Here is a 115,343-nt window from a genome sequence, read left to right on the forward strand (position 1 = left end):
CATTCAGAATCGTTGCAAGCTAACCCACCGCTATCGCGAGCAGGCTCGCTCCCACAGAGCGTGGGAACGATCCCTCCCGAAGCTGCTAAACTCCCGCGCCTCATTTCCTTTAGGCGCGCTTGGCATGTCTTCCTTGAATCAGGCGCTGCGCGCCGCCCTCGACCAACGTCAGGACCTGCTCAGCCAGTTGCATCAGCAAGGCACCGATTGCTATCGCCTGTTCCATGGCAGCCAGGAAGGCGCACCCGGCCTGACCGTCGACCGCTACGGCCCGCAATTGCTGGTGCAGAGTTTCCATCAGTCGCTGGAACGCGAGGCCTTGTTGCAGTTGCATGGCATCGTCAACGAAGCCTTGGGCCTCGACACCCTGCTGGTCTACAACGATCGCGCCCGGGGCAACTCTCGGATCGACCGCCAGGACACGGTCTATCAGGCCGAAGAAGCCGCCCTGCAAGACCTAGTCGGCCATGAGTGGGGCCTGAATTATCGCGTTCGTGGACGCCATGCCGGGCAGGATCCGCTGCTGTTTCTCGACCTGCGCAATGCCCGGGGCTGGGTCAAGGAACACAGCCGCGACAAAAGCGTACTGAACCTGTTCGCCTACACCTGCGGCGTTGGCCTGAGCGCCGCGGCCGGTGGCGCACGGGAGGTGTGTAACCTGGACTTTGCCGAAGGCAATCTCGCGGTGGGTCGCGAAAACGGCCAGCTCAACCCCTCGTTAGCGCCCATGGAGTTCGTGCAGTCGGACTACTTCCCGGCGATCCGCCAACTGGCCGGCCTGCCCATCAGCCAACGGCGCGGCCAGAAGCTGCCCAGTTACGTGCGCCTGGAGCAACGCCAGTACGACCTGGTGCTGCTCGACCCACCGGCCTGGGCCAAGAGCGCCTTCGGCACCGTCGACCTGTTGCGGGACTACCAGAGCCTGCTCAAACCGGCGCTGCTGACCACCGCCGAGAATGGCGTACTGATCTGCTGCAACAACCTGGCAAAGGTCTCCATGGACGACTGGCGCGAACAGGTGTTGCGCTGTGCGGAAAAAGCCGGCCGGCCAGTGCGCGAATGGAGCACGCTGCTCCCCGCCGATGACTTTCCCTCCATGGACGGTAACCCTCCGCTCAAGACACTGATCCTGCAGTTGTGAGCCAACCCCAGGACTCCTACGGAAAAAACGGACAAATCTCATAAATCCCAGTGGCTTCGGAACCGTAAACGCATGCCATACTCCAAGGCACTCCGATTCCACCAGATGAAGCCACACATGCTCAAAGGATTGCTGCGCGCCCTCGGCGCCCTGTTCACCGCACTGGCCCTCTACAGCCTGCTGGGTTTCCTTATATTGCCCGGCATTGCCTTGCGAATCGCCAATCAGCAACTGGCCGACCATGCCACGGTGCCGGCCCGGATCCAGCGCATCGAACTCAATCCGTTCAGCCTTGAAGTCACTGTCTGGGGCCTGAATATCGGCGAACCGGGCAAGGAGCAGGTGGGCTTCGAACGGCTGTACGCCAACCTGCAGATCGACAGCCTGTGGTCCGGCGCGCTGCACCTGGCCGACATCGAACTGGACAAACCCAGGACCGAGGTGGTGTTCGCCAAGGACGGCCAGTTGAACCTCCTGGGTCTGTTCAAGCTGCCTCCCAGCGAACCGACCCCGGCCGATCCCGAGGCCAAGCCGTTTCCCCTGCGGGTCGACCGGATCAAGCTGGCCACAGGCTATGTCCACTTCCAGGATCTTCGCCCCAGCGAGCCCATCGAGTTTCTATACGACGCCCTTGATTTCGAGCTGAAGAACCTCAGCACCCTGCCCGACGACAGCGCCGACATGACCCTGGTGGCCGCCGGCCCCGAAGGTGGGAGAATCGACTGGACCGGTAATTTCAGTCTTTCGCCGATCGCGTCCGAGGGCAAACTCAAGGTCACCGATGGCCAGATGAAACTCTGGTGGCCTTACGTCCGCGACGCGGTACCGCTGGTGCTGGAGAACGGGCTCCTCAACCTGAGTACCGACTACAAGCTCAACCTGGCCAAGGGCACCGAGCTGCTGCTCAACAACGTGGCCGTCAGTGTCGCGCCTTTCGCCATCAAGGCTCCGGATGGCCGTCCGCTGGCAAAACTCGAACGCCTTGATGTCAGCGAAACCACGGTGGACCTGGCGAAACAACAGGTGGTCGTGGGCAAGATCCGTAGCCAGAAGCTCGAAACCTGGGCAGCACGCGAGGCCGATGGCCAGTTGGACTGGCAGAAACTCTTCGCCAGCCAGCCGACAAAACCGCAGGTCAAGGTCGAACCGGCATCGGCCCCGGCAGCGGCCGATTCTCCAAAACCCGAACCCAAGGCCCCCGGCAAACCGTGGCAAGTGCTATTGAAGGATGTGCAACTACGCGACTACCGGGTGCATCTGGCCGACCGCCAGGCGCAACCCGCCGTGACACTGGACGTCGGCCCGCTGAACCTCGACCTGCAGAACTACGACACCCTCAACGGCTCGCCTTTTACCCTCAAGCTTGAGACCGGCGTGGGTAAGCAGGGCAAGCTCCTGGCCGACGGCGAGGTCAACCTGAACCCGGTCACCGCCAGGCTCAAGGTCAAGACCCAGGACATCGACCTGCGTGTCGCCCAAGCCTATATCACACCTTTCATTCGCCTGGAGCTTCGCTCGGGGATGCTCGGCAGCGACCTGGCGGTCGACCTCAAGAGCACCGCACCGCTGGCCTTCGCGGTCACCGGCCGCGCCCAGATCGACCAACTGCACACCCTCGACACCCTCAAGACCCGCGACTTCGTCAAATGGCAGAGCCTGGTGCTCGAAGGCCTTGATTATCAGCATGGCGACAGCCTGTCCATCGACAAGGTCAACCTGCTCCAGCCTTATGCACGCTTCATGATCAACGACGATCACACCACCAACATCGATGACTTGCTGGTCCCACAGCCTCCGGACAGCGGCACGAAGAGCACTGCAGCAAAACCGGCGTCCCAGGAAAAACCGCTGGGTATCCACATCGGCGCGATTGCCATCAACGACGGCTCGGCCAACTTTGCCGACTTCAGCCTGACGCCGAATTTCGCCACGGCCATCCAGCAGCTCAACGGTCAGATCGGCACCATCGACAGCCGCCAGGCCAAACCGGCCAGCGTTGACGTCAAGGGCAAGGTCGACCGCTACGCGCCCGTGACAATCAAGGGGGCTCTCAACCCATTCGACCCGATGGCCAGCCTCGATATCGCCACCAGCTTCAAACGGGTGGAACTGACGACGCTGACGCCCTACTCCGGCAAATTCGCCGGCTATCGCATCCGCAAGGGCCGACTCAATCTCGACCTGCACTACCGGATCTCCAAGGGTCAGCTCCAGGCCGAGAACAAGGTAGTGGTCGAGCAACTGCAACTGGGGGAAAAGGTCGACAGCCCGGACGCCGTGAGCCTGCCGCTGAAACTGGCCGTCGCGCTGCTGAAGGATTCGCAAGGCAGGATTTCCATTGAGCTGCCGGTGTCCGGCAACCTCAACGACCCGCAATTCAGTGTGATGCCGATTGTCTGGCAGACCCTGCGCAACCTGGTGGTACGAGCGGCCCAGGCGCCCTTCAAACTCATCGGCGGGCTGGTGGCCGGCGGTGGCTCGGAAGACTTGGGCAATGTCGCCTTCGCGCCGGGCTCCAGCGACCTGAGCCAGGAAAGCGAAGGTGTGCTGCTCAAGCTCTCCGAGGCACTGGCCAAGCGTCCGGAACTGCGCCTGGAAATCGAAGGCACAGCCGCCGAAAGCAGCGACGGGCCGCTGCTCGCCGGCCAGCGCCTGGAACGCGAATACCAGTACAACTACTACAAGATGCTGCAACGCCGGGGCGACAAGGTTCCGGCCAAGGCGGCGCTGCTGCAGGTGCCGGAGGACGAAAAGGCACCGCTGCTGGAAGGCATCTATCGAACCCGTCTCAAGGCCCAGCCGCCGGCCGAATGGACACAACTGGATAAAAAGGCCCGCATGGAGAAACTGCGTGAAGGTGTCATCAAGTTCTGGAGCGGCAGCGATGTATTGCTCCGCGAGCTGGGCCAGGAGCGGGCCAGCAGCATCAAGGACTTCCTGGTGGACAAGGGCCAACTGGCCGATGACCGTGTCTATTTCATCGACGCCAGCCTCGGCCAGGCCGAAAGCGACGGGCGTGTGATCACGCCTCTGCATCTGGATGCCGAATAGGATGAAGCTTCTCTACTGGCTCGGCCTGGGCTTACTGCTCAATACCCCCTACGCATCGGCTGCCGACACATTGCGTTGCGGCAGCCAGCTCATCAGCGTCGGCGACCGCTCGAGCGAGGTCCTGCAAAAGTGCGGGCAACCGGTGGCGCGGGATGATCTGGGCTACAAACGCAGCGTCAATCGCCGGGAGGAATACCCGGTGGAAGAATGGACCTATGGCCCCAACAGCGGCATGTACCAGTTCCTGCGCTTCGAGGGTAATCGACTGGTGCAGATCACCAGTCGGCGTGGGCATTGACCGAGGCTGGCCGTGGTACCGCCATCGCGAGCAGGCTCGCTCCCACAAGGGATCGGCGCCGACCTTGGATTGTGAGAACACCCCGGGCCAATGTGGGAGCGAGCCTGCTCGCGATGGCGATGGACCTGCCGATACCGTTGTCGGCTGATTGTCATCCACAATAAAACAGGCCCCCGGCAAAATGCCGGAGGCCTGTGGCGGCCACGTCCCTGTGGCCTTTCGCATGAACTCCAAAGCAACGGCAAACGTATGACTCAGCCCGTTTGCCGCGCCCTCTCCCAGTCCAGGCGAGAAGTCTTGGCCTTATTCGGCCTTCAGGCCATCAGCCGATACGGCTTTGACGCCTTTGATTTTCTTGGCGATCGCCACTGCGGTGGTTTTTTGCGCTTCGGTAATCGCAACAGTCGAAGACAGGGACACTACGCCTTTGTTGGTTTCAACCTTGATGTCGGAGCCTGGGATACCTTTTTCGGTAACCAGATCGGCTTTGACTTTGGTGGTGATCCAGGTGTCCTTGGTTTCTTCCTTGGCTTTAGTCACTTCACCAGCAGCCAGCATCATTGGAGCCTGAGTCGCTTGAGCAGTCTCGGCAAATGCGTTAGCCATGGTCAAGGTCAGTGCGGCAGCAGCAGCGGCAGTGATAGCGAACTTCTTCATACGAGTAACTCCTGTTTTTCTCAGAAACTGCCGGAGGTGGATCCCGGCAGGGTTATCAGGAGTAGTGCGAAGGATGTGCCAGTTTTGACGAATAAAATAATTTATTATAAATCAACTAGTTAAGCGAAACGCCTATTTGCTCGATCATGCAAAATGCATGAGCGACCGATTCTGTACATGCAAGTTGCGGTTTTTTCCGCTTCTTAAACAGCTGAATTAACGAGCTTTTTTTGTTTCACTGGCAAAAGAGCGCAAAAAACCCCGCAATTAAAGCGGGGTTCTTCGTAAACCATGCCCTCAACTACCGGCAGCCGCACCGGTACATCCAGCCGGCAGGTATTCCTGGGCTGCCGTCGAAGCACAGGTCCAGACACCAGTTGCCGAGCGCGACAAAGTTATGGTCTTGCCAAGTACCGGAGCGGGCGCATTCAACAAGGCGCACGCTATGGTGCCCGTACCGTCTGCAGCGGTACCTGAGGCGGTTAATGTGCAATTACTGGTGGGGGAGGTTCCACCAATGTTGGCCAACGTAGGGCTGGTCCCCTGATTCATGACGTCCTCGAACGGCACTTTCAGTGCGGACACTTCCGCCAACCCTGCCGTCGCCTTCGCCCGCGCTTGGTACTTGGAATACTGCGGCAATGCAAACGTCGCCAGGATGCCGATGATCGCCACGACGATCAGCAGTTCGATCAGGGTAAAACCATTCTGCTTGCTCATAAACCTCTCCATTGCATGAGGCGAAATCTCATGGTTGGAGGAGGTATTGCACGGCACATGCCAACCCTTGCAGCCCTGCCAGCAAGGGGTTCCAGCCAGTAGAATGGCGACGTCCTACCCCAACAACCGCACTATCTGACGTTTTTTGTCACCCGCCCCCGCTGGTTTGGCGTCGATGCTTGACTAGGCTATAAGTCATGAACTGTCAGCAGTCGGGATCCCCATGAATGACATCGCCCTCAGCGGTTTGACCAAGCAACTGGTACTGGCCGAGCTGATCACCGAGCAAAGCGCGCAGCAGGCGCAGCAGCAAGCCCAACGCAACCGCATGCCCCTGGTCAGCTACCTTGTGCAGAACAGATTGGTCCAGAGTCGCCAGGTTGCTGAAATTGCCTCGGAGCATTTCGGCGTCGCCCTGCTGGACCTCAACAGCCTGGACAAGGAAAGCCAGCCCACCGGCCTTGTCAGTGAAAAACTGGTTCGGCAACACCATGCCCTGCCGCTGTGGCGGCGCGGCAACAAGCTGTTCGTGGGTATCTCCGACCCCACCAACCACCAGGCCATCAACGACATCCAGTTCAGTACCGGCCTGACCACCGAAGCCATCCTGGTAGAGGACGACAAACTCAGCGATGCCATCGAGAAGTTTTTCGAATCCAGCACCACCGGCCTGGAAGGCATGGGGGATGTCGACCTCGACGGCCTGGACATCGAGTCGGACGACGATCGCAAACAGGACGCCATTGCCGGCCAGGACGCTGACGATGCGCCGGTGGTGCGGTTCGTCAACAAGATGCTGCTGGACGCGATCAAGGGTGGCTCTTCCGACCTGCACTTCGAACCCTATGAGAAATCCTACCGGGTGCGGGTACGTACCGACGGCATGTTGCGGGAGGTGGCGAGGCCGCCGACCCAACTGGCCGGCCGCATCGCCGCGCGCCTGAAGGTCATGGCCAGCCTGGATATTTCCGAGCGGCGCAAGCCGCAGGACGGCCGGTTGAAAATGCGCCTGTCGAAAACCAAGTCCATCGACTTCCGGGTCAATACCCTGCCCACGCTCTGGGGCGAAAAAGTGGTGATCCGGATTCTCGACCCTTCCAGCGCGCAAATGGGTATCGATGCCCTGGGCTACGAACCGGATCAGAAAGAGCTCTACCTCGCGGCCCTCAAACAACCCCAAGGGCTGATCCTGGTCACCGGGCCGACCGGCTCGGGCAAGACTGTCTCGCTCTACACCGGCCTGAATATCCTCAATACCGTGGACATCAATATTTCCACCGCCGAAGATCCGGTGGAAATCAACATGGAAGGCATCAACCAGGTCAACGTGAACCCCCGCCAGGGACTGGACTTTGCCCAGGCCCTGCGCTCCTTCCTGCGTCAGGACCCGGACGTGATCATGGTGGGAGAGATCCGCGACCTGGAAACGGCGGAAATCGCCATCAAGGCAGCCCAGACCGGGCACATGGTGCTCTCCACCCTGCACACCAACAGTGCCGCGGAAACCCTGATCCGCTTGCAGAACATGGGCATCCCCGGCTTCAACATCGCCACGGCGGTCCACCTGATCATCGCCCAGCGCCTGGCGCGAAAACTGTGCAACCAATGCAAGAAGGCCACGGAGATTCCCGAGGAAACCCTGCTCAAGGAAGGCTTCCCCAAGGAACGCATCGGCTCGTTCACGATCTATGAGCCGGTCGGTTGTGAACAGTGCAACAGTGGCTACAAAGGACGCGTGGGGGTTTACGAAGTGGTGAAAAATACGCCCGAACTGCAACGGCTGATCATGGCCGAAGGCAATTCCCTGGAAATCGATCTGCAAATGCGCAAGGACGGGTTCAACGACCTGCGCACTTCGGGGTTACTGAAAGTGATGCAAGGGGTGACCAGCCTCGAAGAAATCAACCGGGTCACCAAGGATTGAATATGGCGGCCAAGGCAGTAAAAACCGATACCTATACCTGGGAAGGCAAAGACCGCAAGGGCGCGAAGATGTCCGGCGAGCTGACCGGCCAGAGCCCGGCCCTGGTCAAGGCGCAATTGCGCAAGCAAGGCATCAACCCGGGCAAGGTCCGCAAGAAATCCACCTCGATATTCAGCAAGGGCAAACGCATCAAGCCGCTGGATATCGCCCTCTTCACCCGCCAGATGGCGACGATGCTCAAGGCCGGTGTGCCCCTGCTGCAAGCCTTCGACATCATTGGCGAAGGCTTCGACAATGCCAACATGCGCAAGCTGGTAGACGAGGTGAAGCAGGAGGTCGCCGCCGGCAACAGTTTCGCCGCGTCGTTGCGCAAGTGCCCGCAATACTTCGACGAGTTGTACTGCAACCTGGTGGACGCGGGTGAACAGGCCGGTGCCCTGGACACCTTGCTGGATCGGGTCGCGACCTACAAGGAGAAGAGCGAAGCCCTCAAGGCCAAGATCAAGAAAGCCATGACCTATCCGGCGGCCGTCGTGCTCGTAGCGGCAGTCGTCACCGGCATTCTACTGGTCAAGGTGGTGCCGCAGTTCGAATCGGTGTTCTCCGGATTCGGCGCGAAACTGCCTGCGTTCACCCTGATGGTCATCGGCCTGTCGGAGTTCATGCAAGAGTCGTGGTGGCTGCTGCTGGGCGGGGCTGTGGGCACATTTTTTGGCGTGAAGTATGCGCTCAAGCGCTCCCAGGGTTTTCGTGACTGGCGTGATAAATGGCTGCTCAAGCTGCCGCTGGTGGGCACCCTGATGTACAAATCCGCGGTAGCCCGCTACGCCCGGACACTGTCCACCACCTTCGCCGCCGGCGTGCCACTGGTGGAGGCTCTGGACTCTGTCTCCGGCGCCACCGGCAACGTGGTGTTCAAACGTGCGGTCCAGCGCATCCGGCAAGATGTCTCGACCGGTATGCAGTTGAATTTTTCCATGCGTGCCTCAGGCATATTCCCGAACCTGGCGATCCAGATGACCGCCATCGGCGAGGAATCCGGAGCACTGGACGATATGCTCGACAAGGTGGCAGGTTTCTATGAGGCCGAGGTCGACAACCTGGTGGACAATCTCACCAGTCTGATGGAACCGTTCATCATGGTGGTCCTGGGGGTGGTTGTCGGCGGTCTTGTGGTTGCCATGTACCTGCCCATCTTTCAACTCGGCTCTGCGATCTGACATGCCCCTGACCGGATTCTTCATCCTTTATCCCCTGGCCTTTGTGCTGACCGCACTTTTGCTCGGGCTGATCGTCGGCAGCTTCCTCAATGTCCTGGTGTGGCGGTTGCCCAAGATGCTCACCCGGGAATGGCGGCTGCAAGCCCACGACCTGCTGGGCCTGCCCGCCGAAACACCCGGCCCGGCCTACAACCTGATGCTGCCTCACTCCCATTGCCCTCACTGCGGCCACCGCATCCGGGCCTGGGAAAATATCCCATTGCTCAGTTACCTCGCACTGCGTGGTCGCTGTTCCAGTTGCGCGGCCCCCATTGGGCGACGGTATCCCCTGACCGAGCTGGCCTGCGCTGCGCTGTCGGCCTTCGTCGCCTGGCATTTCGGCTTTGGCTGGCAGGCCGCGCTGGTGATGGTCCTAAGCTGGGGCCTGCTGGGCATGAGTCTGATCGATGCGGAGCATCAGCTACTGCCCGATACACTGGTGCTGCCGTTGTTGTGGCTGGGGCTGATCGTCAACAGCTTCGGGCTGTTCGTCTCGTTGAACCAGGCGGTATGGGGAGCGGTGGCCGGCTATCTCGCGCTGTGGTCGGTATTCTGGATCTTCAAGTTGATCACCGGCAAGGAAGGCATGGGCTACGGAGACTTCAAGCTGCTGGCGATGCTGGGGGCCTGGGGCGGCTGGCAAATTCTGCCGCTGACGCTGCTGCTATCGTCGCTGGTGGGCGCCGTGATCGGAGTCGTTGTGTTGCGCATGCGAAGTGCCCCGGCTTCGACGCAGATCCCCTTCGGGCCCTATTTGGCCATTGCCGGCTGGATTGCCTTGCTCTGGGGTGGTCAAATAACCGACTTCTATTGGCACTCTGTCGGTTTCTAATGATTTCTCTATGAACAATCCCGTGGAAAAACCCTGGATTCTTGGCCTGACCGGCGGTATCGGCAGCGGTAAAAGTGCTGCGGCCCAGCATTTCATCGACCTGGGCGTGCATGTCATAGACGCTGATCATGCGGCGCGCTGGGTAGTCGAGCCGGGGCGTCCGGCGCTGGCAAAAATCGCCGAACACTTCGGTCCGGACGTGCTGCAGGCCGACGGCACGCTGAATCGCGCGGCCCTGCGCAAACTGATTTTCGAGAACGCCGATGAGCGGCGCTGGCTCGAGACCCTGCTGCATCCGTTGATCGCCGAGGAAATTGCCCATCACCTGGCCCAGGCCCGGTCGCCGTACGCAATACTCGTCTCACCACTGTTGATCGAGTCAGGGCAGTACGCCATGACCCACCGCATCCTGGTGATCGACGCGCCTGAACCACTTCAGATCGAACGGACCTTGCAGCGCGACCAGATCAGCGAGCAACAGGTCCAGGCGATACTCAAGGCACAGTCCAGCCGCCAGGATCGCCTGAACCATGCCGACGATGTGGTGGTCAACGACCGCGACCTCGCCTGGCTGCACAGTGAGGTCGAACGCCTGCATCATTTTTACCTTACATTGCGTGGAGGCCAATCATGAGCCAGACCCCAACCGTTGACTGCCCGACCTGCGGCGCCCCTGTCGAATGGAGCCCGGAGAGCAAATTCCGACCATTCTGTTCCGATCGCTGCAAACTCATCGACCTGGGCGCCTGGGCGTCGGAAGAACACAAGATACCCGTCAGCCCCGACGCCGAGGACGAACTGTTCAGCGAAGATTTCAACCCCCGTTCACACCACTAGCGGCCTAAGGCCGCATGAAACCGTAGTCCTGTTTTTCGTCGAGATTTTCCGCCAGGAAGTTCAACTCATCGGCCAGGTCCTCGGCGCTGCGCACTGTCTTGCTCTGTTGCACAATCGCACTGAGCAAGGCTCGCAGGCTCAGGCCCGGATCGAAACCGATTTCCATAGCGGCATCGTGGCTACGCCTGATCTCTTGTCTCGCCCACTCATAAACACCCATCGTTATGCTCCTGGAAGTTTTCCAGAGCATGAGCGGCGCCTGCCTGCACGACCTTGATATGCATCAAGACTTGTCGTCATCCTTCCAGGGTGCCGACAGATAGCGCGTGCGGTTGAAGGTTTCCAGCCATTCGGGACTGAACACTACCAGCGCACTGATCACCATGCCGTTGATGAACGCTTCGGGAAAAATGATCAACCAGAGATAGCCGACGAAATCGCTCAGCCAGTAAGGCATGGCGAACACCCCGTCGTACCACAACAGACCAAGACCCAGCAGCAGGCACAGCAATGCCGACAGGGCTGCGGCGAGGAACCCCGAGCAGAAGATATACACGAACAGGTTACGTGGCTGGGCACGCTCCACCAGGACCGCGCAGGATTCGGTGACCAGCACCGGCAACAAGATCAACAACACTCCGTTGACGCCCAGCGCCACCATGTCCTGACGCCCCAGCAGCACCAGTGCAAGCTGGGCAATGAGGCCGCCAACGATTGCCAACGGCCAGTCCAGCAACAGCGTCACGGCAGTCATGCCGATGAAGTGATAGGACACACCGGTATCGAAATCCCGTCGCACCAGCCACAACATGAACAGCGCCAGTACCGTGCCAAACAGCAGGTGCTGGCGACGGCTGTCGGTAAACAGCTCCACCCACGGTGCTCGCCATACCGCCCAGGCCAGCACCGGGACGTAGATCAGCCAGCCAGCCGCAAGTGTCTGGGGTGAGAGCAGTTCGGCTCCGATCATGGGGACTACACCTTTCGCTTGTTTTTTCCAGCAGCCGGCACAGTGCATTCCCGTCGGACTGCGTAGGAGCCGTCGAGCGAAGCGAGGCTGCGATCTTTTCCCAGACACTTGAGTTCCAAGTGAAAGATTAAAAGATCGCAGGCTTCGCCAGCTCCTACAACCTCAAACTCTTTTGGGCGCGCTACGCACGCCAGCGGGGATAAATCCCCTCGCCACAAGAATTGTGCACAGTTTTATGTCTCTATCGACACGTAGAGTCTACACCCCACTCATAAGACTCATTCATCAACGCAACGCTTCCAGCTTGTCGCAATTGAAAGCTAAGCTTGAGCTCATGGATGATTCCGATTATTTACGCCTGCTGACCATCGCGGCCGAGCAAGCCAACGCCTTTCTCTCCAATGCCCGCAAATGGGAGCGTGAGCGTTGGGTCTGCCAGCGACTGCTGCAAGGGCTGAACGTGCCCTACCGCGCCGACGAATTCACCCCCGCCGGGGAGCCGCCGGACGTGTTGTTCCGTGACGCCAACTTCGAGGTGTTCTTCGTCCTCGACGAGGGCCGCCGGCTCAATGACGAATGGCGCGATGAACTGCAACGTCGCCGCAGTGCATTCTCCCTGAGCCAACTGGTGCGCCGCGAAGCCAAGCCCAGGCGGATCCCGGCCAACGAGTTCCTGCTGAGGCTGGCGCCGACCCTGCGCAAGAAAGCCCACAATTACACCGAACGCGGCATGGACCTGGGAGAACTGGACATCATTGCCTTCGCCAGCCTGAAGCGTGAAGTGCTGGACCTCAACAGCCATTTCCCGCCGCCCACCGAATACCTGCGCCAGGGCTGGCGCTCGCTATCGCTGGTGGGGCCGACCTTCGCCCGGGTGCTGTTCGCCCACCCCGACGCGCCGGACTTCCTGCGAGGCAACCTGGGGCGCAGCATCGTGTTTGATGTGGGGATCAGCCTGTGAATCATCACCGCGTCCACCGAACGGCTATGCTGTTCGCAGCCACAAACAATCCCCTGTAACGTACACGCACTTCGCAACGTCTACCTGACGAGGCCTTTATGACCAGCCGCCTGAACCCTGACGACCAGAAGCATGTCGAAGAGTACCTGCAACTGTCCCAGCACCGAGTCGAGCGCCGGCCTTTCCGGCCGTGGATGCTCCTGGTGGTGGTACTGGCCGTGACGATCGGCCTGGGCCTGTTGAGCCGACTGATCAGTTACCTGACGCTATGAGCTGCCTGCTATCGAGGGATACGATACTGGCACTCGCGAGGGTAACGGCACCGATTTCCTTTAGCCTTGCGAGATATCCCCATGACTCATCGTATTGTCATCGTTGGCGGCGGCGCCGGCGGCCTGGAGTTGGCTACCCGTCTGGGTAAGACCCTGGGCAAGCGTGGCACGGCCAGCGTGATGCTGGTCGACGCGAACCTGACCCACATCTGGAAACCCCTGCTGCACGAAGTCGCGGCCGGCTCCCTGAATTCCTCCGAAGACGAACTCAACTACGTCGCCCAGGCGAAATGGAACCACTTCGAGTTCCAGCTCGGGCGCATGAGCGGCCTGGACCGCGAACGAAAAAGTATCCAACTGGCCGCCACCTATGACGAAGCCGGCGTGGAACTGCTGCCGGCCCGGGTGCTGGGCTACGATACCCTGGTGATTGCCGTCGGCAGCACCACCAATGACTTCGGCACCGAGGGCGCAGCGCAACATTGCCTGTTCCTCGATACCCGCAAACAGGCCGAGCGCTTCCATCAGCAATTGCTCAACCATTACCTGCGCGCCCACGCCGGCCAGACCGATGCCGTGGAGCGGATCAGCGTCGCCATCGTCGGTGCCGGTGCCACCGGCGTCGAACTGGCGGCCGAGCTGCATAACGCCGCCCATGAGCTGGCGGCTTATGGGCTGGACCGGATCAAGCCGGAAAACATGCACATCACCCTGATCGAAGCCGGGCCACGGGTGCTGCCGGCATTGCCGGAGCGTATCGGCGGGCCCGTACACAAGACCCTGGAAAAGCTCGGGGTCAATGTCATGACCAACGCCGCGGTCGGCCAGGTGACGGCCGACAGCCTGATCACCGTCGATGGCAAAGTGATCGACGCCAGCCTGAAAGTCTGGGCCGCCGGGATTCGCGCACCGGAATTCCTCAAGGACATTGACGGGCTGGAAACCAACCGGATCAACCAGTTGCACGTACTGCCGACCCTGCAGACCACCTGTGACGAGAACATCTTCGCCTTCGGTGACTGCGCCGCCTGCCCGCAACCGGGCAGCGATCGCAACGTACCGCCCCGCGCCCAGGCGGCGCACCAGCAGGCATCGCTGTTGGCCAAGTCTTTGAAGCTGCGGATCGAAGGCAAGGCGTTGCCGCATTACAAGTACACCGACTACGGCTCGCTGATCTCGCTGTCGAGGTTCTCGGCGGTGGGCAACCTGATGGGTAATCTCACCGGCAGCGTGATGCTCGAAGGCTGGCTGGCGCGGATGTTCTACGTGTCGCTGTACCGCATGCACCAGATGGCGTTGTATGGAATGTTCCGTACGGCCATGTTGATGCTGGGCAGCAAGATCGGACGCGGGACCGAGCCGCGGCTCAAATTGCACTGAACAACAGTCGTTGCCTGAAACACCGTTTTCGCGAGCAGGCTCGCTCCCACAGGGTCTGGTGGCGTAGGCGGATACCGCATACACCCAGACCCAATGCGGGAGCGGGCAAGCGCTAATGCAGTCAGTTAAGCCACAAACCTGTGGGAGCAAGCTTCACTCCCACAGGTGTTGCGTCGTTTGATCCTTAACTGACTGGCATTAGGGCGAGCCCGGGTCCCACAGGGTTTGATGATGTATACAAATGCTGCATCCACCCCGAATCCCATGTGGGAGCGTGGCTTGCCCGCGAAGACGGCGGTGCAGTCGACGCAAGTCTCCTCCTGCACTCAAACCTGAAACCGCTGCACCATCGTGCGCAACGAGTTCGCCAGTTGCGACAGTTCATGGCTGGACGCGCTGGTCTGGTCTGCGCCAGTGGCCGAGCGCACCGACAGATCACGGATGTTCACCAGGTTGCGATCAACCTCGCGGGCCACCTGTGCCTGCTCTTCGGCCGCGCTGGCGATCACCAGGTTGCGCTCGTGGATTTCGCTGACCGACGCGGTGATGGTCTGCAATGCCTCGCCCGCCCGTTCCGCCATCGCCAGGGTGCTGGCAGCGCGGGCCGAGCTGGCCTGCATGGAATCCAGGGCCTGGGTGGCGCCGCTGCGCATGCCCTGGACCATCTGTTCGATTTCCTGGGTCGATTGCTGCGTGCGGTAAGCCAGCGCTCGCACTTCATCAGCCACCACCGCAAACCCTCGACCGCTTTCGCCGGCCCGGGCCGCCTCAATGGCCGCGTTGAGGGCCAGCAAATTGGTTTGCTCGGCAATGGCCCGGATCACGTCCAGGACCTTGCCGATATCCTGCGACTGGTTGGCCAAGGATTGCACCAACCCACCCGTCACCTGCACGTCACTGGCGAGGGCGCCAATCGCGTCAACCGTGTCGCTGACCCGCTGCTGTCCGAGGGATGCCGACTCACTGGACTGACGCGTGGCGTCGGAGGTGGAAACTGCGTTGCGCGCCACTTCCTCTACGGCAGTGGTCATTTCGGTGACGGCCGTGGCGGCCTGTTCAATTTCGTTGTTCTGCTGTTGCAGGCTCTGGGTGCTGTCGAGGGTGACGGCGTTCAGCTCATCGGCTGCCGTTGCCAGCTGCGCCGCCGAACCACTGATGCTCTGCAGCGTATCGCGCAGGTTTTTCTGCATGGTCGCCAAGGCCTTGAGCAAGCGGCTCACTTCGTCATTGCCATGGGTCTCGATCGGCCGGGTCAGGTCACCTACAGCCACGCTTTCCGCGGCGCTCAGCGCTTCACCCAGGGGTTTGACGATGCTGCGCGTCAACAACATCGCCAGGACGACGGTAGCCAGGGCGGCCAAGACGATGAACAGGCTAACGATCATCCGGGAACTGGCGTAATGCTCCTGGGATTTCTGGCTCTCGATGGACACCTGTTTGGAAAACAGCTCCGCCAGGTCATTGAGTTGCTTGCCGGAACCGTCCACGACGGTTTTCATGTCCACCAGCAGCAATTTGATCAGTTCGTCGCGGCGCCCCTGCTCCGCGAGGATGAAGGATTGCGCGATACCCGCGCGGTAGGCGGCAAACGTCTGCTTGAACTGGTCGTAGAGCGCTTTGCCTTCAGGGGTCACGACGAGCTTTTCGTAACTGGCGATTTTTTCGCTCAGTTCCTTGTCACGGACATCCATTTGCCCACGGTAGACCGAGATGTTCTTGGGGTCTTGGTCCAGGGCCATGCGCAGGGAGATGGTTCGAATGCGCAGCATCCACTCGCGAATCTCGTCACCGCCGCGAATGCTCGGTAGCCACTGGGTTTCCACCGCGACCTCACTGTCGCGAATACTCGACATCTGCCCCAGCGCAAACACCCCCAGCAGTGCCACCAGCACGGCGATCAAGGCAAAACCCAGCGCCGCACGAGGGGCGATATTCAGTTGACGAAGAAACATAACGGGCGCCTTTTTTGTTATTGGCCTGAGATGGGGCCATGCCCCTGTCGGTGGGCTATCGGCTAGTTGTACGATAACTTAAGACTTGCGGCATTTCGCGCAGACAAAAAAAATCCCCGTATCTTTCGATACGAGGATTTTCAGTATGGTCGGGGTAAGGGGATTCGAACTCCTGACATCCTGCTCCCAAAGCAGGCGCGCTACCGGACTGCGCTATACCCCGGTAATAAAAAGGCGACCTTTGCAAGTCGCCTTCCTCGATCAGCGCTTTTGGCCTCTGATCTTAAGATTCGATTCCAGCGAACTGGTCTCAAAAATGGTGGGTCGTGTGGGATTCGAACCTACGACCAATTGGTTAAAAGCCAACTGCTCTACCAACTGAGCTAACGACCCAAATATGGTCGGGGTAAGGGGATTCGAACTCCTGACATCCTGCTCCCAAAGCAGGCGCGCTACCGGACTGCGCTATACCCCGATTGAAATGGCTCCGTGACCAGGACTCGAACCTGGGACCCAATGATTAACAGTCATTTGCTCTACCGACTGAGCTATCACGGAACTGATATTTCAAGTTGCAACCTTGAAGCTTGATTGAATCCAGCTTCAACCTCTTCTACCCGTTTGCATCGCTGCGTTCGTGTGTCTGAGGCGCGCTATTCTACAATCTTAAAAACCTCTGTCAACCCCTTAAATTGCTTTCAAGACAATGATTTGCAACTTATTTTGGATTCCTTCTCAGGGAGAAGTGACCCTAGGGGGTGACTGACTGCGGGGCGCACTTTACAAGCCTTTTCCTTTGAGTTCAACGGCCTGATGAAAAAAATGGCCTCGCAATGCGAGGCCAGTCGGTCAACAACGGTGCAGCCTGTCAGTTGAAGACGATTTCGTCGTTTTCCACCGTTCCGGTTACGGTTTCACCTGGCATGAAGCGACCCGACAGGATCAGCTGCGCCAACGGGTTTTCGATCCAGCGCTGGATGGCGCGCTTCAACGGCCGTGCCCCATAGACCGGGTCGTAACCCACGGCAATCAACTTATCCAGGGCCTCGTCGCTCAGTTGCAACTTCAGCTCGCGCTCGGTGAGGCGGCTGCGCAGGCGACCCAGCTGGATCTCGGTGATACCGGCAATCTGATCGCGAGCCAGTGGCTCGAAGATCACCACCTCGTCGACCCGGTTGATGAACTCCGGCCGGAAGTGCGTAGAAATCGCGTCCATCACCGCAGCCCGTTGCCCCTCGCGATCCCCCACCAGTTCCTGGATCTGCGCCGACCCCAGGTTGGAAGTCATCACGATCACGGTGTTGCGGAAGTCTACCGTGCGCCCGTGGCTATCGGTCAGACGGCCGTCTTCCAACACCTGCAGCAGAATGTTGAACACATCCGGATGGGCCTTCTCGACCTCATCGAGCAGGATCACCGAGTACGGCTTGCGTCGTACGGCCTCGGTCAGATAACCGCCCTCTTCATAGCCGACATAACCAGGCGGGGCACCGATCAGCCGGGCCACGGAATGTTTCTCCATGAACTCGGACATGTCGATGCGTACCATCGCCTCCTCGGTGTCGAAGAGAAACTCGGCCAGCGCCTTGCACAGCTCGGTTTTACCGACACCGGTCGGGCCGAGGAACATGAACGAACCACTCGGCCGGTTCGGGTCCGACAACCCGGCACGGGAGCGACGCACGGCATTGGCGACCGCCACGACCGCTTCGTCCTGGCCAATCACGCGCTGGTGCAGCAGGCTTTCCATCTTAAGCAACTTGTCGCGCTCGCCTTCGAGCATCTTCGACACCGGAATACCGGTCCACTTGGAGACCACTTCGGCGATTTCTTCCTCAGTGACCTTGCTGCGCAGCAACTGGTTATCACTCTTGCCGTGCTGGTCGACCATCTGCAGGCTGCGCTCCAGGTCCGGGATCACCCCGTACTGCAGCTCGGCCATGCGGTTGAGGTCACCCTTGCGGCGGGCCGCTTCCAGCTCCTGGCGGGACTGTTCGATCTTTTGCTGGATCTGCGCCGAACCCTGGACTTCGGCTTTCTCCGAATTCCAGATTTCCTCGAGATCGGAATACTCACGTTCGTGACGAACGATTTCTTCCTGCAATTTCTCCAGGCGTTTCTTCGCCGCTTCGTCGCTTTCTTTCTTCAGGGCCTGGGATTCGACCTTGAGCTGGATCAGGCGCCGCTCCAGACGATCCAGCACTTCCGGCTTGGAGTCGATTTCCATGCGGATGCGGCTGGCGGCCTCATCGATCAGGTCGATGGCCTTGTCCGGCAACTGGCGGTCGGTGATATAGCGGTGGCTGAGCTTGGCCGCCGCGATGATCGCACCATCGGTGATCGCCACTTTGTGGTGGACTTCATAGCGTTCCTTAAGGCCGCGCAGGATGGCGATGGTGTCCTCTTCGCTCGGCTCATCCACCAGTACTTTCTGGAAGCGCCGTTCGAGGGCCGCGTCCTTCTCTATGTACTGGCGGTACTCGTTGAGCGTGGTCGCGCCGACGCAATGCAACTCGCCGCGGGCCAGCGCGGGCTTGAGCATGTTGCCGGCGTCCATCGAGCCTTCGCCCTTGCCGGCGCCGACCATGGTGTGCAATTCGTCGATGAACAGAATGATCTGCCCTTCCTGCTTTGACAGCTCATTGAGCAGGGCCTTGAGCCGCTCTTCGAATTCGCCCCGATACTTGGCACCGGCAATCAGCGCCCCCATGTCCAGGGACAGCAACCGCTTGCCCTTTAGGCCGTCCGGTACTTCACCATTGATAATCCGCTGGGCCAGGCCCTCGGCAATGGCGGTCTTGCCCACCCCTGGCTCACCGATCAACACCGGATTGTTCTTGGTGCGGCGTTGCAACACCTGGATCGTGCGACGGATCTCGTCATCGCGGCCGATCACCGGATCGAGCTTGCCTTCCTCGGCACGCTTGGTCAGGTCAACGGTGTATTTATCCAGCGACTGACGGGACTCTTCGTGGTTGGCGTCATTGACGGCTTCACCACCACGCAGGTTATTGATGGCATTCTCCAGGGCTTTCTTGCTCACGCCCTGGCCGAGCAGCAACTTGCCCAGCTTGCTGCTCTCGTCCATGGCGGCGAGCAGCACCAGTTCGCTGGAAATGAACTGGTCACCCTTCTGCTGGGCCAGTCGATCGGCCTGGTTGAGCAGCCGCGCCAGATCCTGGGACATGTTCACGTCACCAGTCGGGTTCTGGATCTTGGGCAACTGGTCGAGTTCCTTCGCCAACTCTTTTCGCAGGCTGTTGACGTCGAAGCCCACCTGCATCAGCAAAGGCTTGATGGAGCCGCCCTGCTGTTCGAGCATGGCCTGCATCAAATGCGCCGGTTCGATCCCGGGATGGTCCAGGCCGACGGCCAGGGACTGGGCATCGGACAGCGCCAATTGCAACTTGCTGGTTAAACGGTCAATACGCATAAGGTCACCTTCCTTTTGAGCAGGCCGGACCGAAAAACATCCTGAATGAAGAAACCTGCCAGATACCGTTATAGATGTGGACGATTCTGGAAGATTCAAGCAGTGCGCTATTGATGCAGATCAGAGAAGTCTAGCGTTCAATCCAGACCAGGGAGGCGAAGCGACCGGTACGCGGGCTGCGACGGTAGGAAAAGAAGCGGGGATCAGTCACGGTGCACAACCCGCCCCCGTAGACCGCCGAGACACCCCGCGTTGCCAGGCGCAGGCGCGCCAGCGCATAGATGTCGGCCAGGAACTTCCCGGCGTTGCGGCTCGGCACAAAGGCTTGTGCCGACTGGGGCAGTTGCGCGATGAATGCTTCACGCACTTCCGGCCCGACTTCAAATGCTTGCGGGCCGATGGCCGGGCCGAGCCAGGCAAGGACGTCAACGGCGGGCACCTGGAGACTGTCGAGGGTCGCTTCCAGCACACCGTTCGCCAGCCCACGCCAGCCGGCATGGGCAGCCGCGACGTGAGTGCCGGCACGGTTACAGAACAGCACAGGCAGGCAGTCCGCCGTCATCGCCGTGCAGGCGATACCCGGCGTGGCGGTCCAGCTGGCATCGGCGGTCGCGACCAGGGTCGGGTCGGCCTCGACCACAGCGATCCCGTGGACCTGCTGCAGCCAGGCGGGACGAATGGCGAATTGATCGGTGAGACGACGACGGTTCTCGGTGACGGCCGCAGGGTCATCATCGACATGATCGCCCAGGTTGAGGCTGTCGAACGGCGCCACGCTGACGCCGCCCGCCCGGGTGGTGATACAGGCCTTGACCCGAGCCGGCGCGGGCCAGTCGGGTATCAGCCAGTCATTCATCCGACGAATGCCTCGCGGTCTTGCTTGAGCAACGTCAGCAGCCAGACGAAGTCATCCGGCAACGGCGATTCCCAACTCATCCGCTTACCGGTGGTCGGATGATCCAGTTCCAGGAAACGCGCATGCAGCGCCTGACGCGGGAAATGCTTCAGGGACTCGACCATGGTCACGCTGGCGGCCGGCGGAATACGGAAGCGGCCGCCATAGGCAGGGTCGCCCACCAGCGGGAAGTTGATGTGGGCCATGTGCACGCGGATCTGGTGAGTACGACCGGTTTCCAGCTTGACCCGCACATGGGTGTGGGAGCGGAAGCGTTCGAGCACGCGGTAATGGCTCACTGCCGGCTTGCCACCTTCCATCACCGCCATGCGCTGGCGCTGCTGGCCGTGACGGCCGATGGGTGCATTGATCTTGCCGCCAGCGGTCACTACGCCGATCACGATGCATTCATAGATGCGGCTGACACTGCGGCTTTGCAGTTGTGCGACCAGTTGGGTCTGCGCCTGGATGGTCTTGGCCACCACCATCAGACCGGTGGTGTCCTTGTCGAGACGGTGCACGATGCCGGCCCGGGGCACATTGATGATATCCGGCACGTGGTGCAGCAAGGCATTGAGCAGGGTGCCGTCGGCGTGACCGGCGGCCGGATGCACCACCAGGCCCGCAGGCTTGTTGATCACCAGGATATCGTCGTCTTCATAGACGATATCCAGGGCAATGTCCTGGGCAACCCATTCACCCTGGGCTTCCTGCTCGGCGGTCAGTTCGAGGATGGCGCCACCATGGACGATGTCGCGCGGACGGATGACCGCCCCATCTACCGTCAGGCGGCCGTCCTTGATCCAGGCGGAAAGGCGCGAGCGCGAATGCTCGGTGAAGAGTTGGGCGGCGACTTGATCGAGGCGTTGGCCGCCCAATTCGGACGGCACCTCTGCGCGAAGTTCTATTTTATCGGACATGCTCGGACTGGGCGTCGGCACAGCCTTTGGTTTCGGCTGCGCGCTTGTGGTTAAATACGGCGTCTTTTGCCCCGAGGCTTTCAACGGGGCGCTCATCATAACAGGACGGCCCCGCCCAAGACAGCGGCCGTCATAGGGACGCAAGCCGCCATGCAAGTGAAACACCTGCTGCTGATCGCCATCCTCGCATTGACTGCTGCTTGCTCGTCGAAGGAAGTCGTAGACGAAAACCTGAGCGAAGTCGAACTGTACCAACAGGCGCAGAAGGACTTGGACAACAACAGCTACACCAGCGCCACCGCCAAACTCAAGGCCCTGGAGTCGCGGTACCCGTTCGGTCGCTATGCCGACCAGGCCCAGCTGGAGCTGATCTACGCCAACTACAAGAACGCCGAGCCGGAGGCTGCGAAATCTGCCGCCGAACGCTTCATTCGTCTGCATCCGCAGCATCCGAACGTCGATTACGCCTATTACCTCAAGGGCCTGACGTCTTTCGACCAGGATGTCGGCCTCCTCGCGCGCTTCCTGCCACTGGACATGACCAAGCGTGACCCGGGCGCCGCGCGCGACTCGTACAACGAGTTCGCCCAGCTGACCAGCCGCTTCCCCAACAGCCGCTACTCGCCGGATGCCAAGCAGCGCATGATCTACCTGCGCAACCTGCTGGCCTCCTACGAGATCCACGTAGCCAACTACTACCTCACCCGTCAGGCCTATGTAGCCGCCGCCAACCGTGGTCGCTACGTGGTGGAGAACTTCCAGGAAACCCCTTCGGTGGGCGACGGCCTGGCAGTCATGACCGAGGCATACCAACGTCTGCACCTGGACGAACTGGCGGCCAGCAGCCTTGAAACCCTCAAGCTGAACTACCCGGACCACCCTTCCCTGGTCGATGGCCAGTTCACCCCAAGCGTTGCAGAAGCCGACAACCGTTCATGGCTGAGCAAGGCGACCCTGGGCCTGATCGAATCCCGTCCACCCCTGCCGCCGGGCGAAACCCGCGCCAACCAGGACGTACAGCGTCAGTTCCAGGATGCCAAGGAAGCCATTCCGAACGAGCTCAAGCCAAAGGATGAGAATGGCGACGTGATCGAAGAACCGGAGTCTGAGAACAGCTCCAGCGACCGCTCCTGGTTCAGCTACATGACCTTCGGCCTGTTCGACTGAACACAAGGCAACTGCAAAAAGGGAGACCCGACGGTCTCCCTTTTTTGTACCTGGATCCTATTCATCTGTGCGCAACTCCAGTCCTTGGCTAAACTGCCTCATCTCTCGCCAGAAAGCCGCCTATCATGCTTCGTCTAATAATCTTGTTCGCCGTAGTTGCCTCCGCCATATGGATATTTCGCAACGTGAAGCCCAAGGCGTCCGCGGCGCAATCATCCCGGGAACAGGACGCGCCACCCATGGTTCGCTGCGCCCATTGTGGCGTGCACCTGCCGCGTGACCGGGCGCTTCCCCTCCAACAACAGTGGTACTGCAGCCAGGCTCACCTCGAGCAAGGCCCGGGCCCACGTGACCACTGAGGCTTCAAGCCCTCGCGTCAGACAGACGCAGCGCCTGCTGCGTCTCTATCACCTGTACCGCTTGAGCATCGGCATCACCCTGGTGCTGCTGATCTCCAGCAACATGGACAACCGCCTGCTGGAGTTCGCCAACGACGACCTGCTGCGCAGTGGCAGCTGGTTGTACCTGGTGCTGAACATCCTGCTGGTGGTGTTCCTTGAAAACACCCGAAGCCCTGCCCGGCTGTTTGGCCTGGCCCTGACCGATGTGTTGCTGCTGTCATGGCTGTTCTTCGCGGCAGGCGGTGCCCCCAGTGCCATTGGCAATCTGCTCATTGTTTCGGTGGCCATTGGCAATACGCTGCTGCGCGGCCGAATCGGCCTGTTGATCGCGGCCGTCGCCACGATCGGCATCGTCGGGTCGAGTTTCTTCCTTGGCCTGCACGACTCGAACCCTCCCGGCAGTTATTTGCAGGCCGGTACCCTGGGAGCGCTGTGCTTCGCCGCTGCGCTGCTGGTACAAGGCCTGACCAGGCGACTGGAAGCCAGCGAAACCCTCGCCGAGCAGCGGGCCAGCGAAGTGACCAGCCTTGAAACCCTCAACGCCTTGATCCTGCAACGCATGCGCACCGGCATTCTGGTGCTTGATCGCCAACACCGGGTGCAATTGGCCAACGAAAGCGCTTTGAACCTGTTGGGCAGGCACGACCTGGTCGGCCAGCCAATCGACAACGACTCCACCGCACTCGTCGACAGTCTGAACGTGTGGCTGAACAACCCCAGCCTGCGCCCACCCAGCCTGTCCATCCCCGGCACGGGCCTGACCCTGCAACCGAGCTTCATCGCCCTGGGGCATAACGAACAGCATCAAATCCTGGTGTTCCTCGAAGATCTGGCCCAGGTCGCCCAACATGCCCAGCAGCTGAAACTCGCCTCGCTAGGGCGCCTCACCGCCGGCATCGCCCATGAAATCCGCAACCCCCTGGGGGCAATCAGCCATGCGGCGCAATTACTGCGCGAGTCCGAGGAACTGAACGACGCCGACCGGCGTCTGACGCAGATTATTCAAGACCACTCCCAACGAATGAATCGCGTCATTGAAAACGTCCTGCAACTGTCCCGGCGCCAGCAAACCGCGCCTCAGCGCCTGGATCTGCGGACCTGGCTCGAGCAGTTTGTCCAACAAGCCCGCGAAAGCATGGCCGCGCACCAGCAATTGCATCTGAGCATCGCCCCGGGCGACTTCACCACGCTCATGGACCCCGATCAATTGACCCAGGTGCTCGACAACCTGCTGCGCAACGCCTGGCGCCACAGCGCCGAGGCCCATGAGCGGGCCGAGGCCTGGCTGGAACTGTTCGTCGATCCCTACAGCCATCTCCCCACGCTGGACATCATCGACAACGGCCCCGGCGTGACACCGGACCAGCAGGTGCATCTGTTCGAGCCGTTCTTCACCACCAGCAACCAGGGCACCGGCCTTGGTCTCTATCTGTCCCGTGAGCTGTGCGAAAGCAACCAGGCGCGCCTAGACTTCAAACCACGCCAAGGCGGCGGCTGCTTTCGCATTACTTTTGCTCACGGACGGAAACAGATTTGAATACGCGCTCACGGCAACGGATCCTGATCGTCGATGACGAACCGGACATCCGCGAACTCCTGGACATCACCCTGGGCAGGATGAAACTCGATACCCGCAGCGCCAGGAACCTTGCCGAGGCCCGATCCCTGCTGGCGGACGAAGCCTTCGACCTGTGCCTGACCGACATGCGCCTGCCCGACGGTACCGGCCTGGAACTGGTGCAGCACATCCAACAGCGCTTCCCGCAACTGCCGGTGGCGATGATCACCGCCTATGGCAGCCTGGAAACCGCCATCGACGCCCTCAAGGCCGGGGCTTTTGACTTCCTGACCAAACCGGTCGACCTGGGTCGTCTGCGGGAACTGGTGACCAGCGCCCTGCGCCTGCCGCCGGCCACCGTCCCGACCACCATCGATCGCTGCCTGTTGGGCGACTCCCCGCCGATGCGCGGCGTGCGCAAACAGATCGAAAAGCTGGCCCGCAGCCAGGCGCCGGTTTACATCAGCGGGGAGTCCGGCTGTGGCAAGGAACTGGTGGCACGGCTGATCCACGAACAAGGACCCCGCTCCAGTCAGGGCTTTGTGCCGGTCAACTGTGGAGCCATTCCGACAGAACTGATGGAAAGCGAGTTTTTCGGCCATCGAAAAGGCAGCTTCAGCGGTGCCATCGAGGACAAGCCCGGTCTGTTCCAGGCCGCCCACGGTGGCACCCTGTTCCTCGATGAAGTGGCTGACCTGCCCCTGGCGATGCAGGTCAAGCTGCTGCGAGCGATCCAGGAAAAGGCCGTGCGCGCCGTTGGCGGCCAGCAGGAGGAAGTGGTGGATGTCCGCATCCTCTGTGCCACCCATAAGGATCTGGACGGCGAAGTCGCCGCCGGACGCTTTCGCCAGGATCTGTACTATCGACTGAACGTCATAGAACTCCGCGTACCGTCCCTGCGCGAGCGTCGCGAAGACATCGAACCGTTGGCCAACCACATGCTCCAGCGCCTGGCGACCAGCACCGGCAACCCCGCCGCCAGACTCCATCCCCAAGCCCTCGAGGCCCTTCGAAACTACCGCTTCCCCGGCAACGTGCGAGAGCTGGAGAACATGCTCGAACGGGCCTACACCCTCTGCGAACACCAACAGATCGAAGCCGACGACCTGCGCCTGGCCGAAAGCAATGGCATCACCGACACCACCAACCCCGAGTTGATGCGGGTCGACAACCTGGAAGACTATCTGGAGGACGTCGAACGCAAGGTCATCCTCCAGGCCCTGGAGGAAACCCGCTGGAACCGCACCGCCGCAGCGCAGCGATTGAAGCTGTCATTTCGGTCAATGCGGTATCGGTTGAAGAAATTGGGGTTGGATTGAGGGAGCCACCACCAATGGCTCGGCTCAGACCGGCCCTGTGGCGAGGGGATTCATCCCCGCTGGGCTGCGTAGCGGCCCTAAGACAGTCGATACAATCTGCCTGATACACCGAGGTGCAAGGATTCAGGGCTGCTACGCAGCCCAGCGGGGATAAATCCCCTCGCCACAACCGCTAGTTCTATTGATCAGTTCCTAATCCGCCGTTACCGGCACCCGCTCATCCAACACCCGATTGGTCAGCAATTCGCTCAGCTCGATCAGTTGCTGAACACCCAGGGCCACATGCCGACGCGAACCATCAAGCTCGAAGGCCAGGTCGCTGAGCGTTGCGTTGGCTGATGCCAGGGTTTCGCTCAGGTTGGCGAGGAGGCATTCGGCGTCTATGCCTTCCATGACGGTGAATAACTGGCTTGAGGCTGGTTTCTTTTTGACTTCAGGTGGAGGGGCCAGGTAATAGTCGAGGGCGCGCTTGGCGGCTTCATCGAGCTTTTCTGGGTTAAGGCTGGACCGGGGAGAAGTGTTATGGGTTTCTGAACGTGATTGAGACTTGTCACTCATTGCGGTACTCCAGCAAGAAAATGGATTACCAAGTTTTAGACAGGCCGCGACGCCCGGACGCTGAATTGGCAGCGACCGAAAGAGGTTAACGATAAGCCTTCCCACCCGGCAACCGCCAAAACTCGTCGGAAAAGTCAGCTTCAGCTTGAACGTTGTCCGACCATTCCCACAAATCTCGAACAGCTGTCAGCTCGCTCACAACAACTCTGCGGCAACCTGTTATTTCTCAGCCAACGCCAATCCCCGTGGGAGCGAGCCTGCTCGCGATGGCGGTGGGTCAGTTTGAAAAGTGCTGCATGAACCGACGCCATCGCGAGCAGGCTCGCTCCCACAGGGGGCACCGGAGCCAGCCTCAAGACCAGACCCGCTCGCTTTTTTGCTTTTGCTTTTGCTTTTGCTTTTGATCTTCGGGCCCCATTAACCACGCTGGCCGAACGCAGGCATTGCGTAGTGGGCAACCCGGCATGGATGCCGGGTTAGCCGCGCTGGGCCATGGATGGCCCTTCGCGGCGGGCCCACGGAGCAATGCCGGAGTGAGGGCACACCGAGCCTAGGCGAGGTGCCGAGTGGTGGGGCCAAGCCTTTTTGGTTACTTTTGGGGCGTCTGCCAAAAGTAACCCGCTGTAAGAGCGGAACCATAAGTAGCCGTTACCGCAGCAATGGATATGTACCCAGTAAGACCGCCATCGCGAGCAGGCTCGCTCCCACAATTGGATCGGAGTACACCGCAAGATCCTACATCCGCCCCGCCGGCGAATACGGCGCAGGATCAATCACCGGCTCACGCCCCAGCATCACATCCGCAAACAACTGACACGACGCCGGTGCCAACACCAACCCATTGCGATAATGCCCGCAATTCAACCACAGCCCCGCAAACCCCGGCACCTCGCCAATATAAGGAACGCCCGCCGGCGATCCAGGCCGCAGCCCGGCCCAATGCCCGACCACCTCAGCCTCGGCCAGCGCAGGAATCAGTTGCTGCGCCGAGGCCTTCAGACTCTCCAGCGCCGCGTCGGTCGGGGTCTTGTCGAATCCCTCGCGTTCCAGGGTACTGCCCACCAGGATATGCCCGTCACGCCGCGGAATCGCATAACGTCCCTTGGCCAGGACCATGCTCGACAGGAAGTCCGATGCGCACTTGTACAGGATCATCTGGCCCTTGACCGGCTCCACCGGCAAGTTCAGACCCAGGGTCTTGAGCAACTCCCCGCTCCAGGCCCCTGCAGCCAGCACTACCTGATCGCCACGAATCGCCCCGGCCGAGCTGTTCACCCCCACGACGCGCCCGCCGTCGCGGATGAAACCACTGACCTCGCATTGTTCATGAAGCGTGACCTCGGGCAGCGCCAGCAACGCAGCCTTGAGGGACTTCACCAACCGGGGATTGCGCACATTCGCCACGTCAGCCATGTAGATCGCCCGGGAGAATCCGGTACCCAGTACCGGCACCGCATCGTGGACCGCCGAGATATCCACGGTTCGCATCGGCCGCCCTTCCCGCGCGGCCCAGGCCAGCGCTTCGTCCTGATCGTCCAGGTCCAGCCAATACAGCCCAGTGATATGCACCTGCGGATCAATACCCGTGGCCGCGAACAAACGTTGGCCCAACTGTGGATAGAAATCCTGTGACCAATGCGCCAGCGCCGTGACCGCCGGGCTGTAGCGCCATGGGTACAACGGCGAAACGATGCCGCCACCGGCCCAGGACGACTCCTGGCCGACACTGGAACGCTCCAGCAGCACCACGCGTTGCCCTTCGGACGCCAGATTGAACGCCGTCAGCAGGCCAATGACTCCACCGCCGACGATCACCACTTGCTGTTGCCTGGTCATGTATTGATTCGACTCATAAGACTGGAGGGCGCGACACAGCGCCCGAAATAGGAGGCTCAGCGACCCCAGCAATCCTTGGTGGTCAGCCCGGAAGCGGCGTTGATCATGCCACGCGCCCCCGTGTTGTTGAGGGTGAAATCACCGCACTTGTCCGTCGCCATGGATGAGCCACTTTTGCGTACCGCGGTCAGGGTAAAGCTCTGGTCCGCCAGCGTCCGGTTGATGGTATAGAAATCGTTCCCGTTGCTCAGCCCGGTTGCGTCCTTATAGGAGCTGTTCTTCGAATAGTAGCGCTCGAGAATCTGCGCCTGCTCCGACAACAGCCCGGCAATTTCAGTACGCCGGCCTTTTTTCATGTATTCGGTCAGGCTCGGGTAGCCGACGGTGATCACGATACCGATGATCGCGATCACGATCATGATTTCGATCAAGGTGAAACCCCGGTTGGTTCTGCGCATGCCCTTATCCCTCACTGTATTTGTCGCCACATGACGCGACGGCTGCCGCCAACTGATTTGCTCAGCAGGTCGGTGATACCACCCCCGGAGTCGTTCACGACCATGTTGGTGGCTCCGTTGGCACTGACGACGGCACTCAAGGTCGGGATACCACCGGTGAACACCACCCCGGCCGAGATCGTATCGAGGTTGCTGAGCTTGCCGTCACCATTGGTATCGAGCACCGCATAGTTGAGCATCTTACCGCTGAACGCATCCACTTCGATCAGCTTGCCGGTCCCGAAACTGGCGCAGGGGTCAGTGGTGTCCACGGCGGCCGTGGTGAAGACCACACGCCCAAGCACCAGGTTGGCCGGGTTGATCACCCGCTCCCCGGTCAGCGCGTTGTTATACACCAGGGGCAGGTACCAGCCTTTTTTCGCCGGGTAAGTCACGTCGGTCTGGCTGGTGGTCACGAACTGCCCCGTGCTGCCCGAGAATACGCCGGTAATCGATTGAGCCTGCAGGCTCGACACCGTGATCTGCCCGGCGCCACCGGTGGCGTCCCAGATCGAGTAGAACCCCTGCAGGTCCTTGTTGAGCTTGTCCGTTGCCTCGTTGAATTTACCGGTACCGAAAAAAACCTGGACCCCACCCTGGGGATTATCCGCCAGCAAGGGTTGAACGGTGATGGGCTGGGTCGCCCCGCCAGATGCCGTGAACAAGGGCTGCCCGGCAAACGCCAGCCCCCAGCTGGTCGGGGAGGTGCCGCTGAGGTCGAACTTCCACATCCGCCCTTTCAAATCGCCACCGTAGGCAGCCTGCACCACATTCTGGGAGTTGACCCGAAGCTTGACCGAGGACAAGCCGTTATCGGTATCGCTGCTGTTGATGACGATTTTACGAATCAGCGAACCGTCACGGATATCCACCACATACAACGCCGCCACGCCGCTGTTACTGCCGTAGCCATTGGAGATGAACGCCGCCCAGCGACCGTCCGCCAACCGGGCGACTTCGGGTCGGGCATAGGCGTAACCCAGGTCATTGAAGACATTGGCGGTGTTGGCCACGGTCGGCGCGCTGATCTCCCACAGTGCCCGAAGCGTATTGCCGGCGGCCGCATCGAACAGTTGCACCGCAAAGAAACTCCTGCCGCCGGCCCCGGTCCCGCCCACCGCCACCGTCTTCCAGGCACTGCCCGATTGCGTATCGAATACGCCAACCTGACCATCCACCAGAAATTTGTGGCTCACGCCGTTGACGTAGTTGATATCAGCGATGTTACCCAGCCCTGGCAACACGCTCGAAGGCATATAGGCGTAACGCCGCGTACCGTTGGCCGCGTTGATGACGCTGAAGAAACCGTCATTGGCATTCACCACGAGGCTGGTGTTCATGGCCGCCGCCTTGGTCGCCAGGTAGGTGCTGTAGCTGGTGTCGTTCAGCAGGTCCGCGGCGGTCTGGTCATTGGGCGAGGCCAGCACCAGCGGCGAGTTGATGATGTCCCCCAGCAACACACTGCGCACCTTCAAGCCGGTTTTGTTGGTGCCTTTGCTCCACTCCACCAGGTCGTTGCCGGTGATCCCCGTAGGCAGGTTCTGGCTGAGAGTGGTTTGCTGGGCGGCTGAAAAGTTGCCGTAAGCCAGGGTCACCGGCGCATTGGTCGCGGTGTTCCACGATTGATAAAGCGGCGCCGTGGCACCGGGGACAATGGCGGTGTCGGTGGTCCACTGCACCGCAGCCCTGTTGACCGTGCCTGCCGAAGTGAAGCCGAACGCCCGGATGGTGCCGCGCCAGTCCTTGGGATCGTAGGTGGTCTGGTAGAAGCTGGACGTGCTGGACAGCGTGGCACCGTTGGTGGTGCCGCCGCCCCCCGACCCGGCCTTGGAAGTGATGTCGCTCAACGCCGATGTCAGCGCCGAGCTCAGGCCTTCGCTATCGGTCGCCTGGTAATACTTGCCGGTGCCGTAGCGAGCGGCGTCGGACAACATCGGGTTGTTCGCGGTGAAACCGACGGTGTAGGTATTGAGGTACTGCCGGGGAAAATCCGTCGTGTTCCAGCTTTTGCCGGTGGCATCGGTGCCGGAGGAGCGCATGTCGATGTCGAAGGCGAATTTGGCGATGTCGTCCAGGTACAGCGTGTCACCTTCGCCATCACCATTGGGGTTGTCGCCGTCGTTGCTGCTGATGCCGTCCCAGTTTGGCAGGCGGGGGCCGCCACTGGCGTTGGCCTGCGGGTCGTCAGAGGGGAACGTCCGGTCATAGGTGGGCAAGCCGTCGGTGATCACTACGCCGAAGTTTTTCTGGCAGCGGTACTGGATCGGGCTGGTATAAGTGCTGGGCGTGCCGTTGTAGTACGGCGCCATTCCCCGGAAATAGCGGGTGACTTCGTAATAGCTCTCGGCCAGCGGTGTATTCGCGACCGCGCCCAGGCCGTTGATGGCATTTATCAAGGAGGTGTAGTTGGAATTGGCCTGGGTCTGGGTGACGCTGCCGGCCACGGGCGACAGGTCGCTGACGGAGCGGGCGATATAGCCTCCCGGGCCGGAGTTGCCGCTGTTGGGCGGGTTGAAGGTGGCAAGGCCGATACGCAAGGCGCGATTGCTGCTGACCAGGTCGTTGGAGACATTCCGGGCTACGTTGATTCGGTAGTCATTAGGGATTGAACCGGTCGTGAAGTCCCGGTCCGCGCCATTCGATATCGTCACAAGATAAGACAGGTATTTAGCCGTGTAACGAGTATTTGCGTTACCTACGGGATCGGGAAGTCTCAAACAGACCTGTCCAAAATTGCTTTGATAAAAACCGAACCAGTTGCCGGCCTTCGAGCAGCCGCCACGAAACAGGTTCGCTAGCAGAATATTGCCGTCATCCATATCCAGCCAAGCTCGACTTGTGCAACCTCTATCATCGGTGCACCTAGCGATCTGTGGACGGCTGATCGCCGGATCAAACCCCGCCGCCCAGATAATATTGTTCATACTCCCCGAATCATCGATCAACAACATCACGTTCGGTGTCACCGCCGCCGCGCTCAACAACGGCGAATCCGAAGGCGTGAACCCATAGACCGGGGCAGTCAGGTAAAGGCTGAGCAATACCCCCCACAGCGCCTGCCGCCAGCCATGGCGAGCCTCAGTATTTCGCATAGATGCTCTCCACCACGCTGCGCTGGTTGTCTCCTACCACCGCCACCGCCGTGATCCGGTACAGCGTCGCCGAGATACCGTTTGGCACATTGACCGCCGCAAGCGTGGTACCGATGTTCTGCACCCCATAAAACCCACCGGCGGCGGCAACCCAGGTGACTCCCGACGATGAATAGTACCCTGCCGCCTTCAGCGTGGCGGATTCCGGCGGTGGCGCGCACTGGGTCGCAGTGGTGCATACCGCCAGCGAGTAGGTTTCGACCTGCACCGCGTTCTCACCCATTCTCAACGCCGCCTCGGCCATCTGGAACGACTGGTTGCGCAGCATGACGCTGCTGGTCATCTTTTCCTGGAGGGTGGCGCTTTGCATCGATGACAGGCCGATCAGCGTGAGCAACAGCAGGAAGACCAGGCTGACCAGCAATGCCATGCCACGCTGACGATGTCCGAAGGATCTCGATCTCATCAATCGCCCCTCACAAGAGCCGGTTGCGCAGGGCGGCAACCACGTTGAAGGTCTGGTCGTGCACGTTGTTCCTCGGATCGAAGAGTGTCAGGGTCAGGCGCACGCTGCGGATCAGTGCCGGATCAGACGGGTTGCTGCTGTAGCTCGAGGCCGCGATGTCCGTCGAGCTGCCGGCTACGCCGAAGGTCACGTCGAACGTGCGGACGTTGTCCACCAGCACCGCCAGGGTCGGATTGCCGGCCCCGGTACCCATCGACAACTGGTTGTTGCTGAAGCTGTAGATCAGCCGGCGTACCGGAAACGCCAGTTGCCCGGCCGCGGGAGCCCGCGCGCCGGTGTAGGCTGTGGCGGTGGTACGGCAATCGGACAGGACCGTCCAGGTTGGCACGCCGCCACTGTTGCCCACATCCGTCGTCACCAGGGTCATTTTCTGGTTGGCGTTGTCCCAGCGGATCGGCGTGATCTGACTGGCATTGAAGTCCCCGGCAGAAGACGCGTCGGTAATGCTGCCCAGGCAACCGAACATGCCCACCATGCGAATCTCCTGGACCATCTTGCTCAGGGCAAAGCGGGCGTCCTCCTGCATCACCGCCGCCGCACTCTGGCTGATGTAGGTGTTCTTCGCGGCGATGAAGATCTGCACCACCCCCAGGACCACGATAAGACTGATGACCAGGGCGATCATCAACTCGATCAGGCCAAAGCCCCGGCAGCGCTTGTTCATGGCGTTCCTACCGGATCGACGGCGGCGCGGCTGGTCAGCACGAAACTGCGCCGTGCATCGGCCGCATTGGTGGTGTTGGCGGCCCGGGCATCGTCCCAGGAAATGGTGATGGTGTAGACCCGCTGGTTCAGCGCAATGGTCCCGGTAGCCGTGGCACCACCGAAGCTGACGATATTGGTCTTGAAATCGTAGAGGTCCTGGTCCCGGGTCACATTGAGGTTGGGTGAGCTGGGCGGCGTCACGGTGTAGTCGGCGCCGGAGTTGGCGCGGATGCGGTCCAGCATGTCGTAGGCGATGAAGCTGGCCTGGCTGGTCATGCGCGAGCTGTCGGTGTACTTCAGGGCATTGAGCTGGATCATCGCCGCACCCAGCAAACCCACACCGAGAATCAGCACGGCCACCAGCACTTCGATGAGTGTCATGCCCTCCTGTGGCCTTTTACTGCAACCCTTCATCCGCAACTTCCACCCAATACGATTCGTCCATTGAGGCAAACGCTAAGCGTCCTGCTCTGCGAGCCCCGCACATAATTGAAGCTCACCGGTGTGGCCGGTGCCGACAACCCACCCAGGTTGTTGAAATCAATGTTGGTCACGTCTGAGGTTAGCGTCAGAGTCGCACCACTGCTCATCGCAGGAACAACCCGCAATACATTGGCCAGATTGCCAGTACCGTCATACACCGTCAGTTCGCCGCTCCAGATGCTGCCCTGAGCGGTGGGGCGAATGCGCGTGATGATACCCCGGTCGATCGCTTCCATGCGGGCAAAGTTCAGGGCCCGACGCAGATCGCCGACCTCGGTATCCGCCTTGGTGGCCTGCATCGAACCGGTGAATGCCGGCACCGCCATGGTGATGAGGATCAGCAGTACGCCAAGGGCTACCAACACCTCGATCAGCGTGAAACCTTTTGTACGAAGATCCATCGATGCCCTCCGTTGCCGTCGGCTATACCTGCTTGTGTAACGCTAGAACAAACCATTGGCGCGTGCTTGATGCAGTTCATTCAGGGCAGTGCCCCCTGTGGCGAGGGGATTTATCCCCGCTGGGGTGCGCAGCAGCCCTAAATCCTGATACCTCGGTGTATCGGACAGATTGTGTTGACTGTTTTTGGGGCTGCTTCGCACCCCAGCGGGGATAAATCCCCTCGCCACAGTGAGGTCCCCAAGTCCTCAAGGACCGCCCCACACTCTCCAGGGAGGAGATTGCATGCCCCAACAGGGTTTCAGCCTGATCGAACTGCTCATGGGACTGGCGATTGCCGCAATTGTTCTGCCGTGGGCCAGTTCAAGTTTCAAAGCGCTTGTGGAATCCACTGAACGCAACGACACCGCGCAACGGTTGGCCAGCGGTTTGCGCAGTGCCCGCAGCGAAGCCATCACGCGCAACCGCACAGTGACCATTCAAGGGATAGACAACGATTGGAGCCAGGGGTGGCAAATCAGATTGGAAGACGATGACCGGACACTGCTGGAACAGCGCAGCAATCGCGCCCGGGTGGTGGGTAACTGGCCGGTGAAGCACCGGGTGACGTTCGCCGGCCATGGTGCGGCACTGCTGCCCAGCGGTGCCTTTCAGGCGGGCACTTTGCACGTGTGCGCCCGGCATCAGCCAGTCAGCCATCATCAATTGGTGCTGTCACCCACCGGCCGCGTCAGCCTGCGCAGCGAGGAGAGCGAGCAGGCCCTGTGCAAAAAGAGCTTAAAGCAGGGAGCGGACGCGTAGTTCCTTGGGCATGGAAAACGTGATGTTTTCCTCCCGGCCGGCCAGTTCATCGGCACCGATGGCACCCCAGGCCTGCAATTGCTGGATCACACCGCGCACCAGGACCTCCGGCGCAGAAGCACCTGCGGTAATGCCGATGTGCTCGATGCCGTCGAACCAGCTGCGTTGCATGTCCTCGGCACCGTCGATCAGGTAGGCCGGCGTTCCCATGCGTTCGGCCAGCTCACGCAGCCGATTGGAGTTGGAGCTGTTCGGGCTGCCGACTACCAGCACGACGTCGCACTCGTCAGCCAGTTGCTTGACCGCGTCCTGACGATTCTGGGTGGCGTAGCAGATGTCGTCCTTGCGCGGCCCGCCAATGGCCGGGAAACGCGAACGCAGCGCATCGATCACCCGGCTGGTATCGTCCATGGACAAGGTGGTCTGGGTGACGAAGGCGAGTTTTTCCGGGTTACGCACTTGCAAGGCTGCCACGTCCTCCTCGTCTTCGACCAGGTAGATCGCACCGCCGTTACTGGCGTCGTACTGCCCCATGGTGCCTTCGACTTCCGGATGCCCTTCGTGGCCGATCAGGATGCATTCGCGACCGTCGCGGCTGTAGCGCGCCACTTCGATATGGACCTTGGTCACCAACGGGCAGGTCGCGTCGAACACCTTCAGGCCACGACCAGCCGCTTCGGTACGCACCGCCTGGGAAACCCCATGGGCACTGAAGATCACGATGACATCGTCCGGCACCTGATCCAGTTCCTCGACGAAAATGGCCCCGCGACTGCGCAGGTCTTCGACGACGAATTTGTTGTGGACCACTTCGTGGCGCACATAGATCGGCGGCCCGAAGACTTCCAGGGCGCGGTTGACGATTTCGATCGCCCGGTCCACGCCGGCGCAGAAGCCACGGGGGTTGGCGAGTTTGATTTGCATACTGTGCCTCGTGTCTGTGGGAGCGAGCCTGCTCGCGATGCGGTGGATCAGTCACCTCGGTAGCGATTGTGACTCAGCTATCGCGAGCAGGCTCGCTCCCACAGGTAGTGTGAGAGCAGTGATTGCCCGTTAAACCTTAAACCGCCTTGACGTCGAGGATTTCCACTTCGAAATTCAAGGTCTTGCCCGCCAAGGGGTGGTTGAAGTCCACGGTCACCTGGGCGTCGTCAAAAACCTTCACCACACCCGGCAACTCGGTATTGGCCGCGTCGTTGAAGATCACCAGCAAGCCCTCGGACAGCTCCATGTCCTGGAACTGCGAGCGTGGCATGGTCTGCACGTTTTGCGGGTTGGGCTGACCAAAGGCGTTTTCCGGTGTCACGACCACGGTGCGCTTGTCGCCGGCCTTGAAACCGAAGATCGCCGCCTCGAAGCCTGGCAACAGGTTACCGTCGCCTACCTTGAACACAGCAGGGGACTTGTCGAAGGTGCTATCGACGGTGTCGCCATTTTCCAGATGCAGGGCGAAGTGAAGCGTCACTTCGGTGTTTTGAGCGATACGCTGCTCAGTCATGGACGGCTTCTCCGGTTTTCTTGCTTTTGAACATGTCCAGGGCGAGCATGATGGCGCCCACGGTGATGGCGCTGTCAGCGAAGTTGAACGCCGGGAAATACCAGCGGTTCTGCCAATGCACCAGGATGAAATCGATCACGTGCCCCAAGGCAATGCGGTCATAGAGATTGCCCAGGGCACCGCCGAGCACCAGCGCCAGCGCCACGGCCAGCCAGGTTTCGTTGCGGCCCAGGCGCTTGAGCCAAACCACCAGCACCGCGCTGACCACTACGGCGATCAGGGCGAACAGCCAGCGCTGCCAGCCCGAACTGTCGGCCAGGAAGCTGAACGCCGCGCCGGTGTTGTAGGCCAGGGTCCAGCTGAAGTAATCGGGGATGACCACAATTTGCTGGTACATGGTCAACGAGCCTTCGAAGTAGAACTTGCTGGCCTGGTCGATGACCAGGACCAGCACGCTCAACCAGAGCCAGCCCAGCCGTCCGAAACGGCCCGCTGCGTTAGGCATAGTGGCGAACCTCGCCGGTACCGCTGATGTTGTCGACACAACGCCCGCAGATTTCCGGATGTTCCGGATTCACGCCGACGTCTTCGCGGCAGTGCCAGCAACGGGCGCACTTGACGAAGCCCGACTTGACCACCTTGAGCTTCAGCCCGGCCACTTCGGTCACCACGGCATCGGCCGGAGCCTGCACCAACGGCGCGACACTGGCAGTGGAGGTGATCAGCACGAAGCGCAGTTCGTTACCCAGTTTGGCCAGGTCGCCGCTCAGGGCTTCCTCGGCGTAGAGGGTCACTTCGGCCTGCAGGTTGCCACCGACGGCCTTGGCCGCGCGCTGGATTTCCATTTCCTTGTTGACCGCGGCCTTGACCGCCATGATCCGGTCCCAGTAAGCACGGTCCAGCTCGAAGCCTTGGGGCAATTCGCTCAGGCCTTCGTACCAGGTGTTGAGCATCACCGATTCGTTGCGCTCGCCTGGCAGGTATTCCCACAGCTCGTCGGCGGTGAACGCCAGGATCGGCGCGATCCAGCGCACCAACGCCTCACTGATGTGGAACAGCGCGGTCTGGCACGAGCGGCGAGCCTTGCTGTTGGCACCAGTGGTGTACTGGCGATCCTTGATGATGTCGAGGTAGAAACCGCCCAGCTCCTGCACGCAGAAGTTGTGGATCTTCGAGTAGACGTTCCAGAAACGGTATTCGCCATAGTGTTCCTGCAACTCGCGTTGCAGCAGCAGGGTACGGTCCACGGCCCAGCGGTCCAGGGCCAGCATGTCCTCGGCGGGCAGCAGGTCGGTGGCCGGATTGAAACCGGTCAGGTTCGACAGCAGGAAGCGCGCGGTATTACGGATGCGCCGGTAGGCGTCCGCGCTGCGCTGCAGGATCTGCTCGGAAACCGCCATCTCGCCGGAGTAGTCGGTGGAGGCGACCCACAGGCGCATAATGTCGGCGCCCAGGGTGTCGTTGACCTTCTGCGGCGCGATCACGTTGCCCAGGGACTTGGACATCTTGCGGCCGGCCTCGTCGACGGTGAAACCGTGGGTCAGCAGTTCGCGGTACGGCGCGTGGTTGTCGATGGCGCAACCGGTCAGCAGCGACGAGTGGAACCAGCCGCGGTGCTGGTCCGAACCTTCCAGGTACAGGTCGGCACGCGGGCCGCTCTCATGGCCCATCGGGTGCGAACCGCGCAGCACGTGCCAGTGGGTGGTGCCGGAGTCGAACCAGACGTCCAGGGTGTCGCTGATCTTGTCGTACAGCGGTGCTTCGTCGCCCAGCAGCTCGGCGGCGTCCATCTTGAACCAGGCTTCGATGCCCTCGACTTCGACACGTTTGGCAACGGCCTCCATCAGCTCGACGGTACGCGGGTGCAGCTCACCGCTTTCCTTGTTCAGGAAGAATGGGATCGGCACGCCCCAGTTGCGCTGGCGGGAGATGCACCAGTCCGGACGGTTGGCGATCATCGAGTGCAGGCGTGCCTGGCCCCAGGCCGGAACGAACTGGGTGTCCTCGATAGCCTTGAGCGAGCGCTGGCGCAGGGTATCGCCGCTGGCAGGTTGCTTGTCCATGCCGATGAACCACTGCGCGGTGGCGCGGTAGATCAACGGGGTCTTGTGACGCCAGCAGTGCATGTAGCTGTGTTCGATGACGGTGGTGTGCAGCAGCGCACCGACCTCTGTCAGCTTGTCGACGATGGCCGGGTTGGCTTTCCAGATGAACTGGCCGCCAAAGAACTCCAGGGACGGCACGTATACGCCATTGCTCTGGACCGGGTTGAGGATGTCATCGTTGACCATGCCGTATTTCTTGCAGGTCACGAAGTCGTCGACACCATAGGCCGGCGCGGAGTGAACCACGCCAGTGCCTGCGCCCAGCTCCACGTAGTCGGCCAGGTACACCGGCGACAGACGGTCGTAGAACGGGTGACGGAAGTTGATCAGTTCCAGCGCCGAGCCCGGCGCAGTCGCCAGCACCGAGCCTTCGAGGCCGTAACGGGACAGGCAGGATTCGACCAGCTCTTCAGCCAACACCAGCAGCTTGTCGCCAACATCGACCAGGGCGTAGTTGAACTCCGGATGGACGTTGAGGGCCTGGTTGGCCGGGATGGTCCACGGGGTGGTAGTCCAGATCACGATGGCGGCCGGCTTGGCCAGCTTGCCCAGGCCGAAAGCGGCGGCGAGCTTGTCTTCATCGGCAATCGGGAACGCCACGTCGATGGTCGACGACTTCTTGTTCTCGTACTCGACTTCCGCCTCGGCCAGGGCCGAACCGCAATCGAAGCACCAGTTCACTGGCTTGAGGCCCTTGAACACGAAGCCACCCTCGACGATTTTCGCCAGGGCACGGATTTCTCCGGCTTCGTTCTTGAAATCCATGGTCTTGTAGGGGTTGGCGAAGTCGCCCAGCACGCCGAGGCGGATGAATTCGGACTTCTGCCCTTCGATCTGCTCGGTGGCGTAGGCACGGCACAGCTCGCGGGTCTTGTCCGCGCCCAGGTTCTTGCCGTGGGTCACTTCCACCTTGTGCTCGATCGGCAGGCCGTGGCAGTCCCAGCCCGGAACATACGGCGCGTCAAAACCCGACAGGGTCTTGGAGCGGATGATCATGTCCTTGAGAATCTTGTTCAGCGCGTGACCGATGTGAATGGTGCCGTTGGCGTAGGGAGGACCGTCGTGCAGGACGAACTTCGGACGATCCTTGCCAATTTCGCGCAACTTTCCGTACAGGCCAATGCTGTCCCAACGCTGCAGAATCTGTGGTTCGCGCTGAGGCAGGCCGGCCTTCATAGGGAAGGCGGTGTCCGGAAGGTTTAGCGTGGCTTTATAGTCGGTCATTTAAGGCTCTTCATTAGCGATTGGCGCTGGTTGCGACAAGGGCACGGGCGGCGGCGATATCTGCATGGATCGCCGTCTTGAGCGCCTCCAGGGAGGCAAAACGCTGCTCTTCACGCAGCTTCTGGTGGAAAACCACCGTCAAACGCCGGTCATACAGATCGCCGGCAAAATCCAGAACATGTACTTCGAGATGGGCCTTGCCATCTCCCTGGACCGTAGGGCGTACACCGATATTGGCGACGCCGGGCCAGGCCTTGCCATCGATCTCGACGCTCACCAGGAATACCCCGGTCAGCGGCACACGACGACGCTTGAGTTGCACGTTGGCGGTCGGCGTACCCAATTGGCGCGCCAGTTTCTGTCCGTGCAGGATCCGCCCGGCAATCCGGTACGGACGGCCGAGCAAGCGCTCGGCCAATTCGAAGTCGGCAGCGGCCAGGGCGTTGCGGACCTGGGTGCTGCTGACACGCAAGCCATCCATCTCGACGGTCTGCGCCGCCTCAACGGTAAAGCCACGGGCGAGGCCGGCCTGCTGCAGGTAGGTGAAATCCCCTGCCCTGTCACAGCCGAAACGGAAGTCGTCGCCGACCTCCAGATGCTTCACGTCGAGACCGCCCACCAGGATGGTCTCGACGAATTCTGCGGCGCTGAGCTTGCTCAGGCGCTCGTTGAAAGCCAGGCACAGGACCCGGTCGACGCCTTCGGCGGCCAGCAGTTGCAGTTTGTCCCGCAAGCGGGCCAGACGGGCCGGCGCGGTGTCCGGGGCAAAAAACTCCCGGGGTTGCGGCTCGAAGATGACCACGCAACTGGGCAGGCCCAGCTCCAGCGCACGCTCGCGCAGCCGCGCCAGGATAGCCTGGTGGCCACGGTGAACACCGTCGAAGTTGCCAATGGTGGCGACACAGCCCCGATGCCGGGGACGCAGGTTGTGGAGGCCTCGAACCAGCTGCATAACGCGCTTCTTGCTCATAAAGTGGCCGATTATAACCACACCCGGCGGCCAACGACAGGCAACACCGTAACCCAAAGTGATCGAACCGACAAAACCACTGCCCGACCCGCCCCCGTCGAGGGCAATCCCTCAGCGCAAGGCCTTGCGATTGAAGTCACGCAGACGGAACCCCATCAGCAGCAACATGCCGAAATAGACCACCACGCCCGCGACGACCAACACGCCGAGGCGCAGGAAACGCTCGAGCATCTGCCCTTCGCCCCAGGCCGGCATGAAGTGCATCGCCCCCAGCAACACCGCCGCCATCACTACCACGGCCACCAGCAGCTTGAGGCCGAACGCGCCCCATCCTGGCTGCGCTTGATACATCTTCTGCTTGCGCAGCTGGTAGAACAGCAGCCCGGCGTTGAGGCAGGCGCCAATACTGATCGCCAGGGCCAGGCCGGCGTGAGCCAAGGGACCGATCAGCAAGAGGTTGAACAATTGCGTCATCACCAGGGTGAAAATGGCGATCTTCACCGGCGTGCGGATGTTCTGCTGGGCGTAGAACCCTGGCGCCAGCACCTTGATCAGGATAATCCCCAGCAACCCCACCGAGTAGGCAATCAGGGCCCGCTGGGTCATCAGGGCATCGAACGCCTTGAACTGGCCATACTGGAACAGCGAGACGGTCAGGGGTTCGGCCAGGATCCCCAGGGCCACCGCACATGGCAGCACCAGCACGAAGCACAGGCGCAGGCCCCAGTCGAGAATGCGCGAGTACTCCTGGCGGTCCCGGCTGGCATAGGTCTTGGCCAGGGTCGGCAACAGGATCGTACCCAGCGCCACGCCCAGCACGCCGGACGGCAGCTCCATCAGGCGGTCGGCGTAGTACATCCACGACACCGAGCCGGCCACCAGGAACGAGGCGAAAATGGTGTTGATGATCAGGGAAATCTGGCTCACCGACACCCCGAGAATTGCCGGCAGCATCTGCTTGAGCACCCGCCAGACGCCGCTGTCGCGCAGGTTCAGGCGCGGCAGTACCAGCATGCCAATCTTCTTCAGGTAGGGCAGTTGGTACAGCAGCTGCGCCAGGCCGCCCACCAGTACTGCCCAGCCGAGGGCCATCACCGGAGGGTTGAAATACGGCGTCAGGAACACCGCAAACACGATCATGCTGACGTTGAGCAACGTCGGCACGAAGGCCGGTACCGAAAAGCGGTTCCAGGTATTGAGGATCGCTCCGGCCAGGGACGACAGGGAAATCAGCAATATATAAGGAAAGGTCACCCGCAAGAGATCGGTAGTGAGCTGGTATTTTTCCGGAGTGTCGGTAAAGCCCGGCGCCGTGGCCCAGATCACCCAGGGCGCGGCGAGCATGCCGGCCGTCGTGACGAGCGCGAGCACCAGCGTCAGCAGACCGGTGACATAGGCAATGAAGGTACGGGTCGCCTCGTCGCCCTTCTGGCTTTTATATTCCGCCAGGATTGGTACGAAGGCCTGGGAAAACGCCCCTTCGGCGAAGATCCGGCGCAACAGATTGGGCAGTTTGAAGGCGATGAAGAAGGCGTCGGTGGCCATTCCGGCACCGAATATTCGTGCGATGAGCGTGTCGCGAACGAACCCCAGGACGCGGGAAAGCATCGTGATAGAGCTGACGGCAGCCAACGATTTGAGCAGATTCATGAAAAGAGTTTCAGCCTGTCGATAAACAGCAGGCGAACAACGCGCCCACTTGTGCGATACTCCGCGCCGCTAAACAGCACAGCGCCAAAGCCCGCGAGTTTACAGGTCACACGCCGGAAAGAAATCACCCGGTGCGTTGTACCTGCCATTCAGCGGAACGCGTCACCCGCCCTTGACAAGACCTCAACTCATCGGCATGATTCGCGGCCTATTTTGTTTGCTATTTCCCAAAAAGTCTTTCGAGGAGCTCGACGGTGGCCAACTCACCTTCCGCCAAAAAACGTGCAAAACAGGCTGAGAAGCGTCGCAGCCACAACGCCAGCCTGCGTTCCATGGTTCGTACCTACATCAAAAACGTAGTTAAGGCCATCGACGCAAAAGACGCTGAAAAAGCTCAAGCTGCCTACGTTCTGGCTGTGCCTGTTATCGACCGTATGGCCGATAAAGGCATCATCCACAAGAACAAGGCTGCTCGTCATAAGAGCCGCCTGAATGGCCACGTAAAGGCCCTGAACGTTGCCGCTGCTGCCTAAGCGACGCGCTCGTTAAAAAACCGACCTCCGGGTCGGTTTTTTATTGCCTGGGATTTTTCACACCACACAAAATTATGTAGAGGCAGACCTCTGTGGGGAGCGGATCTCTGTGAGAGCAAGGCTTCTGTGGGAGCAAGGCTTGCCCGCAACGGCATCGCCCCAGCATTCAGACAAACCGAGGCGCCTGCATCGCGGGCAAGCCTTGCTCCCACAGAGATCCGCTCCCCACAGAAGCTTTGCCCCCACAGGGGCTGCGTATCGATTATTGCGCGTGCGCCCACGGCAGGATTGGAATCGCCGTCACCGCATTCTGCGGACTGCCCTCGATCACGCGATCGCTGTAGACCAGGTACACCAGCGTGTTGCGCTTCTTGTCGAGGAACCGCACCACCTGCATGGTCTTGAACACCAGCGAGGTGCGCTCACGAAACACCTCCTCGCCGTCCTTGAGCTCACCCTTGAAGCTGATCGGCCCTACCTGGCGACAGGCGATGGACGCCTCTGCGCGATCCTCGGCCAGCCCCAGGCCGCCCTTCACGCCACCAGTCTTGGCCCGGGACAGATAACAAGTCACGCCATCCACTTTGGGATCGTCGAACGCCTCGACCACGATCCGGTCGTTCGGTCCAACAAACTTGAACACCGTCGACACCTGACCAATCTCCTCGGCCGAAGCCAGCAACGGCATCGTCAACAGCAGGCCGATCAATCCTTTTGCCAAACCCATGTAATTTCCTTAGACAAGAATCAGGTTGTCGCGGTGAACCAGCTCAGGCTCAGCCATGTAACCCAGCAGACCAACAATCGCGTCAGACGATTGCCCAATGATTTTCTGCGCCTCCAGCGCACTGTAGTTCGCCAGGCCACGGGCGATCTCGCGCCCATCCGGCGCCACGCACACCACCATCTCGCCACGCCGGAAGCTGCCCTGGACCAGTTTCACACCCACCGGCAGCAGACTTTTGTTGCCCTGGGACAGCGCCGTCACGGCCCCCGCATCCAGCACCAACGTGCCGCGGGTTTGCAGATGGCCGGCCAGCCATTGCTTGCGCGCCGCCAACATGCCGCGCTCAGGCGAGAGCAACGTACCGATGTGCTCGCCCGCTTTCAGGCGATCCAACACCCGCTCCAGCCGACCACCGATGATGATGGTGTGAGCACCGGAGCGCGCCGCCAGGCGTGCGGCACGCAGCTTGGTTTGCATGCCGCCACGCCCCAGCGCGCCACCGGTGCCGCCCGCGACCGCGTCCAGGGCCGAATCATCGGCACGGGCTTCGTAGATCAGCTTGGCGTCGGGATTGGTGCGCGGATCGGCGTCGAACATGCCGTCGCGGTCAGTGAGAATCACCAGCAGATCGGCCTCCACCAGGTTCGCCACCAGCGCGGCCAAGGTGTCGTTGTCGCCGAAACGGATCTCATCGGTGACCACGGTATCGTTCTCGTTGATCACCGGGATGACTTTCAGCTCTACCAGCGCGCGCAAGGTACTGCGAGCATTGAGGTAACGCTTGCGGTCGGAGAGGTCATCGTGAGTCAGGAGAATCTGCGCCGTATGACGACCATGCTCGGCGAAGCTGGATTCCCAAGCCTGCACGAGACCCATCTGACCAATGGCGGCGGCTGCCTGCAACTCATGCATCGCGCTGGGTCGCGACGTCCAGCCCAGGCGGCTCATACCGGCCGCCACCGCCCCCGAAGAGACCAGCACCAGCTCGACGCCAGCCTCATGCAAGGCCACCATCTGCTCGACCCACACCGCCATCGCCTTGCGATCCAGGCCCTTGCCATCCGCCGTCAGCAGTGCACTGCCGATCTTTACGACCCAGCGCCGCGCACCCGTCACCTTGCTCCGCATCATCTTCAACCTTTGCCAGCGAACGGCGCGACCCAGCGCCGCCCATGGGATTATTCGTATTTGCGTTTTGCAGACACCAAAACGCCGCTCGAATGAGCGGCGCCCTGGAAACCGGCTGGCTGCGATGATAACACCGCGCCGAGCCACTTAAACCTGTGGGAGCGAGCCCGCTCGCGAAAGCGCTGGATCAGCGACATGGACATTGGCTGATATAACGTATTCGCGAGCAGGCTCGCTCCCACAGGTTTTGCAGCTTAACGGACGAACATTTCAGGATCAGTCGCGAACGTAGATGATCTCCGGACCATCTTCGTCATCCACATCTTCTTCATCCCAGTCATCCTCGCCGATGTCATGGACCGACTTCACACCACTGCGACGCAGGGCACGCTGGTCATCCAGCGCCTGCAACTGCGCACGGGCTTCATCTTCGATGCGCTGATCGAGTTCGGCCAGCTCTTCCTTGTAGACCGGGTCATTGGCCAGGCGATCGGCGCGATCTTCCAGGTAGCGCATGATGTCGTGACACAGGCGCTCGGTGCCTTCTTTGGCAATGGCGGAGATCACGTAGACCGGACCTTCCCACTCCAGGCGGTCGACGATTTCCTTGACCCGCTCCTCGTGCTCTTCTTCGAGGATCTGGTCACACTTGTTCAATACCAGCCAGCGATCACGCTCGGCCAGGGCCGGGCTGAACTTGGTCAGCTCGCTGACAATGACTTCGGCGGCATCGGCAGCATTGCTTTCATCCAGCGGCGCCATGTCCACGAGATGCAGCAGCAGGCGGGTGCGGGACAAGTGCTTGAGGAAGCGAATCCCCAGGCCGGCGCCATCGGAAGCGCCCTCGATCAGCCCCGGGATGTCCGCGACTACGAAGCTTTTCCAGCGATCGACACTGACCACGCCCAGGTTCGGCACCAGCGTGGTGAACGGGTAGTCCGCCACTTTCGGCTTGGCGGCCGACACCGAGCGAATGAAGGTACTTTTACCGGCGTTCGGCAAGCCCAGCAGGCCCACGTCGGCCAGCACCTTCATTTCCAACTTCAGGTCGCGCTGCTCGCCCGGCTTGCCTGGCGTAGTCTGGCGCGGCGCACGGTTGGTACTGGACTTGAAGCGGGTGTTGCCCAGGCCATGCCAACCACCATGAGCCACCAGCAGACGCTGGCCCGGCTTGGTCAGGTCGCCAATGACTTCCTGAGTCGCGGAGTCGATCACCGTGGTACCGACCGGAACGCGCAGGACCAGGTCCTCACCCTTCTTACCGGTGCAGTCGGTGCTGCCACCGTTGGAGCCACGCTCGGCATCGAAGTGCCGGGTGTATCGGTAGTCCACCAGGGTATTGAGGTTCTCATCAGCGAGCATGAAGATCGAGCCGCCGTCGCCGCCGTCACCACCGTTCGGACCACCGTTTTCAATGAACTTTTCCCGACGGAAACTCATGCAACCATTGCCGCCGTCGCCGGCCTTTACTCGAATCGATACTTCATCAACAAACTTCATGACACACGCCTCTCGCCATACGGACGAGTCGAAAAAAACAAGACATAAGACTCTTGCAAAAATGAACGCAGCGACCAGATCAAGCGCCCGATAGCAGCGCCGGCAGCCCATACAAACAGCTTTGCAAGAGACTCACCCCACAAACGAAAAAGCCCCGTCGCAAGACAGGGCTTCTCCAGCATTCTCGCGATTAAGCCGCGACAACGCTCACGTAACGGCGGTTGAACGCGCCCTTTACTTCGAACTTGATCACGCCTTCGATTTTAGCGAAGAGGGTGTGATCCTTACCCATGCCTACACCGTAACCGGCGTGGAATTGGGTGCCGCGCTGACGCACGATGATGTTGCCCGGAATGATTTTCTGGCCGCCATACATCTTCACGCCAAGGCGTTTGGCTTCTGAGTCGCGACCGTTACGGGTACTACCACCAGCTTTTTTGTGTGCCATGAGTTCAATTCTCCTAGTGAGGAATTAGGCTGAAATTAAGCCTGAATACCGGTGATTTTGATCTCGGTGTACCACTGGCGGTGGCCCATACGCTTCATGTGGTGCTTACGACGACGGAACTTGATGATGCGGACTTTATCGTGACGACCTTGGGAGATCACTTCAGCCACAACGGTCGCGCCAGCAACAACTGGAGCACCGATATTCACGTCATCGCCATTGGCGACCAACAGAACGCGATCAAAAGTCACGGATTCGCCGGTAGCGACTTCCAGTTTTTCGATCTTCAGGTATTCACCTGGGGCGACCTTGTATTGCTTGCCACCAGTAACGATTACTGCATAAGACATGGTATTTCTCCGATAATCCTGCTCACCCAGCGCTTTAGAAGAAGAGGTATTGGCTGGCATGGCTGCATGGGCTGGAAGGCCCGGATGCAATTGCGTAAGGCAGGTGCTGCCCAGGAAGTTCAGGGTGCGCGATTGTACGCAAGCTGTCCTGGCGATGCAAGTAGCCGTCCATCGTGCCTTGACAGCCCCGGACGTGGGTCCTAGCATGCCGCGCAACCCTTCTGGAGCGCCTGTCGCTGATGCAACCCCAAGCTTTCTACCGCGCAGTGGCGGACGATTTTAGTGCCGTCGACGGCATCATCAAGAAGCAGCTGACTTCCCGAGTGCCGCTGGTGTCGAAAATCGGCGACTACATCACCTCGGCTGGCGGCAAGCGCCTGCGTCCTTTATTGGTGCTCCTGTGTGGCAAGGCCCTGGGTCGCGAAGGCGACGACCTGCGCCTGCTGGCTGCCACCATCGAATTCCTGCATACCGCCACCTTGCTGCATGACGACGTGGTCGACATGTCCGGCATGCGCCGTGGCCGCTCGACCGCCAATGCCATGTGGGGCAACGCCCCAAGTGTATTGGTGGGCGATTTCCTGTACTCGCGCTCGTTCGAAATGATGGTCGAACTGGGCTCGATGCCGGTGATGAAGATCCTGTCCCAGGCCACTCGCATCATCGCTGAAGGCGAAGTACTGCAGTTGTCCAAGGTGCGTGACGCCAGCACCACCGAGGAAACCTACATGGAGGTCATCCGCGGCAAGACCGCGATGCTCTTCGAAGCCTCGACCCACAGCGCCGCCGCGCTGGCCGGCGCGACCGCCGAGCAGAGCGAAGCGCTGCGCACCTTCGGCGACCACCTGGGCGTGGCCTTCCAGTTGGTGGACGACCTGTTGGACTACAAGGGCGACGCCGAAACCCTGGGCAAGAACGTCGGTGACGACCTCGCCGAGGGCAAGCCGACCCTGCCGCTGATCTACACCATGCGCGAAGGGTCGCCAGAACAGGCGGCCCTGGTACGCCAGGCCATCCAGAAAGGCGGCATCGAAGACCTGGAAAGCATTCGCGCAGCGGTCGAAGCCTCCGGCTCGCTGGACTACACCGCGAAACTGGCCCGGGACTATGTCGCCCGCGCAATCAAATGCCTCAATGCCCTGCCGGCCAGCGAGTACCGCGATGCCCTGGTGGAATTGAGCGAGTTTGCGGTCGCCCGTACCCACTGATCCAGGGGCCTCTGTGGCGAGGGGATTTATCCCCTCGCCACAATGCCTTCGCAGCACCACCCTCCTCGCAAAAAACCCTATATAATGTGCGCCCTTTTGCCCTCCTGATACCAAGGAACCTTAGTGAGCACGTTGCCACCCTGCCCGAAATGCAATTCCGAATACACTTACGAAGACGGTACCCAACTGGTCTGCCCGGAGTGTGCCCACGAATGGTCTGCCACCGGCGAAGTCGAAGCGGCGTCCGATGACACCGTGAAGAAAGACTCGGTCGGCAACGTCCTGCAGGACGGCGACACCATTACCGTGATCAAGGACCTCAAGGTCAAGGGCACGTCGCTGGTGGTCAAGGTGGGCACCAAGGTCAAGAACATCCGCCTGTGCGACGGCGATCATGACATTGACTGCAAGATCGATGGCATCGGCCCGATGAAACTCAAATCCGAGTTCGTCAGAAAGGTCTGAGCCTTCTGCATCCCATCCCGCGCCTTGCGTGGGATGGTGCCGCGCCCTCCCCGCTTCAGCCCGGTTTTGCACATGCCAGCCAAACGCCAGCCGCCGCGAGCTGCGACAACCCATCGCCAGAAAACAAACCGGAATACAAATAGAGCCTTGCTATTTCGATAATAAGAATTATTCTCATTAAACCCTTCAAGGAGATGAGAACCATGACTTATTTGATCGATGCCTGGCTGGACCGCCCACATCCTTACCTCAGGATCCTGCATCGGGAAACCGGGGAAGTCTGTGCGGTGCTTGAAGAAGAAGCCTTGAGCGAACTACAGGACCATGGAGACCTGGACATCAACAGCCTGAACTCCAGCGAACCGCTGGTGCTCAAGGAGCTGGTGCGAAACCTGTTCCTGTTCTGCTATGCCCGGGCATTGCGCCCGACAAGTGATTTCAATGGCAAGTTTCACGGATGAGCACACAAGCCCTGTGGGAGCGAGCCCGCTCGCGATGACGGCGTGTCAGTCAACATTAACTCGACTGACTGACCGCCATCGCGAGCAAACCCGCTCCCACAAAGGCCTGCTATTGCCTTACAGAACGTCCAACAGCTCGACGTCGAACACCAGAACGCTGTGCGGCGGGATGCTGCCAACGCCCTGGGCGCCGTAAGCCAGTTCGCTCGGCACGTACAGGCGCCATTTGCTGCCGGCATTCATCAGTTGCAGCGCTTCGGTCCAGCCTGGGATCACGCCGCCTACCGGGAATTCGGCTGGCTGGCCACGATCGTAGGAGCTGTCGAACACGGTGCCGTCGATCAGGGTGCCGTGGTAGTGGGTACGCACCTGGTCTTCACGGGTCGGCTTGGCGCCTTCACCCTGGGTCAGCACTTCAAATTGCAAGCCCGAAGCCAGGGTGGTGATGCCGTCGCGCTTGGCATTTTCAGCCAGGAACGCACGACCTTCGCCAGCAGCGGCTTCGGCTTTAGCGGCGGCTTCGGCCTGCATGATTTCGCGGATGACCTTGAAGCTGGCGGACATTTCTTCCTGGCCCACACGGCTTGGCTTGCCGGCGAAGGCGTCGGTCAGGCCGGCCAGGATCGCATCCAGGCTGACGCCCGGTGGCGGGTTGTCGCGCAATTGGTCGCCCAGCTGACGACCAATGCCATAGCTGACGCGGGTTTCGTCGGTGGACAGGTTTACTTCGGACATGCTGCTGCTCCGCTGTGCGGACGGCTCGGGAATGGCCGTGAGTGACACAGCGCCTCCCGGAGCGCCCGGAACCAAAAGGGCGAGCAGACTAGCACAGATGCCATGACGGATGACGAGCGCCCACATCAAAGTGCCTCGCCGGAAACGACAACGCCCGCCTGCTTCTCGACAGGCGGGCGCTGCGCCAATGGGGTTTCAGTGCTTGGTCAGCTTGTCCAGATAGCCCATGGCGAACGCCGACACCACGAAGGTCATGTGGATGATCACGTACCACTTCAGGTGTTCGGGATCGACATTCTTGGCGTCCATGAAAATGCGCAGCAGGTGAATGGAGGAAATGGCCACGATGGAGGCGGCGACTTTCATCTTCAGCGATGAAGAGTCCATGGTGCCCAGCCAGTTGAGCTTTTCCTTGTCTGAATCGATGTCCAGTTGCGAAACGAAGTTCTCGTAGCCGGAAATCATCACCATCACCAGCAGGCCACCCACCAGCGCCATGTCGATCAGCGACAGCAGCACCAGGATCAGATCGGACTCGGCCATGGAAAATACGTTGGGGATGACGTGAAAGACTTCCTGGAAGAATTTCAACGCCAGGGCCAGCAGGCCCAGGGACAGCCCGAAGTAGATCGGCGCCAGCAGCCAACGGGAGGCGTACATTGCATTTTCGATAAAGCGTTCCATTGAATCTCACACCAGGGGCAAAAAATGGCGGCGAGTATATCAGCCACGACGAGCCCCACAAACGCAGGGCCATCCCTGGCCGCTGCCGCTGGTGTCAGGTTGTAGATGCCGGAATCCGGTCCTCAATGGGGCGGATGGAACTCGAAGCCGCCAGCATTGCGGCAACGACCGCCATTGATCTCACGTAGTTGGGCCTGCATGTGCAGGCACCAGATCTGCGGATCGTTGGCCAGCTCATAACCATGCAAGGTCAACGCCTGGACAATGGTGTCGAGGATCGATTCGGCGGCGTTCGGGCCAGGAAACGGTCCCTGGGCCTTGAGGGCGGAAGGTTGTTCGCCAGCCATTCCGGCGGCGAAAAGCAGGGTCCACATGCCGGTATCCCCCGCCAACGGACGGATGGCGCATTCGATACGAGTGACAAGACCCAGGCATTGACGGGTGAGGCAAAGGTTGCGCGACATGGCGGCGCCCCTCAGTGATACGGTATTCAGCCCCGGGGAGGCTGTTTCGATCCAATGATGACTCTCGTTATCCTTGAACTGAGGATAGAAGAAAAGTTCCGCTTGCAAGCCAAGCGAGACCAGAATGCGCCGAATGGTCATAGTGTGAATATTGACGCCAAGAGCGTGGCATTTTTCACAAGAAATGACCGTAAAAGCTATTGTGGGAGCGGGCTTGCTCGCGAAGACGGAATACCAGTCGACATGACCGTGACTGACATACCGCCTTCGCGAGCAAGCCCGCTCCCACATGGATCGCCTATTCGATGAGAATCAAGCCGGCTTGGCCTCCGCCAAGGCTGCTTGCGCCAGTTCCTTCTCCGCCTCCTTGATGTCGTCCTCGCTGATCATCTCGGCAATCACCCTCAGCCGTTCCACCACGCGGGCGTTGACGCTGCCCTCCGGGAACTCGCCATTCTCATCCGGCTCACCGGCGGGTTCACCCACCAGCAGGCTCAAGGCCTCGTCGGCCTGGCGCACGGCATAGACGTGGAACTGCCCCGCCCGGACGGCAGCCAGCACCTTCTCATCGAGCATCAGGGTAGCGACGTTGGCCTGGGGAATGATTGCCCCCTGCTCGCCGGTCAGCCCACGGGCTTCACAGAGACGGAAGAAGCCTTCGATCTTCTCGTTGACCCCACCCACCGCCTGCACTTCACCGAACTGGTTGATGGAGCCGGTGATGGCGAAGCACTGCTTCAACGGTGTCTTCGACAACGCCGAAATCAGCGTGCAGGCCTCACCCAGGGAGGCGCTGTCGCCGTCGACATAACCGTAGGACTGCTCCAGGGCAATACTGGCCGAGATCGCCAGCGGGAACTCCTGGGCGTAGCGGCTGCCCAGGTAACCGGTCAGGATCATCACGCCCTTGGAGTGAATCGGCTGGCCGAGGTTGACCTCACGCTCGATGTCGACGATACCGCTACCGCCCGGATACACCGTGGCGGAAATCCGCGCCGGTACACCGAACGCCGAGTCGCCTACCTCCAGCACCGTCAACCCATTGCATTTGCCCACGGCCGCGCCATCGGTGTCGATCAGGATGATCCCCGCCAGCATGTCGTCGAGGATCCGAGCCGAAACGCGCCCGGTGCGGGTAGCCTTGGCCTTGAGGGCGCGCTCGATGTGGCCGGCGTCGGTCATCTCGTCACCGGCCAGTTGACGGATGAAATCCGCCTCGCTGACCAGTTGGAACAGATCGCCGATACGGGCCGACAAGCGTCCCTGGTGTTCAGCCAGGCGCGCACTGTAGGTTGCCAGGCGCGCCACCGCATCGGCGGTCAGCGGCGCCATACCCTCCTCCGAGGTGCGGGTCTTGAGCAACTGGGCGAACTGCTCCAGGCTCTCGTCGCCCATCGGGATGTCTTCGTCGAAGTCCACCAGCACGCGGAACATCTCCTGGAAGTCCGAATCCAGGTCCTGCAAGGCGTAATAGAGCTGGCGGGCGCCGATGATCACGACCTTGACCTGCAAAGGGATGTGCTGCGGTGTCAGGGTCACTGTGGCCAGGCGGCCCAGTTCGCCCAGAGGTGACTCCATCTTCAGCTTGCGCGATTGCAGAGCACGCTTGAGTGCGTCCCACACGAACGGCTCGCCGAGCATTTTTTCCGCTTCGAGGATCAGGAAGCCACCGTTGGCCCGATGCAAGGCACCGGGACGCAGCTGCCGATACGTGGTGTAGAGCGCACCCTGGTCAGTGCTGTACTCGATGCGCCCGAACAGGTTGTCGTAGGTCGGGTGCGGTTCGAACACCACCGGTGCGCCGCCGCTCGCCGGATGCCCCACCACCAGGCTCGGCGCATATTGCTCTTCCAGCATTTTGCGGGCGATGGCGTCGGTCTTGCTGTCGTCCACCAGTTGCTCGACCACCGTCCGCAGCAGATTGACCTGCATCGCCTGCAGGTAACCGCAGACCGCTGCGTTCTCCGCATACTTTTCCGACAACGGCGCCAACAGCGGCTGCAAGGCCAGTGTGATGGTTTCTTCGTTGAGCTGGCGCAGTTGGTTGCTGGACTCCCGCTTCCACTGCGGCAGGCTGGCGAGTTCTTCGTTCAGGCGCTCTTCCAGGCCGGAGATGTCGTCATGGAAACGCTCGCGTTCGGATTCCGGCAACTGGGCGAATTCCGCTTCATCGAGGGCCTTGCCTTCGCTCATCGGCGTGAAGGCGATATTGCTGCTGTCGCGATATAGCGCGACATCCTTCTCCAGGGCCAGGCGCTCGATGACATCCAGGGCGCGGTCGTAGCGCTGGTTGAATGCCCGGTCGATAGCGCTTTTCTTCTGCTGGTAGGACGGGTGCTCGAATACCGCCGGAAATGTCGACAGCAGGTTGTCGATCAGGCCATTGATATCGCTGATGAACGCACCGGCAGTACCCGACGGCAGTTCCAGGGCCCGGGGTTCGCGAGGCTCATCGAAGTTGTTGACGTAGACCCAGTCCGCCGGGGTCTGCATGCGCTTGCCTTCGGCCTTGAGATAGCGTTTTACGAATGAGAACCGGCCGGTGCCGGGCTCGCCCATGACAAATACGTTGTAACCGGGGCGCGGCATGGCCACGCCGAACTGCAATGCTTCGACCGCACGCTCCTGGCCAAGCACACCGCGGAAGGGCTCCAGATCATTGGTGGTAGAGAAGCTGAACTGTTCAGCGGAAAACGGACGGGTCAGCGCATCGGGCGCTAGACGCAAGCTGGCAGCAACAGGATCAGGCATCGGGCTTCCTTACATCAGGCGGGGCAGATAACGGCATTCTGGCGCCGCCCGTACCTGACTGGCAAGGAGCGCCTCAGGTCAAAGCATAGTCAACCGGCCGAGGTGGAGCCGGAGCCGAGAGCCGTAAGGTCATGACGTGGTGGATAGTTTTTGCAAAATGTCACGGAACCCTCGGATCGTGCCTAAACTCCAAACTGCGCGGCTGGAACAATAACCGGCCCACTGGCACGAGTGGTTGAGGCCACGAAAGCGCCAGACCCTGTCCATTGGTATGCACATAAAGAGAACATAGCTATGAAACGGATTCTTCTCGGTACTCTCTTCACCGCTGTATCCCTCAACGCCATGGCTCAGGCGCCGGGCGGCCCGGATTGCGGTTGGGGCAACATGCTGTTCGAAGGTCAGCGTGGCACCCCGGCTCACTTCCTCGCTTCCACCACCAACGGCACCTCCGGCAACGCCACCTTCGGCATGACCTCCGGCACCAACGGCTGCTCGACCAACGCAGCACTGACCTATGGTGGCAAGTCCTGGCTGGCCATGAATGGAATGATGAACGAGCTGTCCGAAGACATGGCCAAGGGTCAGGGCGAAGCGCTGACCACCTATGCCGTGGTACTGGGTGTGGCGCCGGAAGATCGCGCCCACTTCTCCGCTGTCACCCACGAGCACTTCCAGCAGATCTTCAGCAAGGCTGACGTGACCGCAGAAGACGTGCATACCAATACCCTGGCCGTACTGAAAAACGATCCTCGTCTGGCCAAGTACGCCACTCAAGCTTAAGCTCGACCCCACTCGCTCCCTTCGGGGAGCGGGTTTTCTTTTTTGGGGCCCATGCGGTCTTTATTTTTCGACTTTCCAAGTAGCCGACTATGCTCAAACGCCTTGCCTGGCTGGCGCTCTGTGTGTGCGCCCCATTGTCCGCCGCACCTCATGTCGACCCACAACGTTTGCAGCAATTGGCCAGTGACCGCTTCTGGATTTCCCTGGGCCACTACGAAACCGCCAAGCTCGGTGGCTGGCGCAGCTATGTCAGCGACAGGAAATTCTTCCTCGCACCCGATGGCAACGAACATCCCGATCATGAACTGATCGCCACGCTGCAGGCCCTTTACGGCCCCGCCAGCGCCGGCCAGCAACATGCCCAATGCGTGTACCCGGCGCGCACGCGCTGGCTCAAGGCACAACTCAACCTGACCGATCTGCCGGTGGTCGATTGCAGCGAATTCAAGCAATGGTTCAAGGACGTCTCGCCCCACAGCGCGGTGATGATTTTCCCGGCCGCCTACCTGAACAGCCCGTCATCGATGTTCGGCCATACCCTGTTGCGCATCGACCAGGCCGACGTGCAACGGGACAGGACCGCCCTGCTGAGCTACGCAATCAATTTCGGTGCCTACATCGAAGGCTCGGACAACAGCATCATCTACGCCTGGAAGGGCTTGATGGGCGGCTATCCCGGCCTGTTCGCCCTGGTGCCCTACCAGGAAAAACTGTCCGAGTACCGAAGCCTGGAGAACCGCGACCTGTGGGAATACCGCCTCAACCTGAGCCAGGTGGAAACCGAGCGTATGGTCGAGCATGTCTGGGAACTAAAGCAGATCCGCTTCGACTATTTCTTCTTCGACGAAAACTGCTCCTATCGCCTGCTCGAACTGCTGCAAGTGGCCCGTCCCAGCCTGCGTCTGACCGAACAATTCCCGCTGACGGCGATCCCCACCGATACCGTCAAGGCCGTGAAGGAAGCCGGGTTGGTGGAGAGCATCGACTATCGACCGTCCCGCGAGCGGGAACTGCTCAGCCGCGCCGAACCGCTCACCGATGATGAACAACAATGGGTGCTGAAGGTCAGCGCCGACCAAAAGCAACTCCAGGCTCCCGAATTCAAGGCACTGCCCCGCGAGCGCCAGGCATTGATCGTTGATGCGGCCTATCGCCTGGAGCGTTACCGCGCCAACGGCCAGGAACGCGACCCGCAACGCGCCCAGCGCAGTTTCGAACTGTTGCGGGCGATCAACCAGAACCCTGCGCCGGAGCTCGATATTCCTCAACCGGGCCTGCCCGAGAACGGCCATGAATCGCGCACCTGGCAGGTCGGCCTTGGCACGCGGGGAGACCGGGCGTTCGGTGAGTACGGCTTGCGCATGGCTTATCACGACCTCAATGACAACGCCGAAAGCTTCCCGCTGGGGGCGCAAATTGAAATCCTGCAATTGAAACTGCGCCAGTACGAAGGCGATGACTGGCAAGTGCAACGACTGGACCTGGCGACCATCCGCTCCCTGACGCCGCGCAACGAGTTGCTGCAACCGCTGTCCTGGCAGGTTACGGGGGGCCTGGAACGGGTGCCAGGCAAGCACGACGATGAAACCCTGGTCAGCCACGTCAATGGCGGTGCCGGCGGCACCTGGGCGCTGGGCGAGGACGTGCTGGGATTTGCTCTGGGCACGATACGGGTGGAGCACAACAACGACTTCGCCCAATTCATCGCCCCGGCCACCGGGTTCAACAGCGGCGTGTTGTGGAAAAATCCGCTGGGCAATCTGAGCCTGGAGGCCAAGGGGGACTATTTCTTCAACGGCGAGGTGCGCCGAAGTGTGAGCCTGAACCAACAATGGGAGCTGTCCCGCAACCTCGGCCTGCGCCTGAGTGCCCAGCGAGCGTTCAGCCACCTGGCCTCGCCGGAGAACGAGGTGATGCTTGAGGTGAAGTGGTATCACTATTGATACCTGAACTGGAGACAAGCTCAAGCGCCGCAAGACGAACTTTCGGGCTCGTTTCGAAGTCAGCCAAAATCAAGTAGATTGGCCCGGATAAACCTTTAATCGGAATTGAATGCTGCGATGCTTGATTATCTGCACATGAAAAACGTGGGGCCTGCTCCTGAGCTCGAAGTCAATTGGGCGCCACGAATCAATCTGATCACTGGTGACAATGGACTGGGAAAGAGTTTTCTGCTGGACCTGGCCTGGTGGGCGCTGACGCGTACCTGGGCCAATACGCCAGCCTTGCCGGTGAATCCGGGGAAGTCCTCCATTGAATATGTTGTAAAAGGCAAATCGGGGGTCGCGCAGCCCGTTGTATCTATCTATAAACGGGAAGACAGTTCCTGGCCCTTGAAGCAAAGCCGACCCACCATGCCCGGCATTGTGGTTTACGTCAGGATCGACGGCGGCTTCTCCGTATGGGATCCGGCACGCAATTACTGGCGCACCGATAAGGATCGACCCGCCGCGTATCACTTTTCTGCCGACGCCGTATGGGATGGTCTCGACGTCAACGGGCAAAGGGTTTGTGAAGGCCTGGAGCGCGACTGGGTCAATTGGCAAAACGGCCGAAAACCCCAATTCGAAGCATTGGCAAATGCGCTGCGCGATCTCTCCCCTGCCGCTGAGCCACTCTGCATCGGAGAGCCCAAAAGAGTCTATCTGGGTGAAGGCCGAGAACGACCGACACTCACTATCGGCAATCAGAACATTCCTGTCGCGCTGGCATCTGCCGGGGTACGCCGCATATTGGGGCTGGCTTACTTTCTCGTATGGGCCTGGTATGAACACCAGGCAGCCGCCGCGATACTCGACAAAAAACCCGAGCGCCGGTTTGTCATCCTGTTCGATGAACCGGAAACCCACTTGCACCCCAGGTGGCAACGCACGCTCATGCCCAGCCTGCTGCAAGCGATCAAGACGTTGCGCAAGCACCACGGCACCACCCCGCCGCAGTTGCTGATCGCTACGCATTCGCCGCTTGTCGCAGCGTCCCTCGAACCTGTATTCGACGAAGAACAGGACGATCAGATCCAGCTATCGATCCAGGACCACAAGGTCTCGTTGACACAAGGGCATTGGGCAGCACAGGGTGACGCCAGCAGTTGGCTGGTCTCCGACACCTTTGGCCTGGACCAGGCCCGCTCCCTGGAGGCAGAAAAAGCCATAGAGGCCGCCGAAGCATTCATGCGCGGAGAAAAGCAACTGCCTGAAGGGCTTAGAACCCGAGCATCCATTCACAAGGCACTGCAGAGGCTGCTTCCTGCCCATGATGAATTCTGGCCTCGCTGGCTGATCGAGGGCGTAAGACACTTCGGCCCTGGTGCTGATCAATGATCCCGGTGGCCAAGCCCGATGAACCTGATGACTTCGAAAAGAATGTCAGGACACCTGGAAATCAATGGCTCAAGGACAATCCTGGAGCCGCTCGTCCTTCACCGTTCTGGAACAAATGCGCTACGGAGCTGGCAGATCATTACTCCAACCTGTGCGGCTATGCAGCCATGCTCGACCCTACCGGCGGAACGGTCGACCATTACCTGAGCTACAAACATCATCCGGAACTGGCGTATGAGTGGAGCAATTACCGCTTCGCATCCGGGACGCTCAATTCCATCAAGAAAACGGCTGATGACACAGTGCTCGACCCACATGAAGTCGGTGCGGGCTGGTTTGAAATTATCTTGCCGTCGCTTCAGATGTGCACCACAGATGCCATCCCCGCAGCGTATCGCGCCAAGGCCGAATACACCCTCAAGCGGCTCAACTTGCGTGATGGCGAACGAATTATTCGTTGGCGTCAAAGCTGGTACAGCATGTACAAAAGAAAGAAGCTGCCCCTCGAGGGGTTGCGTGAAGTTGCGCCACTGATCGCAGATGCCGTTGAGAAAGCGGGCGTCTGAACCCGCAGTCATTGGCAACGATGCCAGAGCTTTTTGATCATTCTTTCACTGCCCGTCGACAACGGTACTTCTACACTTCCCTTATAGATCCGTTAAAGGGCTGGGAGTCGAGATGAGGTGCGCGGTAGTGCTGGGTGTATTGATGTTGCTAGGTGGCTGTGAGAGCACCCACGAAGACTTGATTGCGAGGGGATATCCACCCGCATTCGCCGACGGCTTCGACGACGGTTGCAGCAGCGGCCGGCAAGCTGCGGGCGCGATCACCGGCCAGTTCCGGAAAGACGTCCCGCGCTACCTCAAGGATCCACGCTACGCCGAAGGCTGGAGCGACGGTTTCCGGCAATGTCAGGCCATGCGTGAGAGTGAAGACCGAGACGCCTACCGCAACCGTCACTGGGATGAGCGCGAACGCGCCTGGCAACAGGAAAAGGATCGCGACGCCGCCCGGGCCTATCGCTCGCAGTGAGTCGCGTATGGACATCCGTCGAAACCAAAAGCCTGCGACCATGGCCCAAACTCCAATAGAGGAGAACAGCATGAGTCGTGCTTTCGTCAACGAAGACAGCGCCGCAGCCCAGGCCGATCAACCGGTCGAACGCCAGGTCAGCGCGCAACCCAACTACGTCACGCCCGCCGGGTTCGTCCAGTTACAGGCCCGGGTCGCCGAGCTACAGGCGCTGCACAGCGAGCAGGCTGCTCGCAAAGACCTGGCGGACAAACAGCGCATCGCGGACCTGGAACGGGATCTGCGCTATTTCAGTCAGCGCCTGCAAAGCGCACAGGTCGTTACGACGACCTCAGCGGATCAGGTGCGGATTGGACATTGGGTGACTTTTGCCGATGAGCATGACCACGAGCAGCGTGTGCAATTGGTGGGCGAAGACCAGGCCGATGCAGCCAGCGGGCTGATCAACTGGGGCTCGCCGCTGGGGCGGGCGTTGCTGGGGAGCAAGGTTGGGGATGAGGTGGTCTGGAAGCGGCCGGTGGGGGATATGGCAATTGAGGTGGTGGCGATAGAGCCGGGGTGATTCTGCTGGCCTTATCGCCAGCCAGCACACAATGGGTGCCCTGCCAAGAAACCACTGTGGGAGCGAGCCCTGCTCGCGATGGCGGTGGGTCAGGCAACATGAATGTTGATTGAACCTACGCTATCGCGAGCAGAGCTCGCTCCCACAGGTTTTGTGGCTTACCGGCAGATGGAATCAGGCCAGCTTCTTGTGCCGTACCCGATGTGGCTGGGCCGCGGCTTCGCCGAGGCGTTTCTTGCGGTCGGCTTCGTACTCGGTGTAGTTACCTTCGAAGAACACCGCCTGGGAGTCGTCTTCGTACGCCAGGATGTGGGTCGCCACGCGGTCAAGGAACCACCGATCGTGGGAGATCACAATGGCGGCGCCCGGGAAGTCCAGCAGGGCCTCTTCCAGGGAACGCAGGGTTTCGACGTCGAGGTCGTTGGACGGTTCGTCGAGCAGCAGGACGTTGCCACCCTCCTTCAAGGTCAACGCCAGGTGAAGGCGACCGCGCTCACCACCGGACAGGTCCTTGACGAACTTCTGCTGGTCGCCGCCCTTGAAGTTGAAGCGACCCACGTAGGTGCGCGATGGGATCTCGTAGTTGCCGATGCGGATCTGGTCGGAACCGTCGGAGATCTGCTGGAACACCGTCTTGCTGCCGTCCAGGTCTTCGCGGCTCTGGTCGACGCACGCCAACTGCACGGTTTCACCGACTTCGATGCTGCCCGAATCCGGCGTTTCCTTGCCCATCAGCATGCGGAACAACGTGGATTTACCCGCGCCGTTACCACCGATCACACCGACGATGGCACCCTTGGGCATGGAGAACGACAGGTTGTCGATCAACACGCGATCACCGTAGCCCTTGGTGACATTCTTGAACTCGATGACCTTGTCACCCAGACGCGGACCGGCCGGGATGTAGATCTCGTTGGTTTCGCTGCGCTTCTGGAATTCCTGGGACTGCATTTCCTCGAAGCGTTGCAGGCGGGCCTTGGATTTGGACTGGCGGGCCTTGGCGCCTTTGCGCACCCACTCCAGTTCTTCCTTCATGGCCTTTTCATGGGCCGACTGCTGTTTGGATTCCTGAGCCAGACGATCGGACTTGGCTTCCAGCCAGCCCGAGTAGTTGCCCTCGTACGGGATGCCCGCGCCGCGGTCGAGTTCAAGGATCCAGCCGGCGACGTTGTCCAGGAAGTAACGGTCGTGGGTAATCGCCACCACGGTGCCCGGGAAATCGTGCAGGAAGTGTTCGAGCCAGGCGACGGAATCGGCGTCCAGGTGGTTGGTCGGTTCGTCGAGCAGCAACATGTCCGGAGCGGACAGCAACAGGCGGCACAGGGCCACACGACGCTTTTCACCGCCGGACAGGTGTTCGACCTTCGCTTCCCAGGCCGGCAGACGCAGCGCATCGGCGGCGACTTCCAACTGGCGCTCCAGGTTATGGCCATCGCTGGCCTGCAGGATCGCTTCGAGCTTGGCCTGTTCGGCGGCCAGCTTGTCGAAGTCGGCATCCGGGTCAGCGTAGGCGGCATAGACCTCGTCCAGGCGCGCCTGGGCGTCCTTGATCACGCTGACCGCTTCCTCGACCACTTCACGCACGGTCTTGGTCGGGTCCAGTTGAGGCTCCTGAGGCAGGTAGCCGATGTTCAGGTCCGGCATCGGACGGGCTTCGCCGTCGAACTCGGTATCGACGCCGGCCATGATCTTCAGCAGCGTGGATTTACCCGAACCGTTGAGACCCAGCACACCGATCTTGGCGCCGGGAAAGAAGGAGAGCGAAATGTTTTTCAGGATTTCCCGCTTCGGCGGAACAACTTTGCTCAGCCGATGCATGGTGAAGACGTATTGAGCCATGGTGAACCTAGCGTCTGTGACAGGTGAAAAGAACGAACCAGGCCATGCACGGCGCCGGCAGTTGACGGTCATCAATGCCAGCGGGGCAGATAAAGCCTGGGGATCTGGAGCTGGAACGCTCTTGTTTGACCGGCAAAGCTACCTCAACCGTCCGTCAAGGTCCAGCCACCAGGGACTGGCACTTTGCCACAATGCAAGGCATGCTAGCCGCCCTTCGGGCGTCCGGCTTATAGTGCGTGTCGCGCCAGTCCAGCAAACCGCAGGATTACAGCTTGTCCAACGTCACGCCGCCCCTGTCCCCACGCGAGCCAGATACTGTGCCCGGCTCGCCCCTGCGCGGGACATTGAAGGGCGCGCTGGCCACGCTGGCATTGCTGTTGCTGGGATTGCTGTTCTGGCAGTTGCTCGATCAACTGCGCGTCACCCAGCAGCAACAGCGCCAATACACCATCGACTACACCGCCGACCTGGCCGCGCAAGTGAGCCTGAACATGGCCCTGAACGCGCAGATCGCCCTCAACCTGCTACCGATCGTCGAACAACCGCAGACAGCCGACGAACAGCAGGCGCTGTTGCACAAACTCCAACAGTCGCTGCCACAGCTACGCAGCCTGGTATTGCTGAGCCCGTCCGGCATGGTGCTCAGCGACACCGCCCCGGACAGCGACGATGCCGGCTACCTCCGCGAGCTGGTGCAGCGCAGTCGTGACCAGGCACACTACTTCAGTAACGCCGACGACGGCTCCGTGGTGCATCTACTGTTGCACCAGTCCACTGGCAACACCCGCGGTTACTGGGCCCTGCGCCTGACCCCAAGCTTCTTCTCCACGCTGATCAAACAGGTCGATACGGGGTTGCGCCCGCTGTGGCTGGTGGAAAACCGTCTCAACCAGCAAATCGTCAGCCGTGACGAGAGTCTGCCGTCGATCCCCCCCTCGCGCCTGTCGACGGACGACCTGGAAAACACCGTGCTGACCGTGCCCCTGAGCAGCAGCGACTGGCAACTGCGAGGGCTGTTTGATCGTCGCCAGGTACTCGAACAACTGCTGCCGGCCTTCATCGGCAAGTGCCTGCTGGGCCTGGCGTTTTCGATGCTGCCGGTGATCGCACTGCTGAACATGCGACGGCGCCAGCGGCAACTGCACGAAGGCCGTCGACGTTACCAGGACATTTTCGAAGGCACCGGCGTGGCCCTGTGTGTACTCGACCTGTCGAGCCTCAAGTCATTCTTTGCTCGGGCCGGCCTGCACAATGGCGATCAACTGCGGGCGTGGATGAAAGCCCCGCACCAGCTTGAGCAACTGCAACAGGAAGTGCGCATCACCGAAGTCAACCAGATGGCGTTGCGGTTGCTCAACGTCGACTCCTGTGAACAGGCCTGGCAGTTGCTGGTGGGCAAGGGCCCGCAGGACAACAATCCTGTCGGTCCGCGCCTGCTCGAAACCCTGCTTGACCAGCACAAGCAACTGGAACTGGAGATCAAGCTTCAGGACGCCCACGGCCGTGACCAGCATCTCTGGCTGGTACTGCGCCTGCCGGAAAAACAGGACGACTACAACGCCGTCATCCTGAGCATCAACGACATCACCAGCCGCAAGTTGATCGAGCTCTCGCTGCTCGAGCGCGAAGGTTTCTGGTCCGACGTGGTGCGCACCGTGCCGGATCATCTCTACGTGCAAGACGTCATCAGCCAACGGATGATCTTCAGCAACCACCACCTGGGCCAGACCCTGGGGTACGACCGCACCGAACTGCATCAGATGGGTGAGTACTTCTGGGAAATCCTGCTGCACAGCGACGACGCCGACCACTACCACACACTGCGCCATGAACAACGGCAGAGCGGGTATGCGCATCTGCTGCAATGCCAACTGCGCTTTCGTCATCGCGACGGCAAATGGCGACGTTTCGACATCCGTGAACAGGCCCTGGCCCGGGACCGGCACGACCAGGTGACGCGGATCATCGGCGTAGCGAAGGATGTCACCGAACAGATCGAGGCCAGCGAGTCGCTGCGTGACAGCGAACAGCGCTACCGGATGCTGGCCGAAAGCATCAGCGACGTGATTTTCTCCACTGACAGCAAGCTTTCGCTCAACTACGTCAGCCCGTCGGTGCAAGCGGTACTGGGCTACAACGCTGACTGGATCTTCCAGAACGGTTGGCAGTCGACCATCGCCAATCCGCAGCAACTGACTGGCATCTATACGTTGATGGACAGGGTCAGCAAAGCCCTCGACAAGCCAGGGCAGTTGGCCGAACTGCGCAATCAGATGCAGACCCAGCTGTTCCTGTTCGACTGCCTGCGTGCCGACGGACGCAAGATTCCCATCGAATTGCGCCTGGTGCTGGTCTGGGATGATTCCGGCGGATTCGAAGGCGTGCTTGGCGTCGGCCGCGACATCAGCCAGCAACGGCGCGCCGAAAAAGACCTGCGCATGGCCGCCACGGTATTCGAACATTCGACCTCGGCGATTCTGATCACCGATCCGGCCGGTTACATTGTCCAGGCCAACGAAGCCTTCAGCCGCGTCAGTGGCTATGCGGTGTCCCAGGTGCTGGACCAGTTGCCGAACATGCTGACCGTCGACGAGCAGCAGGAAGCCCATCTGCGCTACGTACTCAAGCAGTTGCAACAACACAGTTCCTGGGAAGGCGAGGTCTGGCTCAAGCGCCGCAACGGCGAACATTATCCGGCCTGGGTCGGCATCACCGCGGTGCTGGATGATGAAGGCGACCTGGCCAGCTACGTATGCTTTTTCAGCGATATCAGCGAACGCAAGGCCAGTGAACAGCGCATCCATCGCCTGGCCTATTATGACGCCCTCACCCATCTGCCCAACCGCACCCTGTTCCAGGATCGCCTGCATACTGCGCTGCAATCGGCAGAGCGGCAGAAAAACTGGGTCGTGCTGATGTTCCTCGACCTGGACCGGTTCAAACCGATCAATGACTCCCTGGGGCACGCCGCCGGCGACCGAATGCTCAAGGACATGGCGACACGGCTGCTTGGCTGCGTCACAGACGACGACACCGTCGCGCGCATGGGCGGCGACGAGTTCACACTGCTGCTGGAGCCGCGCTCCAGCCGGGAAATGGCGCTGAACCGGGCCATCGCCGTAGCCGAGCAAATTCTCGCCAGCCTGGTCCGGCCATTCGTGCTTGAAGGCCGGGAGTTCTTCGTCACGGCCAGTATTGGCATCGCCTTGAGCCCCCAGGACGGCAATGAGCTGAGCCAATTGATGAAAAACGCCGATACGGCGATGTATCACGCCAAAGAGCGCGGCAAGAACAACTTTCAGTTCTATCAGGCCGATATGAACGCCAGCGCCCTGGAACGACTGGAATTGGAAAGCGACCTGCGCCACGCCCTCGAGCAGAACGAGTTCGTCCTGTATTACCAACCGCAGTTCAGCGGCGACGGCAAACGCTTGACTGGCGCCGAGGCCCTGCTGCGCTGGCGTCATCCGCGACGTGGGCTGGTGCCGCCGGGTGACTTCATCCCGGTGCTCGAAGAACTGGGCCTGGTGGTGGACGTCGGTGACTGGGTCATTGATGAAGCCTGCCGGCAGCTCAAGACCTGGCACCAGGCCAAGGTCCGGGTACCGAAAGTCTCGGTCAACATCTCGGCCCGGCAGTTCTCCGATGGCCAGTTGGGCACGCGAATTGCCAATATCCTGCGCAGCACCGGCCTGTCACCGGCCTGTCTGGAGCTGGAGTTGACGGAAAGTATCCTGATGCGCGAAGTCAGTGAGGCGATGCAGATCCTGGCCGGTTTGAAGAACCTGGGCCTGAGCATCGCCGTGGATGACTTCGGCACCGGTTATTCATCACTCAACTACCTCAAGCAGTTCCCCATCGACGTGCTGAAGATCGACCGCACCTTCGTCGACGGCCTGCCGTCCGGCGAACAGGACGCGCAGATCGCCCGGGCGATCATCGCCATGGCCCACAGTCTCAACCTGGCGGTGATCGCCGAAGGCGTCGAGACCCACGAGCAACTCGACTTCCTGCGCGAGCACGGCTGCGATGAAGTCCAGGGCTACCTGTTCGGTCGCCCGATGCCTGCCCACCGGTTCGAAGCGCAGTTCAGCAATGATGCGCTGTTCATGCTCGATTGAGGCCCTATGGCGCCTGGGCGGGCCTCATCGCGAGCAGGCTCGCTCCCACGGGGAAACGCTTTGCAATGTGGGAGCGAGCCTGCTCGCGATGAGGCCGCCGGTTCTGGGTGAATCCCATTCGTCCGCGACATGATGTCCTTTCATATGCCTTCCAAAACCGGTTGGGGTAGAATGCCTCCCTTTTCTGCCCCCGATCCTTGAGGACCGCCATGTTCAGCCGTGATTTGACTATTGCCAAGTACGACGCCGATCTCTTTGCCGCCATGGAGCAAGAAGCTCAGCGCCAGGAAGAGCACATTGAGCTGATCGCTTCGGAAAACTACACCAGCCCTGCGGTGATGGAAGCTCAAGGCTCGGTACTGACCAACAAGTACGCCGAAGGCTACCCGGGCAAGCGCTACTACGGTGGTTGCGAATACGTCGACGTGGTCGAGCAACTGGCCATTGACCGCGCCAAGGAACTGTTCGGCGCCGATTACGCCAACGTCCAGCCCCACGCCGGTTCCCAGGCCAACGCCGCCGTCTACCTGGCGCTGCTGTCGGCTGGCGATACCATCCTGGGCATGAGCCTGGCCCACGGCGGTCACTTGACCCACGGTGCCAGCGTTTCGTCCTCCGGCAAGCTGTACAACGCCATCCAGTACGGCATCGACGGCAATGGCCTGATCGACTACGACGAAGTCGAGCGCCTGGCCCTGGAGCACAAGCCGAAAATGATCGTGGCCGGTTTCTCCGCCTACTCCCAGGTCCTCGACTTCCCGCGTTTCCGCGCCATCGCCGACAAGGTCGGTGCCTACCTGTTCGTGGACATGGCCCACGTCGCCGGCCTGGTCGCCGCTGGCGTCTACCCGAACCCGGTACCATTCGCCGATGTGGTCACCACCACCACCCACAAGACCCTGCGCGGCCCTCGTGGCGGCCTGATCCTGGCTCGCGCCAACGCCGACATCGAGAAGAAGCTGAACTCCGCCGTGTTCCCGGGCGCCCAGGGCGGCCCGCTGGAGCACGTCATCGCCGCCAAGGCAATCTGCTTCAAGGAAGCCTTGCAACCTGAGTTCAAGGCTTACCAGCAGCAGGTCGTGAAAAACGCCAAGGCCATGGCCGGCGTGTTCATCGAACGTGGCTTCGACGTGGTGTCCGGCGGTACCGAGAACCACCTGTTCCTGTTGTCGCTGATCAAGCAGGACATCTCCGGCAAAGACGCCGACGCGGCGCTGGGCAAAGCGTTCATCACCGTGAACAAGAACTCGGTGCCAAACGACCCACGTTCCCCGTTCGTCACCTCCGGCCTGCGCTTCGGCACCCCGGCCGTGACCACTCGTGGCTTCAAGGAAGCCGAGTGCAAGGAACTGGCCGGCTGGATCTGCGACATCCTGGCTGACCTGAACAACGAAGCGGTGATCGACGCCGTTCGCGAGAAGGTCAAGGCAATCTGCAAGAAGCTGCCGGTGTACGGCGCCTGATCAGCCCGTTCAGTTAGAGCAAAAGGCCCACATCGAAAGATGTGGGCCTTTTTATTTGTGTCGTCAAAATACAGACACGCTCAACAAACCAGCCATTGCCGATCCCGCCAACAAACTTCCAGCCGACACTTCATTCTTTGAAATACCCCCCGCCACACAAAACACCCAGAACTCCCTAACATTGATTTCATCACTCATGGCAATCCGTAACACCTAATAAAGGATGAGATCACTACATGGACAGTAAATTATCTTTTACCGCTGCTATCAGCCTGCCAGACAGGAATATCAACTTGCTTGGAACATTGCATGGGAAACCGGCACTGGCGACCATTACCGCATTCAGCGGAGGCTTTTTCAGCGGAAAAGCACATACTTATGATCACTCGAGCTTGCTGGGTATACATACCAAGAGCCAGGACGTTCCCCTTCCTCCATTGAAATTGCACTTTCGCCACACTGCTGGCGGCTACACCCTGTCGATAAAAAACCAGGGTGAGCACCACAACAGATTTATCGGCAGAAGCTGGTTTGAGGTATTAGGCGTAAAAGACACGGATACGCCGTCCGTCTTTACGCTGGTAGACCACCAAAACAGAACGATTACGCTGGAAAACATCACAACCAGACACTCGCCGCTGTCGCTTAAAACGAAGCACAATAAATATGTAGGAGGACTACGAATGCGTGGTTCACCTTATGTTTATCTGGCAGAAACTGACGAGCGATCCAGGTTGACGTTCATCCTTAGTCTCATTTGAACAGGAACGCCATCATCTGCGTGGCCTGGTGACGAGGGTAATCATTCTCGCCACCAGGCCAATTTTTTTTGCGGGACAAAAGGCTCAAGCACAAGGGCTTTGCCTCAACTGGTAAGACCGGTAAAGCCAAATCTCGAAAATTACCTTGCCAACCCCCAAAAATCGCGCCTAGACTGCGCCTGAACTGGACAAACCGGTAAGACCACAATAATGAAGTCCCTACTCCGGCTATCCACGCCGGAACGGACACCGAACCAGGAATCCTTCCCATGCTCAGATGGTGCTCGCGTTCGATCTTCCTTCAAGTTGTTCTCGGATTGGTGCTCGGCATCGTCTGCGGACTTACCCTTCCCGAATATTCCGCTGAGCTCAAACCTCTCGGCGACGGCTTCATCAAGCTGATCAAGATGCTCATCGGCCTGATCGTGTTCTGCGTGGTGGTCAGTGGCATTTCCGGCGCCGGCGACCTCAAGAAGGTCGGGCGCATCGGCCTCAAGTCAGTCATCTATTTTGAAGTGCTGACCACCATCGCCCTGGTGATCGGTCTGGTTCTGGCCTTCAGCACCGGCATCGGCAGTGGCGCGAACATCCACCTGGAGCAGTTTGCCAGCGCGGACGCAGGTGAAATCGCCCAACGCGGCCATCACATGGTAACCACCACGCAGTTCCTGATGAACCTCATTCCGACCTCGGTGCTCGGTGCCTTCGCGGATAACAACATCCTGCAAGTGCTGCTGTTCTCGGTACTGTTCGGTAGTGCGCTGAACCTGGTGGGGGACGCAGCCTCCGGCATCTCCCGGTTGATCAACGAACTCAGCCACGTGATCTTCCGCATCATGGGCATGGTCGTGCGCCTGGCTCCCATCGGCGTCTTCGGTGCCATTGCCTTCACCACCAGCAAGTATGGGCTGGACTCGCTGCAACACCTGGGCAGCCTGGTCGGCCTGTTCTACCTGACCTGCACCGCCTTCGTTGCCCTGGTCCTGGGCCTGGTGATGCGGGCGTCGGGCCTGCCGATGTTGCCGTTCCTCAAATACCTGCGTGAAGAACTGCTCATCGTGCTCGGCACAGCCTCTTCCGACGCCGTGCTGCCCCAAGTCATGCGCAAGCTCGAACACCTCGGGATCGGCAGTTCCACCGTGGGGCTGGTCATCCCGACGGGTTACTCGTTCAACCTGGATGGTTTCTCGATCTACCTGACCCTGGCTATCGTCTTTATCGCCAACGCCACCGGTACCCCCCTGGCCCTGACCGACCTGCTGACCATCCTCCTGGTGTCGCTGATCACGTCCAAGGGGGCCCATGGGATCCCCGGCTCGGCATTGGTGATCCTGGCCGCCACGCTGACGGCGATCCCGGCGATTCCGGTGGTCGGCCTGGTACTGGTGCTGGCGGTCGACTGGTTCATGGGCATCGGTCGCGCCCTGACCAATCTGATCGGCAACTGCGTGGCCACGGTGGCGATCGGCCGATGGGAAAAAGACATCGATGTCCCCCGTGCGCGCAAGGTACTGTCCGGCCAACAGGGCTATACCTTCCAACCGAGAAAACCGGCGGGTAGCGCCCATCAGCAGCAGTTCTGAAAAGCTGCGATGCCTGCCCCCGAGCCGGCATCGCCTGATTGATTTTTGAAGGAGCACCGTGTGATCAGTTCATCAACCGTCGTCAACTCCGTGGTGGAGAAACTGCGCGCCGCCCTGGCCCGGGGCCAGTGGCGCTCGGGCGACATGCTGCCCGGCCAGCGGGAGCTGGCCGAACAGCTGGGCATCAGCCGGCCAAGCCTGCGCGAAGCGGTCATCGTGCTGGAAACCCTCGGCCTTGTGCGCTCGATGCCGGGTAAAGGCGTGGTGGTGTTGGAAGCCAGCGCCAGTGATATCCATGAAAGCAATGCGGTAGCCGGTGCGAGCCTGGAAGACGTGCTGCAACTGCGATACACCCTGGAACCCTTCATCGTCGGCCTGGTAGCCCAGTCCATCAGCAACAAGGAAGTCGGACAGTTGCGCCTGACCCTCATGGACATGCGCGAGGCTCTGGAAGCCAATGACAACGATGCCTGCGCCAGCGCCTACATCGCGTTCCACGAAGAACTGTTTGCCCTGACATCCAACCCGATCTTTCACAGCGTGGTGCAACAGACCAGCAATGCCCTCAAGCAAAGCGCCGATGTGTTACGCAACTCGCCCGAACATCTGGCTGAACGGCTGGAAGAGAACGAAGCCGTGGTGCGCGCCATTCGTGGCAAGAACAGCGCCCAGGCCAGCGCGGAAATGCGCCGGCATATCCTCAGGGAAGGCCAGCGCATGGGCATTGAACTGAATATCCCGGACGACAACCTCGGTACTTGAGCCACGCCTTGCGGAGACCGTCATGAACAACGTCATGTCCCATCAACATCAACGCAATGTGCTTGCCGCGCTTCCACTGCCCGGCGCGGTCGGCAAGCCGTCGGTGGACGATATCTATCCGCGGATCTTCGACGCCATCCTTGAACAACGCATTGCTCCCGCCAGCCGTTTCACCGAGGAAGGCCTCGGGGATGTGTTCGGCGTCAGCCGCAGCATCATTCGTCGTGTACTGGCGCGCCTGTCCCACCAACAAGTGGTGATCCTGCGCCCCAATCATCGGCCGCAAGTCGCGGCACCGGACCTGGAGCAGACCCGGCAGATCCTGCACGCTCGCCGGCTCACCGAAAAGACGCTGGTGCGCCTGGCCTGCAAGGCACCGCAACCGAAGGACTTGCAACATCTGCGGGAGCTGGTGGCGAGGGAGCAACAGTGCCTGGAACGCGGCGAGCGTGGCCCGGCGATACGCCTTTCCGGCGAGTTTCACCTGCACCTAGCCTCCATGGCCGGCAACGCACCGTTGGCGCAGTTTCTTGGCAGCCTGGTGCCCTTGACCTCGCTGGCCCTGGCCCGGCACGAGATCAAGTCCCGCCGGCATTGCGCCTGTCAGGAGCATCTGGCGATCGTGGACGCAGTGGAAAACGGCAGCAGGGATGAAGCCGTACGCCTGATGGATGAGCACCTGGACCATCTTGAACAGAGGCTGCTGATGGCCACAGGTACGCGCACGTCAAACTAAAACAGCCTCGAATCCAGAGCGGATTTTCTCCTCGGGCAGCTCGTCGGCGATGAACACGATCACACTTTCCCGGGCCTCATCTGGGGCCCATTCGGTGTCCCAATCGAAGCCATACAACTTGAGCACCCCCTGGAACACCAATCGCCGAGGTTCGCCGGCGATGTTCAGCACGCCCTTGTAGCGCAGCAGCTGCTTGCCATGATCTTCCAGCAACTGGTTCATGAACTCGCTGAGCTTGTCGATATCCAGCGGCTTGTCGGTACGCAGCACAAGGCTGCTGATGCGGTCGCCCGTGGCGGCCTTGACGACCGGACGCAGGCTGAACCCCGCGCCCAGGTCGGCATTGAGATTGAAGCCGCGGATATCAAGCAGTTCAGCCAGGTCGATCTGGCCATGTTCCACGATCCGGATGGGCGCCCGCCGGTTGATGCGGGTCAAGCGCTCGCCAAGTGCCTCGACCTGGGCTGCGTCCACCAGGTCGGTCTTGCTCACCAAAAGGCGATCGGCAAATCCGACCTGGGCCTGGGCAATCGTCTGGGTCAGGTGAACCTCGGCGTGGGCAGCGTCCACCAGGGTCAGGATGCCGTCGAGAATGTAGCGCTCGCGCAGTTCCTCATCGATGAAAAAAGTCTGGGCTACCGGGGCCGGATCGGCCAGACCGGTGCACTCGATCACCAGGCGATCGAAGGCGATCGATCCACTGTCCAGCCGTTCGAGCAGCAAGTACAGGGCTTTGGTCAGGTCGGTGTGAATGGTGCAGCACACGCAGCCATTGGCCAGGGTCATGACCTGCACCGGCTCGTCGCCCAGCAGTTGCGTGTCGATGCCCGCATCACTGAATTCGTTCTCGATCACGGCTATTTTCAGGCCGTGCTCGGCCTTGAGCAGATGACGCAACAACGTGGTCTTGCCGGCACCGAGGAAACCGCTGAGGATCGTCACAGGAATGGGAGCGGACAAACAGAATCTCCTTGATGCAGAATTTTTGTGGAAGCGCGCTTGCTCGTGATAGCGGTGGGGCAGTCACTATCGATGTCGGCTGATAGTACGCCATCGCGAGCAGGCTCGCTCCCACAAGGGATCGCTGGCGAACACACACCCTGAGCCCGCCCAGAAACAACTGTGGGAGCAAGGCTTGCCCGCGATGCTGGCGCCTCGGTCTACAGTGATACCGAGGCGATGCTGTCGCGGGCAAGCCTTGCTCCCACAGGCTTCCACACAGGGGGATTACCTCAGGGCCGCCAGGTCAGCAGCACTTCGGTCCACCCTTGCCACCGTAACGGGCCTCCTGGCGTTCGCGGAAGAACGCCTCGTAGTCCATCAGCGGTTTGTCCGGGTGCTTGGTTTGCATGTGCTCGACGTAGTTGTCGTAGTCGGGCATGCCGACCATCAGGCGGGCGGCCTGACCGAGGTATTTACCGAGGCGACTCAAGTCATTGAACATTGTTGCAATCCTCGCGTCAGGCGTCCGGCAGGGCCTGGAATGGTGCTTCTTTATCCGTGCGCTCTTTCGTCCCCCAGGCGGCAACACCGACCTTGATCGCGTAGAACAGGATACTGAGCACCACGAACAGGAACAGCGTTGTCAGCGTGGCGTTGGTGTAGGCGTTGAACACCACATGCTGCATCTGCTCGATGCTCTTGGCCGGGGCCAGGATCTGCCCTGCCGCCAGGGCATCGTTGTATTTGCGCGCCAGGGCCAGGAAGCCGATCGCCGGATTGGCGTCGAACAGCTTGATCAGGCCCGCCGTGGTGGTGCAGATCAGCAGCCAGGCCGCCGGTAGCAGCGTGACCCAGATGTAGCGCTGGCGCTTCATCTTGATCAGCACCACGGTGCCGAGCATCAGGGCAATACCGGCCAGCATCTGGTTGGAGATGCCGAACAGCGGCCACAAGGTGTTGATGCCGCCCAGCGGATCGATCACGCCCTGGTACAGCAGGTAGCCCCACAGCGCCACGCAACCGGCGGTGGCGATCAGGTTGGCGGTCCAGGATTCGGTGCGCTTGAGCGAGGGCACGAACGAGCCCAACAGGTCCTGCAGCATGAACCGCCCGGCACGGGTGCCGGCGTCTACCGCCGTGAGGATGAACAGCGCTTCGAACAGGATCGCGAAGTGGTACCAGAACGCCATGGTGTCCTCACCCGGCAGCACCGAATGCAGGATCTGCGCGATACCGACCGCCAGGGTCGGCGCACCGCCGGCACGGGCCAGGACGGTGGTTTCGCCAATGTCCCGGGCCACCGCCTGCAGCGCGTCCGGAGTGACGGCAAAGCCCCAGCCGCTGATGGTCTGGGCCACGGCCACGACGTCACCGCCGACCACCGCCGCCGGGCTGTTCATGGCGAAATACACGCCCGGTTCGATCACCGACGCGGCAACCATCGCCATGATCGCCACGAAGGACTCCATCAGCATGCCGCCGTAGCCGATGTAGCGGGCGTTGGTTTCATTGTCCAGCAGCTTGGGCGTGGTGCCCGAGGAGATCAGCGCGTGGAAACCCGAGACCGCGCCGCAGGCGATGGTGATGAACAGGAACGGGAACAGCCCGCCCTTCCACACCGGGCCCATGCCGTTGGTGAACTGGGTCAGCGCCGGCATTTTCAGCTCGGGCATGGTGATCAGGATGCCGATCGCCAGGGCGACGATGGTGCCGATCTTGAGGAAGGTCGACAGGTAGTCCCGCGGGGCCAGGATCAGCCACACCGGCAGCACCGCCGCGACGAAACCATAGCCGATCAGCATCCAGGTGATCTGGATCCCGGTAAAGCTGAAGGCCTTGGCCCAGACTGGATCGGCAGCGACCTGCCCGCCCAGCCAGATCGAACCCAGCAGCAACAGCACGCCAATGAGCGAGATTTCACCGATGCGGCCCGGGCGGATATAGCGCATGTAGATGCCCATGAACATCGCGATCGGAATGGTCGCCATCACCGTGAAGATCCCCCACGGGCTCTCGGCCAGGGCCTTGACCACGATCAGCGCCAGCACCGCGAGGATGATGATCATGATCAGGAAGCAGCCGAACAGCGCGATGGTGCCGGGGATGCGGCCCATTTCCTCACGGACCATGTCACCCAGGGAGCGCCCGTTGCGGCGGGTGGACAGGAACAGGATCATGAAGTCCTGCACGGCCCCCGCCAGCACCACGCCGGCGATCAGCCAGAGCGTGCCGGGCAGGTAGCCCATCTGCGCCGCCAGCACCGGCCCGACCAATGGCCCTGCGCCGGCAATGGCGGCGAAGTGGTGACCGAAGAGGATATGCTTGTTGGTCGGAACGAAGTCCAGGCCATCGTTGTTGAGCACGGCAGGCGTGGCCCGGCGCGCATCGAGTTGCATCACGTTGTTGGCGATGAAGAGGCTGTAGTAGCGGTAGGCGACCAGGTAGATGGCCACGGCTGCGACGACGATCCAGAGGGCGTTGATGGGTTCGCCGCGGCGCAAGGCCACGACACTCAACGCACAGGCTCCCAGAACAGCCACGGCAAACCAGGCGAGGTGTTTAACCAGACGGGTTGTCATTGCGTGTCTCCTGCCGAGGTCCAGTGGACTGCGGCGATTGTTTTTATAGTGTGCCCCGGCTATTCGGAGCGGGCCCAATATCCCTGTACATCGTCAATAAATAAATCCGTAGTACTACGTAGACGCGCAACTGCCCCTGTGGGAGCAAGGCTTGCCCTAATGCCAGTTAAGGATCAAACGGTGCAAACCTGTGGGAGCGCAAAGCTTGCTCCCCAGGTTTTATCTCCAATCCGGTACGATGTTTGGCATATTATGCCGACCATCCACCTACCCCCGTCAGGCCCTGACAGGAGTCCAGATGCTGCTCAAACACAAAATCGTCGCCCTCGGGATCTTGCCCCTGGTCCTGGCGATTGCTGTCATCTGCGCCCTGGTGATCTCGCTCAACCGCCAACTGGGCGATCAGCAGGCGCAACTGATTGAAGACAGTATCCTGGCCAGCAAGCGCGCCGAGCTGAAAAACTATGTCGAGATGGCGCAGAGCCTGATCGCTCCGTTGTACAACGGCGGCCTCGGGGACGAACACGCACAGCAGCAGGTGCTCGAAGAGCTGCGCAAACTCAGCTTCGGCATCAACGGTTACTTCTTCGTCTATGATCGCCAGGGCCGCAGCCTGATGCATGCGCGTCAATCGGAATTGGTGGGCAAATACCTCTGGGACATGAAGGACCCCCATGGCCTGCCCGTCATCCAGGCATTGATCAAAAGCGCCGAAACCGGCGAGGGTTTCCAGCGCTATGCCTGGAACAAACCATCCTCCGGCCAGGTGACCGAAAAGCTGGCTTACGTGGTGATGCTGGATCGATGGGGCTGGATGCTCGGCACCGGGATCTACCTCGAAGATGTCGAGCGCGCCACCCAGCAGGCACGCGCTGAAGTCGCCCATGGTATCCACACCACCATGCAGGCCATCGCTGCCATTGCACTGGTGGCGGTCCTGCTGGTCTTCGCCGGCGGCATGACCCTCAACGTGAGCGAACACCGCCTTGCCGACAAGAAACTGCAGCGGCTGAACCAGCGCATTGTCAGCTTGCAGGAGGAGGAGCGCTCGCGGGTGTCCCGCGAGCTCCACGACGGCATCAGCCAGTTGCTGGTGTCGATAAAATTCCAGTTCGAGCTGGCCAGTCATGTGCTCGAAAACGGCCAGGAAAATGGCCTGGGCATCCTGAAGAACGCAACGGATCGGCTAGGGGAAGCCATCGGTGAAATCCGCAACATTTCCCACGACCTGCGCTCTTCCCTGCTGGACACCCTGGGCCTGCCCGCCGCCATCGGCCAGCTCGCGGCCGAATTCGAACAACGCAGCGGGCTCGAGGTGTCCTACAGAAGCAATGAGTTCGATTGCCGGCTGGAAAATGGCGCCCCGGTCTCGCTGTTCCGCATTGCCCAGGAAGCGCTGACCAATATCGAACGCCACGCCGGGGCGAAACGAGTCGCCATCACTTTGTTTGGCTCCGCTCAATCCTTGCGCCTGACGGTGGTGGATGACGGAATGGGGTTCAACGTCCCGCAGGTCGAACGTGGCCATGCCGGCATCGGCCTGCGAAACATTCGCGAACGGGTCGAGCATTTCGGCGGACGACTGGAGCTGACCTCGACGCCCGGTCGAAGCGAATTGGACGTCCTGCTCCCCATGGACCTGTCGGCCACAGAAAGCTGATGCGTCCCCCTTATACCGAGAGCCTTTACCGATGACCCTGCCCCCTGCAATCCGCGTCGCACTGGTTGACGATCACTCCCTGGTGCGCGATGGCATCCGGGCCTTGCTGTCCGTCATGCCCCAACTGGACGTGGTGGGCGAGGCCGAGAACGGTGCGCAGGCAATCGAGATGGTCGGGCGCTGCCAGCCGGACCTGCTGCTGATGGACATCGGCCTAAAAGACATGAACGGGCTCGAATTGACCCGGCTGCTGGGTAAACAATACCCCAACCTCAAGATCCTGGTCCTGAGCATGTATGACAATCATGAATATGTGAGCGAGTCGGTGCGTTCCGGCGCCAGCGGCTACGTTCTCAAGAATGCGCCTTCGCGGGAGATCATCGCCGCGATCGAGGCCATCATCAGCGGTGGTACCTTCTACAGCGCAGAGATCGCCCAGCGGCTTGCCACTGCCGCCAGCACCGATGACGAGCTGACACCCCGTGAGCGCCAGGTGCTGCTCAAAATGGTCCAGGGGCTGAACAACAAGGAGATGGCCCGGGAGCTGGACATCAGCGTGCGCACCGTCGAAACCCACCGCCTGAGCATCCGCCGCAAGCTCAACATCGACAAACCCGCGGCCCTGGCGAAGTACGCGATCGACCATGGAATCATTGCCCGCTAGGGGCCTTTGAAATGTGATTGATGCGTCGCATCCAAGGTACGAATAATCAGCCGCCTTTTCTATTCGCACTCACTTCCAAGGTGCATGCCTTCATGTCCGAACGCCCAAGCCCACAGATTTCATCGCGCAAGCAGCCTAAGCAGGTGCGTTCCACCGAACTCGTTGCGGCCATCCTGGAGGCCGCTGCTCAGGTTTTGGCGACCCAGGGCGCCTCGCGCTTTACCATGGCCCGCGTGGCCGAGCGAGCCGGTGTCAGCGTCGGGTCTATGTATCAATACTTCCCGAACAAGGCGGCTATCCTGTTCCGCCTTCAAAGTGATGAGTGGCGGCAAACCAGCGACATGCTGCGCGGGATTCTTGACGATCAGGTGAAGCCGCCTTTCGAGCGGCTGCATATTCTTGTAAGGGCGTTCATCCGGTCCGAATGCGACGAGGCCCAGATGCGTGGCGCCCTCAACGACGCTGCACCGCTCTACCGCGATACGCCCGAGGCCCGGGCGGCGCGGCTGTCGGTCCAGCAGTCGGTCGATGCCTTCATGCTGCAAGTACTGCCAGCCGCCTCTGCACAGACTCGAAGCCTGGCGGGCGACCTGATGATCACGACACTCAGCAAGGTAGGAAAGCAATTTTCCACCGCACCGCGCTCGCCTGAAGAGATTGAGAGTTATGCCCGCGCCATGGCCGAGATGTTCTGCGCCTACCTCGCAAACCTCCAGCAACGGCCCGACGCGACAACAGGGTAAGTAGCCAGTGTTGCCGACATGCCCGTGACAGCCTGCAAACACTTTTACTACACTGCTGCGTCCTGTCCCCTTCCCTTGCGAGACGTGTGCCCTATGAAAAATATAACAAGCACAATGACATTCTGCGGCCTGCTGGCACTGTCCTGCGGCGCCCAGGCCGAGACGGCGCCTTCGCATCTGGACCAGGTCCTGCAACGTGGTGAATTGAAGGTGTGCACCACCGGCGACTACAAGCCCTACACCTACAAAAATGAAAGCGGCGAATACGAAGGCATCGACACAGACATGGCGCGCTCCCTGGCCGCAAGCCTTGGCGTCAAGGTGCAATGGGTGCAGACCACCTGGAAAACCCTGATGCCGGATATGATCGCGGACAAATGCGATATCGGCATGGGCGGGATCTCGGTGACACTAGAGCGCCAGAAGAAAGCCTACTTCAGCAACACCCTGGACGTGGATGGCAAGATCCCGCTGGTCCGTTGCGAAGATCAGTCGCGCTACCAGACCCTCGAGCAGATCAACCAGCCTTCGGTGCGCCTGGTGGAGCCGGCCGGTGGTACCAACGAAGCCTTCGTCCGCGCCTTCGTGCCCAAGGGCCAACTGAGCTTTCACGACAACGTGACCATCTTCCAGGAGCTGCTGGACAAGAAAGCCGACGTCATGATTACCGATGCGTCTGAAGCGCTTTATCAGCAAAAGCTCAAGCCCGGCCTGTGCGCCGTAAACCCGAGCCGCTACTTGCAATACGGCGAGAAGGCGTACCTGCTGCCTCGGGATGATTCCACCTGGAAAATGTATGTTGACCAGTGGTTGCACCTGAGCAAGGCGAACGGCAGCTACCAGAAGGTCATTGGGCAATGGCTGGCCGTTCCCGACGCTCAGTGAGGCTTGATGTGGCTGCTGGCCTTTATGGCGGCGAGCCTGTTCGTGATGGAGGTGCGTCGGTTACAGCAAGGTCGACAGTGCCGACGCCATCGCGAGCAGGCTCGCTCCCACAATAGTCGAGGATGACCGCAGAAAGTTGCGCTATCCCGAACTCACCGCTCTTGATGGCGGCGTGTCAACTCACTGCGCCGCCCGTACCTTGGCGATCTCGTCGTACATCATCTTCACCAGGTTGGCATCCAGGGACTTGGCGAACTTATCGATCACCGGCTGCACCCGTTCGCGGAAGCGATCCTTCTCGGCGGGGGTGATTTCGTTGACGCTCATCGCACCGGCCAGCGTCGCCTTGGCCTTGTCCATGCTTGCTGCAGTGACTTCCCGCTGGAATTTCTGCGCCTCGGTGGCGGCCTCGCGAATCATCGCCTTTTCATCGTCGTTGAGGCGACTCCAGGTTTTCTGGCTGATGATCAACGACTGCGGGTTGAAAATATGGCCCGTTACCGAAAGGTACTTCTGCACCTCGTAGAACTTGTTGCCTTCGATCACCGTGAAAGGGTTCTCCTGGCCATCGATGGTGTGCTGCTCGAGACCGGTGTAGACCTCTGGAAATGCCATTGGCACGGGATTAGCCCCCAGCGCGGAAAAGGTTTCCAGGTAGATCGGAGACTGGATGACACGAATCTTCAGGCCCTGCATGTCTTCAAGCCGGGTCACCGGGTGCTTGCTATTGGTCAGGTTACGAAACCCGAGGTCCCAGTAACCCAGGCCCACCAGCCCTTTGCTGTCCAACTGCGCCGCCAGCTTCTGGCCGACCGGGCCATCAATCACCGCATGGGCTTCGTCGGCGTTGTTGAACAGGAAAGGAAAATCGAGCATGGCAAAATCTGGTGCCTGGGCCGCCAGAATTCCGGAGTTGAGCACGGTGATGTCCAGCGTGCCGCCCTGCAGGGCCGAGACCGTCTGCACGTCGCCGCCCAATGTCCCGCCGGGGAACAGACGGACCTTGATCTTGCCGCCACTCTTTTCGCTGAGCAGGTCGGCAAATTTCTGTGCACCCTGGCCCTGTGGATGCTCCTTGACGTTCTGGAATGCGAATCGCAGGGTGCGTTCGCGGATCTCGTCCGCGTGGCTCGCCACACTGCCCAGCAACAGCCCCGTTGCACACGCCCCGGCCACCAGGGTTTTCATCAGTTTATGCATTTCACTCTCCAATCATTATTGTTTTAAAGTCGAGCTACCAAAGGCTTACACCCTTGTTATCCGGTGAAGAATTTCAATGGCCCAAGGACCAATTGCGGGAACAGCACCAGCAGGGACAGCACCACAAGTTGCGCAAGCAGAAACGGCCATACGCCGCGGACAACTTCTTCGAAGTCCAGCTTTGCCACCCCGCAAACCACATTGAGCACTGTTCCCACTGGCGGCGTGATCAGGCCGATGGCGGTGTTGATCAGAAACAGCACGCCGAAGTAGACCGGGTCGATACCCGCCTGGATGACAGCAGGCATCAATACCGGGGTCAGGATCAGAATGGTCGGGGTCATGTCCATCACCGTCCCCACCATGACGATCAGCACCATCATCACCACCAACAGCAGGGTCGGGTTGTCCATGAACGGTGCCAGCCATTCCGCCAACTGGCCCGGGAGATCAGCGATGGTCACCAGCCAGGATGAAACCATGGCAGCCGCCACCAGCAACATCACCACCGAGGTAGTCTTGGCCGAGGACAGGATGACTTCATACAGTTGGCTGACTTTCATCTCCCGGTAGATGACCAAGGACACGAACAGCGAATAGACCGCAGCGACCACGGCAGCTTCAGTGGGGGTGAAGATGCCGAATTTGAGCCCCAGGACGATGATCAGCGGCAGGCCCATCGCCCAGCTGCCGTCGAGCAATGTACGCAGCACTTCGGCACGGGAACGCTTCGGCGGCGTCTCGACATGCTCGCTGCGCGAGATGTACCACCAGGCCAGGGCCAGCGAAGCCCCAAGCATGAGCCCGGGCACTATACCGGCCAGGAACAACTTGGATATCGACACCCCGGATGCCACGCCAAACACAATAAAACCGATACTCGGCGGGATGACCGGTGCAATGATGCCACCGGCGGCGATCAGGCCGGCGGAACGTCCCCGATTATGCCCGGCCAGGACCATCATCGGCACCAGCAACGCCGCCAGTGCTGCCGCATCGGCCACGGCAGAGCCGGAGAGCGACGCCAGCAGGCAGGACGCGATGATCGCCACGTAGCCGAGACCGCCGCGCTTGTGTCCCACCAACGCCATGGCAATGTTGACTATGCGCCTGGACAAGCCGCCGGCATTCATGACCTCGCCGGCCAGCATGAAGAACGGCACGGCCATCAGCGGGAAGCTGTCTGCGCCGTTGAGCAGGTTCTGGGCGATGATTTGCGCATCGAACAGATCCAGGTAAAACATCAGCGCCACGCTGACCACCAGCAAGGCAAACGCAATGGGAATGCCCAGCGCCATGCTGCCGATCAAAGACCCGAGAAAAATAACCAGTGTCATGGGCGATTACTCTTGAGCGGGTTATGCGCCATCGCCTCGACGGCGTCGTGGTCCTGAGCCATGCCCCACTCGGCATCGCCGTGCTTGCCAAACAAAGCCAGGTAGAGCTCATAGAGCAAGATGAAGGCGGCGCTGGCGCCGAACACCAGGCCGGCAGCGTAGAACACCGCCATCGACAAGCCGGATGCCGGTGCGACCACGTGCAGGTTGATCACCACCTGCTGCCAACTGCCGATGAAGATCAACCAGCAGATGTACAGCATCAGCAAATGCCCGATAACCAGGCAGGCGCGCCGGAGCGAAGACGGCAGGCGCTTGATCAAGCTGTCCATGCCCAGGTGCGCACGGTCCTTGAGCGCCACCAAGGCTGCGAGAAAAATCATCCAGACGAAGAACCAGCGCGACAGCTCCTCGGAGACGCTGATGCCGGAATTGAAGGCATAACGCAGCACCACATTACCGAACACCAACACGATCATCGCAACCATGCACAACACAATCAGCAGCTTCAGCAACTTGAAATACAGATCGACGACTTTGGTCATCTTGAAGACCTCTCAGGCTTGTCGAGCACCGGCACAGGCGGCGCAATGGGACCGCAGCAACACAGGCCGCTACAGGACCGGACCGGAGGAGAAGAAAAAGGCTTCGGGGTTGAAGCGAAGGATCGAAGGGAGGGCGTCAGGTGCCCGCAGACGGCTACGCATAGGGGATTCCTCTGTTTTTATTATGGGCCTTGGTCGCGTGGAACAAGACGTGCTCCGCCTAAAATGTACCAACCAGTTAGTTCGGTCAAGAACCCAGGCGTACACGCAGTACAAAGGGTGCGATTATCGGCTAATCCTGACCCGGCAACGGCACCACTCTGCCCCCCAAGGATTTGTATCGCTCTGTATATGAACCGGAGCCTGATACGTAATCGTCGATTTCGCCTCCTTCAGACACACAGCGCCGATACAACCGTGCGTTTAACTGTGATCACCGGACAGCAGTGCACCTCTGTTGCTGCCGACCCAATCCATTAAACGCAAGGAGAACCACCATGTTCAGTTTCCCAAAAGCTTCCTCCCTGGCAGTCGCATTGGCACTGGTCGGCAGCTTCGGCCTGGCGAATGTCGCATCGGCTACAGACAGCAAAGCCCCGGCCCATCAGCTGGCCGAAGGCGGTTCCGATCGTTTGATTCAAAACCGCGTGGCCGAAGGGGGCTCTGATCGCTTGATTCAGAACCGCGTGGCCGAAGGGGGCTCTGATCGCTTGATTCAGAACCGCGTGGCTGAGGGCGGGGCTGATCGTCTGCAGGAGCTGCGTGAGCGCAACGCCGCAGCAGTCGCATAGATCGTGCCGGGGCCGTAGCATTCACTTAGGCCCCGACGTCCCCCCGTACCCACCGTCCTGTGGGAGCGAGCCTGCTCGCGAAAGCGGCCGACCAGACACCGTACGACTTGCTGGCTCAGTCAACGGGGCGCTGGCGGAAACTCACCGCCAGCCGGTTCCAGCTGTTGATGGTGCTGATCGCCATTGTCAGGTCCACCAACTCCTCCTCGCTGAAGCAGGCACGGGCCTGGGCATAGACATCGTCCGGCACCTGACTCTGGGCCAACAGCGTCACCGCTTCGGTCCACGCCAGGGCGGCGCGTTCGCGATCAGAAAAAAAGCCGCTGTCACGCCATACGGCCACTGCGAAAAGACGCCGCTCGGTCTCACCCAGGCGTCGTGCATCCACCGAATGCATGTCGGTGCAGAAGGCACAGCCGTTGAGTTGCGAGGCACGGATCTTGATCAGGTGCAGCAGCGCCGGTTCGATACTCAGGCGACTGGTCAGCGCCTCCAGGCCAATCATCGCTTTCATCGCCCCGGGGGACGCACTGTAGTAATCCAGACGCTGGCTCATGACGGACTCCGTGACAGGGATACCTTCACGGTAGAACCTGAAGGCCTTCGACGACAGGTCCAATTGGTCGAAAAAAGCAGGGCCATCCCGCGCCAGACCAATCAGCTGGATTTTCTTCACGCAACTTCTATCCGAATGCACAATGCAGGTAATCTTGCAGCTTTGACGCTGCCGCCAGGCGATTGTCCAGGAGCCCGCGGGTATGGAACTTCATGTCGTCATCAATGGCCGCAAGGACCTGACAAGTCAGTTGTACCAACAGCTACGCAGCGCCATCGAAAGCGGTCGCCTGGCGGCCGGCACACAACTGCCACCCAGCCGCCTGCTCGCCGAACAGTTGGGCGTTTCGCGCAAGACCGTTTCCGATACCTACGCCCAGCTGACCTATGAAAACTTCCTGACCGGCATCATCGGCAAGGGCACCTACGTCAATGCGCGGCCGGCCAAGGTCGTGCGCAAACAAGACCACCGGGAGTTGGCCGGGGCGGACGTTGTCGAGGCCTGGCGCAACATGCCGGATCTGTTGCGCCATCCGACGCCCGAAAGCGCATTGCGTTACGACTTCATCGGCGGCGCCACCGGCAAGGGGCAGTTTCCCCTCGACGATTGGCGTCGTTGCACCGCTCATGCCCTGCGCCAGATCGCCAATAGCAAAGGATTCTACAGCCAACCCGGGGGCCTGCCGGCACTGCGCAATGCCATAGCCCGGCACATCGCATTTTCCCGGGGGGTCAACTGCCAGGACGATGACGTGGTGGTGTGCAACGGTGCGCAACAGGCCCTGGATCTGATTTCACGGGTGTTGACCCGGCCCGGCAGCCTGGTGGCAATGGAAGATCCGGGGTATCCACCGGCACGACTGCTGTTCGGCTCCCTCGGCGCCACGGTGGTCGGGGTGCCCGTGGACGACCAGGGCATGCGGGTGGACCTGATCCCCGACGGCACGCGGCTGATCTATGTCACGCCTTCCCACCAGTTCCCCTTGGGCATGCCCCTGAGCCAAACCCGGCGCGAGGCCCTGCTGGTCCGGGCTTATGAGCTCGGTGCGATCATCATCGAAGACGATTACGACAGCGAATTTCGTTACGAAGGCCGGCCCGCAGATTCGTTGCAGAGCATGGATGAACGTGGAATCGTGGCGTACGTCGGGACCTTCTCCAAGACCCTGCTGCCGGAGCTGCGGCTCGGCTACGCCGTCCTTCCTCCGGCGATTCTCGAGGCCGTGATTCTGGCCAAGCGTCTCACCGACCAGCACACCTCTACCCTGCCCCAATGGGCCCTGGCCAAGTTTATCGCCGAGGGTTGCCTGCTCAAGCACATCCGTCGCTGCCACGCCCTGTACGCCGGGCGCCGCGAACGGATACTGGGCCGCATGGCCGGGGACCTGTCGCCCTGGTTCGAAGCCGTGCCCACCACTGCCGGCTTTCACCTGGCGGTGTTGTGCAAGGTACCGATCGATCTGCCGCTGGTGATCGAACTGGCGAAAAAAGTCGAGGTCGGGCTGTACAGCCTTGATGGCTTCTTCAACGAAGTGCCGCCACGGCCGGGCCTGTTCTTCGGTTTTGGAGCCATCGAAGTCCTGGACATCGACATCGCCCTGGATCGCCTGCGGGACATCCTGCAACAGGTCGCCTGACCAATTGGACTGCCGGCTTATCCGCCCATTGGCTGTTTGAGTCTTGCCCATGCAGGCCTATCCTGCATGGGTATCGTTGATCGTGAACATCCCGTCCGACTTGATTCAGGAGCCTGAACAATGTCTCGCCAAGTGATCAATACCGTACAGGTACAAGCCGCCGCCGGTCGCTCGGAAGAGCTCGGCCGACAATTGCAGCAGATCGTCGAAACCCTGCGCACCCAACCCGGCTGTGACGCCTACATGGTCGACCGGTGCCCGGTGGACGGCGACCGCTGGACCGTCAGCGCCCGCTGGCAATCGGAAGCGGCCATGCAAGCCCATTTCACCTGCCCCGAAGTACAAGGCTTTATCGGCCTGATCGATAACCGTCTGGCCCGAAGCGTGGATTTCAATAGTTTCCCGATTGTCTGAAGCGCTCGCTCTCCCGAGCCGGACCTACCTGTGGCGAGGGGATTTAGCGAAACGTCGCACCGCCCCGTTCAAGTGCGCAGCACTCGCCAGATAGGGCCGTCACGAATATCTTGGGGCCGCTGCGCAGCCCAGCGGGGATAAATCCCCTCGCCACAGGGTTACGGGCCAGTCAGTTGCAAATTCGTAGTAGACCAATTGGTCTACCGGCCTTCCGATAGATTGGACGTTTGCTTGCCCCGCCAGCGGGCATAGGGTGAATCCATTGCCGCAACAGTGCGGATCCACTCAAAAACCACGAAGGCTATTGCAATGAAAACCCTCTGTCTGATCGCCGCCCTCAGCCTGCTGCCTGTCGTCCAGGTCTACGCCCACGAAACCGCCCCTTCGGAGAAGGTCCAGGTGCTGCAGGAAAAGATGCTGAAAAACCTGCCGGGCAAAAAAGCCATGATGCTGACCGTCGACTACGCCCCGGGCCAGTCGTCCATTGCCCACAAACATGAGGGCACGGCCATGGCCTACGTCCTCGAAGGCGCCATTACCTCCCAGGTCAAAGGCGAACCGGCGACCACCTACAAGGCCGGAGAGTTCTGGTACGAAGCGGCGGGTTCCGAGCACTTGGTCTCGAAAAACGCCAGCGCGACCGAGCCGGCGAAACTGCTGGTCTTCATGGTGATGGGTGAGAAAGAAGCTGTATTGATCCCGCTGAAAAACTGACCAACACCACAATTCCCTTGTGGGAGCGAGCCTGCTCGCGATAGCGTTGGCACAACCAACATCATCCTCGACTGACCCGCCGCCATCGCGAGCGGGCTCGCTCCCACAAGGAAAATCGGTGCCTGCGCATGAACCGCGCCCAATAAAAAGCCCCGCATCTCTCGATGCGGGGCTTTTTATTCAACGCCGGATCAGTTGGCCGTCAAGACCGTCTGACCTGCCAACGCCAGGTCCAGCAGTTCGCGGTTGGCGACTGCGTACATGGCGTAATCGGTGGCGCTGGCGGCACGGATGTCCACCAGCATGGCACGCCAGCGCTCGACCATGTCTTGTTGCTGCTCCAGCCACAGCGCGAGACGGGTTTCCACGTCCTGGCTGCCGTCGCCCTGTTGCAGGACCGAGATGGTGATCGCCCGTTGCTGCCAGTCGACGTCATCGCGGAACGCTTCGCGGGCCAGGGCTTGCCAGTTGTTTTCCACCGGCAAGGCACTGATCTGCTGCAGGTACCAGGTGATGTCCAGGGCGCTGCCCACGGCGAAGTAGGCCTTGGCCACATCGGCGGCGTTCTGGCCGGTGACGTCGGACGCCTCGATGATCGGCAGCAAGGTATACAGGTGCGTGGTGCCTGCAACCATGCGCGCCAGCAACTCTGGCACACCGGCGGCCACGTAGGCCTGGTAGCGGGTCTGCCAGCCTTCGCGGGTCGGGCCTTCCAGCAGTTCGTCGAGCTTGAGGCCCAACGCCGCCAGGTGCGGACCGAAGTGAGCCACGTCGCGGGCAGCGTTCTGCTCGTTACGGCGGCTGCGCAGGAACCAGCGGGTCGCACGACGGCCCAGGCGCATCAACTCATCCATCAGCTCCAGTTGCACGTCGGCCGATACCTGGTGATCCAGGGCTTCGATCTGACGGAACCAGTGCGGAAGATGGAAGATGTCCCGTACGATTACATACGCACCCGCCACGTTCGCCGGGCTCATGCCCGTGGACTCCTTGAGCCGTTGAACGAAGGTGATGCCCATGTGGTTGACCAGGTCGTTGGCGATCTGGGTGCTGACGATCTCGCGCTTCAGGCGGTGGCGACGCATGGCCTCGGAGAACTTGTTCACCAGCGTAGCCGGGAACGCGGTCTCCATGTCCCGGGTCAGGTAGTCGTCGTCGGGTACCAGGGAATTGAGCAGCGCTTCCTTGAGGTCGATCTTGCTGTAGGAGATCAGTACCGACAGTTCGGCACGGGTCAGGCCATGGCCCGCCGCGACACGTTCGGCCAGCTGTTCTTCGGTCGGCAGGAACTCGATGGCGCGGTCCAACTTGCCACGGACTTCCAGATCGTTCATCAGGCGCTTGTATTCGGCGATCCGCACGAATGCGCGACGGGCCGCCAGGGACAGGGCCTGGGTCTGCTTGTAGTTGTTGCCCAACACCAGGCCACCGACTTCGTCGGTCATGCTCGCCAGCAACTGGTTGCGTTGCTTGTCGGTCATATCGCCGGCCTGCACCACTTCGTTGAGCAGGATCTTGATGTTCACTTCATGGTCGGAGCAGTCCACACCGCCCGCGTTGTCGATGAAGTCGGTGTTGGTGGCGCCGCCATGCAGGCCGAACTCGACACGGCCCAGCTGGGTCATGCCCAGGTTGCCGCCCTCGCCCACGACCTTGCAGCGCAGTTCGTTGCCATTGACGCGCAACGCATCGTTGGCCTTGTCGCCGACATCAGCGTGGCTTTCGGTGCTGGCCTTGACATAGGTGCCGATACCACCGTTCCACAACAGGTCCACCGGCGCCTTGAGCAAGGCATTCAGCAGTTCGGTCGGGGTCAGCTTGTCGGCCTTGATGTCGAAGCGTGCCTGCATCTGCGGGGTGATGGCGATGCTCTTCGCGCTGCGCGAGAAAATGCCGCCGCCTTCGGACATGATGCTGGTGTCGTAGTCGGTCCAGGCCGAACGCGGCAGGTCGAACAGGCGCTGGCGCTCGGCGAAGCTGCTGGCCGGCTCCGGGTTCGGATCGATGAAGATGTGCAGGTGGTTGAACGCCGCGACCAGTTGCAGCTTGTCGGACATCAACAAGCCGTTACCGAACACGTCGCCAGCCATGTCGCCAACACCGACCACAGTGATGCTGTCTTCCTGGACGTTGATGCCACGCTCGCGGAAGTGGCGCTGCACGCCGACCCACGCGCCCTTGGCGGTGATGCCCATCTTCTTGTGGTCATAGCCGGCCGAGCCGCCGGAGGCGAAGGCGTCGCCCAGCCAGAAGCCGTAGTCGATGGCGATGCCGTTGGCGATGTCGGAGAAGGTCGCCGTGCCCTTGTCGGCAGCGACTACCAGGTACGGGTCATCATCGTCATGCCGCACGACGTTGGCCGGCGGTACCAGGACGCCGTCCTTGAGATTGTCGGTGATATCCAGCAGCCCGGAGATGAAGATGCGGTAGCAGGCGATGCCCTCGGCCGCGATCTCGTCGCGGCTGCCGCCCAGTGGCAGGCGACGCGGCAGGAAGCCGCCCTTGGCGCCGACCGGCACGATCACCGAGTTCTTCACCTGCTGGGCTTTTACCAGGCCCAGGACTTCGGTGCGGTAGTCTTCTTCACGGTCGGACCAGCGCAAGCCGCCACGGGCGACGTTGCCGAAACGCAGGTGCACGCCTTCGACCCGTGGCGAGTAGACGAATATCTCGAACTTGGGCACCGGTTTCGGCAGTTCCGGGATCAGGTGCGGGTTGAACTTGAAGCTGAAGTAGGACTTGTTCTGGCCGTGGGCGTCGGTCTGGTAGAAGTTGGTCCGCAGGGTGGCCTTGATCAGGTCCAGGTAGCGACGCAGGATGCGGTCTTCGTTGAGCACCTGGACATCATCCAGTGCCGTGAGGATCGCCTGTTCCAGACGCAGTTGCTTGTCTTCCAGGTCTTCGCCGGTGAGCTTGCGGGCCAGGTAGAAGCGGGTCTTGAACAACCGGGTCAACTCGCGAGCGATGTCGGTATGGTTGTTCAGGGTGCTGGCGATATAGCCCAGGTCAAAGCCCAGGCGGATCTGCTTGAGATAGCGGGCGTAGGCACGCAGCAGTGCCACATCGCGCCACGGCAGGCCGGCGGTCAGCACCAGGCGGTTGAACGCATCATTCTCGGCGTCGCCACGCACGATGTGGACGAAGGCGTCCTGCAAGGTGTCGTTGAGCTGCTGGATGTCGAGGTTCACCCCTTCGGCGGCGGTGAACGCGAAGTCGTGGATCCAGAACTCGCGGCCGTTGGTGTGACGCAGGCGGTACGGGAACTCACCCAACACGCGCAGGCCGAGGTTTTCCAGAATCGGCAGCACATCGGATAGCGCCAGCGGCGTGTCGGCGTGATACAGCTTGCAGTGCAGCTCACGCTGGCCGGACACCTGGCCCAGCGGCTGGTAGAAGCTCATGACCAGCGGATTTTTTTCATTCAGGCTCAGCAGGTGCTGCATGTCGACCACTGCCGAATGCGCGGCAAAGCGCTCGCGGTAGCCGGCCGGGAAGCCTTTCGGGTAATCGGCGAGCACGTTGGTGCCCTGAGCTTCGCCGAAGCTCTCGATGACCAGGCTGGCGTAGTCGTCCTGCCAACTGCGGCAGGCCTGCACCACTTCTTTTTCCAGCAGCAGCGGGTCGATGTCGATGCGGTTCTTCGGGTCCACTCGCAGGATCAACTGCACGCGGGCCAGTACCGATTCGGAGAAGAACGTCCAGAATTCGCAGTCCGAAGCCTTCAGGCGATCCATCAGCACTTGCTGGATCTTCTGGCGCACTTCGGTGGAATAGATGTCGCGCGGCACGTAGGCCAGGCAGTAGCAGAAACGGCCGTATGGATCCTTGCGCAGGAATACGCGGATCTTGTTGCGTTCCTGGATCTGCACGATGGACATCACGGTGCTGAACAGCTCGTCCACCGGGGTCTGGAACAGATCGTCGCGGGGCAGCACTTCGACCACTTGGGCCAGTTCCTTGCCCAGGTGCGCCTTGGCCTGGAAGCCCGAACGACGTTCGATTTCGGCGACCTTGCGGCGAATGTACGGAATAACGCGCACGCTCTCGCCATACACCGAGGAGGTGTACAGGCCCATGAAGCGGCATTCCTTGATGACCTTGCCGTCAGCGTCGATTTCACGGATCGACACGTAATCCGGATAAGCCGGACGGTGTACGCGGCTCGGGTGTGCGGCCTTGGCGAACGACAGCGGAGTCGGTTCACGCAGATAGTTGACGGCGTAGTCCTCGATGCGCAGGTCATCGGCGGTCAGGCCGGCGCGCAGCAGCTTGGTCAGGCCGAGAAACGACTCGGGGTCATACTCGATATGGCCGCCATCGACATCGTCACGGACCACGAACTCTTCATAGCCCAGGAAAGTGAAGTGGTTGCCCACCAGCCACTCCAGGAAGGTCTTGATCTCGCTTTTTTCGTCGGCATCGATCGCGTAGGCGCTATTGTCCAGGCTGGCAAGGATCTCCTGGACCTTGTCTTTCATCGGCTCGAAATCGGCCACGGCCACTCGCACTTCGCCCAGTACCTGCTCAAGCTCCTTGCTCAGGACGTTGAGTTCGGCGGCGTTGGCGCAGCGGTCGATTTCCAGGTACATCAGCGACTCTTGCAGGACGCCCTCGCCCTGGGTGCCCTTCGGCAGGATTTCCAGCAACTCGCCCTTGCTGTCACGACGCACGCTCAGCACGGTGGTTTGCAGGGTATGGATGCTGTAGCCGCGGCGGTTCAGCTCGGTACGTACCGAGTCCACCAGGAACGGCAGGTCGTGGTGCAACACTTCCACGGCGGTATGGGTCGACTGCCAGCCGTGGCGTTCGTAATCGGGGTTATAGACGCGAACCTGCGATTGCGCGTGGTCGAAGCGCTCAAGCAGGCGCCAGGCGGACAAGGTGCAGCCGGCGAGGTCGGACAACCGGCGCTGGGTAAGTTCATCGAGGGAAATGATGCCGAAGAATTGTTCAGCAAACAGCGCCACTTGTGGCAGTGCCTGTTCACTGATGTTCTGCGCCAGTACCGCTTGCAGTTGATGCTGGAAGTCGGCTTTGCTGGCTGCGGTGAAGAACGCCATCTGTGGTACTCCGCTTGGGCTTGTTATTGATGGAAGCGTCGTGCAGCCCCTCTCGGGCCGCCGGCCATCCTGTTCCTGATTCTCGGGCAGAGGAAACAGGACGACAGGTGGGTGAAGCTGGACAAGACCCGCAGGTCACATTCCATTTTCATGTCATGGACATCTACAGGGAACACCCGTGCACGTGCGCGTCCGTTGCGCAGCTTAACGAGTGCGACAAGGCCTGTGCTTGCAGCGCTGCGACATATTCGGTCATCGGCAAGCTATACAGTCGCTGTGCATCGAACAACCCTAGCAGTCTGGGGCACAATCGGCACCCCAGGATGTGAAATCGCGCACGAATGATGCCTGTGGTCGCAGTAAATCCCGCGGACTGGCAAAATCCGCTACTTCGCACCCGCAAGGCTCATCGAGCCAGGAGCCATCCCGATGCAAATGACCACCGCTCTTCTGATCGCCAACCCGTGCGACGACGAAGAAGACAACATGGCCATGCTTTGCTGCCACAGCGCCCAGGGCGAAATGTTCCTGATGACCCGATACCCCGATGAAGACGAACTGGAAATAGCCCTCGATGGCGAACCGTCGACCCTGAACGGCGTGAAGGTCACCCTCAGCCCGACATTGCTGAAAATCGAAATCGCTGCGGCCGATGCCGATGCGCTCAATGGTGATGACGTGCTGGAAATCAGCCATGACACCGATGAAGCCGACTTGGCAGAGGTTGAGCTGACGCTGCAGAACATTCTCGAGGGAACAGGGACTTATATCCGTCAACTTTGATGTGAGCGGTGGCGAAGGTGACCGGGAGGGTACCTTCGCGTGAGCCGCCTTTACCGGCCTCCTCCACTTTGCCAACTTGCCAGCTCATCTCCCATAGGCGCTTAACGCGTCAGCCGATCGATCAGGGGGGCACTGAACAGCAGCAACAGCCAGAACACCGTCCCCAGCGCGAACAGGCGAATCAGCGCGCGACTGGTTTTGAGCTCAACGAAATAAGCCATCACCAGGCCCGCCTCGCCGATTGCGCAAACCATGATGACAGGCCCTCGATAGGGAATTGAGCCAGTCAGCGAAGTCAGGATCGTCGTCCCAAGCAAACCCAACGCCCCCAGGTAAACGAGGGTCAAGCGGAGTGTGCTCATATGGGTCTTCCAATGAGATAAAGCGAAGGATAAAGAAAGATCCAGATGACATCCACGGTGTGCCAATAGAACCCAAACGTTTCCATGACCGATATCCGTTGCGGTAGCGGAAGGCGTCCGAGGTGAATCCGCAACCATATCCCCAACGCAACGATGATCGCAATCACGATATGAATGGCATGCAGCGCGGTGGATATGAAGTAAAGCCCCATGAACAAGCGCGCTTGGGGTGCCTTGAGCGGGGCTTGAGACGTGAGGACCGGTAACAGGCCTTCAATGTATTCGGATCGATATTCATAGACCTTGAGCCCGAGGAAGACCGTCGCCAGTGCAATCGACAGGAGCACCAGTCCCTTCAACCGTACGATTTTTGCTTGACGGGCGGCCTGGATGGCGAGACTCATGGTGAAGCTACTGGTCAGCAGCAAGGCACTGTTCGCGCCGCCGAGCAGATAATGCAGGTGCTCGACCGCTGTCCTGACAGAAGCTTCATAGGCCACCCGGTAATACCAGATGGTGAACAACAAGCCACCGAACATCATCAGCTCAGTGGCCAAGAACAACCACATACCCAGATGCGCCGCTTCTCGTTGCTGAGAATCAGTCTGAAACGGATCGCTTACACGCCCGTCAACGCGGTTCATGGGTCGCCTCGGACGGATAGTCATAGGCTTCGAAGTCCACCAGCGGAATATGTTCGAAGTTATGTTTGGGGGGAGGAGACGGCACACTCCATTCCAGACCGGCAGCGCGCCAAGGATTGGCCACGGCTTTCTGCCCTTTTACGAGCGACCAGGTCAGGTAGAAGAACGGCAGCGAGTAAGCCACCGCCAAAACACAAGCGCCGGCCGAAGACAGATCGTTGAGGAATTGAAATTCCGGATCGTAACTGTGATAACGCCGCGGCATTCCCAGATAGCCGAGGATGAACTGCGGGAAGAACGTAATGTTGAACCCGAAGAACATCGTGACCGCCGCAATGCGCGCCCACAATTCTGGATACATTCTGCCCGTTATCTTCGGCCACCAGAAATGCAGCCCGCCAAAATAGGCAGAAACGCTCGCCCCAACCATGATGTAGTGGAAGTGGGCCACCACAAAATATGTGTCATGGACGTGAACGTCGGCGGCCAACAAGGCAACGAACAGACCGGCCGTTCCACCGAACATGAACAGCGTGATAAACGTGACCGAGTACAGGAATGGCGCGTTGATGGTCAAGCGGCTCTTATAGTACGTCGCCGTCCAGTTGTAAGCCTTGATCGCTGAGGGGATGGATATCAGGAAACTGAGCAGCGAAAAAAGCATGCTGGCGTACATCGACTGCCCGGACACGAACATGTGGTGTCCCCACACCATGAATCCGAGGATGGCGATCGTCACACTGGAAAAGGCCACGAAGGAATAACCGAAAATACGCTTGTGTGCCGAAGCCGTGACCAATTCACTCATCACGCCCATGCCCGGTAGAAGCATGATGTACACCGCCGGATGGCTGTAGAACCAGAACAGATGCTGGAATAACAGTGGATCGCCACCCAGGCCGGGATCGAAGACGCCAATGCCGAATATACGTTCGGCCGCTACCAGGATGAGGGTGATTGCCAGAATCGGCGTCGCCAGCACCAGAATCACCGCAGTGGCATAGAGCGACCATACAAACAGCGGCAGGCGAAACCACGTCATGCCGGGCGCCCTCAGGGTGTGCACCGTCACGATAATGTTGATACCTGTGAAAATGGACGAGAACCCGGTGACGAACACACCAATGATCACCGCCACTACATGCCCATGAGTGAACATCGTTGACAGCGGCGTATAGAACGTCCAGCCCGTGTCCACTCCGCCAGCGATCAGCGCGAACAGGGTGAAGAGCCCGCCCCCCATCAGCAAATACCAGCTCGCCAGGTTCAGGCGCGGCAGAGCCATGTCCCTGGCGCCGATCATCAGGGGAATCAGAAAATTGCCCAATACGGAAGGAATCGAGGGAATGAGAAAGAACCAGACCATTATCACGCCATGAAACGTGAAACTTCGGTTGTAGCCATCAGCTGTCAAGAAATCGCCCTCAGGCGTGATCAATTCAATACGGATAGCGCTGGCGGCCAGGCTTCCCATGAAAAAAAACAACGTCACTGCGATCATGAACAAGATGGCAATACGCTTGTGGTCTGTGGTCAGCAACCAGGACTTGAGCCCATGATCGACATCAAGGTAGCTCGGTTCAGTGCCAGCCACTTCGGGCGTTTCGGAAATCAATGTCATTGCCCTCTTGAATGGCAAGTGGCCTTCAGAACAAGGCGCCACACACACCCGAGAAAATCGACGGTAAGGAGCGTCATTGCAGACCTTCCCTGGGTTGCGCATTACCCAGCGACTTGAGGTAGGCAGTAAGACGAATCACGGCCTCTTCATCCAGGACGTTGGTAAACGTTGGCATGATCGGCTGATAACCTGCGGTGATCTGCTTCTGGGGCAGCTGGATCGAATCGCGAATATAGTTGTCGTCCGCGACCACGAAAGTCCCATCCGCCAAGGCTACTTTGCGACCGTACAAGCCTTCGAGGGGAGGTGCGTGAACCTGGGAGCTTTCGGCATGGCAGCCACTGCAACCGAACTGGCGGAACAACGCTTCTCCCTGTTCGGCAAGGCTTTCGGACGTCTGCGACTGTTGCAGCCATTGAGCGTACTCCTGGGGCTTCAACACAACGAGTCTGACGCGCATGGTGGAATGATTGGTGCCGCAATACTCAGCGCACTTGCCCTCAAAAACGCCGGTCTTGTTGGCCTTGAACCACATGTGTGTATAGCTTCCGGGCAAAGCATCCTGCTTGTTGCGCATAACCGGAAAATACAGGCTATGGATAGCGTCCTGTGAGATCAGGTCAAGTTTGATGGCCCGGCCCACCGGAACGTGCAAGGCGTTGATTTCACGCTGGCCGCCTGGATGCTGGAATTTCCACATCCACTGCTTGGCGACCACATGGATCTGCATCGCATCAGGCGGGGGCGTCCGTGACACGTAGTAAAGATACGACGACAGGACAAACAGGATCATGGCGCCGATGAAGGGAACGGCTATCCAGACAATTTCGATCTTGTGATTACCGACAGGGCGATGATCGCGAGGTACGCGAGAGCCTTGGCGATAACGGAATGAAAAAACCAGCAGGCATAGGAACACAGGGAAAACGAAAAGGAACATCATCGCCGTAAAGGTAATGACCAGCCAATCGACCTGCCCAGCGTAGCTGGATGCCTGTTCGGGCCACAAATGCATGAACGCCCCCTGGTTCATTCGCCACTCCGTTGTCTGCACCGTTCACGATGCAACGCGAGCCCGATGAAACCGGCGAGCGCGAAAACGGTGGCCAGACCGCCGACCCGCAGGGCCCCCATGACCAGACTGTCATAACCGCCTGTTTTCGGATCATAGTGATAGCAGAGCAGAAGTAACCGATCACCCAGCGATCCGACCTGGCCCCGCCCCGCTTCCGTGATAGCCAGTCGCAGGTCGGTGGCTTGGTAACCAAGACCATACAACCATCTTGAAAGCTGCCCCTGGCTCGTCAGAACGCCCACGGCCGAAACGTGCGCGTACTGTCGGATGGCGGGGTCGTAGCGATAGCGAAAGCCAATGGCATTGGACAGCGCCTTGGCGGCCGCCTCATCCCCTACCAGAAAATGAACGCCTGGAGCATCGATGAGCTGCGGCCACTGCTTGCCGAGTTTGTCACGCTCGACGCGAGCATTGGCGGGTGTCTCGTCCGGGTTGAAACTGTAGGCGATCACATCGTAGTCCTTACCGACCCTGTAGCCCACCGATGCCAGGACCTGAAACAGTGTGGCTAACTGCGCACCGCACACATTCGGGCAGGTGAAATACACCGGTGCCAGCAGCACCGGACGGCCCTGCAGCAATTCGCCCAAGCGAACCACCCGCCCATCCTGATCGGTGAAGCCTGTCTCAAGCGGAATCCGAGCGCCGGTTCTTTGCTCAATTCCGGCCGCGGCGAAAGGATCGAAGCCTGCGGTTGCCGAGGCCGGCATGCAGAACCCAAGCATACCGACGACAATGGAGCACACCCAGCCGACCGTTGTTTTCAAGAGGCTCATCGCGCCCTCCCCTGTGTGTCTTGCAATGACAACGGGTACGGCTTTTCGCCAGGCCGACCCCGTGCCCGCGAGGGCCAGCCGGTGCGCGCCAGGGCTGCTTTTGCATCGGCGATCGGAATGTGCACGATGCCTTTGTGACGGTCTATCCAGCCCAGGCTGATCAATTGGGCCCGGGCCTGATCAAGGATGCGCCCTGCTTCGCGGGCCGGGTCGGCTTGGAGCCGAGGCTCGGGAGGTAATGCTCTTTGCTTTTCCAATGCTGTCGCGAGCGGGGTCGGGATGGATTTCTCGTATGAATCAAGCACCAGATGAACGCCACCCAGGCAGACGAGCAGCCCCAGCACCAGTCCGATACCGACATACACGATCCCTCGGACATTGGCGTCCTGTTGTTCGAATCCCTTCTCCTTCGAGACCTGATCAACGTCAATGCTCAAGGCAGCTCTCCTTGCGGACCAGTATCTGTCCCAACAGCGCGGCGTAACCCAGCCAGGCCACCAGTGTGAAGCTGATGACAGCAACAGGACGCAGCCCTTCTAGCGAGGGGGTTACCAGCCAGGCACACTCAAGCAATCCTGAGGCGATAGTGATCCAGCAGAGGCCTGACAACACCGAAGGCCGCTCGCTGACAGCAAACAGCAGGACCAGGAACACCAACACACCTTGCCCAACTGCAATAGCCCAGAGTACACCTCGCCAGAGACCCTCGACGCGGACAAGGTACCAGTGTGTTTCCCTGGGCAGGTCGGCCGACCAGATCAGTAAATACTGCATGAAATGCAGATAGAGCCAAACCTGTAGCGCTGCGACCAGCACCCCCCGCAAAACTCCGGGGCGCTGCGCGTGGCGCGAGAGTGCAATCAAAATGGCCACTGCAATGGCTGACAGCATCACGCGGGCAAAATACAACAGACCAAAGATCGACGAATAAAAGCGTTCGTCCAGCGTCATGATCCAGTCAATGCCGGCTGCTGACAGTGTCAGCACCATCAGCAACGCCCCAGCCGCAGCCAGACCAGGCCGAAGTCGCACGCGGGGCAAGGCCCACAAGGCCAGTGCACTCCAGACGGCGGCATACAGGAACGTTCTGACGGCGAAGCCTGCCGGGGATAACCAAAAGCCCCGGAAGCCTGAGAACGAGGAGTCGGCCCAGGGGTACAGGCGGCTCATGCCAATGATCACTGGTATCGACATCACTCCGATCAAAGACGTCGTCCGGGCAATCCGAACGGTCCCCGACCAGAGCATGTCGCACCAGCTTCCAGAAACCAGGGCCAGCAGCATGGCCAAGGTCAGGCACCCGAGCGGAAAACACGCCATGCTCACCAAGGCAACCAGGCACGCGGCGGCGACTTCGCGGCTTGAAAAAAGAGATCCCAGTACAAGAACAAGTAGCGCGATGGCAACGGCAGCCAGATTCAAGCGGCGCAAGGTCATGGCTTGGCCTCCAGAAACGCTCGCTGCTGAGGTGACAAGCTGTGCACGTCTGTGTGCTGGCTCAGTTGCAGCGCCCTTATATAGGCGACGATGGCCCAACGATCTGCCGGCTCCACGCGAGCGGCATAACTGTACATCTGTCCGTAGCCATGGGTAATGACGTCGATCAGCTGACGATCCGGCGCGTCGCGCAGTCGCTGATCGGCAAGGTCTGGTGGCTTCGCAAAGCCGCGAGCGACCACAATCCCCTGGCCATTGCCGGTCAAGCCATGGCATGGCGCGCAGTAGATCTCGAAGCGCTCTTGCCCGCGATCGAGCAGTGCCTGGGTCATCGGCGGCCTGACGTTCAGAACGGCCTCGCGCTCGAGCGCTCCCCGTGCGACGGTGCCAATCGGCGGTGCCTGATCGACCTTACCGTCAGAGAAGAAATCACTGTGATCTTGATCCTTGGCCTTGCGCTGCTCCGACATGTCATCACATGCGCCCAACAGCAGGCAGGCCAACAGCCCGAGCACGGCCAGGCCTCCCCTGCTCATGCGCGAATCTCGGTTACTGTCAGCGCTCGTTCCGCCAGCCAGAGCGAGGTGCCAAGCCGGTCGAATCGAGGGTCGTCCCCATGAATACAGAGCAGGAACCGGTCGTCCATGGCCCGCTTGAAAGCTTCAGCCTCGAACAGTGGATGGTGAAGCAGTGGCAGACGGCATAGCCAGAACAGACCGAACACCGCGAACAGCACTGCGAATAGCACTGCCATCAGGAAGGTGACGACCATGAAGGCCGGCACTGCAATCAGCGGCCTGCCGCCTGTGTTCAAGGGGTAATCAAGATTGGCGTACACCTGCATGGCGTAGCCCAGTATTGCGCCAACGACTGCACCCGCGACGCCGTACCAGAGCGCTCGTCGATCGTTCAACCCCAGCAGTTGTTCCAGCGCCTCCACGGGAAATGGGGTGTAGGCCTCCAGACGTGAATAGCCAGCCTCGCGTGCCGCCCGAGTTGCGTCGACCAATGCCTCGGGAGTGGCAAAATCGGCCAGCAGTCCATAACGACGCGGCTCACTCATGAGGTTCACCTCGCGCCTTGTAGAGCGCCGCCTTGATTTCGAAGGACGAGACCATCGGCACAAACCGGATGAACAACGTGAACGGCACCAGAAACAAGCCGAAGGTCCCAATGAAAACCGCCCATTCCCAGAACGTCGGCGAATAGGCGTTGCTCCAGCTCGATGCCATGAAATCACGCGTCATGGGCGTAATGATCAACATGAAGCGCTCAGCCCACATGCCGACCAACACGGCCATGCTCACCATCACCAGCAATACGGGAGACCGACGAACCTTCTGCCACCACAGCGCTTGCAGTACCAACACGTTGCAGCACATCGCCAACCAGAAACTCCAGGCGGTCGGGCCTTCGAGACGGCTCATGGCGACCTGGATCTCGTGGGACTCGCCCGAGTAAAACGCAGTGAACATGTCCGCAATGTAGCCGTAGGACGTAAGCCAGCCCGTGGCCAGGATCAGCCGTCCCAGCATGTCCAGATGGCGATCCGTGATGAGCTGCTCGTATGACAGGAAACGACGCAGCCCGCAGGCGATGACCGCAACCATGGCGAAGCCCGAGAACACCGCCCCAGCAACGAAGTACGGCGGAAAAACCGTAGAGTGCCAACCCGGCTCGAGCGCCAGGTTCAGCAGAAAGGAGTAACCACTGGACACTGAGAACACCAGCGGCACGGCCAGCAGAGCAATGAAGCGATAGGTGCGGCGCCAATGCGCCCAATGAGCCGCCGCACCTCGCCAGCCCAGTGCAAGAACGCCATAGACCATCTGTTGCCATCTGTTCGTTGCCCGGTCCCTGGCTGTCGCAAAGTCCGGGATGGCGCCGATATATACGAACAGCACGGATACCACCAGGTAAGTGACCACGGCGAAGAAGTCCCACGCCGTGGGGCTTCGAAACTGCGGCCAGAGTCCGAGGGTGCTGGGATAGGGTGCTGTATAGAAGAACAGCCAAGGGCGCCCTAAATGCAGAATGGGATAGATACCTGCGCACATCACCGCCAGGATGGTCATGAGCTCGGCCAAACGGTTGAGCGAATTGCGCCATGGGCGATCAACCAATAACAACAATGCAGAGATAAAAGTGCCGGCGTGGCCTATCCCCAGCCACCACATATAGTTGAGGATCGCGAATGCCCAGGTTACTGGAATATTGTTGCCCCATACGCCGACGCCCTGGGCGAATAGAACGACCACCGAGACCATGAACAGCATCAACAACGCGATTGCGATACCGAACAGACACCACCACCGGCGCTTATGGCGGAACGCCAATGGGGTATCGATTATCTGCTCGGACACCGCGCCGCAAGCCAGATCCCTGGGTAGAAAATGAGAGGTCGCGGCCATCAGGCGTTCTCCTCCTGCGCCCCGTCAAAACCATGGAAAATGCAGCGCCTGCTCATGCTTTTTCCTCCCCGGGTTTCTGATCGCGGATCGCAGCGAGGTAGGTCGTCTTGGGTCGGGTATTGAGTTCCTCCAGCAGCGCGTAATGACGGATGGAGTCCTTGGCTTTATTGACGGCGCTGTCCTTTTTGCTCAAGTCGCCAAAATGGATGGCCTGTACCGGGCAGGTCTGCTGGCAGGCGGTCTGGATCTCGCCCTCGGCAATCGGACGTCCGTCCTTCCTGGCCGCGATGCGCGCCTCGCTTATGCGCTGCACGCAATACGTGCATTTTTCCATCACCCCGCGCGAGCGCACTGTCACGTTAGGGTTGCGTGCAGCCTGGATGGACGGCTCATCGTTTTCCGTCCAGTTGTACCAGTTGAAGCGGCGGACCTTGTAGGGGCAGTAAGAAGAACATGTCCTCGTGCCGATGCAGCGGTTGTAGACCATTTCGTTGAGCCCGTCCGCGCCGTGCACGGTGGCATTGACCGGACAACCCACTTCACAGGGTGCTTTTTCGCAATGCATGCAGGGCACGGGCAGAAAGGTCGATCCGGGATCGAGCGCAGAACCGTCGTAATAGTGATCGACACGCAACCAGTGCATGACTCGTCCCTTGGCGACCTGTTCCTTGCCCACCACTGCAATGTTGTTTTCGGCCTGGCAGGCGACGATGCAGGCGTTGCAACCAATACACTGGTCAGTATCGATAAGCATGCCCCATGTGGGCTCGCTCATGACGGGTTGCTCATACAAGGTCGGCAGTTCGGGCGTTGGGCGCGCGGGCCCGACGGCCTGCGCGCGCGGCACATGGCGCACGACATCCTGGCCGATCAGCGTGTGCTGCATCTGCGTAAAAGCCAGGGAGGACTGCTGATCGAGCCTGGCGATGGTTGCACCGCTGCGCAGCCATGGCGAGTCAGCCATACGCAGAGCGGCATAATCGTAGCCGACGCCGTTGCCGACTCGCCCGCTGCGCTCGCGCCCGTAACCCGCGAACAACGTGACCACGGTGTCCGCCTGCCCCGGCATCACCCAAGCTGGCCCTTCGACGCTGCGCCCGTCGATCATGACGCTGATGCGGTCTCCGGAGACTAAGCGATAGCGCTCGGCGACAGCGATTGAAACGCCGATGATGTTGTCCCAGGTCAGCGTAGTGATGGGCCTGGGCAACTCCTGTAGCCAACCTGAATTGGAAAATCGCCCGTCCCATACGCTCGGGTCAGGCCGGAATTGAACCTGCAGCCCCGAAACGACGGGCGCATCGGCGATGCGAACCGGTTCGGCCGTGACCTGGAGCGAGGGCAACGCGCTCCCTTCAATAAAGCCCAAGGCGACTGCGCGACGCCATTCATCGTCAGGCAGGCTGCTCCAGGTGTTCCTGACCAGCGCGTGCCCATCCGGGCTGAGCTCACCGGCGAGCATCGCCACAATTTCAACCAGCGTGCGCGTGCCGTAAAACGGCTGGACCAACGGCTGACTGATGCAGACGCTGCCATCGACCGCCCGTGCATCACCCCACCCATCCAGGCTGTGGCTTGCACAGAGGTGCCAGTGGCTGCGTGCCCCCGTCTCATCGTAATAAAGGCCTGCGTGAATACGCGTAGGCACTTTTTCCAGTGCCTCGCGAAAATACAAATCACCCGGTGCGCTGTAGGCTGGATTGGTGTCGAGCATGACCAGGGTGCGCACCTGAGCATTGTGAATGGCCTGGGTCAGCGCAAGAATATCGCCCAACTGCGCCTCACCAATGCGGGTGAACAGGACAGGGGCCGTATAGCCTACGGTCCTTCCAACATTATCGAGCCGCTGGTTCAAACGATGCACGGCGGCCTGGACATCCGCTGGCGTATGGGGCCCGGCCACGATCAAACAGCGCCCCCGGCGGGACTGCAGCGCGGCGGCCATTGCCTCGACCCATTGCTGGTCCGGGGCCGCCAGCGGGGCCGCACTGCCCTCACTCAGGGCCGCCGCCAGCGCCCGTACCAGAGCGGGGAGCTGTGCGGGTTGAACCCGGCGGGTCTCGGTGGCGTTGGCGCCAGTCAAGGTGGGCGACGCTTGAACCATCACCAGCCGCGACTCGCCATCACCCCGTGCAGCCGCCTGCCGCCGGTTCGCCCATGCCCTCGCCTGCGACGTTTGCTTGGGGCCGGCCCCCAGGAAATCATCCTCCAGGCTCAGGACCAGGTCCGCGTTTTGCAGCAGGTAATGAATTTCGACGGGGCGGCCGAAAGCCAGGCGCGCCGGACCATAGCGGCCCTCCTCGAACGGCTCGAAGCGATAAAGGCTCGCTTTTGGCCAGCGCACAATCAACTTTTCCAGTTGGCGTTGCAGTGAAGGAGAACTGCTGGCGCCCATCAATATGTGCAGCCCCTGGCCTTGGTCATGATCACATTCGGCTTGCAGCGTGGCCGCGTCAGACTCAAATGCATCCCAGCTGCTCTCGACGCCTTTGAATCGGGGCGCCTGAGACCGATCAGGATCATAAAGCTGCAGAAGCGCGGCCTGAGTGAATGCATCGCATGCCCCCTGGCTGGCCGGGTGCTCGGGACTGCCTTCCAACTTGGTAGGACGGCCGACATGAGTACACCCCAGCACCGGTTGAGCGTACCCGGTAAACTGCACGGCCGTGGCGTACCACAGCGCTTTGCCCGGAACGATGATTTCCGGCTGAGCGACATAGGGCACGGCAGTGCCGGGTGTCGGTCCGCAGGCAGCAAGACCGCCCAAGGCCAGAGACGCGCCCATCAGTTGCAAAAAGCGCCTACGATCCATCTGTGGAGCAATATCCGGGAATTCCACCTCTATAAAGCGCTCGAAGGCCGGATCGTCAGTCAGCTCTTCCAGGCTGCGCCAATAGTGGACCCCTTGCTTGCCCTCAAGGTGACGACGTATCGCAGCGTAATCGGGCGTCGTGCGGTTCATGCAGCTCACCTATGACAGACGGAACAGGAGGTAAGACCGGATGTATCGATATGGTATTCGCGCATCAGGCGTTCCCCCAGTTCTCGTCGGTCCTGCTGTGTGGTCCAGGTCATATCGGTGATGAACTGACGAGGGCGAAGCCGGGGTGCCGGATCGCGATGGCAATTCAGGCACTCTTGCATTTGCAAAGGCTTGTCCCGACGCATCAGCGCCATGGTCTCGACGTGGCCATGGCACTCCACGCAGCCGACCCCTGCCTTGACATGAATGTCGTGGTGGAAATAAACATAGTCCGCAAGTTTTGCGACGCGGTTCCACTGGATCGGCGTGTTCTGGGCGAAACTCTGACGGATGGGCTTCAGCACTTCGGCCCCGGTCCATAGCTGCGAGTGGCAGGTCATACAGGTTTGAGTCGGTGGGATGGTTGCGACCGCGCTTGTTTCAACACTGCTGTGGCAATACCGACAATCGATCTTCAACCCACCGACATGATGTTCATGGGAGAACGGTACCGGTTGGTTCACGGTCCAGCCCACACCTGTCGCGTAGTCGGAACGCGCGAACCAGAAACACAGGACAAACAGCAACGCCACGCCACCGAACACGCCAAGCAACACAAGGCGAAACCAGGTATCAGCGGATCGCGTGAATATCTGTGCCATCGAAGGCGTGCTCTCAACAGGCAAGGCATAGGAACTGAGCGACTCTCTCGGTCGGCGCTGCATGGACATCCACCGCGCATTCCCAAGGCAGGCGACAGGCGTTCTTAAGCGCTAGACCGCCAGCTCATTTGGAAAATTCCGTGAAATTTGCTGCATGGCGCGCGCGAACCCAACCTGTCGGCACCTGCAAGAGCGAATTGCGGTCGCGCCTGATCAACGGCCCAGCACTGCAGACCTGGCTGCAGGGTAAATCCAAGTGCACCAATCGAGCCTGCCGCTAGTCCTATTCAGATATATCAAACCAGCACATGGAGGCAGGGACAGCATTCCCAGCGTCATTCAAGAAGTTGATGGCGCATAGGCGACACTCCCATCACCCTGCCCTACTGCCAGCGCGCGGACCGGCCTGGCGTTTCGATCGAGGATGAGGCTCTATGACAATCCACTCCGACAATCCGTATCTGAACGGCGAATATCCGTCCATCAATTCGCTGGCAGCTCTGGGTGATGGCCGATCGATCGCTGTAATCGGCCCGGATGGAGGTCTGGAATGGTTCTGCCCGGGCCGCTTCGACGCTGCGCCGTTGATTTGGCCGCTGCTTGACCGGGCCCACGGGGGGCGGCTGAGCCTCACGGCGTGCACCGGTGCATCGCCGCGAATGCGCTACTTGAGCGACACCGCAGTCCTGGAGCAGCGGTGGTCCAGCGCCAAAGGGGAAGCACGCGTGACGCTGTGCATGGTGTGGCCCGCGGACGACCATAAACAGAGCCTGCTGTGGTGTGTCGAAGGCATCTCCGGGGAGCTGGATTTTGAGCTGCTGCTTGAACCAGCGGCCGGCTTCGACGGACCTCCCGCGAACTGGTCGCTATCGGAGCCTGGACAGTTGCAAGCCGATCAGCCGCCGCTGCACATCAGCGCAGAGTTACCCATCGAGCGCTCCGGGAAAGGCTGGCGCGGCCAGCGTTCGGTAAAGGCCGGCGAACGTTTTACCGTGGCGCTCCACGTTGGGCTCGATTCCACACAGCCGACGCCGTTGTCGCCTGAGCAATGCCGGGCACACCTGGACAATACGCTTGAGGCTTGGCGGGCCTGGAGCGCCGGATTGCGCTGCCCCGACCCTCACCGTGAGCTGATCGTGCGCAGCGCCATCACCCTCAAGCTGTTGATCTATGAGCCTACCGGGGCCGTTGTCGCAGCAGGAACCACCTCATTGCCCGAGGCGCTCGGGGGTGAGCGTAACTGGGACTATCGCTACACCTGGTTTCGCGATGCAGGGCTGACACTGGCGACGTTGTTCAGCCTTGGCTGCCACAACGAGGCTCACCGATGGGCGCAATGGCTGGAAGACACCGTTGAGCGACACGGGATGCCGCTGCGGATCCTCTACACAGTAGACGGCCGACCGGCGCCGACAGAGCGCTGCGTCGAAGGGGCCGAGGGCTACGGTGGCTCCGCCCCGGTAAGAGTAGGCAACGCCGCCGATACGCAGCGCCAGCTGGATATTTACGGTGAGTTGCTCGAGTGCGTGCACATTTGCGACGAAATGGAGGCACCGGCACTTCGTGCGCATTGGCCGTACATGCGCACCGTAGCCGATTTTATCGCCGCGAACTGGCGCGAACCTGGCCAGGGTATCTGGGAAATGCGCAACCAGCCCCGCCAGCTCGTGCATTCCAAGGTCATGGCCTGGGCCGGACTGCAGCGGGCGTTATGGTTGCAGAGTCGGCACCAGCTCGAGGCCGATGTGCAAAGCTGGCGGCGTGAAGCCGAAGAAATTCACCAGCAGGTGCTACGCGAAGGTCTCAGCGCCGACGGCCGTCACTTCGTTCGCGCCTACGCTGAAAACGGCTTGGACGCAGCGCTGCTCTTACTGGCGCGCACCGGCTTCGTCAGCGGTGATGATCCATTGTTTCGCAATACCGTGGATGCCGTCCGCCAAGCCCTGGCAATCGAAGGGCAACCGTGGCTGCTGCGACGCTATGGCCTGGGCGATTCAGATGGGCTGAAAGCCCGCGAAGGCGCGTTTCTGATCTGCAGCTTCTGGCTGGTCGAGGCACTGGCGTCTACCGGCGCGCTTGCCGAAGCCGAGGCCATGTTTGAGCGGCTACGGGGCCTACAGGGCGAATTCGGTCTGTTTTCCGAAGAAATCGACCCGGTGAGCCAACGCCTGCGCGGCAACATTCCCCAGGCGTACTCCCATGTAGGCTTGATCAACTCCGCCCTGAGCCTGGCCATTCGGAAAACCAAGGAATAGAGGCTGCTTGAACCTGCAAAGGTGCCCGATGTGCATACCTTGCATCGGACTGGCTGAACCCGGACAGGTACAACGGGTCGGTTCCAGTAGCCCGTCTTAACTTCACTCGAGAGTTGCTAGATGGAAAACCAGGGAGAATATGAACGCCAGGGGGCGATGCATTCCGATCAGAGCATGGACGAGCACATGCAATTGATGGAGCATCGCCACCTGGCCACGATGTGGTGTCATTTCCTCAACGCGTTGCTGGGCTTCTGGCTGATCAGTGCGCCCTTTGTCTTCGGATACCTGACTATCGCCCCTGACGACCTTGACCTGGCTCGCCTGTCCGCTGAGCGCGAACTTCCGGACGTCGCCACGCGTGCCTGGATGATGACCTGGAACGATGTGGTCAGTGGCTCGCTGATCGTATTGTTCGCGCTGCTTTCGCTCAAGCGAGTCGGCTGGGCGAATTGGGCCAATACGCTCATGGGCCTATGGTTGATGAGCGCGCCGTTGCTGTTCTGGACACCCTCTGCTGCCAGCTATGGGAACGCCATATTGATTGGCGGACTGGTCATCACTTTTTCCGTGCTGGTGCCCATGATGCCGGGTATGAGCATGAGCGGCATGATGCAGAAAGGCGCCGTGCCCCCGGGATGGGATTACAACCCTTCGACCTGGCTGCAGCGCCTGCCGATCGCCGCGCTGGCCCTGATCGGAGTGCTGTTGGCACGCTACCTGGCTGCGTACCAGCTAGGCCACACCGCCAATGCCTGGGATCCGTTTTTTCCGGCGCCTTTCAAAAACCCGACGGTCAATGGAACAGAGGCCATCATCACCTCCGACATGTCGCGCCTCTGGCCTGTCTCCGATGCGGGCGTAGGCGTGCTTGCCTACATGATCGAATTGACCATGGCTGTGATGGGGGATGGTCGGCGCTGGCGCACAATGCCATGGATGGTCGCGGCTTTCGGCATAGTGGTAGTGCCACTGGGCTCGGTGAGCATCTTCTTCATCATCGCCCAGCCGATCATCATCGGCACCTGGTGCACCTTGTGCCTGATCCAGGCGCTGGCGATGCTGCTGATGATGCCTTACGCACTGGATGAGCTGGTCGCCATGGGGCAGTTTCTCAAGGATGCCAAGCGCCGTGGCAAGCCCATGTGGAAGACGTTCTTCAAGGGCGATGCCATGCAAGGCTGCCAGCAGGACGACACGCCCGAGTTCACAGGTAGCCTGTCCGGCATGGCACTCAAAGCATTGCGTGGCGTCAACGTGCCTTGGAGTCTGCTTTTGCTATGCGTGCTCGGCGTCTGGCTGATGTTCACGCGATTGATTTTCGGCACCACCAGTGCCATGGCCAACAGCGATCACCTCATGGGTTCATTGCTGCTCACCGTTACTGTATTGGCGCTGGCCGAAGTCGCCCGTCCCTTGCGCTTGCTCAACCTGCCAATCGGCGTCTGGCTGTTGGCTGCCCCTTGGCTTCTCGAAGGCGGTTCGACGGCTTCGACGGCTGGCAGCCTGATCGCAGGCGTGCTTGTCATCGTCCTCAGCCTGCCCCGAGGACCGATCCGCCACCGCTATGGTGGCTGGAACCGGTTGATCCGCTGACCTTTCCAGACCTCATAGAGCAGGAGTCGAATGCATGAACGAGCCAACCGTGGTCATCACTGGAGGGACTGCCGGCGTAGGCCGAGCGACGGCTGTGGTCTTTGCCCGCGCCGGTTATCGCGTGGCAGTGCTTGCCCGCGGCGAACAGGGTCTGGCTGACACCCGAGATGAGCTCAGTGGCATGGGCGCCACGGTACTGGCTATCCAGTGCGACATGGCAGATGCCGACGCAGTGAATCGTGCCGCCGAGCTTATCGAACAAACGCTCGGACCGATCGAAGTCTGGGTCAATAATGCGATGGTCACACTATTCGGTCCCCTATCGTCGCTCGAGGCCGCCGACATAGGCCAGGTCACCAACGTGACCTACATGGGCTTCGTCCACGGTACGCTCGCTGCGCTGCGTCATATGCGCAAGCGCGACCGCGGCACGATTATCCAGGTCGGCTCGGCCCTGTCCTATCGCGCGATCCCCATGCAGGCCGCCTATTGCGGTGCCAAATTCGCCATACGCGGGTTCACCGATTCATTGCGTAGCGAACTGATTCATGAAAAGAGCCACATCCGCGTGAGTATGGTGCAGTTGCCCGGCCACAATACGCCGCAGTTCGACTGGGCCCGTAATACCTTGTCCAAACGCCCCCAGCCTGTTCCGCCGATACACACGCCGCAAGTCGCCGCACGGTCAATCCTGCGCGCGGCAATTGATGCGCCACGGGAACTCTGGCTCGGCAAGGCGGCATTCCAGGCGATACTCGGCGGCATGCTAATGCCTGGGCTGCTCGATCGGATCACCGCTAAAAGAGCTTGGGACGGCCAACTCACCGATGAAGATGAAGAGCCCGGCCGACCGGACAATCTTTATAAGCCGGTCGATGGCTTGGCGCGTACCTGTGGGCGTTTTTCCGAACGCTCCGTCGACAAGGCGATGGGGCTCAGCAATGAGACAGTGGGCAAGTTGTTGGCTGTGACGGTTGCGATCATTGCAGTATCCGTCAGTGTAATCATTGCAATGACAGCGAGTTGAGGCAGGAAAATGGCGAGAGGCGCTCGTCGGAGCGCTTTGTGAAACCAGTTTTCATGAAAACTCTCTGAACAGATCCCCTCACCGTCCAGTCGTAACCCTTACCAGCGGTTCTTCACGCTATCGACACGGCGCAAGGGAGAAGGCATATGACGACTGTGGGCGACTTTCTGATTGAGCGACTTCATCAATGGGGCGTGACGCGCATTTTCGGTTACCCCGGAGATGGCATCAACGGTGTATTCGGCGCCATGCGCAGGGCACCGGACAAGATCGAATTCATTCAGTGTCGGCATGAGGAAATGGCTGCATTCATGGCCAGCGCTCACGCCAAATTCACGGGTGAATTGGGTGTCTGCATCGCAACCTCCGGGCCCGGCGCGTCACATCTTTTGACCGGCCTGTACGACGCGCGCATGGACCACATGCCTGTGCTGGCGATCACCGGCCAGCAGGCGCGTACCGCTCTCGGCGGCCATTACCAGCAAGAGCTTGACCTGGTCTCGATGTTCAAGGATGTGGCGGGCGCCTTTGTGCAGCAGGCCAGCGCGCCTTCCCAAGTCCGCCATCTGGTGGACCGCGCCGTCCGAACGGCCTTGGGCGAAAGGCGCGTCACAGCCTTGATCCTGCCCAACGACCTCCAGGACATGCCTTATGAGCCACCTGCACGTGCCCATGGCACCGTTCACTCCGGGACAGGATTCAGCCGGCCCAGAGTATTGCCATATGCCGAGGACCTGCAACGAGCCGCCGATGTGCTCAATGCAGGTAAGAAAGTCGCGATTCTGGTGGGGGCCGGGGCACTGCAAGCAAGCGATCAAGTCAGGGCCGTCGCAGAAAAGCTCGGCGCGGGCGTGGCCAAGGCCTTGTTGGGCAAGGCAGTACTTCCCGACATTTTGCCCTGGGTGACGGGCAGCATCGGCCTGCTGGGTACCGAGCCCAGCTACAAGTTGATGCAAGAGTGCGACACGCTTCTGATGATCGGTTCCGGATTCCCCTATTCCGAATTCCTGCCCAAGGAAGGTGATGCCCGCGGTGTACAAATAGACTTGAGTCCCGACATGTTGAGCCTGCGCTATCCGATGGAGGTCAACCTTACCGGGGATGCCGCTCAAACGCTGGATGCGCTGCTGCCTTTGCTCGAACACAAGACCGACCGCAAATGGCGCAGCAAGGTGGAACGCTGGCGCGGTGACTGGGACAAGACGTTGCAAAAGCGAGCATTGGTCAAGGCCGAGCCCATCAATCCTCAGCGGGTCGTGTACGAACTCTCCCCGCTATTGCCCGATGCCTCGATCGTCACCAGTGACTCAGGCTCCTGCGCCAACTGGTACGCCCGCGACTTGCAGATTCGCCCCGGCATGATGTGTTCGCTCTCGGGCGGGCTGGCGTCGATGGGCGCAGCGGTGCCTTATGCCATCGCCGCGAAATTCGCACACCCCGAGCGCCAGGTGATTGCGCTGGTTGGCGATGGCGCGATGCAGATGAACAATATGGCCGAGCTGATCACCGTCGCCAAATACTGGAAGCAATGGGCCAACGGTCGCTGGATATGCGCGGTATTCAATAATCAGGATCTGAATCAAGTGACCTGGGAACAGCGGGTCATGGAAGGCGACCCGAAGTTCTCCGCCTCGCAGGACATTCCGGATGTGCCCTACCATCTTTTCGCGATCTCCATCGGCTTGAAGGGCATTTATGTGGAGCGCGAAGAAGACATCGCAGGGGCCTGGGAACGGGCCTTGAGCAGCGACGTACCGGTGCTGATCGAGTTCAAGACCGACCCGAACGTTCCACCGCTCCCGCCCCATATCAAGCTTGAACAAGCGAAGAAGTTCGCCAGCACCTTGCTTGAAGGGGACCCGGACGAAGGCGGAATCCTCAAACAGACCGCCAAGCAATTGATCGGCAGTGTGCTGCCAGGCGGGAGCAAAGACTCATGACAAGACAAGCGGTGTTGCCGATAACGTCGGTCAACGCCCGGTCTTACAGGGTTCCCACTGGCGAGCATGAGACAGATGGCACATTGGGCTGGGATGACACCGGCGTCGTTGTTGTGCAAGTAACGGCCGGCGGCCACGAAGGGTTGGGCTACAGCTATACCGACCCACTCATGGCCCGGTTTGTGGTCCAGACCCTCAAGCCTTTGCTGCTCGGGGCCGACGCCTGGTCCATAGAAGCCCTGTTCGATCGTCTTCAGGCCCATGTTCGCAATCTGGGGCGCTCGGGCATGGCATCTGCTGCGATATCGGCAGTGGATGTCGCCCTGTGGGACCTGAAGGCCAAGGCACTGGACCTGCCGCTGGCCACTGTGCTGGGCAAGGTTCGCGACCGCGTACCGGTTTACGGCAGCGGAGGCTTTACCTCGCTCGATGCGCATCAGTTGACCGAGCAACTCGAAGGCTGGACCCAACGAGACGGTTGCACGCGGGTGAAGATCAAGGTCGGCAACGAGCAGTCTCGAGACCTGGAGCGGGTCAGGCTTGCCCGAAAGTCCATCGCCGATGCCGAGCTCATGATTGACGCCAACGGCGCCCATACGGTTCGCAGCGCGATCACTTTCGCCCACGCCGTGGCAGACCAGGGGGTGACCTGGTTTGAAGAGCCGGTGACCTGCGATGACCTTACCGGGCTCAAAGAGGTCCGCTCAGCCATGGGCGCGGCGGGATTTGCCATTGACATTGCCGCTGGTGAATACATCTGGACGCTGGATGACGCTCGTCGGCTGCTGCTGGCGGATGCGGTGGACGTGCTGCAGCTGGATGCCACGCGTTGTGGAGGCGTAACCGGCTGGCGGCGGATCACTGCGTTGGTCCCCGCCTTTCACCGCACCTGTTCGGCCCATTGTGCACCTGCCCTGCATCTGCACCTGGCTTGCGCCACGACCGGACTCGAAGACATCGAATGGTTCTGCGACCACGCCAGGATCGAATCCATGTTCTTCGACGCGGCGCCGCAAATACACGCAGGAAACATTGCCATCCAGGCTGACCGGCCAGGACATGGCCTGATCCTCAAGCATCAGAACGTCCGACGTTACGCGATCTGGGAGGGATGACATGGTTTCAGCCAGCACGCTCAAGGCCTTGGCGGCCGGTGCGGTAGGTGTCCTGGGCGTCGGGGCCTGGGTTTGGCAATCGCTGGAGGGTGACCGCAAAGGCCAGGCGCGCAAACATCGTCCGCCTGAAACGTCCCCTCACCTGTCGGCGGCCAGGCGCCTCAACCGCGGCGCAGGGATACTCGCCTTGTCGGTGGCAGCCGACAGTGCCCTGGAACACTACCGCGCAGATTTTCATAATCGTGCGATGTATACCCCCCTGGTCGCCTCGACCCTGGCATTTCTGGCCAGCGCCCATGGCTTGCAGGACCGGTCTGCGACGGCGCACCGCGTGCGCGATTCGATCTACGGTGCCGTCGTTCTGACAGGTTTGGCCGGTACAGCCTTTCATGTCTACAACGTCACTCGCAAAACCGGCGGGCTGAGCCTGGACAACCTGTTTTACGCCGCGCCACTTGGAGCACCGGCCGCGCTGATCCTTTCTGGCTTGCTCGGCAGTTATGGAGAGCGGGTCCGCGACGCGGCGAGCGACCGGTTACCGACGGTATTCGGCCTTCCCGCCGGCGAGGCAGTTGCGTTGCTGACCGTTGCGGGCCTGTTGGGCACCACCGCCGAAGCCGCATTGCTGCACCTGCGCGGATCGTTCCAGAACCCGGCGATGTATTTGCCGGTCACGCTTCCCCCGGCAGTCGCCGCGCTACTGACAGCCACCGTGGTGGAAGGTGACAGCAGACCTCGGCTGCGCTGGTTCTCTCGACTGGGCCTGCGCATGACAGCACTCCTCGGCATCATCGGCGCGTGCTTCCATGGCTTTGGCGTGCACCGCAATTTCGGCGGCTGGAAGAACTGGCGCCAGAACCTTCAGGCTGGACCGCCCATTCCGGCCCCGCCAAGCTTCACCGGCCTGGCCCTCGCAGGTCTGGCGGCGCACCGGCTGCTGGACGCCGAAGCTCACATGAAACAACGAGGCGGCGCATGAAATCCCGATACCCCGGCTACGACGTGATGCAAAAACGTCATGGCCCTTCGTGGAACGACGCCACGCGCAGCGTCATTGATCAGCGACTGGCGTTGCCGGCCCTGCCGCGTTTTTTCAATGAAGCCCAGTGGCGCACCCTCCAGGCACTGTGTGGGTGCGTGCTGCCGCAACCTGACAATCGTGAGCCTGTTCCAGTGGCGGCGATGGTCGACGACAAGCTTTATAAAGAACGCGGCGACGGCTTCATCGATACGCGCTTGCCACCCCCCGCCCAGGCGTGGTGCATGGGCCTGGCTGCAATAGACGCCGAAGCCCTGGCCCGCCAGGGTGTCCCGTTCGCTCAACTGTCGACGCAGGATCAAAGGTCAGTGATCACGGCCATCGAACAGGGCTCCGTGATGGCGACGGCTTGGAAGGATCTGCCCAGCCAATTGCTGTTTCGCTCGCGCTTGATGCACGACATCGCCAGCGCCTACTACAGCCACCCGACTGCGTGGAGCGAGGTCGGCTTCGGCGGGCCGGCCAGCCCTCGAGGGTATGTGCGTTTGGGCCCGGATCGTCGGGATGCGTGGGAAGCAGTGGAGCTCAAGGACACGCAGGTGGTGCGAATCACTGAGGCAAACCGCAATGTCAGATGACTACTTGCTCGATGCACTGCATTCCCCACGGGGGATCAATGGTCGGGCGCCCGACGTGTTCAGGCCGGGCGGTTGGGTGCCCATGCAAGAACACCGTCACGAGGAGCAGATCGATTTTGCCATTGTCGGCACTGGAGCCGGCGGGGGGACACTGGCGTGCCGTCTGGCACAGGCGGGATTTTCAGTGGTGGCATTCGATGCCGGTGCCTGGTGGCGACCACTGGAAGAATTTGCTTCGGATGAGGCGCATCAGCAGAAATTATTCTGGCTCGACGACAGGCTCAGTGCAGGCCGGAACCCGATCAAACTCGGCTCGAACAACAGCGGCAAGGCCGTGGGCGGCAGCACGGTGCATTTCGCCATGGTGTCGCTACGGTTTCGTCCAGAGTGGTTCAAGTCGCTTTCGCTATTGGGCTATGGCGCCGACTGGCCCATCGACTGGAGAGAGATGTGGCGGTACTACGCAGAAGTCGAACAGATGCTCAAGATCTCCGGGCCCATGCGCTATCCCTGGGGTCCCCGCCGCCCGCGCTACCCGTACCGTCATCACGAGTTGAATGCGGCTGGGCTGGTGCTGGCGCGGGCTTGTGAAGCAATGGGCGTGGACTGGTCCCCCACGCCGCTGGCAACGCTGTCGGCCCCCCGTGAACAGGCTCCACCCTGTGTATATCGGGGTTTCTGCGTCAGCGGTTGCTCCACCAATGCCAAGCAAAGCGTATTGAACACCTGGATACCCGAAGCGGTGGCAGCAGGCGCTGAAATTCGTGATCTGGCGATGGTGGGACGCATCGAGACCGATGCCCGCGGACGAGCATCGGGGGTGCACTTTCATCGCCAAGGCGCATGGCACTTTCAGCGTGCCCGCCATGTGATCGTGGCCGGTTATGCAATCGAGACCCCTCGCCTGCTGCTGAACTCGGCAAACGCCCGTTTCCCCGATGGCCTGGCGAACAGCTCGGGGCTGGTAGGCAAGTATCTGATGGTGCAATCCAATCAGGCCGTATGGGGCGAGATGCCCGAAGAGGTGCGCTCATACAAAGGCCCTCCATCGCTGGCCATCAGCGAGCACTGGAACTACGAAGATCGTCACAAGGATTTCCATGGCGGCTATGCATTCATGAGCCAGGGGCCCCTGCCGATGGCCTGGGCAGCCGTTCAGGCGGGGCGAGGCCTGTGGGGCGAAGAGCTGCTTCGGCAGATGCAGCACTATAATCACCTGGCCGGTTTGAAGATTGTCGGAGAAACACTGCCTCAGTTGTGCAACCACGTGAGCTTGAGCGACCGTCTGGACAAATACGGGCTTCCTATAGCAAAAGTGGACTTTTCCTACTGCGAGAACGACAAGCGTCTGATCGAGCATGCCCTGAATTTCATGCAGTCGGGCCTGGAGGCCGCGGGTGGGCGTCAGGTGTGGCAGGAAACCGACGACACTTGCCACCTCAATGGCACCGCTCGAATGGGATTTTCCCGCCAAGACAGCGTGGTCAATGCAGACTGCCGCAGTTGGGACATTCCCAACCTGTGGGTATGCGACGGCTCGGTATTCCCAACGGTGGGGGGCGTCAATCCCTCATTGACCATACAGGCCATTGCTTGCCGCACTGCCGACCGGATCAAGGCCCTGGCCGAACGCGGAGACCTTTGACAAAACGCCTTTGCCCCGGCATATGGCCGGCAAAGCGGGTCTTCGGTTGCGCAGGCTGGCAACGACGGTGTGGGTACGCACACGTGCCGCAGGTTTGCGGCATAGAGATCCGGCAAAGTCGTGTTGGCTCAAAATGTCCAGGATCCGATCACAATTGTGAACACCCGATCAAAATCCCGTTAGTCGCCACCCCCCGCCATGCATTAAAGTAACGCCCCCAGCCCCGGCGTTATCCGAACGCCCTGGGCCACCCTTTCCAGGAACCGTCACCGATGGAACATCGTGAAGCGCTGCTGGCGCTGCGAACCTTTCTTTCAACGCAGATCCTCGGCCAGGAAAAACTCATCGAGCGCCTGCTCATCGCCCTGCTCGCCGACGGCCACATGCTGGTGGAGGGCGCGCCGGGCCTGGCTAAGACCAAGGCCATCAAGGAGTTGGCCGAAGGCGTCGAAGCGCAGTTCCACCGCATCCAGTTCACCCCCGACCTGCTGCCCGCCGACATCACCGGCACGGAAATCTACCGCCCGGAAACCGGCAGCTTCGTGTTCCAGCAGGGGCCGATCTTCCATAACCTGGTGCTGGCGGACGAAATCAACCGTGCCCCGGCCAAGGTCCAGTCGGCCTTGCTCGAAGCGATGGCCGAGCGGCAGGTCAGCGTCGGACGCAGCACCTATGAGCTGTCGCCGCTGTTCCTGGTCATGGCCACGCAGAACCCGATCGAGCAGGAAGGCACTTATCCGCTGCCCGAAGCCCAGCTCGACCGGTTCCTGATGCACGTCAAGATCGGTTTCCCGGATGCCGCGGTGGAACGCCGCATCCTGCAGCAGGCCAGGGGCGAAGCGCTGCACGGCGAAACCACGCCGGAGCGGCGGGTGAGCCAGCAGGCGATCTTCTCCGCCCGCAAGGAAATCCTCGGCCTGTACATGGCCGACGCCGTGGAGGAATACCTGGTGCAACTGGTCATGGCGACCCGCACCCCGGC

Annotated in this window: 103 protein-coding genes and 4 tRNA genes (1 of these 107 running past the window's edge); 50 read left to right on the forward strand and 57 right to left on the reverse strand. The window is 60.6% G+C overall.

What is annotated here, in order from left to right; translation table 11 throughout:
* Positions 1–124: 124 nt before the first annotated feature.
* The 3 genes from AD665_RS11305 (at position 125) to AD665_RS11315 (ending at position 4,490) form a co-directional block, all read left to right on the forward strand.
* The gene (locus AD665_RS11305) at positions 125–1,141 is read left to right on the forward strand and encodes a class I SAM-dependent rRNA methyltransferase (protein ID WP_024779587.1); all 1,017 of its coding nucleotides are present in this window, start codon (positions 125–127) and stop codon (positions 1,139–1,141) included.
* A gap of 117 nt (positions 1,142–1,258) precedes the next feature.
* Positions 1,259–4,192, forward strand: coding sequence for a DUF748 domain-containing protein (locus AD665_RS11310; RefSeq protein WP_053192125.1), 2,934 nt, complete (start codon positions 1,259–1,261; stop codon positions 4,190–4,192).
* 1 nt (position 4,193) lies between these two features.
* A complete protein-coding gene (locus AD665_RS11315) occupies positions 4,194–4,490 on the forward strand; it encodes a DUF2845 domain-containing protein (protein ID WP_053192127.1) in 297 nt (98 codons plus the stop codon).
* A 303-nt stretch (positions 4,491–4,793) separates the two neighbouring features.
* Here AD665_RS11315 and AD665_RS11320 read toward each other — a convergent pair whose 3' ends face one another.
* Together AD665_RS11320 and AD665_RS11325 are read right to left on the reverse strand one after the other, a co-directional pair.
* Positions 4,794–5,147, reverse strand: coding sequence for a BON domain-containing protein (locus AD665_RS11320; protein WP_024779584.1), 354 nt, complete (start codon positions 5,145–5,147; stop codon positions 4,794–4,796).
* Positions 5,148–5,444: 297 nt separating this feature from the next.
* The gene (locus AD665_RS11325; protein ID WP_024779583.1) at positions 5,445–5,867 is read right to left on the reverse strand and encodes a pilin; all 423 of its coding nucleotides are present in this window, start codon (positions 5,865–5,867) and stop codon (positions 5,445–5,447) included.
* 223 nt (positions 5,868–6,090) lie between these two features.
* On the opposite strand from AD665_RS11325, the gene pilB reads away from it, so the two are divergent.
* Genes pilB through yacG form a run of 5 tightly spaced genes read left to right on the forward strand, consistent with a single transcriptional unit; the run spans position 6,091 to position 10,719 of the window.
* Positions 6,091–7,791 carry a type IV-A pilus assembly ATPase PilB gene (pilB, locus tag AD665_RS11330; RefSeq protein ID WP_053192129.1) on the forward strand — a complete coding sequence of 567 codons (1,701 nt, stop codon included), beginning with the start codon at positions 6,091–6,093 and terminating at the stop codon, positions 7,789–7,791.
* A 2-nt stretch (positions 7,792–7,793) separates the two neighbouring features.
* Entirely contained in the window at positions 7,794–9,011 is a 1,218-nt protein-coding gene (locus AD665_RS11335; RefSeq protein WP_024779581.1) for a type II secretion system F family protein, read from the forward strand.
* Position 9,012: 1 nt separating this feature from the next.
* Complete coding sequence (locus tag AD665_RS11340; RefSeq protein ID WP_024779580.1) at positions 9,013–9,882, forward strand: prepilin peptidase; 870 nt, start codon at positions 9,013–9,015, stop codon at positions 9,880–9,882.
* A 10-nt stretch (positions 9,883–9,892) separates the two neighbouring features.
* Complete coding sequence (coaE, locus tag AD665_RS11345; protein WP_024779579.1) at positions 9,893–10,516, forward strand: dephospho-CoA kinase; 624 nt, start codon at positions 9,893–9,895, stop codon at positions 10,514–10,516.
* On the forward strand, positions 10,513–10,719 hold the full coding sequence (yacG, locus tag AD665_RS11350; RefSeq protein WP_024779578.1) for a DNA gyrase inhibitor YacG: 207 nt from the start codon (positions 10,513–10,515) through the stop codon (positions 10,717–10,719). The genes coaE and yacG overlap by 4 nt, the downstream gene beginning before the upstream one ends.
* A gap of 4 nt (positions 10,720–10,723) precedes the next feature.
* On the opposite strand, the gene AD665_RS11355 is transcribed toward yacG, so the two are convergent.
* Together AD665_RS11355 and AD665_RS11360 are read right to left on the reverse strand one after the other, a co-directional pair.
* Positions 10,724–10,939, reverse strand: coding sequence for a hypothetical protein (locus AD665_RS11355; protein ID WP_024779577.1), 216 nt, complete (start codon positions 10,937–10,939; stop codon positions 10,724–10,726).
* Between the two features lie 63 nt (positions 10,940–11,002).
* Positions 11,003–11,689 carry an energy-coupling factor ABC transporter permease gene (locus AD665_RS11360; protein ID WP_024779576.1) on the reverse strand — a complete coding sequence of 229 codons (687 nt, stop codon included), beginning with the start codon at positions 11,687–11,689 and terminating at the stop codon, positions 11,003–11,005.
* 334 nt (positions 11,690–12,023) lie between these two features.
* Between AD665_RS11360 and AD665_RS11365 the strand changes: the two genes are divergently transcribed.
* From AD665_RS11365 to AD665_RS11375, 3 genes are all read left to right on the forward strand, one after another.
* Positions 12,024–12,650 (forward strand): DUF1780 domain-containing protein, encoded by a 627-nt coding sequence (locus AD665_RS11365; RefSeq protein WP_024779575.1) that lies wholly within the window; start codon positions 12,024–12,026, stop codon positions 12,648–12,650.
* A 98-nt stretch (positions 12,651–12,748) separates the two neighbouring features.
* Positions 12,749–12,922: a DUF3094 domain-containing protein gene (locus AD665_RS11370; protein WP_003185543.1), complete on the forward strand. Its 174-nt coding sequence runs from the start codon at positions 12,749–12,751 to the stop codon at positions 12,920–12,922.
* A gap of 81 nt (positions 12,923–13,003) precedes the next feature.
* Positions 13,004–14,302: an NAD(P)/FAD-dependent oxidoreductase gene (locus AD665_RS11375; protein WP_053192131.1), complete on the forward strand. Its 1,299-nt coding sequence runs from the start codon at positions 13,004–13,006 to the stop codon at positions 14,300–14,302.
* A gap of 326 nt (positions 14,303–14,628) precedes the next feature.
* On the opposite strand, the gene AD665_RS28305 is transcribed toward AD665_RS11375, so the two are convergent.
* The 8 genes from AD665_RS28305 to rluD form a co-directional block, all read right to left on the reverse strand.
* Complete coding sequence (locus AD665_RS28305) at positions 14,629–16,254, reverse strand: methyl-accepting chemotaxis protein (RefSeq protein WP_024779573.1); 1,626 nt, start codon at positions 16,252–16,254, stop codon at positions 14,629–14,631.
* 146 nt (positions 16,255–16,400) lie between these two features.
* Positions 16,401–16,477: transfer RNA gene (locus AD665_RS11385), tRNA-Pro, on the reverse strand.
* A gap of 94 nt (positions 16,478–16,571) precedes the next feature.
* A tRNA-Lys gene (locus AD665_RS11390) sits at positions 16,572–16,647 on the reverse strand.
* Between the two features lie 5 nt (positions 16,648–16,652).
* Positions 16,653–16,729: transfer RNA gene (locus AD665_RS11395), tRNA-Pro, on the reverse strand.
* Positions 16,730–16,736: 7 nt separating this feature from the next.
* Positions 16,737–16,812 (reverse strand) — tRNA-Asn (locus tag AD665_RS11400).
* Positions 16,813–17,122: 310 nt separating this feature from the next.
* A complete protein-coding gene (clpB, locus tag AD665_RS11405) occupies positions 17,123–19,687 on the reverse strand; it encodes an ATP-dependent chaperone ClpB (RefSeq protein WP_024780727.1) in 2,565 nt (854 codons plus the stop codon).
* Between the two features lie 130 nt (positions 19,688–19,817).
* On the reverse strand, positions 19,818–20,543 hold the full coding sequence (pgeF, locus tag AD665_RS11410) for a peptidoglycan editing factor PgeF (protein WP_053192133.1): 726 nt from the start codon (positions 20,541–20,543) through the stop codon (positions 19,818–19,820).
* A complete protein-coding gene (rluD, locus tag AD665_RS11415; protein ID WP_024780729.1) occupies positions 20,540–21,502 on the reverse strand; it encodes a 23S rRNA pseudouridine(1911/1915/1917) synthase RluD in 963 nt (320 codons plus the stop codon). Before rluD ends, pgeF begins: the two co-directional genes overlap by 4 nt.
* 150 nt (positions 21,503–21,652) lie before the next feature.
* Here rluD and AD665_RS11420 point away from each other — a divergent pair, with 150 nt between their 5' ends.
* The 4 genes from AD665_RS11420 to AD665_RS11430 all read left to right on the forward strand — a co-directional run bounded on the left by AD665_RS11420 (position 21,653) and on the right by AD665_RS11430 (position 25,947).
* Entirely contained in the window at positions 21,653–22,669 is a 1,017-nt protein-coding gene (locus AD665_RS11420; RefSeq protein ID WP_024780730.1) for an outer membrane protein assembly factor BamD, read from the forward strand.
* Positions 22,670–22,794: 125 nt separating this feature from the next.
* Complete coding sequence (locus tag AD665_RS27835) at positions 22,795–23,028, forward strand: PP0621 family protein (RefSeq protein ID WP_080686285.1); 234 nt, start codon at positions 22,795–22,797, stop codon at positions 23,026–23,028.
* Complete coding sequence (locus AD665_RS11425) at positions 23,018–24,607, forward strand: two-component system sensor histidine kinase NtrB (protein WP_024780731.1); 1,590 nt, start codon at positions 23,018–23,020, stop codon at positions 24,605–24,607. The genes AD665_RS27835 and AD665_RS11425 overlap by 11 nt, the downstream gene beginning before the upstream one ends.
* Entirely contained in the window at positions 24,604–25,947 is a 1,344-nt protein-coding gene (locus tag AD665_RS11430) for a sigma-54-dependent transcriptional regulator (RefSeq protein WP_053192135.1), read from the forward strand. The genes AD665_RS11425 and AD665_RS11430 overlap by 4 nt, the downstream gene beginning before the upstream one ends.
* 192 nt (positions 25,948–26,139) lie before the next feature.
* Here the strand turns inward: AD665_RS11430 and AD665_RS11435 are convergent, their stop codons facing one another.
* From AD665_RS11435 to AD665_RS11470, 8 genes are all read right to left on the reverse strand, one after another.
* Positions 26,140–26,505, reverse strand: coding sequence for a DUF6124 family protein (locus tag AD665_RS11435; RefSeq protein WP_024780733.1), 366 nt, complete (start codon positions 26,503–26,505; stop codon positions 26,140–26,142).
* A 735-nt stretch (positions 26,506–27,240) separates the two neighbouring features.
* Positions 27,241–28,341, reverse strand: a complete 1,101-nt coding sequence (gene thiO / locus AD665_RS11440; RefSeq protein WP_024781125.1) for a glycine oxidase ThiO — start codon at positions 28,339–28,341, stop codon at positions 27,241–27,243.
* A gap of 56 nt (positions 28,342–28,397) precedes the next feature.
* Positions 28,398–28,799 (reverse strand): type IV pilin protein, encoded by a 402-nt coding sequence (locus tag AD665_RS11445; RefSeq protein WP_024781124.1) that lies wholly within the window; start codon positions 28,797–28,799, stop codon positions 28,398–28,400.
* Positions 28,800–28,810: 11 nt separating this feature from the next.
* The gene (locus AD665_RS11450) at positions 28,811–31,930 is read right to left on the reverse strand and encodes a pilus assembly protein (protein WP_053192137.1); all 3,120 of its coding nucleotides are present in this window, start codon (positions 31,928–31,930) and stop codon (positions 28,811–28,813) included.
* Positions 31,917–32,396 (reverse strand): pilus assembly PilX family protein, encoded by a 480-nt coding sequence (locus AD665_RS11455; RefSeq protein WP_053192139.1) that lies wholly within the window; start codon positions 32,394–32,396, stop codon positions 31,917–31,919. Before AD665_RS11455 ends, AD665_RS11450 begins: the two co-directional genes overlap by 14 nt.
* Positions 32,397–32,406: 10 nt before the next feature.
* The gene (locus tag AD665_RS11460; protein WP_053192142.1) at positions 32,407–33,120 is read right to left on the reverse strand and encodes a PilW family protein; all 714 of its coding nucleotides are present in this window, start codon (positions 33,118–33,120) and stop codon (positions 32,407–32,409) included.
* On the reverse strand, positions 33,117–33,575 hold the full coding sequence (gene pilV / locus AD665_RS11465) for a type IV pilus modification protein PilV (protein ID WP_024781120.1): 459 nt from the start codon (positions 33,573–33,575) through the stop codon (positions 33,117–33,119). The genes AD665_RS11460 and pilV overlap by 4 nt, the downstream gene beginning before the upstream one ends.
* Positions 33,572–34,045 carry a GspH/FimT family pseudopilin gene (locus AD665_RS11470; RefSeq protein ID WP_053192144.1) on the reverse strand — a complete coding sequence of 158 codons (474 nt, stop codon included), beginning with the start codon at positions 34,043–34,045 and terminating at the stop codon, positions 33,572–33,574. The genes pilV and AD665_RS11470 overlap by 4 nt, the downstream gene beginning before the upstream one ends.
* 283 nt (positions 34,046–34,328) lie before the next feature.
* Here AD665_RS11470 and AD665_RS11475 point away from each other — a divergent pair, with 283 nt between their 5' ends.
* The gene (locus AD665_RS11475) at positions 34,329–34,844 is read left to right on the forward strand and encodes a GspH/FimT family pseudopilin (RefSeq protein ID WP_024781118.1); all 516 of its coding nucleotides are present in this window, start codon (positions 34,329–34,331) and stop codon (positions 34,842–34,844) included.
* Here AD665_RS11475 and ispH read toward each other — a convergent pair.
* From ispH to murJ, 6 genes are all read right to left on the reverse strand, one after another.
* On the reverse strand, positions 34,821–35,768 hold the full coding sequence (gene ispH, locus AD665_RS11480) for a 4-hydroxy-3-methylbut-2-enyl diphosphate reductase (protein ID WP_024781117.1): 948 nt from the start codon (positions 35,766–35,768) through the stop codon (positions 34,821–34,823). The two genes, AD665_RS11475 and ispH, sit on opposite strands and share 24 nt — an antisense overlap.
* Positions 35,769–35,904: 136 nt before the next feature.
* A complete protein-coding gene (fkpB, locus tag AD665_RS11485) occupies positions 35,905–36,342 on the reverse strand; it encodes an FKBP-type peptidyl-prolyl cis-trans isomerase (protein WP_024780778.1) in 438 nt (145 codons plus the stop codon).
* Entirely contained in the window at positions 36,335–36,847 is a 513-nt protein-coding gene (gene lspA / locus AD665_RS11490) for a signal peptidase II (protein WP_024780777.1), read from the reverse strand. Before lspA ends, fkpB begins: the two co-directional genes overlap by 8 nt.
* Positions 36,840–39,671 carry an isoleucine--tRNA ligase gene (gene ileS, locus AD665_RS11495; protein WP_053192146.1) on the reverse strand — a complete coding sequence of 944 codons (2,832 nt, stop codon included), beginning with the start codon at positions 39,669–39,671 and terminating at the stop codon, positions 36,840–36,842. The genes lspA and ileS overlap by 8 nt, the downstream gene beginning before the upstream one ends.
* A gap of 13 nt (positions 39,672–39,684) precedes the next feature.
* Positions 39,685–40,623: a bifunctional riboflavin kinase/FAD synthetase gene (gene ribF, locus AD665_RS11500; RefSeq protein WP_024780775.1), complete on the reverse strand. Its 939-nt coding sequence runs from the start codon at positions 40,621–40,623 to the stop codon at positions 39,685–39,687.
* Positions 40,624–40,752: 129 nt separating this feature from the next.
* Positions 40,753–42,291, reverse strand: coding sequence for a murein biosynthesis integral membrane protein MurJ (gene murJ / locus AD665_RS11505; protein WP_053192148.1), 1,539 nt, complete (start codon positions 42,289–42,291; stop codon positions 40,753–40,755).
* Positions 42,292–42,545: 254 nt separating this feature from the next.
* Between murJ and rpsT the strand changes: the two genes are divergently transcribed.
* A complete protein-coding gene (gene rpsT / locus AD665_RS11510) occupies positions 42,546–42,824 on the forward strand; it encodes a 30S ribosomal protein S20 (protein WP_020798646.1) in 279 nt (92 codons plus the stop codon).
* Positions 42,825–43,086: 262 nt separating this feature from the next.
* Here the strand turns inward: rpsT and AD665_RS11515 are convergent, their stop codons facing one another.
* The 5 genes from AD665_RS11515 to rplU form a co-directional block, all read right to left on the reverse strand.
* Positions 43,087–43,551, reverse strand: coding sequence for a CreA family protein (locus tag AD665_RS11515; RefSeq protein WP_024780773.1), 465 nt, complete (start codon positions 43,549–43,551; stop codon positions 43,087–43,089).
* Between the two features lie 9 nt (positions 43,552–43,560).
* A complete protein-coding gene (gene proB, locus AD665_RS11520) occupies positions 43,561–44,679 on the reverse strand; it encodes a glutamate 5-kinase (protein WP_024780772.1) in 1,119 nt (372 codons plus the stop codon).
* A 276-nt stretch (positions 44,680–44,955) separates the two neighbouring features.
* Positions 44,956–46,179, reverse strand: a complete 1,224-nt coding sequence (gene cgtA, locus AD665_RS11525) for an Obg family GTPase CgtA (protein WP_024780771.1) — start codon at positions 46,177–46,179, stop codon at positions 44,956–44,958.
* Between the two features lie 190 nt (positions 46,180–46,369).
* The gene (gene rpmA / locus AD665_RS11530) at positions 46,370–46,627 is read right to left on the reverse strand and encodes a 50S ribosomal protein L27 (RefSeq protein WP_003176049.1); all 258 of its coding nucleotides are present in this window, start codon (positions 46,625–46,627) and stop codon (positions 46,370–46,372) included.
* A gap of 35 nt (positions 46,628–46,662) precedes the next feature.
* Positions 46,663–46,977 carry a 50S ribosomal protein L21 gene (gene rplU, locus AD665_RS11535; RefSeq protein WP_007950961.1) on the reverse strand — a complete coding sequence of 105 codons (315 nt, stop codon included), beginning with the start codon at positions 46,975–46,977 and terminating at the stop codon, positions 46,663–46,665.
* A 239-nt stretch (positions 46,978–47,216) separates the two neighbouring features.
* Between rplU and AD665_RS11540 the strand changes: the two genes are divergently transcribed.
* The 3 genes from AD665_RS11540 (at position 47,217) to AD665_RS11550 (ending at position 49,111) form a co-directional block, all read left to right on the forward strand.
* Complete coding sequence (locus AD665_RS11540) at positions 47,217–48,185, forward strand: polyprenyl synthetase family protein (protein WP_024780770.1); 969 nt, start codon at positions 47,217–47,219, stop codon at positions 48,183–48,185.
* Positions 48,186–48,308: 123 nt separating this feature from the next.
* Positions 48,309–48,650 carry a zinc ribbon domain-containing protein YjdM gene (locus AD665_RS11545; protein ID WP_024780769.1) on the forward strand — a complete coding sequence of 114 codons (342 nt, stop codon included), beginning with the start codon at positions 48,309–48,311 and terminating at the stop codon, positions 48,648–48,650.
* A 203-nt stretch (positions 48,651–48,853) separates the two neighbouring features.
* Complete coding sequence (locus tag AD665_RS11550) at positions 48,854–49,111, forward strand: PA4570 family protein (protein ID WP_053192150.1); 258 nt, start codon at positions 48,854–48,856, stop codon at positions 49,109–49,111.
* A gap of 117 nt (positions 49,112–49,228) precedes the next feature.
* Here the strand turns inward: AD665_RS11550 and bamJ are convergent, their stop codons facing one another.
* From bamJ to AD665_RS11570, 4 genes are all read right to left on the reverse strand, one after another.
* Positions 49,229–49,846: a BamJ family beta-barrel-assembly machinery protein gene (gene bamJ, locus AD665_RS11555; protein WP_024780767.1), complete on the reverse strand. Its 618-nt coding sequence runs from the start codon at positions 49,844–49,846 to the stop codon at positions 49,229–49,231.
* 195 nt (positions 49,847–50,041) lie between these two features.
* Positions 50,042–50,530, reverse strand: a complete 489-nt coding sequence (locus tag AD665_RS11560) for a TIGR00645 family protein (protein WP_003185611.1) — start codon at positions 50,528–50,530, stop codon at positions 50,042–50,044.
* 122 nt (positions 50,531–50,652) lie between these two features.
* Entirely contained in the window at positions 50,653–50,994 is a 342-nt protein-coding gene (locus AD665_RS11565) for a PA4575 family protein (RefSeq protein ID WP_024780766.1), read from the reverse strand.
* A 312-nt stretch (positions 50,995–51,306) separates the two neighbouring features.
* Positions 51,307–53,745 (reverse strand): Lon protease family protein, encoded by a 2,439-nt coding sequence (locus AD665_RS11570; RefSeq protein WP_024780765.1) that lies wholly within the window; start codon positions 53,743–53,745, stop codon positions 51,307–51,309.
* Between the two features lie 294 nt (positions 53,746–54,039).
* Between AD665_RS11570 and AD665_RS11575 the strand changes: the two genes are divergently transcribed.
* From AD665_RS11575 to AD665_RS11600, 6 genes are all read left to right on the forward strand, one after another.
* Positions 54,040–54,528, forward strand: a complete 489-nt coding sequence (locus AD665_RS11575) for a DUF3015 domain-containing protein (protein WP_024780764.1) — start codon at positions 54,040–54,042, stop codon at positions 54,526–54,528.
* Between the two features lie 89 nt (positions 54,529–54,617).
* Positions 54,618–56,471 (forward strand): Lnb N-terminal periplasmic domain-containing protein, encoded by a 1,854-nt coding sequence (locus AD665_RS11580; protein WP_024780763.1) that lies wholly within the window; start codon positions 54,618–54,620, stop codon positions 56,469–56,471.
* Between the two features lie 117 nt (positions 56,472–56,588).
* A complete protein-coding gene (locus AD665_RS11585) occupies positions 56,589–57,848 on the forward strand; it encodes an AAA family ATPase (protein ID WP_024780762.1) in 1,260 nt (419 codons plus the stop codon).
* Entirely contained in the window at positions 57,845–58,414 is a 570-nt protein-coding gene (locus AD665_RS11590) for a hypothetical protein (protein ID WP_024780761.1), read from the forward strand. Before AD665_RS11585 ends, AD665_RS11590 begins: the two co-directional genes overlap by 4 nt.
* 112 nt (positions 58,415–58,526) lie before the next feature.
* Entirely contained in the window at positions 58,527–58,880 is a 354-nt protein-coding gene (locus AD665_RS11595; protein ID WP_033035037.1) for a hypothetical protein, read from the forward strand.
* Between the two features lie 70 nt (positions 58,881–58,950).
* On the forward strand, positions 58,951–59,442 hold the full coding sequence (locus AD665_RS11600; protein ID WP_053192152.1) for a GreA/GreB family elongation factor: 492 nt from the start codon (positions 58,951–58,953) through the stop codon (positions 59,440–59,442).
* Positions 59,443–59,616: 174 nt separating this feature from the next.
* Here the strand turns inward: AD665_RS11600 and ettA are convergent, their stop codons facing one another.
* Positions 59,617–61,281 (reverse strand): energy-dependent translational throttle protein EttA, encoded by a 1,665-nt coding sequence (gene ettA, locus AD665_RS11605; protein WP_053192154.1) that lies wholly within the window; start codon positions 61,279–61,281, stop codon positions 59,617–59,619.
* A 272-nt stretch (positions 61,282–61,553) separates the two neighbouring features.
* Between ettA and AD665_RS11610 the strand changes: the two genes are divergently transcribed.
* Positions 61,554–65,402, forward strand: coding sequence for a sensor domain-containing protein (locus AD665_RS11610; protein WP_024780757.1), 3,849 nt, complete (start codon positions 61,554–61,556; stop codon positions 65,400–65,402).
* Between the two features lie 209 nt (positions 65,403–65,611).
* Entirely contained in the window at positions 65,612–66,865 is a 1,254-nt protein-coding gene (gene glyA, locus AD665_RS11615; protein WP_024780756.1) for a serine hydroxymethyltransferase, read from the forward strand.
* 63 nt (positions 66,866–66,928) lie between these two features.
* On the opposite strand, the gene AD665_RS28005 is transcribed toward glyA, so the two are convergent.
* Entirely contained in the window at positions 66,929–67,063 is a 135-nt protein-coding gene (locus AD665_RS28005; protein ID WP_257785114.1) for a hypothetical protein, read from the reverse strand.
* A gap of 38 nt (positions 67,064–67,101) precedes the next feature.
* Here AD665_RS28005 and AD665_RS11620 point away from each other — a divergent pair, with 38 nt between their 5' ends.
* From AD665_RS11620 to AD665_RS11635, 4 genes are all read left to right on the forward strand, one after another.
* Positions 67,102–67,626, forward strand: coding sequence for a hypothetical protein (locus tag AD665_RS11620; RefSeq protein ID WP_053192156.1), 525 nt, complete (start codon positions 67,102–67,104; stop codon positions 67,624–67,626).
* 269 nt (positions 67,627–67,895) lie between these two features.
* A complete protein-coding gene (locus tag AD665_RS11625; protein WP_024780754.1) occupies positions 67,896–69,209 on the forward strand; it encodes a C4-dicarboxylate transporter DctA in 1,314 nt (437 codons plus the stop codon).
* Between the two features lie 60 nt (positions 69,210–69,269).
* Positions 69,270–69,971 carry a FadR/GntR family transcriptional regulator gene (locus AD665_RS11630; RefSeq protein ID WP_053192158.1) on the forward strand — a complete coding sequence of 234 codons (702 nt, stop codon included), beginning with the start codon at positions 69,270–69,272 and terminating at the stop codon, positions 69,969–69,971.
* A gap of 22 nt (positions 69,972–69,993) precedes the next feature.
* On the forward strand, positions 69,994–70,707 hold the full coding sequence (locus AD665_RS11635) for a GntR family transcriptional regulator (RefSeq protein ID WP_053192159.1): 714 nt from the start codon (positions 69,994–69,996) through the stop codon (positions 70,705–70,707).
* Here the strand turns inward: AD665_RS11635 and yjiA are convergent.
* The 3 genes from yjiA to AD665_RS11650 form a co-directional block, all read right to left on the reverse strand.
* Positions 70,699–71,667 (reverse strand): GTPase, encoded by a 969-nt coding sequence (gene yjiA, locus AD665_RS11640; protein ID WP_024780751.1) that lies wholly within the window; start codon positions 71,665–71,667, stop codon positions 70,699–70,701. The genes AD665_RS11635 and yjiA overlap by 9 nt on opposite strands.
* A 286-nt stretch (positions 71,668–71,953) precedes the next feature.
* The gene (locus AD665_RS11645; RefSeq protein ID WP_003201656.1) at positions 71,954–72,151 is read right to left on the reverse strand and encodes a YbdD/YjiX family protein; all 198 of its coding nucleotides are present in this window, start codon (positions 72,149–72,151) and stop codon (positions 71,954–71,956) included.
* 16 nt (positions 72,152–72,167) lie between these two features.
* Positions 72,168–74,228, reverse strand: coding sequence for a carbon starvation CstA family protein (locus tag AD665_RS11650; protein ID WP_053192160.1), 2,061 nt, complete (start codon positions 74,226–74,228; stop codon positions 72,168–72,170).
* A gap of 298 nt (positions 74,229–74,526) precedes the next feature.
* Here AD665_RS11650 and AD665_RS11655 point away from each other — a divergent pair, with 298 nt between their 5' ends.
* The 4 genes from AD665_RS11655 to AD665_RS11670 all read left to right on the forward strand — a co-directional run bounded on the left by AD665_RS11655 (position 74,527) and on the right by AD665_RS11670 (position 78,180).
* Positions 74,527–75,888 (forward strand): cache domain-containing protein, encoded by a 1,362-nt coding sequence (locus AD665_RS11655; protein WP_024779649.1) that lies wholly within the window; start codon positions 74,527–74,529, stop codon positions 75,886–75,888.
* 31 nt (positions 75,889–75,919) lie between these two features.
* Positions 75,920–76,552 (forward strand): response regulator, encoded by a 633-nt coding sequence (locus AD665_RS11660; protein WP_053192161.1) that lies wholly within the window; start codon positions 75,920–75,922, stop codon positions 76,550–76,552.
* A 92-nt stretch (positions 76,553–76,644) separates the two neighbouring features.
* The gene (locus AD665_RS11665) at positions 76,645–77,295 is read left to right on the forward strand and encodes a TetR/AcrR family transcriptional regulator (RefSeq protein ID WP_053192489.1); all 651 of its coding nucleotides are present in this window, start codon (positions 76,645–76,647) and stop codon (positions 77,293–77,295) included.
* Positions 77,296–77,388: 93 nt separating this feature from the next.
* Positions 77,389–78,180, forward strand: a complete 792-nt coding sequence (locus AD665_RS11670) for a transporter substrate-binding domain-containing protein (protein ID WP_024779652.1) — start codon at positions 77,389–77,391, stop codon at positions 78,178–78,180.
* A 180-nt stretch (positions 78,181–78,360) separates the two neighbouring features.
* On the opposite strand, the gene AD665_RS11675 is transcribed toward AD665_RS11670, so the two are convergent.
* The 3 genes from AD665_RS11675 to AD665_RS11685 are packed head-to-tail and all read right to left on the reverse strand — an operon-like array spanning position 78,361 to position 81,262.
* Positions 78,361–79,380, reverse strand: coding sequence for a TRAP transporter substrate-binding protein (locus AD665_RS11675; protein WP_053192162.1), 1,020 nt, complete (start codon positions 79,378–79,380; stop codon positions 78,361–78,363).
* Positions 79,381–79,436: 56 nt separating this feature from the next.
* Entirely contained in the window at positions 79,437–80,717 is a 1,281-nt protein-coding gene (locus tag AD665_RS11680; protein ID WP_024779654.1) for a TRAP transporter large permease subunit, read from the reverse strand.
* Entirely contained in the window at positions 80,714–81,262 is a 549-nt protein-coding gene (locus AD665_RS11685; protein ID WP_053192163.1) for a TRAP transporter small permease, read from the reverse strand. Before AD665_RS11685 ends, AD665_RS11680 begins: the two co-directional genes overlap by 4 nt.
* A gap of 497 nt (positions 81,263–81,759) precedes the next feature.
* Here AD665_RS11685 and AD665_RS11690 point away from each other — a divergent pair, with 497 nt between their 5' ends.
* Positions 81,760–82,053: a hypothetical protein gene (locus AD665_RS11690; protein ID WP_024779656.1), complete on the forward strand. Its 294-nt coding sequence runs from the start codon at positions 81,760–81,762 to the stop codon at positions 82,051–82,053.
* A 115-nt stretch (positions 82,054–82,168) separates the two neighbouring features.
* On the opposite strand, the gene AD665_RS11695 is transcribed toward AD665_RS11690, so the two are convergent.
* Positions 82,169–82,609, reverse strand: a complete 441-nt coding sequence (locus AD665_RS11695; RefSeq protein WP_053192490.1) for a carboxymuconolactone decarboxylase family protein — start codon at positions 82,607–82,609, stop codon at positions 82,169–82,171.
* A gap of 202 nt (positions 82,610–82,811) precedes the next feature.
* Here AD665_RS11695 and pdxR point away from each other — a divergent pair, with 202 nt between their 5' ends.
* The 3 genes from pdxR (at position 82,812) to AD665_RS11710 (ending at position 85,373) form a co-directional block, all read left to right on the forward strand.
* Positions 82,812–84,245 carry a MocR-like pyridoxine biosynthesis transcription factor PdxR gene (gene pdxR / locus AD665_RS11700; protein ID WP_024779658.1) on the forward strand — a complete coding sequence of 478 codons (1,434 nt, stop codon included), beginning with the start codon at positions 82,812–82,814 and terminating at the stop codon, positions 84,243–84,245.
* Between the two features lie 120 nt (positions 84,246–84,365).
* Complete coding sequence (locus AD665_RS11705) at positions 84,366–84,659, forward strand: antibiotic biosynthesis monooxygenase family protein (RefSeq protein ID WP_024779659.1); 294 nt, start codon at positions 84,366–84,368, stop codon at positions 84,657–84,659.
* 309 nt (positions 84,660–84,968) lie between these two features.
* Positions 84,969–85,373 (forward strand): cupin domain-containing protein, encoded by a 405-nt coding sequence (locus tag AD665_RS11710; protein WP_024779660.1) that lies wholly within the window; start codon positions 84,969–84,971, stop codon positions 85,371–85,373.
* A gap of 191 nt (positions 85,374–85,564) precedes the next feature.
* Here the strand turns inward: AD665_RS11710 and AD665_RS11715 are convergent, their stop codons facing one another.
* Positions 85,565–90,433 (reverse strand): NAD-glutamate dehydrogenase, encoded by a 4,869-nt coding sequence (locus AD665_RS11715; RefSeq protein ID WP_024779661.1) that lies wholly within the window; start codon positions 90,431–90,433, stop codon positions 85,565–85,567.
* A gap of 429 nt (positions 90,434–90,862) precedes the next feature.
* On the opposite strand from AD665_RS11715, the gene AD665_RS11720 reads away from it, so the two are divergent.
* Positions 90,863–91,216 carry a hypothetical protein gene (locus AD665_RS11720; RefSeq protein ID WP_024779662.1) on the forward strand — a complete coding sequence of 118 codons (354 nt, stop codon included), beginning with the start codon at positions 90,863–90,865 and terminating at the stop codon, positions 91,214–91,216.
* A 101-nt stretch (positions 91,217–91,317) separates the two neighbouring features.
* Here the strand turns inward: AD665_RS11720 and AD665_RS11725 are convergent, their stop codons facing one another.
* The 12 genes from AD665_RS11725 to AD665_RS11780 all read right to left on the reverse strand — a co-directional run bounded on the left by AD665_RS11725 (position 91,318) and on the right by AD665_RS11780 (position 103,235).
* Positions 91,318–91,578 carry a cytochrome C oxidase subunit IV family protein gene (locus AD665_RS11725; protein ID WP_024779663.1) on the reverse strand — a complete coding sequence of 87 codons (261 nt, stop codon included), beginning with the start codon at positions 91,576–91,578 and terminating at the stop codon, positions 91,318–91,320.
* The gene (locus AD665_RS11730) at positions 91,575–92,222 is read right to left on the reverse strand and encodes a cytochrome c oxidase subunit 3 (protein WP_024779664.1); all 648 of its coding nucleotides are present in this window, start codon (positions 92,220–92,222) and stop codon (positions 91,575–91,577) included. The genes AD665_RS11725 and AD665_RS11730 overlap by 4 nt, the downstream gene beginning before the upstream one ends.
* Entirely contained in the window at positions 92,209–93,843 is a 1,635-nt protein-coding gene (locus tag AD665_RS11735) for a cytochrome c oxidase subunit I (RefSeq protein ID WP_024779665.1), read from the reverse strand. Before AD665_RS11735 ends, AD665_RS11730 begins: the two co-directional genes overlap by 14 nt.
* A 73-nt stretch (positions 93,844–93,916) precedes the next feature.
* Entirely contained in the window at positions 93,917–94,876 is a 960-nt protein-coding gene (coxB, locus tag AD665_RS11740) for a cytochrome c oxidase subunit II (protein ID WP_024779666.1), read from the reverse strand.
* Complete coding sequence (locus tag AD665_RS11745) at positions 94,873–95,694, reverse strand: SCO family protein (RefSeq protein ID WP_024779667.1); 822 nt, start codon at positions 95,692–95,694, stop codon at positions 94,873–94,875. The genes coxB and AD665_RS11745 overlap by 4 nt, the downstream gene beginning before the upstream one ends.
* The gene (locus AD665_RS11750) at positions 95,691–96,131 is read right to left on the reverse strand and encodes a hypothetical protein (RefSeq protein WP_024779668.1); all 441 of its coding nucleotides are present in this window, start codon (positions 96,129–96,131) and stop codon (positions 95,691–95,693) included. The genes AD665_RS11745 and AD665_RS11750 overlap by 4 nt, the downstream gene beginning before the upstream one ends.
* Positions 96,121–97,131 (reverse strand): hypothetical protein, encoded by a 1,011-nt coding sequence (locus AD665_RS11755; protein WP_053192165.1) that lies wholly within the window; start codon positions 97,129–97,131, stop codon positions 96,121–96,123. Before AD665_RS11755 ends, AD665_RS11750 begins: the two co-directional genes overlap by 11 nt.
* Complete coding sequence (locus tag AD665_RS11760; RefSeq protein ID WP_024779670.1) at positions 97,128–97,667, reverse strand: c-type cytochrome; 540 nt, start codon at positions 97,665–97,667, stop codon at positions 97,128–97,130. The genes AD665_RS11755 and AD665_RS11760 overlap by 4 nt, the downstream gene beginning before the upstream one ends.
* Positions 97,664–98,194, reverse strand: coding sequence for a DUF3341 domain-containing protein (locus AD665_RS11765; protein ID WP_024779671.1), 531 nt, complete (start codon positions 98,192–98,194; stop codon positions 97,664–97,666). Before AD665_RS11765 ends, AD665_RS11760 begins: the two co-directional genes overlap by 4 nt.
* Positions 98,187–99,542: an NrfD/PsrC family molybdoenzyme membrane anchor subunit gene (nrfD, locus tag AD665_RS11770; RefSeq protein ID WP_053192167.1), complete on the reverse strand. Its 1,356-nt coding sequence runs from the start codon at positions 99,540–99,542 to the stop codon at positions 98,187–98,189. Before nrfD ends, AD665_RS11765 begins: the two co-directional genes overlap by 8 nt.
* 52 nt (positions 99,543–99,594) lie before the next feature.
* Positions 99,595–102,504, reverse strand: a complete 2,910-nt coding sequence (locus tag AD665_RS11775; protein WP_053192168.1) for a TAT-variant-translocated molybdopterin oxidoreductase — start codon at positions 102,502–102,504, stop codon at positions 99,595–99,597.
* 5 nt (positions 102,505–102,509) lie between these two features.
* The gene (locus AD665_RS11780; protein ID WP_231995035.1) at positions 102,510–103,235 is read right to left on the reverse strand and encodes a cytochrome c3 family protein; all 726 of its coding nucleotides are present in this window, start codon (positions 103,233–103,235) and stop codon (positions 102,510–102,512) included.
* A gap of 365 nt (positions 103,236–103,600) precedes the next feature.
* Here AD665_RS11780 and AD665_RS11785 point away from each other — a divergent pair, with 365 nt between their 5' ends.
* The 9 genes from AD665_RS11785 to AD665_RS11825 form a co-directional block, all read left to right on the forward strand.
* Positions 103,601–105,421 (forward strand): glycoside hydrolase family 15 protein, encoded by a 1,821-nt coding sequence (locus AD665_RS11785; protein ID WP_053192170.1) that lies wholly within the window; start codon positions 103,601–103,603, stop codon positions 105,419–105,421.
* Positions 105,422–105,541: 120 nt separating this feature from the next.
* Positions 105,542–107,017: a vitamin K epoxide reductase family protein gene (locus AD665_RS11790; RefSeq protein WP_231995036.1), complete on the forward strand. Its 1,476-nt coding sequence runs from the start codon at positions 105,542–105,544 to the stop codon at positions 107,015–107,017.
* 34 nt (positions 107,018–107,051) lie between these two features.
* Positions 107,052–108,044: an SDR family oxidoreductase gene (locus AD665_RS11795; protein ID WP_053192172.1), complete on the forward strand. Its 993-nt coding sequence runs from the start codon at positions 107,052–107,054 to the stop codon at positions 108,042–108,044.
* Between the two features lie 146 nt (positions 108,045–108,190).
* Complete coding sequence (locus AD665_RS11800; protein ID WP_024779678.1) at positions 108,191–109,984, forward strand: thiamine pyrophosphate-requiring protein; 1,794 nt, start codon at positions 108,191–108,193, stop codon at positions 109,982–109,984.
* Positions 109,981–111,099, forward strand: a complete 1,119-nt coding sequence (locus tag AD665_RS11805) for an enolase C-terminal domain-like protein (RefSeq protein WP_024779679.1) — start codon at positions 109,981–109,983, stop codon at positions 111,097–111,099. The genes AD665_RS11800 and AD665_RS11805 overlap by 4 nt, the downstream gene beginning before the upstream one ends.
* 1 nt (position 111,100) lies before the next feature.
* The gene (locus tag AD665_RS11810; protein ID WP_053192173.1) at positions 111,101–112,078 is read left to right on the forward strand and encodes a hypothetical protein; all 978 of its coding nucleotides are present in this window, start codon (positions 111,101–111,103) and stop codon (positions 112,076–112,078) included.
* Complete coding sequence (locus AD665_RS11815; protein ID WP_053192175.1) at positions 112,075–112,716, forward strand: gluconate 2-dehydrogenase subunit 3 family protein; 642 nt, start codon at positions 112,075–112,077, stop codon at positions 112,714–112,716. The genes AD665_RS11810 and AD665_RS11815 overlap by 4 nt, the downstream gene beginning before the upstream one ends.
* Positions 112,706–114,361, forward strand: a complete 1,656-nt coding sequence (locus AD665_RS11820) for a GMC family oxidoreductase (protein WP_024779682.1) — start codon at positions 112,706–112,708, stop codon at positions 114,359–114,361. Before AD665_RS11815 ends, AD665_RS11820 begins: the two co-directional genes overlap by 11 nt.
* 272 nt (positions 114,362–114,633) lie before the next feature.
* Positions 114,634–115,343 carry the 5' portion of an AAA family ATPase gene (locus AD665_RS11825; RefSeq protein WP_024779683.1) on the forward strand. It continues 250 nt past the right edge of the window, so 710 of the gene's 960 nt are visible here — the first part of the coding sequence; it begins with the start codon at positions 114,634–114,636; the stop codon falls past the right edge of the window.

Origin of the sequence: Pseudomonas corrugata (assembly GCF_001269905.1) — a bacterium.
Taxonomy (GTDB): domain Bacteria; phylum Pseudomonadota; class Gammaproteobacteria; order Pseudomonadales; family Pseudomonadaceae; genus Aquipseudomonas; species Aquipseudomonas corrugata.

Excerpts from the sequence above, each read along its gene's own strand:
- AD665_RS11420 (WP_024780730.1), top strand. The coding sequence starts at position 21,653 with ATGCAAGTGAAACACCTGCTGCTGATCGCCATCCTCGCATTGACTGCT.
- AD665_RS11735 (WP_024779665.1), bottom strand. The coding sequence starts at position 93,843 with ATGACATTGATTTCCGAAACGCCCGAAGTGGCTGGCACTGAACCGAGC.
- AD665_RS11450 (WP_053192137.1), bottom strand. The coding sequence starts at position 31,930 with ATGCGAAATACTGAGGCTCGCCATGGCTGGCGGCAGGCGCTGTGGGGG.
- AD665_RS11340 (WP_024779580.1), top strand. The coding sequence starts at position 9,013 with ATGCCCCTGACCGGATTCTTCATCCTTTATCCCCTGGCCTTTGTGCTG.
- AD665_RS11475 (WP_024781118.1), top strand. The coding sequence starts at position 34,329 with ATGCCCCAACAGGGTTTCAGCCTGATCGAACTGCTCATGGGACTGGCG.
- lspA (WP_024780777.1), bottom strand. The coding sequence starts at position 36,847 with ATGCCTAACGCAGCGGGCCGTTTCGGACGGCTGGGCTGGCTCTGGTTG.
- AD665_RS11600 (WP_053192152.1), top strand. The coding sequence starts at position 58,951 with ATGAGTCGTGCTTTCGTCAACGAAGACAGCGCCGCAGCCCAGGCCGAT.
- rluD (WP_024780729.1), bottom strand. The coding sequence starts at position 21,502 with ATGTCCGATAAAATAGAACTTCGCGCAGAGGTGCCGTCCGAATTGGGC.
- bamJ (WP_024780767.1), bottom strand. The coding sequence starts at position 49,846 with ATGTCCGAAGTAAACCTGTCCACCGACGAAACCCGCGTCAGCTATGGC.
- AD665_RS28005 (WP_257785114.1), bottom strand. The coding sequence starts at position 67,063 with ATGAGTGATGAAATCAATGTTAGGGAGTTCTGGGTGTTTTGTGTGGCG.
- glyA (WP_024780756.1), top strand. The coding sequence starts at position 65,612 with ATGTTCAGCCGTGATTTGACTATTGCCAAGTACGACGCCGATCTCTTT.
- AD665_RS11460 (WP_053192142.1), bottom strand. The coding sequence starts at position 33,120 with ATGAACAAGCGCTGCCGGGGCTTTGGCCTGATCGAGTTGATGATCGCC.
- pilB (WP_053192129.1), top strand. The coding sequence starts at position 6,091 with ATGAATGACATCGCCCTCAGCGGTTTGACCAAGCAACTGGTACTGGCC.
- AD665_RS11730 (WP_024779664.1), bottom strand. The coding sequence starts at position 92,222 with ATGAACCGCGTTGACGGGCGTGTAAGCGATCCGTTTCAGACTGATTCT.
- AD665_RS11565 (WP_024780766.1), bottom strand. The coding sequence starts at position 50,994 with ATGTCGCGCAACCTTTGCCTCACCCGTCAATGCCTGGGTCTTGTCACT.
- AD665_RS11665 (WP_053192489.1), top strand. The coding sequence starts at position 76,645 with ATGTCCGAACGCCCAAGCCCACAGATTTCATCGCGCAAGCAGCCTAAG.
- AD665_RS11320 (WP_024779584.1), bottom strand. The coding sequence starts at position 5,147 with ATGAAGAAGTTCGCTATCACTGCCGCTGCTGCTGCCGCACTGACCTTG.
- AD665_RS11375 (WP_053192131.1), top strand. The coding sequence starts at position 13,004 with ATGACTCATCGTATTGTCATCGTTGGCGGCGGCGCCGGCGGCCTGGAG.
- AD665_RS11690 (WP_024779656.1), top strand. The coding sequence starts at position 81,760 with ATGTTCAGTTTCCCAAAAGCTTCCTCCCTGGCAGTCGCATTGGCACTG.
- AD665_RS11310 (WP_053192125.1), top strand. The coding sequence starts at position 1,259 with ATGCTCAAAGGATTGCTGCGCGCCCTCGGCGCCCTGTTCACCGCACTG.
- AD665_RS11705 (WP_024779659.1), top strand. The coding sequence starts at position 84,366 with ATGTCTCGCCAAGTGATCAATACCGTACAGGTACAAGCCGCCGCCGGT.
- AD665_RS11620 (WP_053192156.1), top strand. The coding sequence starts at position 67,102 with ATGGACAGTAAATTATCTTTTACCGCTGCTATCAGCCTGCCAGACAGG.
- ettA (WP_053192154.1), bottom strand. The coding sequence starts at position 61,281 with ATGGCTCAATACGTCTTCACCATGCATCGGCTGAGCAAAGTTGTTCCG.
- AD665_RS11725 (WP_024779663.1), bottom strand. The coding sequence starts at position 91,578 with ATGAGCACACTCCGCTTGACCCTCGTTTACCTGGGGGCGTTGGGTTTG.
- thiO (WP_024781125.1), bottom strand. The coding sequence starts at position 28,341 with ATGACCAGGCAACAGCAAGTGGTGATCGTCGGCGGTGGAGTCATTGGC.
- AD665_RS11760 (WP_024779670.1), bottom strand. The coding sequence starts at position 97,667 with ATGAGCAGGGGAGGCCTGGCCGTGCTCGGGCTGTTGGCCTGCCTGCTG.
- AD665_RS11715 (WP_024779661.1), bottom strand. The coding sequence starts at position 90,433 with ATGGCGTTCTTCACCGCAGCCAGCAAAGCCGACTTCCAGCATCAACTG.
- AD665_RS11695 (WP_053192490.1), bottom strand. The coding sequence starts at position 82,609 with ATGAGCCAGCGTCTGGATTACTACAGTGCGTCCCCCGGGGCGATGAAA.
- AD665_RS11570 (WP_024780765.1), bottom strand. The coding sequence starts at position 53,745 with ATGCCTGATCCTGTTGCTGCCAGCTTGCGTCTAGCGCCCGATGCGCTG.
- AD665_RS11660 (WP_053192161.1), top strand. The coding sequence starts at position 75,920 with ATGACCCTGCCCCCTGCAATCCGCGTCGCACTGGTTGACGATCACTCC.
- AD665_RS11595 (WP_033035037.1), top strand. The coding sequence starts at position 58,527 with ATGAGGTGCGCGGTAGTGCTGGGTGTATTGATGTTGCTAGGTGGCTGT.
- AD665_RS11590 (WP_024780761.1), top strand. The coding sequence starts at position 57,845 with ATGATCCCGGTGGCCAAGCCCGATGAACCTGATGACTTCGAAAAGAAT.
- rpmA (WP_003176049.1), bottom strand. The coding sequence starts at position 46,627 with ATGGCACACAAAAAAGCTGGTGGTAGTACCCGTAACGGTCGCGACTCA.
- AD665_RS11370 (WP_003185543.1), top strand. The coding sequence starts at position 12,749 with ATGACCAGCCGCCTGAACCCTGACGACCAGAAGCATGTCGAAGAGTAC.
- coaE (WP_024779579.1), top strand. The coding sequence starts at position 9,893 with ATGAACAATCCCGTGGAAAAACCCTGGATTCTTGGCCTGACCGGCGGT.
- AD665_RS11785 (WP_053192170.1), top strand. The coding sequence starts at position 103,601 with ATGACAATCCACTCCGACAATCCGTATCTGAACGGCGAATATCCGTCC.
- AD665_RS11635 (WP_053192159.1), top strand. The coding sequence starts at position 69,994 with ATGAACAACGTCATGTCCCATCAACATCAACGCAATGTGCTTGCCGCG.
- AD665_RS11745 (WP_024779667.1), bottom strand. The coding sequence starts at position 95,694 with ATGAGCCTCTTGAAAACAACGGTCGGCTGGGTGTGCTCCATTGTCGTC.
- coxB (WP_024779666.1), bottom strand. The coding sequence starts at position 94,876 with ATGAACCAGGGGGCGTTCATGCATTTGTGGCCCGAACAGGCATCCAGC.
- AD665_RS11550 (WP_053192150.1), top strand. The coding sequence starts at position 48,854 with ATGACTTATTTGATCGATGCCTGGCTGGACCGCCCACATCCTTACCTC.
- AD665_RS11540 (WP_024780770.1), top strand. The coding sequence starts at position 47,217 with ATGCAACCCCAAGCTTTCTACCGCGCAGTGGCGGACGATTTTAGTGCC.
- AD665_RS11790 (WP_231995036.1), top strand. The coding sequence starts at position 105,542 with ATGGAAAACCAGGGAGAATATGAACGCCAGGGGGCGATGCATTCCGAT.
- cgtA (WP_024780771.1), bottom strand. The coding sequence starts at position 46,179 with ATGAAGTTTGTTGATGAAGTATCGATTCGAGTAAAGGCCGGCGACGGC.
- AD665_RS11655 (WP_024779649.1), top strand. The coding sequence starts at position 74,527 with ATGCTGCTCAAACACAAAATCGTCGCCCTCGGGATCTTGCCCCTGGTC.
- AD665_RS11815 (WP_053192175.1), top strand. The coding sequence starts at position 112,075 with ATGAAATCCCGATACCCCGGCTACGACGTGATGCAAAAACGTCATGGC.
- AD665_RS11710 (WP_024779660.1), top strand. The coding sequence starts at position 84,969 with ATGAAAACCCTCTGTCTGATCGCCGCCCTCAGCCTGCTGCCTGTCGTC.
- proB (WP_024780772.1), bottom strand. The coding sequence starts at position 44,679 with ATGCGGAGCAAGGTGACGGGTGCGCGGCGCTGGGTCGTAAAGATCGGC.
- AD665_RS11315 (WP_053192127.1), top strand. The coding sequence starts at position 4,194 with ATGAAGCTTCTCTACTGGCTCGGCCTGGGCTTACTGCTCAATACCCCC.
- AD665_RS11810 (WP_053192173.1), top strand. The coding sequence starts at position 111,101 with ATGGTTTCAGCCAGCACGCTCAAGGCCTTGGCGGCCGGTGCGGTAGGT.
- pdxR (WP_024779658.1), top strand. The coding sequence starts at position 82,812 with ATGGAACTTCATGTCGTCATCAATGGCCGCAAGGACCTGACAAGTCAG.
- AD665_RS11580 (WP_024780763.1), top strand. The coding sequence starts at position 54,618 with ATGCTCAAACGCCTTGCCTGGCTGGCGCTCTGTGTGTGCGCCCCATTG.
- AD665_RS11765 (WP_024779671.1), bottom strand. The coding sequence starts at position 98,194 with ATGAGTGAGCCGCGTCGTTATGGACTGCTGGCCGATTTTGCCACTCCC.
- AD665_RS11470 (WP_053192144.1), bottom strand. The coding sequence starts at position 34,045 with ATGGATCTTCGTACAAAAGGTTTCACGCTGATCGAGGTGTTGGTAGCC.
- AD665_RS11455 (WP_053192139.1), bottom strand. The coding sequence starts at position 32,396 with ATGAGATCGAGATCCTTCGGACATCGTCAGCGTGGCATGGCATTGCTG.
- AD665_RS11720 (WP_024779662.1), top strand. The coding sequence starts at position 90,863 with ATGCAAATGACCACCGCTCTTCTGATCGCCAACCCGTGCGACGACGAA.
- AD665_RS28305 (WP_024779573.1), bottom strand. The coding sequence starts at position 16,254 with ATGTTTCTTCGTCAACTGAATATCGCCCCTCGTGCGGCGCTGGGTTTT.
- AD665_RS11355 (WP_024779577.1), bottom strand. The coding sequence starts at position 10,939 with ATGGGTGTTTATGAGTGGGCGAGACAAGAGATCAGGCGTAGCCACGAT.
- fkpB (WP_024780778.1), bottom strand. The coding sequence starts at position 36,342 with ATGACTGAGCAGCGTATCGCTCAAAACACCGAAGTGACGCTTCACTTC.
- AD665_RS11515 (WP_024780773.1), bottom strand. The coding sequence starts at position 43,551 with ATGGGTTTGGCAAAAGGATTGATCGGCCTGCTGTTGACGATGCCGTTG.
- clpB (WP_024780727.1), bottom strand. The coding sequence starts at position 19,687 with ATGCGTATTGACCGTTTAACCAGCAAGTTGCAATTGGCGCTGTCCGAT.
- AD665_RS27835 (WP_080686285.1), top strand. The coding sequence starts at position 22,795 with ATGCTTCGTCTAATAATCTTGTTCGCCGTAGTTGCCTCCGCCATATGG.
- pilV (WP_024781120.1), bottom strand. The coding sequence starts at position 33,575 with ATGAAGGGTTGCAGTAAAAGGCCACAGGAGGGCATGACACTCATCGAA.
- AD665_RS11335 (WP_024779581.1), top strand. The coding sequence starts at position 7,794 with ATGGCGGCCAAGGCAGTAAAAACCGATACCTATACCTGGGAAGGCAAA.
- yacG (WP_024779578.1), top strand. The coding sequence starts at position 10,513 with ATGAGCCAGACCCCAACCGTTGACTGCCCGACCTGCGGCGCCCCTGTC.
- AD665_RS11645 (WP_003201656.1), bottom strand. The coding sequence starts at position 72,151 with ATGTTCAATGACTTGAGTCGCCTCGGTAAATACCTCGGTCAGGCCGCC.
- ispH (WP_024781117.1), bottom strand. The coding sequence starts at position 35,768 with ATGCAAATCAAACTCGCCAACCCCCGTGGCTTCTGCGCCGGCGTGGAC.
- AD665_RS11575 (WP_024780764.1), top strand. The coding sequence starts at position 54,040 with ATGAAACGGATTCTTCTCGGTACTCTCTTCACCGCTGTATCCCTCAAC.
- AD665_RS11680 (WP_024779654.1), bottom strand. The coding sequence starts at position 80,717 with ATGACACTGGTTATTTTTCTCGGGTCTTTGATCGGCAGCATGGCGCTG.
- ribF (WP_024780775.1), bottom strand. The coding sequence starts at position 40,623 with ATGCAGCTGGTTCGAGGCCTCCACAACCTGCGTCCCCGGCATCGGGGC.
- ileS (WP_053192146.1), bottom strand. The coding sequence starts at position 39,671 with ATGACCGACTATAAAGCCACGCTAAACCTTCCGGACACCGCCTTCCCT.
- AD665_RS11755 (WP_053192165.1), bottom strand. The coding sequence starts at position 97,131 with ATGACCTTGCGCCGCTTGAATCTGGCTGCCGTTGCCATCGCGCTACTT.
- AD665_RS11360 (WP_024779576.1), bottom strand. The coding sequence starts at position 11,689 with ATGATCGGAGCCGAACTGCTCTCACCCCAGACACTTGCGGCTGGCTGG.
- AD665_RS11650 (WP_053192160.1), bottom strand. The coding sequence starts at position 74,228 with ATGACAACCCGTCTGGTTAAACACCTCGCCTGGTTTGCCGTGGCTGTT.
- AD665_RS11800 (WP_024779678.1), top strand. The coding sequence starts at position 108,191 with ATGACGACTGTGGGCGACTTTCTGATTGAGCGACTTCATCAATGGGGC.
- pgeF (WP_053192133.1), bottom strand. The coding sequence starts at position 20,543 with ATGAATGACTGGCTGATACCCGACTGGCCCGCGCCGGCTCGGGTCAAG.
- AD665_RS11670 (WP_024779652.1), top strand. The coding sequence starts at position 77,389 with ATGAAAAATATAACAAGCACAATGACATTCTGCGGCCTGCTGGCACTG.
- AD665_RS11795 (WP_053192172.1), top strand. The coding sequence starts at position 107,052 with ATGAACGAGCCAACCGTGGTCATCACTGGAGGGACTGCCGGCGTAGGC.
- AD665_RS11625 (WP_024780754.1), top strand. The coding sequence starts at position 67,896 with ATGCTCAGATGGTGCTCGCGTTCGATCTTCCTTCAAGTTGTTCTCGGA.
- AD665_RS11820 (WP_024779682.1), top strand. The coding sequence starts at position 112,706 with ATGTCAGATGACTACTTGCTCGATGCACTGCATTCCCCACGGGGGATC.
- AD665_RS11685 (WP_053192163.1), bottom strand. The coding sequence starts at position 81,262 with ATGACCAAAGTCGTCGATCTGTATTTCAAGTTGCTGAAGCTGCTGATT.
- murJ (WP_053192148.1), bottom strand. The coding sequence starts at position 42,291 with ATGAATCTGCTCAAATCGTTGGCTGCCGTCAGCTCTATCACGATGCTT.
- AD665_RS11805 (WP_024779679.1), top strand. The coding sequence starts at position 109,981 with ATGACAAGACAAGCGGTGTTGCCGATAACGTCGGTCAACGCCCGGTCT.
- AD665_RS11365 (WP_024779575.1), top strand. The coding sequence starts at position 12,024 with ATGGATGATTCCGATTATTTACGCCTGCTGACCATCGCGGCCGAGCAA.
- AD665_RS11445 (WP_024781124.1), bottom strand. The coding sequence starts at position 28,799 with ATGCGCAGAACCAACCGGGGTTTCACCTTGATCGAAATCATGATCGTG.
- AD665_RS11560 (WP_003185611.1), bottom strand. The coding sequence starts at position 50,530 with ATGGAACGCTTTATCGAAAATGCAATGTACGCCTCCCGTTGGCTGCTG.
- nrfD (WP_053192167.1), bottom strand. The coding sequence starts at position 99,542 with ATGGCCGCGACCTCTCATTTTCTACCCAGGGATCTGGCTTGCGGCGCG.
- AD665_RS11325 (WP_024779583.1), bottom strand. The coding sequence starts at position 5,867 with ATGAGCAAGCAGAATGGTTTTACCCTGATCGAACTGCTGATCGTCGTG.
- AD665_RS11305 (WP_024779587.1), top strand. The coding sequence starts at position 125 with ATGTCTTCCTTGAATCAGGCGCTGCGCGCCGCCCTCGACCAACGTCAG.
- AD665_RS11585 (WP_024780762.1), top strand. The coding sequence starts at position 56,589 with ATGCTTGATTATCTGCACATGAAAAACGTGGGGCCTGCTCCTGAGCTC.
- AD665_RS11675 (WP_053192162.1), bottom strand. The coding sequence starts at position 79,380 with ATGCATAAACTGATGAAAACCCTGGTGGCCGGGGCGTGTGCAACGGGG.
- AD665_RS11435 (WP_024780733.1), bottom strand. The coding sequence starts at position 26,505 with ATGAGTGACAAGTCTCAATCACGTTCAGAAACCCATAACACTTCTCCC.
- AD665_RS11775 (WP_053192168.1), bottom strand. The coding sequence starts at position 102,504 with ATGAACCGCACGACGCCCGATTACGCTGCGATACGTCGTCACCTTGAG.
- AD665_RS11780 (WP_231995035.1), bottom strand. The coding sequence starts at position 103,235 with ATGTCCATGCAGCGCCGACCGAGAGAGTCGCTCAGTTCCTATGCCTTG.
- rplU (WP_007950961.1), bottom strand. The coding sequence starts at position 46,977 with ATGTCTTATGCAGTAATCGTTACTGGTGGCAAGCAATACAAGGTCGCC.